We start from the raw sequence: 115343 nt of genomic DNA on the forward strand, positions 1-115343 counted from the left end.
CTGTGTTACCTATTGTTACTTATATTGTAGGTAAGCTCATCGGACTACCAGCTTTAGAATTGCAAGTGGTGGTATTACTCAGTTCGGTTTCAATCGCGATAAATTGTTATATGATGGCAAGGCAGTTTGAAGTGTTGCAAGGCCCTATTGCTTCTAGTTTGCTAATATCAACGACGCTGTCTTCTATCACAACGCCATTGATTTTATCTATTATGTTGCAGTTACCTTTTGCTTAATCTTGATTGAGTATCATTTAATACGTTTAAATTTATTATGTAAAATTAAGGCAAAAATAATAACAGTACTACCAATTAAAAATCGCCCCCAATCAATGGATTGATGCCAAATCACTACATTCACTAAAATTCCTGTTGGGATAACTACATTATTCATAATAGCCAAAGTGCCCGAATCCACTTTGGTTGCACCATAATTCCATAAAAAGTAACACACACCAGAAGCAACTATTCCAAGCCAAATAATAATTCCCCATTGCAAATTAGTTGTTGGTAATTTTGATGCATCACCAAACAGCAGCCAGCCAAAGCTGGCAACAATCACTGCTCCAAAATAAACCCAAGCAAAAGCTTGATGTTGGGGCATTGGATAAATCTCCATAATCCTTTTATACCCTACTTGACCTAATGCAAAAACAATATTGGCGCCCTGAATTAATAAAAAACCGATAATAAAATTGGCACTAATATGATCATAACGAATAATGGCTGCACCAACTACTGCAATAATTGCCATTAAAAGATAGCTAAGCCTTAAAGGATGTTGTTGCAATAGATCATAAATAACCGTGACATAGATTGGTGTAAAAATAGTGAATAATAAAACTTCAGGCACCAAAATATATTGAAAAGAATTATAATAAAAAAAGTACATAATCCCTAATTGACATGCTCCTACTCCCATTAAAAGCAACATCTGCTTAAAACGAATATTTTTAAAACGTAAAAATGGAATAAAAGTTATAAAGGCAAATAGCACTCGCATTACAACAGCAAACCAAGAATCGACTTGTCCACTTAAATAAACCGCAATAAAACTAAATGAGAATGACCAAATAATTGTCACAAAAATAAGATAAAGCATAATTGATGAATATAAAAAATAACTAGATACAGATCGTATCAATTGGCTTAACACTTGTAAACTTTATATCATAAAAATTGATTACTATGAGAAAATAATTGACAACCTGTAAGAACAATTGTCGCTATATACAGTAATTTGAGAAACCACGGTAATGAACACACATAAAAAAATTTAATAAATAAAATTAAATGTTAGTGATAAAAAATTGACTAACGTAGCCTCTTTGGTGAAAAACCAAAACGTTGTTTAAAGTAAAAAGCAAAACGAGAGCCTGATTCATATCCCACTTCTTGGGCAATTTGTAGGATCGTTTTTTGGGTAGTTTGTAACAGCATTAAACCAAAATTCATTCTTATATCTAAGATAATTTTGGATAAATTATATCCTTCTAAAGCAAGATGTCGTCGTAAAGTTGATTCGCTCATAGCAAATTGTTTAGCAATTTCTGCTGCCTGCCACTTTTTGTCTGGCTGCTGGTTAATAATTTCGCGAATTTTTTGGCTAATTTTTGGGTTATTATTCAGGGGAAAATACACACCAAATGCAGATAATCTAATTAATAATTCAATAAATAAATGTTTAACAAGATTAGAATTGCATTGGTTATGGGTCAATAATTCTGTTTTAATCTGTACCAATCGAGTAATAAAAGTTTCAGGTAATATTGTTTCAACTTTAATTTTTTTAAGAATTTGACTATTCTGATAAAGATGAGATAAAGCAAATTGGTCTATTAACTGTGCATGCCAAGAATAACAGATGGCTTGATAATCCTTATCATCAATATAAAAATTATTTATATTCATTAAATTACCTGCTGGAATCAGGACTAATTGACCTGTTTTTACCTTAAAATATTCGCCCTCACATTCAATCTGTTTTTCGCCATTTATGACATAGACAATCATTGGATCATTGCTTTGAATCTGCTTTAGGGTTTGATTACAACGTTGTGTTATATAAGTCACTCGACCAATTGAAGCAAAATCCATAATCCTAATAGCCTATTAACCAATATCAACGTGAGTAGGAGTAAATCATATCTGCCTTCGCTATTTGATGCGAATTAGCAATAAAACCAATTAGAGCTGGTGTGGTTTGTTCATCAACCTCAATGTGATCAATGTCTAGTGCATAAAGTGTAAATTGATATCGATGAGTCGAATTTAGCGGAGGACATGGACCACCGTAATTTATCACGCCAAAATCATTACGTACTAACCTACTTCCTTTAGGTAATAAATTGGGATTATTTCCTGCTGATTGTTTAATAAACGGCGTTTGTACAGGAATATTAACAATCACCCAATGCCACCAACCAGAACCCGTTGGTGCATCAGGATCATACATAGTTAATACTAAACTTTTTGTCGCTTTGGGTAGATTTTGCCATGAAATTTGCGGAGATATATTTTCGCCTTGGCAACCAAATTGATTGGATATAAACCGAGCAGTAAACCCGCTATCGACAAGATCAGTGCTAGTTAATTGTAATTGCGCCGCATAACTGCAACTTGTACTCAATAATAATGTACTATAAATAATGGCTTTCGCTTTGTACAAAATACGCATGTTAGCCTCTTTTAACTATTAAATAAAAGCCATCATAAGGAATTTTCAATCTATAATCAGCACAAATTAGCTTAAATATGACACAAATTCGATTAATATTATCATTCTCTTGCGGCTAATACTCGTTCAACCATATCAACAATGGCTTGAGTTTGTGAGTCAATTTCAATTTTGACTTTGTCCCCTACTTTTTTCATCTAAAGTTGATACCAAACGTTTACCTTTACTTAAGAATGAAACGAAACAGCAAACTAGAGACTATTTATTCGTTGGTATCGATGATTTTTCACGTAAGCTCTATGCGATCATTTACCCCGATAAATCCCAATTTAGCTCAGCACTATTTTTTACAAAATGATGTGTTAGCCCAATGTCCTTATACCATTGAATGTATTTATTCCGATAATGGGCGTGAATATCAAGACACATGTGAACACCTATTTGTTAAAACATGTAATAATCATCCTATCAATCAAAAATTTACAAAACCTGCCTGCCCGCAAACGAATAGAAAAGCAGAAAGAGTCATACGAACTTTAATGGCGATGTGGCATAATCAGCAAATATTCGAAGATTCAAAAGATAGACGACAAAAACTTAAGCGATTTATTAACTATTATAATATGGTTAAACCGCATAAAGCGATTTCGGGGAAAACGTCTTATGAGCTTTAGAGGATTATTTTAATTATGAAGTGTAAACATCACGGAATTTTCCTATACTTTACAATATATTAATAATTAAATTAAATATACCCTTCCTAAATGCCATTATCTAAAACAAAGATCCTCAAAAATGATTAATTATGGCATAATGTGCGCCAATTTATATTTTCGCGACGTCATGCAAAGGCTAATTATTGCTTTTGAGCAAAACGCATTTTAAAGAGAGTCAATTTTCGTGTTAAGTACAAATAACATCACAATGCAATTTGGCAGTAAGCCATTATTTGAAAACATCTCGGTTAAATTTGGCAACGGTAATCGTTATGGTCTAATCGGCGCTAATGGCAGTGGTAAATCCACCTTTATGAAAATTATTGGTGGCGATCTCGTGCCTACATCAGGTAATGTGGCTTTAGATCCACATGAAAGACTCGGTAAATTACGCCAAGATCAGTTTGCTTTTGAAGAATTTACCGTCCTTGATACCGTAATTATGGGACATACAGAATTATGGGAGATCAAGCAAGAACGGGATCGCATCTATTCACTCCCTGAAATGAGTGAAGAAGATGGCTTTAAAGTTGCTGATTTAGAAAGCCAATATGCTGAAATGGATGGTTACAGTGCCGAATCTCGGGCTGGCGAATTATTATTAGGTGTTGGTATTCCAATTGAGCAACATTACGGATTAATGAGCGAAATCGCACCAGGTTGGAAGTTGCGGGTATTATTAGCCCAAGCCCTATTTTCAAATCCAGATATCTTATTACTCGATGAACCAACCAATAACTTAGATATTGATACAATCCGCTGGCTTGAAGATACTTTAAATCAACGCGAAAGTACTATGATCATTATTTCGCATGACCGCCATTTTTTAAATATGGTCTGTACCCATATGGCAGATTTAGATTATGGTGAATTGCGCATCTATCCGGGTAACTACGACGATTACATGACCGCATCAACGCAAGCGAGAGAGCGTTTGTTAGCCGACAATGCCAAAAAGAAAGCACAAATTAGTGAACTGCAATCCTTTGTTAGTCGCTTTAGTGCCAATGCATCAAAATCAAAACAAGCAACATCACGCGCAAGGCAAATTGAAAAAATCAAACTTGAAGAAGTCAAAGCTTCTAGTCGACAAAATCCATTTATTCGTTTTGAGCAAGATAAAAAGCTATTTCGTAATGCGCTTGTTGTTGAAGACCTTACCAAAGGATTTGACAATGGCCCTCTTTTTAAAAATCTTAAGCTCATGGTTGAAGTGGGCGAAAAAGTTGCTATTTTAGGGACTAATGGTATTGGTAAAACCACATTATTAAAAACGCTAATGGGCGAACTGACTCCTGAGCAAGGCGATATAAAATGGTCTGAAAACGCAAATATTGGTTATTATGCGCAGGATCATGAATACGAATTTGAAGGCGATTTAACGGTATTTGACTGGATGAGCCAATGGAAACAACCAAACGACGATGAACAAGCCGTGCGTAGTATTCTAGGTCGATTATTATTTTCACAAGACGATATTAAAAAACAAGTTAAGGTCTTATCTGGTGGTGAAAAAGGACGTATGTTATTTGGTAAATTGATGATGCAACGTCCTAATATTATTGTTATGGACGAACCAACTAACCATTTAGATATGGAATCTATCGAATCACTCAATATGGCATTAGAGCTTTATCAGGGCACACTATTTTTTGTTTCGCACGACCGTGAATTTGTTAGCTCACTGGCAACACGCATTGTTGAAATCACCCCAGAAAAAGTAATTGATTATACGGGTAATTATGAAGATTACTTACGTAGTCAAGGAATTGAATAATCATTCATTAATAAAAATGGCCACAAATACCAATGTGGCTATTATTCTGGTTGCCAATAAATTTTACAACGTCTTAATTTTTGTTAACGACTTGTATAAATGGAAATAACTTCGCCAGAATCAATGTCTATATCAACATTTATATCATCTATAACTATTCCACCAGCTCCAATGTTCATCCAATTATCTTGCGTTATCTCTTTCGAATAAAAGCTTATTGTATAACAGCTAAATCCATTATTTATGCTTATATAATTATTAAAAGATATATAAAAATGATCGATATCGTATTTATATTTGGTCACAAATTCGCTTTTCTTTGCTGCTTCTATCGCTTTGAATAAAAAAGGCGTATATTTTTTATCAAGTTTAAAAATAGTGTCTTCGCCCATTATGCAAGCCTCCTTACCGAAATAGTAGACAGTCATTGTTTAGATAATAGAATTAGGCTAACTGATTTATACCAACTTATATTAGCGTTGTTTGATCATTTTAAGAAAACATAAGTACAATGGGTTATAAATAATAAAAAGCAAATTACCCATTATTACAATAGTAATTTAGTCATAAAAATAGTCACACCTGTGACTATTTTCTATTTAAAGATGACCAATGAATTAGAACTCTAATTCATCCCACCAAATATCAATAAGTTGGCTGGTTTTTACATTTTTCAAACCGTGAGTTTCCAGCCATTTTGTGACAATGTCACGATGTTCTTCAGTACAATTCCCTAATTTTTGGGTGCAAATAATCCCTTTCCAATTTAAATAACCGCTTCCCTCATAAGCTAAACCATTGGGTTGAATAGCTTCAAGAATAAACTGATCAACGATATTATCTAAAGTCTCTTCGCTTGTACCTTCGTCAAAAGACCAACTAACCGTAAAGCCTAACTCTTTAAACTCTTCAATGTGTAATTTTTTTCGTAAACGTCTGCTGCGATTTACCATAATAGTTTCCTTCTACATTATTAAATATTAATTAATTTGTTTATTTTTAGTGTGATTATGTCGGCTTGATGATTTCACACCATTTTGATTGAACTGCGACGATCGGTTTGCGCTTGCACTTCCTCTTTTTGGTGGTGCTCGCCTTTGTGATGATTTTTTTATCGGTTCAGCTTTAATCTTAGGATCAACTTCAAAACCTTGAGTTGTTAATTCTGGAATCGTTTTTTTAATTAACTTTTCAATCGCTTTTAATTGAGGAAGTTCATCAATGCATACCAGCGAAATAGCCTGTCCTTCATTTTGAGCACGTCCTGTTCGTCCAATGCGATGCACATAATCTTCTGCCACTTGTGGAAGTTCATAATTAACCACATAAGGCAGTAACTCAATATCAAGACCGCGAGCGGCAATATCGGTTGCGACTAATGCTCTAATTTGTCCACTTTTAAAATCTGCCAAAGCTTTAGTGCGTGCGCCTTGGCTCTTATTGCCATGAATGGCAGACGCTTTTATACCATCTTTAGTCAACTGTTCAGCTAAGTGATTAGCGCCATATTTCGTGCGAGTAAAAACCAACACCTGTTGCCATTGATTTTTACCAATTAAATAAGACAACAATTCACGTTTACGACGTTTATCAACTCGATGCACATATTGGGTGATCTGCTCTGAAGCGCTATTTGTTTTCGCAACAGCAACCAATTCTGGGGCATGCAAAATCGATTGCGCTAATACTTTTATTTCATCAGAAAAAGTTGCCGAAAACATCAAATTTTGGCGTTTTTTAGGTAATTTAGCAATCACACGGCGAATATCATGAATAAAGCCCATATCTAACATGCGATCAGCTTCATCCAACACTAGTATTTTAATCGTTGAAAGATCCACGGCATTTTGTTGCACTAAATCCAATAATCGCCCTGGTGTTGCAATTAAGACATCCACACCGCCACGTAGTTTCATCATTTGCGGATTAATACTTACTCCGCCAAATACCACCAATGACCGAATGGGTAAATAACGGCTATACTCACGAATATTTTCGCCAATTTGTGCAGCAAGCTCACGAGTCGGCGCTAAAATCAATGCATATAAAGGACGTTTGCCTTTTTTCGCCTCAGGTTTATTGATTGCTTGCGCTTGCTGTTCAACCCATTTTTGCAAAATGGGTAAACCAAAACCTGCGGTTTTACCTGTACCGGTTTGCGCACTTGCCATAAGATCTTTACCGGATAAAATGACTGGAATAGCTTGCTGTTGGATGGGAGTTGGGTCTGTGTAGTTTTGTTCTTGAATTGCTTTTAAAATCTTAGCATCTAAGCCAAGAGAGTCAAATGACATGAAATGATTCCTAAATAAATGAAAAGTGGATTGTCCGCTTATATTATAAAGCAATTCCATAATATTTTCTGTTTATTTTGTTATTGTCTATCTTCAATAATAAAATTTACTGTTTATTTTACAACCAGAAACTAAAGTTAGAGTCATATTAGTAAATATAATTTCACAATAGACTGCTTCATTTTATCCAACATTTTTAGCACCTTATAACAGCCTTATTATTGGATTATATATGCATTTAAAATCTAACCGAATTAAAAATGTATTAATAGCCTAACTTTTATCACTTTTAGCCTTAACAGTTTTGCCAAAGATGATATCACCTTTGCAAACTTTCGTGATATTCGTGATTTGCCTCTTCATCTTTATAGTAGCAAAGTGTGGGCTCAAAATATGATTTTTGAGTCACTTCAACTAAACTATCTGCTCAATATCTGGGCTTTATGCTACCTAAAACATTGATCAGATAGTTTATATAAAAAATACTCAAGAAGTCATCCATAACACGTTTGTTATTGGATAAACCAACTGCTTAATTATATATTGCCTAAAAACTATATCCATACAGTTTAGATCGTTAAATTATAACTATGGTTTAATAAATTTATGATTTGTTCAAATGATATCGAACCGTCGAGCATTATTGTGATCCAATGATTTTTATTCATATGGTAAGCCGGTAATAAACCTGAACTATTTTTTATTATAGAAATCAATTCTGGATCGGATTTCACATCAATTATCTCTACCATATCGTTAGATCGAAAACCTAATTTATTTTTCTCAACTGACATAATTAAACCAAACCATTTACCATTACATTTATGTCGAAGTACTTTATAATCAGGAAATTTTTTAAAAGGATGATCAACTTGAACTTCATTCAAAGTCTGTGCGTATTCTATTAATCTATTTTTCAGGCTCATAGTTATTTCCTTTTTCGATTCACTAAATCTAAAGTTATAAACAGCTTGTTTAATCCTACAAACTAGTCAATTTTTAAGTTTTTCGATAGGATAAAATCTTTCTTAAAAATTATAAATATAATTACGCTAACTATTTCAATTTTTTAAAGTAAAGAGAAATAAAGAAAAAGATAAATTTGACATTAAAAAACAAAACTTAACCATGAAGAACAAATAAAAATGCTAACTTAAAACTTCTTATTACACTCAGGTTGCAAAATTACTAGTAATTTTACAACCTACTTTAAGAGTAGCAAGCACAGCATTGATACGGCTACAATCAATAATCTGCTTATTGTTTTTGACAAATTTCATCAATTGATAATGTTGCGGGCACATTACGATTATCGGTGAATTGAAAGCGGAACAAGAAGCGAATATCATAAGCACGTAACACATCAATCACGTCTTGCTTGTCACAAAATTGAGCATTTAAACCAAGCCTAATGCCTTCGGTGATATCTACCATTGATGCACTTTGGCTATCGATTGGCATATTGTATTCAAAAACAACGCTATTGAGGTTATAAAAAATGTTAGTGACTTCGTAACCCGCTTCGATTTTAACCGGAAATGTTCCACCTTCGCCTAATATCGATCTTTTAGCACTATCCGCAAAGGCTTTAGTTATATTTGCTGACGGAGGCAATTCGGTACTATACGCGCTCGAAATCATAAAAAAAGCAGAAACTAGCGCAGCCAATTTTATTCGTTTTTTCACTTCAGTATTCCTTACATTGAATCTTAATCCAGTTATATTATTTTAACGGCATTATTGGTTTCAATAAGCCTAATTAGATTGTTATTTTACACAAAAAATAAGAATAAAAATAATAAATCAGAATAAAATATTCATCAAAACGGCAATTATCTAAAATCGACACAATCAAAAAAGGCAACCCAATGGCTGCCTTTAATCGTCTTAAGTGACTAAAATCACTTTTTATTTGGATGAGGATCTTTAACTGAATCACCCTGCCCAGACATAATATACCAACCATTTTTGCTATGCGGCTTTTTATTATGATCAGGGCAAGGAGGTAACGATTTTTTGCTTTGATTTGAATATATATAGCCGCAATCGGCACACTTATAAGTACCAGCCGAAACATCACTACCATATGGAGCAAATTTTTGTACCATGATAAGTTTCCTCCTGATAAAATTGGCGATAAGCCCAATTGCTTATCAATGTATATATAAGCGCTGATTTAAGAAAAAAGCAAGTATAATTTTTCAACAAAAAATCAATGAAATTGTTATTTTTATCACACAAAAAACCGTCAGGAAAGATATTGATTTTATTTAAGTTTTTGTATTGTTTTTTTAAATAAAATCAATCCTTTTGATATTGCTATTGTTTTGAAAAATTGGGCTCTTGGGGGGGGTAAAATAGCGTTACTTTTGTTTTAACACAAAGCAAACCAACCATCTTAATACCTTAATAATAAACAGTATGCCATATGCCAAGCCACTTATAACAGGAAATAAAAATGCACATAAAAAGACAAAAAGTTCATTTAAACCAAAACTGTAAGCCACAGCACTAAAGTAAACAGCTCCCCCCCAAAAAATACAAAAAAGTTCGCCGAAAAACAGCCCTAAAAACGAGGTAAATTGACAGTTATTTGGTTCAGTAAACAGTTTTATCAACATCAAAACAAATAAAACAACTTCGATCAATAGGGTTAAACCTAAAAACAAATAAATAATAGGAAAGTAAATATTTGGATAAGAATCAAACTTAATAGTCGCCAATATAGGAATAATCATAAACAAATAACAAATAGCAAAGGCTATAAGCAAGGGACGAATGTTTAGCACTTTTTGGAACATATATTTTGTTACTAATTTCAATTAGCACTCCTTTTTCATATTAACATAGTGTACTTATCTAAATAATAATGTAACACAATGACTACAAATTCAACAATTAATTAATAGGTTATGCAAAAATCACTTAAATTTGAGACATTGATGGGATCTACATTAGATAATCCCTTGATTTTACTAAAAATAACAAAACAAAAAAATTCAATAAAATCAATACCTTTCCTGACTGATTTTTTATCACTATTGTGTTAAAAAACGATCCACTTATAAATTTACCATAAAATACCCAATACTTTTAAAAACCTTAATAAAATCTTATTTTTATACTTGACGTTATTGATGACATTGGCATAATTACACGTTCAATGTTTTATCAGGATCTATCCATGAAATATAAAATAATCAGCCTTAGTATTGTCATTTTAGCTTGGATGAGTGCTTTACCCACAGCTCAAGCCGACGAAATAACTTGTCCAAGCTCAGTAACAATTAAATCCGCTCATTTAGATATTAATAACCTGCCTAACGATTGGGCGGTTTCTGAAAAGAAAGATGCATTATTATTGCTTGATGGCGTTGGCGTCTATTCCGATAATCCCGCTAAAAAAATCCAGCAAAAACCAGAAACCGGTATCATTGATGGTAAACAACATCAAGCAACTTGGAGCGTAAACACCATTTACGACGAAGGAGGTAGTTGGGTTAGCTGCAGCTACAACTATGAAGAAGTAGAATTAGTCAAAAAAATCAACCCAATCATGAAAAGCTGCTGGGAAATCGATTCTAAAGATCAATTTGATCGATTACAAGTCACGATTAAGTGTAGTGCTAGTGAATTGCAAGAGATTAAGTAGGTTTTGTATCTTATAAAAATGGTGGTTTTACAAAATAACGTTCAATCTTTAATAACTTTAAATCAGCCTAAAAAGGTAAGAATAAAAAGACTGAAAAAATTATTAAAATTTTAATCTTAAAAAATTAACTAATTTAATTATTTAATAAATAAAACAACATCATTTTTGCATGTTTGTGGTTAAAAAAGTGATGCTGAGTTTAAATAAAATTAATTTTTTAATGCAATTAGAATTATAATCATCAATGACATTAGTTGCTATTTTTTGTGTCAAATATACAATCCCACCATTTAGGTGAAAAATGGCATTTTCTAATTTTTTTTGATTTTTGTAATATAAAATGAGTTCACATAAATTGAATTGAGAATAATCAATGGTTAAATTAAAAGTAATGCTTTTTGTTGTCCCTATTATTGCTATTGTTGCTATTATTGTTGTTATTGTTCCGTCTTGTTCGAGTCGTGGAGAGCTTTGCCTTTTTGGTACAGTTAAATCGACATTCAATGATTATAAAAATGCATATTGGCAATCAGTTGATAATAAAAAATCTAAAGCTTCAAAGCTCGATATTAAAAAATGTAGCCAAGAAGCAGAGAATGCAAGAATTATTCTTATTAATATTTTTACCCAGTTATGTACTGATGGGCATATATCCCAAGAATATTTACCTGATGCTGTTTGGATTCAACACAATTATATTGAGAACTATTATTTTGGTAAAAGCACTGAAAAATTGACAGGTACAACAGAACAAATCCTCACCAAATTTTTAGCTTATGACGACAATGACAACTTTCCTAGTGTTGATAGATTAAATAAGGCGTGCGCTCGTTATATTCCAAAAGATGGCATATTATATCATTATCTGGAAATAGGTCCTGATATTCCATTTTATACAAATTATTATTTTGAACAATGTATGATTAAAAATAACTTTGAAAGCATCGCTCCTGTAACCACAAAGACATACTGCAAGGGAATTGGCTGGTAACTAGATAATATATAACTATAAGCTTTTCGCAGAAAATTAAACTTTTTATGCTCAAAAATTTTGGCGGATGGGAGACGTTAAAGATAGCGAATAAATACGCCCATTCAAACGCAGATCACATGCTTGAATTCGCAAATAACGTCACATTTACGGCACAAGGCTCATTCAATGGCACAATGGAAAATCTAAGAAATGCTTAAAAATTATATAAATCATGATTTTTAATGGTGGCCCCTACTGGACTTGAACCAGTGACCAATCGATTATGAGTCGACTGCTCTGACCAACTGAGCTAAGGGGCCATTTGGGTGTGCTACTGAGTTAGTAGGGTTATGATTATAATAGAGTTGAATCAAATTTGCTATAGTTAATTAATAAAATAGGTCGGTTTGATTATTTATTAAACTGTAATTTATTGGATTTTATGCAAGTTTAATTACTGATATTTTTTGTTTAATTAAACTGATACAATAATTTGGTTTATTACTGTTAGTTATTTTATTGGTTGAGGAAATGTTATGTCTATCAAGAAATTATTATTTATTAGTGTTGCGATGTTTGCAACCTTGCTTTTAGGTGCATGTAGTAGTTCTAAATATCAACCTACTTCTGCTGGTAGTCAAGTTCAGTTTATTGATACTAAACCTGCGGCTTCTTGTCAGTTATTGGGTAAAGCGGAAGGACGTCGTAGTAGTTTCTTTTCTGGCCTTAAAACGCATAGCGAGCTAATTCGCGATGCGGCTTCTGAGCTGATGAATAAGGCTGCTGCAATGGGGGGGAATGTGATTTATAACGCACAAGATACTTCTATGCAATATATTTCGGATATTGCGCCAACAGATGCGGTTATGGTTGGTGATGTTTATAGTTGTAAATAAGGCTAGTTAAATAAGAAAGGGAGCTTTGCCTCCCTTTTTTTATTGGTATTAATCAATTGTAATATCTTGAGTTAATTTAACCATTTTGTTTTTCAAATTGTTGCATAAAGTCAATTAAATAATTCACGCCTTCTTGATCCATCGCGTTATAAATGGATGCACGCATTCCACCTGCAATACGGTGACCTTTGATGCCAATAATGTTAGCTTGAGTTGCTTCGCTTACAAATTTTTTATCTAGTTCTTCATTTGGCGATAAAAAAGTGACATTCATAATTGATCGATTCGCTGTTGCGACAGTATTTCGATAAAAATCGGATTGATCGATAAATTGGTATAGTAATTGTGCTTTGGCTTGGTTTCGTTGCTGCATTGCTTTTAGTCCACCAAGGCTTTTTATCCATTTAAACACTAAGCCCGACATATACCATGCAAATGTAGGCGGCGTGTTAAACATGGAATCGTTGTCTAATAAGATTTTGTAATCTAATACTGATGGTAGGATTTTTTGTGCATAACCAATAAGATCTTCACGCACAATCACAATGGTAATGCCTGATGGACCAATATTTTTTTGTGCACCAGCATAAATAATGCCATATCGGCTTACATCAATAGGTTGCGATAATATACATGATGATAAGTCTGCAACCACGGTTTTATTGCCAAAGTTGGGTTCTTCAAAGATTTGAACTCCATCGATTGTTTCGTTTGGGCAATAGTGTACATAAGCGGCATTATCATTTAATTGCCATTCTGACATAGGTTTGATAGCTGTTAGTCCATTTTGTTTGATAACAACATTTTGTTCATTAATTTGGCAATATTTGCTGGCTTCTTTGGCTGCACATTGGCTCCAATAACCGCTGTTAATATAGTCTGCACTGGTTTTGTTACCTAAGATATTTAATGGAACTGCAGCAAATTGTGCTCTGGCACCACCTTGGCAATAGAGGATTTTGTAATTATTAGGGATGTTTAAAATTTCACGCAGGTCATTAGAGGCTTCAATAGCACATGCATCAAAATCTTTGCCTCTATGGCTTAATTCCATGACCGATGCGCCTGTATTACGCCAATTTAATAATTCAGTTTGAACTTGCTTTAATACATCAGCAGGCAATTTTGCAGGGCCTGCACTAAAGTTATAACTTTTATTCATTGCGATTCACTTTAATCCATTCAAAGAAGGATTCTATTTTTACACTGTATGGACAGATATACAATCAGATTTTTTGTAAAAAATTTTCAGGAAACCATGTGTTTTAGCATAAAAATACCGGCGAATGCCGGCATGGTTGTAATTAGATTGATGTAGGTAATTATAAAAGTTGTTGCTTGGCAACTTCAATCGCTGATTTTACCTGCTGTGGTGCAACGCCGCCTTTAGCACAGCGTTTAGCTAAGCATGATTCTAACGATAATATTGGATAGACATCACTATCGATAACGGAGCTGAACTTTTGTAGTTCGGCAAGCGAGAGTTCTTCGAGTGCTTTTTGCTTTGCTATCGCATCAACAACAGCTTCGCCAACAATGTGATGAGCTTCGCGGAATGGTATTCCTTTGGTAACTAAATAATCAGCAAGTTCGGTTGCATTTGAATAACCTTGTTTAGCGGCTTCTTGGCAGTTTGTATAGTTGATTTTGATATCTTCTAACACTAGTGTGGCCATATCTAAGCATTCTTGCCAAGTGTCGAGCGCATCAAATAGGTGTTCTTTGTCTTCTTGTAGATCTTTATTATAAGCAAGAGGTAAACCTTTGATAGTCATGAGTGTTCCCATTAGAGCACCAGTAACCCGCCCTACTTTGCCGCGAATTAGTTCTAATGCATCGGGGTTCTTTTTTTGTGGCATGAGTGAAGAACCTGACGTAACACGATCTGATAACTCAACAAAGTTGGCTTCGCCACTGTTGAAAATAATAAGATCTTCAGCAAAACGCGATAAATGTACCATGCCTATTGAGGCGTTATTTAATAATTCAACAATATGATCACGATCAGATACCGAATCTAAACTGTTATTAGTTGCTTGAGCAAACCCTAACCAATGCGCCAATTGCTCACGATCCATTGGATAGGCGGTTCCGGCTAATGCACCTGAGCCTAATGGACTAACGTTTAAGCGTTTTAGTGTATCTTGTAAGCGGCTAACATCACGGCTAAGCATTTCAAAATAGGCTAAGCACCAATGTGAAAAAGTAATTGGTTGTGCTCGTTGCAAGTGGGTATAACCTGGCATAATGGCATTTTGATGCTGTTCTGCAGTTATAACCAGAGATTGTCGCAAGTGATTAATCGCATTAATTAAGTAAGGGATTTGATCTTTACACCATAGTTTTAAATCGGTCGTTGATTGGTCGTTACGGCTTCGCCCTGTATGTAATTTTTTACCTAAGTCGCCAATTTTTTCGATCAGTTTTTGTTCAACCCAACTATGTATATCTTCGGCATCACTTTGTAAAATCTGTTTGGGATCTTGTTGAACCGAAATTAGTAATTCATTTAAGACTTTTTCTAATTTTTTTTGTTCATCATAAGATATTACGTTGACCGTCACCAATGCTTTTGACCAAGCAATTGAACCCATGATATCTTGCTCTGCAAGACGATAGTCAAAGCGCAATGAATCATTAAAATGCTTAAATCGTTGATCTGCCGCTTGACTAAAACGTCCTCCCCATAATGCCATAATTACCTCAATATTATCTTTAATAATTGCTTAAATAATTTAAATTTTATCAAAAATAAAAATAATATATACAGGATTTAACCTGTATATATTTATTATTATCATTTTTTTATTTACGCATTAGCGTTTACTTTTTCGCTTTTGTTGCTGATTTTTTAACTGCAGTTTTTGTGTTATTAGCGGATTTAGCTGGTTTAGTTTTTTTTGCAGGTTGTTTTTGCTTTTCTTCATTTAATGCACGTATACGTGATGATAACGAGAATAGACGAATAAACCCACCAGCATGGCTATGATCATAAACTTCATCTTCACCAAATGTGGCAAACTCTTCGCTGTATAAGCTATTTGGTGATTTCTTTTGTACCGCAGTCGCATTACCTTTATAAAGTTTAACCACTACTTCGCCTGTCATATCTTGCGCTAAAACTTCGGCTGCGGCTTGAATTGATCGACGATATGGAGCAAACCAGCGTCCATCGTAAACAACATAAGCCATTTCTAAACCAAGTTGTTCACGCCATTTAAAGCTGTCACGATCTAAGATTAATTGTTCTAAACCGCGTAATGCTGTCATCATGATTGTTCCACCAGGTGTTTCATAACAACCACGTGATTTAATGCCAACTAGGCGGTTTTCAATAATATCAACTCGTCCAACACCATGTTTTGCACCAATTTTATTCAATGTTGCAACACAGTTGTAAGGCGATAATTTTTTACCATTGACTGAAACCACTTCACCTTTTTCAATGCCAATGGTTACCAATTCTGGTTTGTCTGGCGCTTCTTCTGGCGAAACAGTCCAAGCCCAGCAATCAGCGTTAGCTTGGTTCCATGTGCTTTCTAACACACCGCCTTCGGTTGAGATATGCCATGCGTTTTCGTCACGGCTATAAATTTTTTCAACAGTTGCGGTAGTTGGAATTTTACGGACTTTTAAATAATCAATTAGTGCTTCACGTGAACGTAGATCCCATTCACGCCAAGGTGCAATCACTTTAAGTTGTGGTGCGAGTGCGGTATAAGTGGTTTCAAAACGTACTTGGTCATTACCTTTACCCGTCGCGCCATGGCATAATGTATCAGCTCCAACCTCTAGCGCATACTCAACTTGTGCTTTAGCAATAATTGGACGAGCCATCGAGGTACCAAGATAATAGGTACCTTCGTATAAAGCCCCTGTTTTTAAGACAGGGTACACATAGTCTTTAACAAATTCTTCTCGTAAATCAACAACCTTACAAGCAACTGCACCCGATGCTTTGGCTTTTTTTTCTACATCTTTTAATTCTTTTGGATCTTGACCTACATTAGCAACGAATGCATAAACTTCACACCCGCCATAATTTTCTTTTAACCAAGGAATAATCGCCGATGTATCCAAACCACCTGAATAAGCCAATACAACTTTTTTTGTTCCACTTTTTTTCATGCTACACCCTTTCTAAATTAACTTACGGTAAAAAATGAGTTAGAGACCTTTACTTTAAATTGTTAAATATAGCTAACCAGCTTAATATAATATCAGCTTAATATTTAAGCAATAATTCTTGTGCCTGTTGTACCTGATTGTTCGTTAAATAATTTAATCAGTTGGTCAGACTCTTTCCAACTAGCAATTGCAATCGGTCGTCCTAAGGCTTTGGCTGCTTCAAAAGCGGAATTAACTTTTACGACCATGCCCTCTGTAATAATACCTTTGGCAATCAGTTGATCAGCTTGCGATTGCGTTAGTGATGCAATGCGTTGTTTGTTTTCATCAAGTACGCCGACCACATCGGATAGCAATATCAAGTCAGCATTTAAGGTTTTAGCTAGCGCAACCGCAGCGTGATCAGCATTGACATTCATCATTTGCCCTTCTTCAGTGATACCAATCGAGCTGATAATGGGTAAATAACCGGCATTAATAAGTAGGTTTATTAATGTAGGATCGCCGGTTTTGGCTTCGCCAACATAACCAAGATCTTCCGAAATTTGTTTGACTTCTACACTATTACCATCAGCTAAGCAGAGTCCCACACTGGCTATTTGCTGTTTTTTAGCTTCTGACAATAAAGTGGTATTGGCACTGCCAGCAAGGCTACCGACAATAACGTCAATTTGGTCAGCAGGGGTGACTCGTAGCCCGTTTCGACGTACCACGGGTAAAGAGAGTCTATCCATTAGTGAATCGACCACTGTACCACCACCATGCACAATAATTAATGGCCGTTGAAAATTCTTTTTATATTCACTAATAACAACAAATAATTTATTTAAGGCATCTTTGTTATCAAGTAATACACCACCAAGCTTTATAATTAATGGTTTCATTTTAGTTTCCTATTAATTTAACTTACTGCTAATTTATTCAATAATTTTTTACAGAATTTAAATATAATTTCATCCATTTTTATAATAATGATGTGGTTTCATCAAAACCATATCGAATATTCATACACTGCACTGCTTGTGCTGCTGCACCTTTTAATAAGTTGTCTTCAACAGAAATTAATATTAAATGGCGATCTTTTAATACAAAACCAATATCACAATAAGGCAAACCAATGACAGATTTTAATGCCGGCCAATCTTTTTGATAAACTCTGATTAAGGGTTTATTTTGGTAATATTTATTCAAAGCCGTAAGAATATCTTGTGATGTTACGCCTTCTTTTACTCGGCAAGTTATAGTGGCATGAATACCTTGTTTAAAACTACCTAAATGAGGTATAAAGATCACTTCTTGACCTAAATGTGTCGTAATTTCGGGTTGATGGCGATGAGTAAATAACCCATAAGCATGTAAGCTCACTTCGCAAAATATATTATTATGCGAAGGTTTTCGCCCTGCTCCACTTACACCACTGACGGCATTAATAACAGGCCATTGTGAACTGTCTAGTAGTTCTTCTTTAATTAATGGTTTGAGTGGTAATTGCGAAGCAGTAGGATAACACCCTGGTACCGCAATAAGTTGAGCTCTTTTGATCTGTTCACTATTCCATTCAGCTAAGCCATAAACGGCTTTGTCTAACCATTTTGGATGTTGATGGGTGAAGCCATAATAATCAGTATAAAAAGTGGCGGAATTGACTCTAAACGCACCAGATAAATCAAAAACGGTACAGCCATGTTCTAAGAAATAAGGGGCAATAGTGTGACTAACGGCATGTTCAGTAGCTAAAAAAACGATATCGACATCATTAATATAAGCGGAATAATCCGCAGTGGCTATAAGAGGTAAATCAACAACACCTTTTAACTGGGGATGTAAATCGTAATCAGAAATGAGCTTGCCACCATCCTGGCTGTTTTCTGATACAATTAAAGCAATAAGTTCTATATGCGGATGCTTATGTAAATAATAAGCTAACTTTGCACCAGCATAACCACTCGCTCCTACAATAATGGCCTTTAACATACCTATCCTTATCTATTTTTTATACAATAATTTGTATATAGTAGGTTATTTATAAGGCTATTACAAGTGTTAAAATGAATTTTTATTCACTTTTTATGAATTTAATTTCATTTTTATTTTTTTTTTTTGGGTTGTCCTAATATTTTAAATGAATCTAATTTATGATTTTATTTTCTTAAGTAAATACAAGCAAACAACTTTAAATACCTACCGATAAAGATCGGCAGGCACGCTTTAGATTATTTTAAAAAACTTGCCGACTTTAATATCGCTATCAATAATTCCCAATAGCGGTAAACACTTTGTATGTTTACTTTTTCGTCTGGTGAATGTGGCGAAACAATCGTTGGCCCAATTGAAATCATGTCCATATTTGGATAACTTTGTTTAAATAAACCACATTCAAGCCCTGCATGAATCACCATTATTTTTGCTTGCTGAGAAAAAATTTCGAGATATTTATCTTTAGCTAGTTTAAGTAATTGTGAATCTAAATTAGGTTCCCATCCTGAATAACCACCACTTATTTCATAATTGGCATTCATAAGTTGACTAAGAGATATCAATGTCGATACAACGGCATCTTTAGCACTATCAACTTGAGAGCGAATTAAAAAATGGGCATTAAGTTGGTTATCTTCAATATTAACAATACCGAAATTGAGTGATGTTTCAACCACACCATGAAGTTGATCACTCATTCTAACCACACCATTAGGTGCTGTATTTAACCAATTAATGATCTTATTTTGATGTTCAGTGGTTAATACACGTTTTACTTTATTGGATTCAACCTCTGATAAAATTATTTCAACAGCAGACTCTGCATGACCTAATTCACTGCGTAAAATAGTTTGATATTGTTTAACAATAGCTTCTAATTTAGGTAAATCTTGTTTATTTAGTGTGATTTCAGCAAAGGCTTCTCTTGGAATAGCATTGCGCAATGTTCCGCCTTTTATATCGGCTAATCTAAACGAGATATCTTGTGCATATTGCGCTAAAAAACGAGCCATTAATTTAATTGCGTTACCACGACCAAGGTGAATATCACAACCTGAATGCCCACCTTTTAACCCTTTAAGCGAAATGTTCATATAACAATCATGTTTTTCAGGTATTACTGCATAAGTAATGGCAAAAGTCGTGGTAAAGTCAACACCGCCAGCGCAACCAGTAAATATTTCGCCTTCGTCTTCAGAATCAGTATTAATTAAATAGTGGCTTTTTAACCAATTTGGTTGTAAACCAAAGGCACCATGCATGCCGGTTTCTTCTGATACTGTTATTAACACTTCAATCGGCCCATGTTCAACAGCAGGATCAATTAACACAGCTAACGCAGATGCAAGTCCAACGCCGTTATCTGCACCTAATGTTGTACCTTTGGCTTTTACCCATTCACCATCAACATAAGCTTGAATTGGGTCGGTTAAAAAATCGTGACTAGTGCCTTCATTTTTTTGAGGCACCATATCCATATGGGCTTGCAAAGCAATCGACGGGCACGCCTCCATCCCTTTAGTAGCAGGTTTAGTTAATAAAATATTACCTACTTTATCAAGCTTGCAATCAATGTGATTCCTATTGGCAAAATCAACAATATATTTGGTTATCATTTGCTCATGATGAGATGGGTGGGGAATTTTACAAATATCACTAAAAATCTGCCAAACAAATTTAGGTGTTAAGGTAGAAAGCATAATATAACCTCAATTATTAAGTAAGTAATAAATTAATGAGTGGTTTTTTTTAACTAATCACTCTATAATAAGGTGCAATTTTACAACTATTTTTAGTCCATTAATATTTATTTATTCGTACATTCGATTAAAATTGCAGGTTACACATGTCAACAGAACAAACTTTATTAACAGAAGAAGAAATCCAAGCAAAAAAACAACACAAAGCAGAACTTATTGCTGAAAAGAAAAAATTCAATGTCACTTGGGAAATGTTACAATCCTACGGGCGTCAACTCTCAGAACGTTTATTACCTGCTAACCAATGGAAAGGTATTATTGCCGTTAGTCGTGGTGGATTAGTTCCAGCAGCTATCTTAGCGCGTGAATTAAGTATTCGTTATGTCGATACGGTTTGTATTTCAAGTTACGATCATGATCATCAACGCGAAAAACTAATATTAAAACAGGCAAATGGCGATGGTGAAGGCTTTATTGTCGTTGACGATTTAGTCGATACAGGTAACACCGCTCATACTATCCGCGAAATGTATCCAAAAGCACACTTTGTTACTATTTTTGCAAAACCAGCAGGTAAACCACTTGTTGATGATTATGTTGTTGATATCGAGCAAGATACTTGGATCGAACAACCTTGGGATACTGGCGTCATGTTCGTTAAACCAATTTGTGATCATAAATAATCAATAAGGAAATTAAGGTTGTTATGACAACTACCGAAAATCTAACGGCACAGATATTTAAACCACAATTTGATTATCCTGAAACATCAACACTCATAAATCGTATCGATAGTAGTGATGGTAGTAGTATTAGCGCGTTAGATGGGGAAATTGATTCGAGGTGGTATCGCATTATTAATCCCATTTTATGGCATTGGCGTGGATTACCTAAATTAGAAGCTGAAGCGGTTTTATCCAAAATTGCCGCTTCAACTAGACATCATACAAATGATAACTGGCTAGATACGGTTATTGGTTATCAATCTGGTAACTGGGTTTATGAATTTTTAAACCAAGCAGCAATCTGGCAAGCGAAAGCAGAGTCGATAGATAGAACGAATCTGACCAACGAAGATAAAAATAATTTACTCAATTATTACCTTATTGCCAGTGAATTTTCAAGTATCGCCAGTTATCCTCATTTTAAAAATGATGAACTGGCAATGTATGCCCAAACTTGTGCTTATCAAGCTTATACAAAAGCACTTAGTTTTTCACCGTTTTTGATTAAAGAGCTTGAAATTAAGGTTGATAATCGTAGCGCCAAAGCAATTTTACATCTACCAAAAACTGAAAAAGCTTGCCCTGTTGTGCTAATCTGTAATGCATTAGGTAATTTGCAAATCGATTACTATCGTTATTTTAGTGAGTTTTTAGCCCCACATGGATTTGCTATGTTAACCGTTGACTTACCGACGGTTGGATATAGCCGTAACTTTGCTTTAACACAAAATAGTAGCCTAATTCATCAAGCTATATTAGAGCAATTGTCCTCAGTGCCATGGGTTGATGATCATCGTGTTTTTGTTGCAGGCTTTCGTTTTGGTTCGCATATTGCTACACGTTTGGCCTATTTAATGCCAAATAAAATAAAAGGATTGTTTAACTTCACTCCATTTGTTCACCAAATTTTTGTTGATAATGAGCTGCAAAAAAATCTACCTAATAGCTACAAAGATATGCTCGCAAGTCGCTTGGCATTACCTTCGATATCCAATCAGCAATTAGCGGCAGAATTGAAATACTTTTCACTAAAAAATCAAGGGCTTTTAACTCATGCTTGCCATGTACCGGTGATGAATATCATCTTTGAGGATGATAAGCTAAGCAATCTTTGTGAAGCAAAATTGATTCATTCAATTAAGCAAAATAAAGTAGTAACAGTGTCTAAAAAACAGTTACAAAAAAGTTTGCATCAAGCGTTAACTCAATCAGTACAATGGATGGAGTCTATTTTATAATTCACGATTTAAAATAAGAGCAATGTTATGATCAATAAAAAACAGCAAATTGTTGTTGTTAAATTAGGTACCAGTGTGTTAACTGATGGCACAAAACAACTCGATCGGGCACGCATAGTTGAGCTAATAAGACAATGTGCATGTTTACATAAAGATGGACATAAAGTTATTATTGTTACTTCTGGCGCAATTGCAGCAGGTCGAGAATACTTAAACTTCCCTACTCTACCTAATACTGTTGCATCAAAACAATTGCTCGCATCGGTTGGCCAAAGTAAATTAATACAGCTTTGGGAACAACTGTTTTCTATCTATAAAATCTATATTGGCCAAATGTTACTTACCCGTGCCGACCTCGAAGATCGTGAACGATTTTTAAATGCCCAAGATGTGTTAAAAGCCATGTTGGATAATCATATCATTCCAGTTATTAACGAAAATGACGCTGTTGCAACTGCCGAAATAAAAGTTGGAGACAATGATAATTTATCAGCGCTAGCCGCAATTTTAGCCGAAGCTGATAAGCTGATTTTATTAACCGACATTGAAGGCCTCTATACAGCCGATCCAAGATCAGATAAAAGTGCCAAGTTAATTCATGAAGTCGATCATATTGATGATAAATTACTAAGCATTGCTGGTGATAGTGTTTCGGGGCTTGGTACTGGTGGTATGACAACAAAACTACAAGCAGCAAAAGTTGCTGGCAGTGCGGGTATTGAAGTTGTGATTGCGGCAGGAAACAGAGCCAATGTCATTATTGATATTATCAATAATCACCCTGTCGGTACACGATTTCTTCCTCAAAAAACGCCACTAGAACATCGAAAACACTGGTTATTTGGCGCACCCAAAGCAGGCAAAGTGTTATTAGATGATGGTGCTGTTAATGCGATTTTAAATAATGGCAGTTCGCTATTACCTAAAGGTATTCTAAAAGTTGAAAAGGACTTTTCGCGCGGTGAAGTTATTGATATATGTGATAGCTTAGGCAAACATATTGCTCGAGGTGTTAGTCGTTATAACAGTGATGCTTTAAGGCAAATTGCTGGGCACCATTCGCAAGAAATTTCCAAAATTATTGGTTATGAACATGGATCTGTTGCTGTTCATCGAGATGATATGATAATTAAACAATAAGGCAGTATTTTTTCTCATAACTTTATAGTTAATTTGGGCTTTCCCCGTAGAAAAAAATTAATCGGTCAAATATGGAATAAAAAGAATTTATTCATATTGCAATAAAATCACTCGTAAAAAATTCACTTTAAAAAACCATTTAAATTTTAAAAAAAATGACGTAAAAAAGAAATTATTAAATAAATTACGTATGTGTTTTAAAGTATAAATAAAAGCAAGACAATAAAAAAACTAATATTTTCCAATTCTCAAAAAATAAATCAACCTGATTATTTTATGATTTATAAATATACAAATTAACGTTAAAAATATTACAATTACGTTTAATAAAAAATACTATTATCAAAAAAAAGTGGGAAGAAAGAAAATTGAGTATTGAAGTTAATAGTTATTCAAATAACTGGAAAAAAGAAAATCAAGACTTAGTATTTTATCAACGAAAATATATAAAAAATGGCATTATTCTATTATCTATAGTTTTCGTTATTTTTTTATGCCTTGCTTTAACCTTAAAACTGCCATTACAATTAGGTATAGCAATAATATTTATGATTATTTATTTATTGCTGCGCGGTTCGGAAAAATACATTATTTTGGGTCAAACCTATATAACAGTAGGAAAAAACAGTAAGTTAAGAATAATTGATTTATTATTTTTTGCGTTGTTTTTTATTGTCTATGCTTTGATGCGAAGCAATGAAAGTAATAAAATGAATTGTATCCTATTAAAAAATATTGAGTCTATTATTGAAGAAAATAATTTTTTAAGAATAGACTACAAACAAAATACTTCTCATAAGCAAATTTTGATAGATTTAAATTATATGACTGATGATGATAAACAATCATTACTAAAAGAAATAAATAATATAAAACAATCAAATAGCAATATAAAATAGTGGTGATAAAAATGTTACAGCAAATGGGTAAAACAGCTAGACTTGCTTCATATCAACTAGCACAATGTCCTACCTCAATAAAAAATAACAGTTTGATGGTTATTGCTGATTTATTAGAACAGCATAGCGCAAGTATACTCATTGCAAATGAAAAGGACATCCAAGCGGCGAAAGAACAAGGTTTAAACGAAGCCATTTTAGATCGTCTACTTTTAACACCTGAGCGACTATCATCTATTGCCAATGATGTTCGAAAAGTAGTTTCATTAACTGATCCTATTGGTCAAATCATTGATGGTTCTACTTTAGAAAACGGCTTAAAGTTACACCGTCACAGAGTGCCACTTGGCGTTATTGGTGTGATTTACGAAGCCCGACCAAATGTTACAATTGATATTGCAGCTCTTTGTTTAAAAACAGGTAATGCCGCAATACTTCGTGGGGGTAAAGAAACAATCAATACTAATACGGCCATAATTTCTGTCATCCAAAAAGCGTTAAAACAAGTTGGTTTACCTCAAACAGCTGTTCAATGTATTAATAATCCTGATCGTAAATATATTCATGAGTTACTTAAACTCGATAAGTATATTGATATGATTATCCCTCGAGGTGGTGCATCTTTACATAAATTATGCCGTGAACATTCAACAATACCCGTCATTACAGGTGGTATTGGAGTCTGTCATATTTTTGTTGATGAAACTGCTGATTTTGATAATGCTCTACCAATTATTGTCAATGCCAAAATTCAGCGCCCAAGCACTTGTAATACGCTTGAAACGTTACTAGTTCATCGAAATATTGCGGAGCAGTTTTTACCAAAACTTTGCCAGGTCATGGTAGATAATAACGTCGTATTACATACCGACCAAAACTGTTATGACATATTAAAAACGAGTAATGCAACTATCCTACCAGTAAAAAATGAAGAATTACGGCAAGAATGGTTATCAAAAGATTTAAACGTAATCATTGTTGATTCACTTGAACTGGCTGTAGAGCATATCCGCGAATATGGTACGGGTCATTCTGAATCAATTCTCACACGTAACTTACTTAATGCAGAACAATTCGTAAATCAAGTTGATGCAGCTGCAGTTTATGTCAATGCATCAACACGCTTTACTGATGGCGGGCAATTTGGTCTAGGTGCAGAAGTAGCTGTTAGCACTCAAAAATTACATGCCCGAGGCCCAATGGGTCTTGAAGCTTTAACCACATATAAGTGGATTGGTTATGGCGATGATTTAATTCGCCAATAACAAAATAAGATTTAAAATAACTGTTCGGTTATCCCGAACAGTTATTATTGTCCAATTTACTAATCAAAATTACGCATTAATAATGCATAATTAAGATCTATATCTTCAGGTATTGGAATATAAACAATATGACCATCCCCCAGTCCTGCTGGAACGGGTTGTCCTTTTTTGTTTTCCATACGTTCGATAATGAAGTTTTGATTACCTTTGGGAGTCATCATTTCGACACTATCCCCAACAGAAAATTTATTCTTTACGATAACTTCAGCTAAGCCATTGAGCCTCTCACCGCTAAACTCGCCAACAAATTGTTGCCTTTCTGAAACCGAATGGCTATGTTCGTAATTTTGCATTTCTTCATGCTTATGGCGACGTAAAAATCCTTCGGTATAGCCTCGATGAGCAAGTGCATTAAGTTCTTGTAATAAACGAGGATCAAAAGGTTTACCTTCACTTGCCGCATCAATTGCTTGGCGATACACTTGCGCCGTTCTTGCACAATAATAAAAAGATTTAGTTCTTCCTTCAATTTTGAGCGAATGTACGCCAATTTTAGTTAAATCGTCGACTAACTCCACAGCTCTTAAATCTTTTGAGTTCATAATATATGTGCCATGTTCATCTTCAAAAGCTTGCATATATTCGCCTGGACGCCCTGACTCTTCAAGCATGAATACTTTATTGGTTGTTTGACCAATACCTAATGTTGGCTCAACTTGTTGTACTGGTATCGGTTCACATTTATGAACAATTTGCCCTACTTCGTCTTCTTTACCTTCAGCAACTTTATATTCCCAACGGCATGCGTTAGTGCATGTACCTTGATTTGAATCACGCTTATTGATATAACCAGAAAGCAAACAGCGCCCAGAATATGCCATACATAGCGCACCGTGAATAAACACTTCTAATTCCATTTCGGGCACTTTTTCACGGATTTCAGCAATTTCATCCAGTGATAATTCACGCGATAATACCACTCGAGTTAATCCCATTTGATGCCAAAATTTTACCGTTGCCCAGTTAACTGCGTTAGATTGTACCGATAAATGAATTTCCATATCAGGAAAGTGTTCGCGTACTAACATAATTAAACCTGGATCTGACATGATAAAGGCATCGGGTTTCATGTTTACAATGGGCTCTAAATCGCGAATAAAAGTTTTTAACTTAGAGTTATGCGGTGCTATATTAACCACTACATAAAACTTTTTGCCTTGGGCATGAGCTTCGTTAATGCCGATCGCTAAATTTTCATGATTAAATTCATTATTACGAACCCGCAAACTATATCGGGGTTGCCCTGCATAAACTGCATCTGCACCATATGCAAATGCATAACGCATATTTTTTAAAGAACCAGCAGGAGAAAGTAATTCTGGTTTTGCATATAAATTTGTCATTAAAAATGCCTCTGATTTCAGGTCAGTATTACTAATTAGTAATAGGTTAAGCAAAATAGGATGGGCATTTTACGCTTTAGCCTATCAGTTGGCAAATTTATTATATAGTCAAGCTATATAACGCAAAAACTACACTCATTAAAAAGTGTTTTATTAATCAATATGATTAGATTAGATTCGAACAAATTTACGAATGTTTTTCACTCTTTTAATTTTCAATCATTCTTTTTAGGCAAAGCCGCATGGAGCGATACCTATTACAATACTAAAATAAATTTGGATATAACTTAGCAAAATGGAAATAAATTAAGGGAAAAATTCAAAGATTAAACTCATTACTTGGCACGGTTAGTTAATAGGATTATTTTTTTGCAATAATTGAGAGTGTTTACTAGTGGTGACAATTTAATTCGAACAATATCTATTTCAACTAATGCTACACAAAGTATTATGGAGACAGTAATTTGAGCATTAGCACTTACATATCAGCCTAATGCTTTATTAAGCAAAGCTACTTATTTTAATAAACTCTCCCCATTACTCAACAATGGTAAATACTCATTCCATCGATATTCTCTAATTGGCATGGGATTAGCCTCTCTAAAATATAAAACTAACGCAGGCTTGATACCATTCCAATTATTTACAAACTCATACCTGATAAGGTAACCATCCTTGATTAACTTCTTCGCTTTTGCATGATAATTAAAGTAGCTCATAGTTAATATTGAAAAGTTAGATTACAAAATTGAAAAAATGTGATGACAAAAGACTGATTAATTTAAATGGAGGCGCGTCCCGGAGTCGAACCGAGGTAGACGGATTTGCAATCCGCAGCATGGCCACTCTGCCAACGCGCCTTAGTGGTCTATCTGAATAGGTTGCAAATAGTAGCACTGGCTCGGCTAATCGTCAAGATTAAATAGATTATAAATACAGCAATCATTTCATTTTTAACTGTATTGCAAATAATCGGCTTTTTAACAAAAAATTTTAGCAACCCAATACATATCAAATAATGATTAGTTTGAAAGTTAATTCAAAAAAATAATAACAACTTATTGAAATTATATAAATAACATGCATTATAAAAATATTTTCTATTTTTACGCTAATTTTATATACTTAGCTAACTATATTCCAATTATAGGCCAAATTATGATTAATTTAAAATTCAGAGAAGTAAAAAAAGACTTATCTTCAAAAGAGTTAAGGGTTGCTCAGTACATTATGGACCACTCACAAACACTAAAAAATATGAGTATTCAAACCTTAGCTAAACTTAACCATGTTAGTACAAGCACTATTTTGCGTTTGTGTAAGAAATTAGGTTATAACGGTTTTAGTGATTTTAAAGTTGACTTGATTTCATCCTCTCCACAAAAACTAAGTACTGATGTTTTGCAAGATGATATAAATCTTAATGATACTTTGATCGATGTGAATAGAAAGGTACAAGCAATAGAAAAATCATCTATAGATGAAACACATTCAATGGTCAAACCTGAAGAGCTAGATAGAGCCATAGATCTAATTATTTCTAGTAATAAAATTATTATTTTTGGTAGCAGTAGCAGTGGTTTAGTCGGTAAAGAGCTTGAATACCAGCTTATTAAAATAAAAAAAGATGTTAATTGTCATTTTGATGCACATATTCAAAAAAGTATTGTCAGCACTCTCGATAAAAATGATTTAATTATAATTATCTCACACTCGGGAGAAACACCAGAATGTATTGAGCTATTAAAATTAGGACAACAAAATAAAGTACCATCAATTGCTATAACTAAAATGGGGCAAAGCCAAGTTTCTATGCTAGCCGATATTATATTACATACTACATCTACAGAGCATGTTTCACGTTTAATTCCGATTCGTTCTAAAATGTCGCAAATTTCAGTTATCAATATTCTTGTGACTAATTTATTTATACGCAAATATGACGAACGTTTGTTATTACAAACTCAAAATAGAGAAGAACGAAAGTATCCTCATCGGTAATATATTCACTGCCAATTAATAACATTTTAACTATCTTTACAACGATATAGTATTCAAGTTTATTACACAATAGCTACGCTTTCCCTCTTTTTATCTATCAACTTAATAACTCTATAGAAATCTAATAAACTTCGTAAAACATTTTTATTTGATAAATAGTTACAATCAAACATGATCTAGCTCACATTTTTTTTAAAATTTTAAAAAAATTGATGACTAAAATTAAGTATAGGTGTAACTTTATTACCAAATAAACACAAATTTAAAGTAATAATATTACAAAAAATTAATCAAAAAAGGAAATTGATTATGCATAACCAATTGCCAGTTATTTTAGCTAGCCATGGTTCATTTGCACAGGGTGCACTTGATTGTGCTCAAATGCTAATGGGTAAACAACAAAATATTCGTGCAATATCCGTTCAAATAGATAGCAATGTCGAAGAATTACGCCAACAAATGGAGGAGAATTATCAAGCACTCAACCAAGGTAATGGTGTAATTATCCTTGTTGATATTATAGGTGGCACACCATGTAATTTGGCGGGGGAATTACTCTTTAAACATGAAGATGTTTTACTTTTTTGTGGATTCAATATTCCAATATTACTTGAAGTTTTAAATAATCGAGAAGGTACACTTAATGACGTTAAAATTGCTATTGAAGAAGTATTTCCACAAAGCTGTATTGATGTTGGACAAGTGTTAAATACCAAACGTGAACAGTCTACTCTATTATAAGGAGATAATGATGCCAATAAATTTAACAAGAATAGATGACCGCCTAATCCACGGTCAAGTGATCACTACCTGGGTAAAAAATTATGATATTGAACAAGTCTTAATTATTAATGACAAAGTTGCAATGGACAAAGTTCAACAATCAGTCTTAACCATGTCAGCCCCTCCAGAATTAAAAGTATTGGTTTTTGGAGTACAACAGTTTATCGACATTATAAAAAAAACACCTATAAAAAAACGCACAATGCTACTTTTTACAAATAGTATTGATGTAAATAAATTAATTGATGGTGGTCTAGAAATTGAAAAACTTAATGTAGGGGGAATGCGTATGCAAGAAGGACGACATCAACTATCACGAGCGGTCTCGGCAACTCCTGAAGAGAAACAAGCATTTAAAAACATTATTGAGAAAAATGTGAAAGTAGAAATTCAAATGGTACCCAAAGATCCAATTATCGAGCTAGAAACATTGCTTGATTAAACTTTAACTATTTATTTTTCATATAATTTGGAGATTAACTTATGTTAACACAGGCTATTCTTGTCGCCATTTGGGCGGGAATTTGTTCTATGGATGATGTCGGACCACAAATGTTACGTCGACCATTATTGACCGGCACAATTGCAGGTATCATCATGGGTGACATGGTTCAAGGGCTCATAATCAGTGCAACACTAGAGTTAATGTGGATGGGTATTGGCAATGTTGGAGCTTATTCTGCGCCAGATATTGTAGCGGGTGCAATTATTGGTGTTTCACTTGGAATTACTACCGGAGGAGGAATTGCAACAGGTATCGCTTTAGGAGTACCTGTATCACTTCTGTGTCAACAATTACTTATTATATGGCGTTCATTTGCCTGCTTCCTTAATCCTTGGGCAACACGAGCTGTTGAAAATGGTAATTATAAAGCACTAAGTAAGGTTCATTATTTCTCAACTCCTGTATGGTTTTTGATTCGTGCTGTACCTTGCTTTATAGCCATTTATTTTGGTAGTGATCTTATTAAAACAATTTTAGATGCTATCCCGCAAAGTATTATCACAGGTATGGGGGTTGCTTCTAAACTAATTCCTGCTGTAGGTATTTGTATTTTACTATTGATGCTATTAAAAGGCAGAATGTGGTTTTTTTTCCTCCTTGGTTTTATGTTAACTACTTATTTAAAATTACCAATTATCCCAATCACTTTTATCGCCTTAGCATTTGCCGTACTGTACGATATGGCATCAATGAGCAGCAAAAATAATGATTATAAACAAGATGATAAATCAGTATTGAATAATAACATTGAAGAGGATTTTGACCTATGATAAATGAAAGAAAAATAACAAAAAAAGATCTTAATCATATTTTTTGGAATTTACAAACGATGTCTTTTTCTTATAACTATGAAAAAATGCAAATGATCGGCTTTGCACACTGTATGACACCAGTATTAGATAGGCTTTATCATGATGCTGATAAAGAAACTCGTGTTCGAGCAATGAATCGTCATCTAGAATTTTTTAATTGTCAAATCAATGCCAATGCACTAATTTTAGGTATAACTGCTGCAATGGAAGAAAAAACAAAAGAAGATGAAAAAGAAGCAGTTGTTTCTGTGAAAGCGGGGTTAATGGGGCCATTTGCAGGATTAGGAGATAGTCTTTTAAAATTCACTTGGATGCCTATCTGCGGCAGTATTGGAGCTGCTTTTGCTCTACAAGGTAATATTATTGGCCCTATTTTGATGTTCCTAATCTACAATATAGTCAATATATTAACCAAATATTTTTTTATTCATTATGGATATAATAAAGGAGTTGATCTAATTGAACAATCCAAAAATTCAAACATTATTCAAAGAATAAGTAATCTAGCTAATGTAGTCGGAGTTATGGTTCTTGGCTCTTTAATTGCAACAACGGTTAAAGTATCTACACCAATGGCGATTAATGTCGGTGAGCAATCAGTAAAAATTCAGGAAATGTTTGATAAAGTAATGCCTAACTTTTTAACCTTAATGTTTGCTTTAGGTACATTCTTTTTAGTGAAAAAATTTCAAGGTAAATATACAGTTACATTAATTTTAAGTGTAATGGTAATAGGTGTAATTTTGTCGGTATTTGGAGTTTTAAAATAAGGATGTAACATGAAAAAACAAATTGAAACAGCATCGGTTATCCGTAATAAACAAAATAAATTAAAAATCTCATTTAAAATTAGCAACAATATGCCCGTAGATTTATATTGGACAGATGAAGCCAATATCAATACATCTAATAAAACATTAATAAGTAAAAATATACAAAATGATTTCACTATTGATGATCCTTTACAAACAAAGCGACGAATTTATTTGATATTACAAACTCAAGAACATGATTCACTTTTATTTGGAGAACGTACTTTACCTATTGCAGGCTTAAATAACTTTCGTGACTTTGGCGGTTACTTAGGCAGTAATGGTAAACGAGTAAAATGGGGAAAACTTTATCGTTCTAATCACTTGTATGGATTGAAACCTAATGCTGAAAGTTATATTCGATCACTAGGTATCAAGACTATTATAGATTATCGTTGTGCTAACGAAATCAAAACTAGTCCAAATACTTTCATAGGTGAGCAAAATACTTTTAATTTAGATGCTTCAGCTCAAACAGCTGAACTTGCTGCTCAATTTGCTGCCGACCCTAGTGATGAAGATCGTGCACTAATTGAAAGTGTGCTACACGATATTCCTAAAGAATTGGTTAATGGTAAAGGCATACAAGTTCTTGAACAATATCGTAATTTCGTATTAAGTGACAAATCGAAAAATGCTTATAAACAGATGCTTCGCGTAATGTTAAAACCTAACAACAGCCCGAGTATACAACATTGTCGAGGAGGTAAAGATCGCACAGGTTATGGCGTATTATTACTACAAACAATGTTAGGAGTATCAGAAGAAGACATTATTTATGATTATATGTTAACCCATCAAAATCGCTTAGAACGAAACAAAATAAAAATGGCAGCATATCGAAAAATTACGGATAATGAAGATGTGTTAGGTTATTTGTTAAGTTTAATTGATACACGTGAAAGTTTTGTTATTGAAATTCTCAATACTATGAAAGAAGTTGCCGGCACTCCAGCTAATTACATCAAACAAGAATTGGGGTTCACAGAGCAAGATTTCATAGCTATGCAAAAAAACTACCTCGAAGATTAATTTAACTTTTATTAATAACAAAGCGCAATATGTATTGCGCTTTTATTTTTTGATTACAATAGTATAACAAATTATTCTGATGTTTCGGGATACTTATAAATCCAAGTAATATCAGAATAATTTGCAAATGCACTTGGAAATAAATAAGTACCGCTTAATGATGGAAAATAGGTATATTTCCATTCAACATTAAAATCGGATTGAAACTTAGTTATCGAATCAAAAAGTAACGTTGTACAATAAAGATGTGGCTGTTCGCGAGGAGCTAAGACAAAGGCTTTACCTTGCTTGGTTAGAAGATCATCGACAATTTGCTGTTGTTGTACATCAGATAAAAAATTAGGTCTTGCTATAGCATATTTTTCGGCTAATTCAGGAGCTATGAACTCGGGTAAGGTCGATACAATCACTTGATTAGGAAATTTGTCATCATCACTCGTGGTCGCATGAATAATTTTAATTTCGGGATTAGTCGATATAATCATGCCAATATGTGAAAAATCACCACCACCTAATTGTTTAACAATAAGGCTATCGGTTTGTATACCTTTTCTAAAAATCCAATCTCCTACTTTTACTGAATAAGGCAATTTAGAGGTTGGATTTGAAGAATAAACAGACTCATTAGCAAAAACAACCGTTGCCAGCATAATAAAAATAATCGAGAAAAAACGACAGTAGTTCATCAAAATTCTTTCTTAACTAGAAAGGGTAAATAGTATCTACCCTTTCTAATATAACATTGCTATATTACCTTTTATTTAAGATTAATCATCCATTTGTTATCAGTTTTGATTACTGATAGGCTACTTTCATCTTTTTTAGTATTATCTTTGAAAAAAACAGTCGTTTTTACTTTAGCCATGGTTTTTTCATCATTAGTATATTCTGCAGGAGCAGACTCAACTTTATCAAGGCCGCCATGTTGATCAGCAAATTTTTTCCCTTGTTGAAGCGCTTCTTGCATTTTGCTTTTCACTAACATTGTCATATCCATACCTTTGTTATTATCATCTTTAGGGAAATTGATCAGATTCATAACGGTATCTGTATCACCTTTATAAATTGCTGTGATAAATTTTTCTGATACTTTTTCTGGAGTATCTTCAGTCGAACACGCTGTAACGATCAATGCCAATAAAAAAACGCTTAAAAATTTCATTAGTAATTTCATTTTTATTTCCATTATCAAATTTAATTTATAAAATATTTTACATTCTTTCTTTTTGATTAAACTATACAGATAGCATCAAAGGAAAGAGGTAAAATAATACTATGTAATAAGATAATCGCAAAGCAACTTTATTTTGAAACATTACTTTTTAAAATTTACAAGAATATCTTGCCAATCTTGATCTAATTTAGCTTCAATAGTTATTGGTTTATGGTTAAGAGGATGGGAAATCTCTAACTTACTCGCATGTAACATCAAGCGTTTAACGCCAAAATAATTGGCAAAAGCACGGTTTTGATGAAGATCGCCATGTTTACTGTCTCCCAAAATAGGATGAAAGATATGTTTCATATGACGACGTAATTGGTGCTTACGCCCTGTTTGTGGTTTTAATTCAACAAAACTATATCTTGCTGTTTCAAATTTACCAACCTTAACCGGCACTTCAATTTTGCTAATAGATTTATAAAAAGTGACTGCATCTTGTGCTGGTTTATTTTTATCAGAAAATTTGTCAGCGATTTTATCTAGTTCTTCAACTAAAGGGTAATCGATCACAGATTCACCCTCAAGATAACCACGCACAATAGCATGATACGTTTTCTCAATTTGTTTTGTGGCAAATTGTTCTGACATGAGCCTTGCTACATCACTAGAAAGGGCAAACAGCAACACACCAGATGTTGGCCTATCTAGTCTATGCACAGGAAAAACATGTTGGCCAATCTGATCTCGTAACGTTTGCATAACAACAACTGTTTCTTTTTTATCTAACCAACTGCGATGCACAAGCCAACCCGATGGTTTGTTAATCGCAATTAAAGCATTATCATGATAAAGAATTTCAAACATAGTCTATTTTATTGAAAACCAATTAGAAAAATAGCCTTTCAAGTTCAGCAGCTATACTTGGGCTATTATTATCGCCAATAGCATAACTAGCTTTTGCTTTCACTTCATTATCAGCATTCCCCATAGCAATCCCTAATCCAGCAATAGATAACATACTTATGTCATTATAACTATCACCAAAAGCGACTATTTCGCTTAAATCAATATTTTCATGCTCAGCCCAATGCGTTAAACCATTTCCTTTAGTATTACCTTTAACCGCAACATCTGCTCGATTTGACCAAGACCATTCACACGAGAACACATCTAATGCATCTACCGCATTTGAGAATTGTCGTAGAGCAGGAAGGTTATGACTGCTGGTTGCAAATTTAAAAATAGCGCCAGATTGATCAATCACGTTTTCAAAACTCGCTACTTTTTTGATTTCTGGCTGTAAAAAAGGGGGCAATGTTTTGACCCATTTAAAAAAGCCTTCTAGATGATCATCTAACACTTCATAAGTCATCATTTGATCAGTATAAACTAAAGTATGGATACCATATTGGTTAACTAGTTTTAATAGCATTCTTGCTTGATCTTTAGTCATTGGTTTAGCAGCAAAAGCGTTTTGCTTTTCAAAATCATAAAGATAAGATCCATTACAACAAATTGCGGGGGTTGATAATTTGAGTTGATAATAATAAGGATAAATTACAGAATGGTGACGCCCAGATACTAAAATGACTTTCACGCCTTTAGCACTGATTTTTTTTATCATCTCAATAGTTTCTGGTAAAACTAAACGATTACTGGCTAGTAACGTGCCATCCATATCAAAAGCAACCGCTTTATACTTCATATAATCCCCTCTTTTTTATTTCTAATCTTTGTTATAAAGATTAGCTGAGTATTAGAACTTCAATAAATTTAAAATTCAATTTTTTGACGCCCAACAAATGAATGCGATAAGGTAGTGCCATCCACCATTTCAAGTTCACCACCAACTGGAACACCATGAGCGATTCTTGTTGCTGTCACATTGAACTGTGCACACATTTGCGCAATATAATTGGCGGTTGCATCACCTTCAACGGTGGGATTAGTGGCTAAAATAACTTCGTTGATTGATTCTGACGCTAACTTGTTTTTCAATAAATCAAGGCCAATATCGCTAGGACCGATACCGTCTAATGGCGATAAATGGCCTAACAATACAAAATAACGACCACTATATTGTCCGGTTTGTTCTATGGCAACTATATCTGCGGGAGTTTCGACAACGCAAAGCTGCCCACTATTTTGACGACGAACATTTGCACAAATAGCACAGATTTCTTGTTCGGTAAAAGTTCGACACTCTTTGCAATGACCTATATTTATCATCGCTTCATGTAGCTCATGAGCTAATTTTATGCCACCTTGTCGATTGCGTTGCAATAAATGAAAGGCCATTCGTTGTGCCGATTTGGGACCAACGCCCGGTAAACAACGCAGTGCTTCTATAAGCGATTCTAATAATGGGCTTATTTGCATGTATTATTTGATTCTCATATATTTAAATTTTAAGTTAATAATACCTTTTTTCAATAATCTATCAAACAAGAATTATTTTATTTGTTTAATTTAATAATAATGAAAGTTGAAAAAAACTTACAGAAAATTAATAGTTAAAATAATGCATAGCGACAACTGTTTTCAGAAACAATCGTTAAATTAATACTTATTGCATATAAATTTTAGACTATTGTTTACTCTTGCTATGATAGTAACTTTTCGGTTCTTCACCCTTTAAAAGGCGCATAATATTACTATTATGACGAATGATAATCAAACAAGAAAGCATAGCAACAGGTAAAGTAAGCTCAGGTTTGAATAACCAAACATAAAATGGCGCCATAAGAAACCCGACTATCGCAGCTACCGAAGAGTACCCAGTTATGAATAACGTAACTAACCAAGTTAAAATAAAGCAGCCTGTAAAATCAAATCCTATGGGGACCATCATACCTAACGCAGTGGCAACACCTTTACCACCACGAAAATGAAAAAAACAGGGAAACATATGCCCTAAACAAGCAAAAATACCAATAATACCTAAAAAGAAAGGAGGAATATCAAGTCGATAAGAAATATAAACCGGAATCGTACCTTTTAGCATATCAAAAATTAAAACAAAAATGGCGGGTAATTTACCATTAAGCCGTAAAATATTGGTTGCCCCTGGATTATGCGAACCATGTTCTGAAGGATTAGGCAAATGCATGATATGGCTAATAATCATTGCACCAGAAAGCGACCCCAAAAAATAGGCCATTATGATCATTAATATCATTTGAAATGCCACAATATCACTCCTTTCATTTGCCGCCTTTAATAATCGAACGCTAAATGCTAATCAGCACCTTAAAACCTGTATCTAACCCTACTTGCTGGTAAAGTATAATAGAACAGGCGTCATACCTTGCCTGTTCTATCTAAGCTAAGCAGTAATAATACAATCCTACTTAGTTTATTATTTTTCCAACAACGGTTTTAAATATTTTCCAGTGTAGGAATGTTTAGATTTAGCAACCTCTTCAGGTGTCCCTTCGGCAATAATCTCTCCCCCACCATTACCCCCTTCTGGACCTAAATCAACTATCCAATCAGCTGTTTTAACCACATCCAAATTATGCTCAATCACAACAATTGTATTGCCTTTATCTCGCAATGAATGCAATTGCGCTAGTAATTGTTTAACATCAGCAAAATGTAGACCTGTTGTTGGTTCATCTAATATATATAAAGTGCGTCCAGTATCTCGCTTCGATAATTCTTTTGCAAGTTTTACACGTTGTGCCTCACCACCTGATAATGTTGTTGCTGATTGCCCAATGGTAATATAAGAAAGACCTACATCAATTAAGGTTTGTAATTTACGAGCAATCATCGGTACTGCATCAAAAAATTCACGCCCTTCTTCAACTGTCATATTCAAAATCTCGTTAATAGACTTACCTTTATATTTGATCTCTAAGGTTTCACGATTATAACGAGCGCCATGACACTGATCACAAGGAACATAAATATCCGGCAAAAAGTGCATTTCCACTTTAATTAAACCATCACCTTGGCAAGCTTCACATCGTCCGCCCTTAACATTAAAACTAAATCGCCCCGGATTATAGCCTCGTGCGCGGGATTCTGGTACACCAGCATAAAGTTCACGGATAGAAGTAAAAAATCCAGTATAAGTTGCAGGATTAGAACGTGGTGTACGCCCGATTGGACTTTGGTCGATCGCAATGACCTTATCAAAATGGTTAAGCCCTTTAATGGCTTGATATGGCGCTATTTCTGTTTTTTCGGCACCATTGAGTTCATTTTGTGCAAGAGGATATAACGTATCATTAATTAGTGTTGATTTACCTGAACCTGATACACCAGTAATACAAGTAAATAATCCAACCGGAATATTTAATGTTACATCTTTAAGGTTATTTCCGGTAGCGCCAATAAGTGATAACATTTTTTTCTTATCAACTTTGGTGCGCGTAGTTGGAATTTCAATCTTTTCTTTACCAGATAAGTATTGGCCTGTTAAAGATTTTTTACATGCCATAATCTGCTTAGGCGTACCTTGCGCAACAACTTCACCACCATGAACCCCTGCTCCAGGTCCAATATCAATCACATAATCAGCAGCCATAATTGCTTCTTCATCATGTTCAACCACAATGACAGTATTACCTAAATCACGTAAATGCGTTAAAGTGTCAATTAGACGAGTGTTATCACGCTGATGCAATCCGATAGAAGGCTCATCTAATACATACATCACGCCAACCAGCCCCGCACCAATTTGGCTAGCTAATCGAATACGTTGCGCTTCTCCTCCTGATAAGGTGTCAGCAGAGCGTGAAAGTGTTAAATAGTTAAGCCCAACATTAATCAAAAATTGTAAACGGTCGTTGATCTCTTTTAAGATTTTTTCGGCAATTTGAGCTCGTTGCCCTGTTAATGACAACTGATCGAAAAAATCTTTCGCTTTTTGAGTGCTTAAATCACTAATGGCTGGTAGATTAGTATCATTAATAAATACATTTCTTGCTGCTGTACATAACCTTGATCCGCCACAACAAGGGCAAGGTCGATGGCTAATATATTTGGCTAACTCTTCACGGATAGTTTGTGATTCAGTTTCTTTATACCGACGAGCTAAATTATTAATAATGCCTTCAAATGGATGTTTACGCTTAACTACATCACCGCGATCATTTGAATAAATAAATTGGATTTCGGTATCACCTGAACCATTTAATAAAATATCTTTTACCTTTTCAGGTAATTTTTCATAGGGTTTATCAATATCGAATTTATAGTGATCCGCTAATGATTTTAACATCTGAAAATAGTAAAAGTTGCGACGATCCCAACCTTTAATCGCACCTGCAGCTAACGAAACTTCTGGCATTTGCACAATACGTTTTTGATCAAAATATTGTTGCACCCCCAAACCATCACATTCGGGACATGCGCCGGCTGGATTATTGAACGAGAATAATCGAGGCTCTAACTCTGAAATACTATAACCACAAATTGGGCAGGCAAAATTAGCCGAAAACAGATATTCTTCAGCTTGAGGATCATCCAAATTTGCCACTTTAACAATGCCATTAGTGATCGAAAGCACGGTTTCAATCGACTCGGCCAAACGAAGCTTTAAATCATCACGAATACGGAAACGGTCAACAACAACCTCAATGGTATGCTTTTTTTGTAGTTCAAGAATGGGGGGATCAGAAAGATCATAGACATCACTATCAACTCTTACTCGAATATAACCGCTAGCGGCTAATTGCTCAAACAACTTAACAAATTCACCTTTACGCTCGGTGACCACTGGGGCTAGCAGCATATATCGATTTTCAGTTGGCAATGCCATAATACTATCGACCATTTGTGATACCGTTTGTGCTGCTAATGGTAAATGATGATTTGGACAGCGAGGCTCACCAATTCGGGCAAAAAGTAAACGTAAGTAATCATAAATTTCAGTGATGGTTCCAACTGTTGAGCGCGGATTATGCGAAGTCGATTTTTGCTCAATCGAAATAGCTGGCGATAAACCTTCAATATGATCGACATCAGGTTTTTCCATCAATGATAAAAACTGACGAGCATATGCTGACAACGACTCAACATAACGTCGCTGCCCTTCCGCATAAAGAGTATCAAATGCTAACGAAGATTTACCCGACCCCGAAAGACCGGTGATAACAACTAACTTATCTCTTGGAATGGTTACATTAATGTTTTTTAGATTGTGCGTGCGAGCGCCACGAATATCGATATCTTTGATTGACATAGATCTCTTCTTATGTATGTTTTTCAAACAAAATGAATGGAAATTTAACTGTATATTATAACAGTAATAATCGATTAAATATACTACTATATAGGCAAATACATTATTTGATAATTTTTACACCAAAATATAAACTTTCATAAGTTTTTTTGACAAAAATATCAACTGAAACACTTATTTCTAAATTAAAATAAAAAACGGTCATAAATGACCGTTTTTTACAGATATAAATTAATCGATTAATGTAGGAGTAGCATCAACAGGGATAATTGCACCACGATATTGTATAACCGTACCTGCAACTAAATGGCCTTGTGACGCTGACTGCGAAGGATTTCTTCCACTTAAACGCGCACCAAGGTAGCCTGCACTAAACGAATCTCCCGCAGCGGTAGTATCAATCACTTTATCTTTTGGGATCTTATTCGCTGGAACGTCAAAACGACCTTCAGCAGAATCAATGATGCAACTATCACTACCACGTTTAATAACAATTTCAGTCACACCAAACTTCCTTGTACGTTCAATTACTTGCTCATAAGGCAATTTGCCCCATAATAAATCTTCATCATCTAGCGTCAAAAATGCAATATCGGTAACGCTAAGAATATCGGCATAAACACTACGAGCCAAATCAAGGCTACGCCATAAACGTGGACGGAAGTTATTATCAAAAATAACTTTACCACCATTGGCCTTAACACGTTTTAAAAGATCTAATAATTTAAGAATACTTTCAGCATCCAAAATAGCAATACTAATACCACTTAAATACACATAATCACACTGTGCAATTTGCTGCGTTATTTTATCTGTTTCGGCTGTTTGCAACCAAAATTTAGCTGCAGCGTCATTACGCCAATAATAAAAAGAGCGCTCGCCCTGCTCGTCGGTCACAATAGAATAAAGACCAGGCATCTTATCTGACATTCTTTGCACTAAATCAGTTTGAATATTTTCTTTTTGCCAATTATCTAACATCTCTTGACTAAAAGGATCAGTGCCAAGCCCTGTCACATAGTGAATCGAAAAATTATTGCCTTTTAATAAACGAGATAAATAAACAGATGTATTGAGCGTATCACCGCCAAAGCTACGCGTAGTCGAATCTTGTTTCATCGACAATTCAATCATACATTCGCCGATCACAGCGATATTTGTCGTCATATTATACCTATATCCTTAATCTAATTATAAATAATCCAGTGCTATTTTCACCACAACTTTGCGAACTGTTTCAATTTTATTACCAACAGCACAAAGCGGTTTATGTACCTCATTGGGTAAAAATACAATAAAATCATTTTTTTGTAATATTAACATGGTTTCTTCTTTTGGTGTTTCGACAAAAGCAATATCGTTTTCTGCCAATTTATTGTCTAACATTTTGGTATAGGGCGGTAACATGCTCACAGCCATTCCCTCTTGCCCTTCCAGAACAATCTGAACATCGATATATTTTTCATGATATTCCGGCTTAGCATCATAAATATGACGCGTTTGACTCTCAGACACCATAAAGAACATCTTATCGCCATCAATATCATAGCGCCCTATAGGTGTATTAATATTGACGTTGTCTTTAATATATTCAATAGATTGTTTTATTCTGGAAGGTAAATAAGGAACTAACCTTAAATGATTAATATTACCTAAAATCATACTAAAAGATCCTTAAAATATTGATGAAAATAAATACCGACAATTAAATTACTCACAACTAACATACCCCATGATAATCTAATTTAGTTGATAAAGAGTATATACTTAAGTCATCTGTTTTTGTAGATCATTTGTTAATAAGTTTTTATTGGTATGTTACAATTTGGAAATCATTATAAAAAAGGTAAACAAATGAAGATTTTTATAATAAATTTAGAAAAAGAATCAAAAAAAAGAGAACACATCAAAAAAGAATGCGAGAAATTAAAACTAGATTTTGAAATTTACAATGCCATTGATGGCAATACTTTATCTGATTCATTTATTCAAAATACGGTCTACGATTATCCAAATAACCTTTTAACAAAGGGTGAAATAGGCTGTGCACTCAGTCACTTAAATATATATAAAAAAATTATTCAAAACAATTTACCTTATGCCTTAATTCTCGAAGATGATGCCGTATTAGATAAAAAATTACCTGATTTCTTAAATAGCTTTAAAGCTAAAAATACTAAAAAAGGTATTTTTTTATTAACTGCCGATTTTCACTATCTTGTTAACAAAAAATTTAACTTAGATAGTTTTGAGGTTTTTGAAGTAACAAGAGCAGTTAGAGCCAATGGATATATCATCACTCATGATACCGCAAAAAAGTTAATTAAATTTTTATTTCCTATTCGCTATGAAGCTGATATGTTTAGAATAATGAAGTTATGTACCGGTATCAAAATATATGCAACATTACCCAGTCTGATAACAACTAATGATAAGAATTTATTAAATTCATCAATACATACTGATAGAGCACCACTCATCGAGCAACGTTCTGAGTATAGAAAAAAGCTATTTAAAAAAGATAAGAAAAAAAGAATGATAGCATTATGGCTTAGAAAACAATTCATTAGTAGGTTTGAAAAAACAAAATACTATATAGATTAGACACTCGATCAATAAATCTATTTTAAAGAGCCTTGGCATAATTAAAAAACAATATTTTCCCAAACTATTTTGGGGGTGAATATTAAATTTGGGAGAAAACCTAATTACTTAATAAATTATTCTCAACTGAATTTTTATCTGCAGCCCCCTATATTCACACCTTAGATATCACCACCCTCGACAGCTATCACTGTACCTAAGCCACTCCTGACTGGGGTTCTGTTCACAGTTCAAGCCATCTTTGCTAACAAAGAAAAGACACAAAAACACCACAAAAAAAACTTAAATAAAATCAATACCTTTCCTGACCAATTTTTTGTGAGTAAAAATAGTAACTTAATGTGTTTTTTGAATATAGGGAGATATGACATAATGCGCAATGCAACAAGTAGGCTTTATTTACTACAATGGTGCATAAAAATAATAATGGCTAAAGTGCATACTAAGCAAAAATTAACAATTAAAAAATTAATTATAGAATTTAATGACAGAGTTAACTGTCAACTTTAATTGATAAATACACAAAATTTAAATATCATCCGTAGAGATGACATCAATTGCACCACAAGCTTTAAATAACCATTTTAAAGATCCCCACAAAAATGGCATATGATAAAAAGTAACTTCAATCAAAAAATGCGTATCTCTAATTTCCAAATCATCAAACAGATAAGCTTTCCACCAAAACCATTGCCTATTATTGGGCTCTAGCCAATAAAGCCAAGCATCCAAAGACCATTTTTCATCTTCCTTTAACAATATAACCTGTTCTTCCCATGACAGGGTAGATCTATACGCTATTTTTTGTTTAGTTTCTTCTTTTGTTATTCCAGGAATGCAATTTTGAACAAAAGTATAAGGCAATATTTTTCCCCATTGTTCAAGGGATGGCCATTTGAGTTCATAGTAACTAGTAACAATTTCTAATGTTTTTTTTGCTAAATTAAGTACATCAACAGCATTAGACTCACAAGATATAATAAATCTAGCTATACCTATTCCAGTTGCTCTAATATTTGAATCAGGTGGTCGACTTAGCCTATCTCTTTCTAATAAAATTTTTAACCAATTTTCATCACTTATATGCATTCAGTCCTGAACCTTGTTTAATTTGCTCTTGTAGCTCTTTCAATTTTTCTTTTCTAATACCAAATTGATCGAATCCTTTTGTTCTATCAACAACTATAGGTTTATTAGGATAATTCTTTACTTCTGTTTCTTTAACAGCGTTTTTTCTTAAATCATCTAAAACTGATTTCGGAACCTCAAATTGTTTAATTGTTGCACCTTTCATTCCTTGGCTAAAACGTTTAGACAAAAAACTCTAGCGCTCTAGTTCTATCACCAAAATTTAAGAATAACATTTTATCACCAGTGACAGCAACATTACCGAAATCATCTATTAAAATTCTTGTATTAGCATTACCTTCTACTCTATAAACCGTTATCGTATCTTTATCTAGTTTAATTGTTTAGGTGTTGCTCAGTTTTGACCTCGGTTACAATTAGATTCTGCGTTGTTACCTACTTTAATTTTATAATATCTTTGCTGTTGCAAAAAACTCAAATAAAATCAATATCTTTCCTGACCAATTTTTTGTAAGTAAAAATAGTGAGTTAATGTATTTTTTATATTTTGAATAGAGGGATATATGCCACAGTAAGAAATGCAACAAGTAGGATTTATTTACTACAATGGCGCATACAAATAATAATGGCTAAAGCACATGCTAAGCAAAAATTGGCAATTAAAAAAATTAATTATAAAATTTAGTGACAGTATTAACTATCACTTTTTAATAACTAATACTCTAATATAGGCTAGGATTGTCAGATTAAGTTTGAGCTACTACACATTAATAATAAACCTTTGCCAATAAAATATCAGTTTACTCATCATTGACAAAATATATGTCAAAACTACATTCCAAATTAAGTCTACTCATTATTTTCATTTGTTCTGGCCATAATACAGGTCCACCATGACCAGCCAATGAACGCCATACACAATCAACACCCATAGTCACATTTTCATTTGTCTGTAATTTTTCTAACGCATCTTTACATGGTGATATTGTATTTAATAACCAATCTAAATGTTCTCTTAAGTCTTTAGATGTAATATAACCTTTTGATGATAAAAACCATCCAGAAGTTTTAATCTCTCTAATTCTTCCGATACGATTAATACTCTTCGTTCCAATAATATTTTTTTGCGTTGGTTCAATTTTCAAAAGTTCAGTTATCTTATCAGGATGAATATCATTCGGGTATATTAACAATGTCACATAACATTCATCACAACTTGGGTATTCTGGAGATACTGGGGTTCTCCTAGAATTTATTGAAATCATTTTATATAGTCTCCAATATTACCTATAACTTTTCCATTCTAATTAATATAATCACCATTATCTAAAATTCTCCCATGATGATCATTGCGTATATTATTATCTTTTTTGAGCGATTCAAGGGCTCTGCCCCATTCGCGTTTATTAATATTTTCACCAAAATATTTATTCAGAGCATTTGCTGTACTTTGATTTAATGTATTACCCCCACTTTGTAAAACTTTAGGAACTCTACTACTTGCACCAACACTAGGAGGAACTGGTAATGGTAATTCTTCTACATCCTATTGCTTTCGCCACTTCATACATATCTGCTGCTCTGCCCATTAAAGCTAACATTAAACCTGACTTTTCGTAACTGTACTTTTCTTGGTATGTCGTTTTCGCATCTAACGCGTCGATATTGACGTTTTCGCCTTGTTGCAAGGAACGCTAAAAAATATTTTTAAAAATCAAATAAAATCAATGCCTTTTCTGAACAATTTTTTGTAAGTAAAAATAGTGGATTAGTGTGTTTTTTTATGTTTTGAATAGAGGGATATATGACACCATGAACAATGCAACAAGTAAGATTTATTTACTACAATGGTGCATAAAAATAATAATGGCTAAAGTGCATACTAAGCAAAAATTACCAATTAAAAAATTAATTATAAAATTTAGTGACAGTATTAACTGCCACTTTTAATAACGAATACATTAATATAGGCTAGGATTGTCGGGTTATGTTTGAGCTACTACAATTTATGCAGTAACAAGATCGCGTTTTGCTTCATTTAAAATATTAACAAATTCATCAAGTGGGAATTTTGGTTTTACCTGCTCTGCTAGTATTCTGGAATCAAAGAAAAACTCTATTTCTATATTAGAAATGCCTTTGTCTTTATTTAATTGGCAAAGCATTTGTCCTTTGTAAGATATTTCAATAGTTATTTCTTCATACTTATTATCACTAAAAAAATCAATTTCAAAATCAGTATTCATAATTAGTCATTCCCTTATTAGTTATTTCTTTTTTGGATCTAAAAAACCAGAAAAATAACCATCAGCATTATAGCGGATTCCTTGCCCGTTAGGTAACCTATATTCAACACCACCACGAGATAATTCTGTTCTAATCGTATTAGGATTCTCTAATACCTCCTTAACAAATTTACTAGCTGCCGCATTCTTTTGAGTGACATTACCTTTCAATGGTTCAAATGTTCCGCCTTGTCTACCCGCATGTTTCTCCCAAGCTCTAGCCGCCTCAGATAATCCTTGAGCATTTACTGGCTTATTGGCAGAGTTAACTAATTTATTGATATTTAAATTATTACCAACTTGTCCTGTCGCACTCGCCCCCCTTCCAGCTTTAGCAATACCTTCAACTTTAACCCATTTACCACCAATCCATTGTATCGTTTTGCCACCTAATGATGCAGTAGCAACTCCTGCCACATTATAGAAGGTCGCCTCTCCAACATCATGGCCTGTCATGCTACTTAATTCGGTTAATGCTGTTTCAAATGAATTCGCTGGTATTTTCTTATTAAACCATTCACTTGGAATTTGAGCAATTTTTTTACCAAATTCCCAAGCATCACTTTTTCACGATAATAATGCCCCGTCCGACGTTAATTGTGGGCGATTATTTTGTAAAAATAATTCAGGATTCTATACCGTTTCATTTCATTAGAATTCAATAACGCTTATCACTTGACGAGTTGCATTAAGCGGGATAGGGTAAATAAAGTACAGTATAGCCTTATAGTCTTGTGAGATCCTAAATTGAATGGCTCAGTTTTATATACAGGTCATCCTATTGCAATTAAAACCGAGCAAATCAAATTGGTATTAGAGTTCATATCTTAGTTATAAATTGAATCATATATTCCAATTCTGCGAGCTTTATCACAGAATTGGAAAAAGCAAAACAAGGTTATTTAGGAATTTTTCCTGTCCACCAAATCGGCTTTTCATCCGCGCCTAAGTTATCAAAAACAGATAGAGGTATTTGTTTATAACTTATTGAGTATGGTAATGTAGTTATAGCCACCATTACTGGCTCATATTCATAATCAGGATCTGATTTAAAGCCCTCATAACTTATCTTGGCAGATTCAACACAATAATGAAATGCATAAAAGTAACCATCAAAAATATCATATAAAGTTGATTTTGTTCTGTCTAAATCACTTTTGGCTTTACCTGATAAAATAGGCCCCCAATCAATGGCTTCTCTATCTAACTGTTTAAATTCTTCCTCGACCAATTTCATTAAAGATTCAGCCGTATCTAGCTCTTCTAACTTCAAATATCGACGATATAAACGGTCTGTTAAAATAGACCAATCTTCTTTGAGATATTTAGGCAAAAGATAATATGAAATACAATCAAAAAATAATTTCATATCACTGTCTGTTCCTAGAATAAATACAGAGCCCCCACCTCTAATACCAATAGTTAATAACATTATTTAATTACCTTTTATCTTTCAAAAATTCAATTTGTTTTGAGCTAATTATTCCGTTAGATTTCCGAACAATTCCACGTCTAATTTTGAATTCTAACGCAGGTGTTAAATGCTGCCCTCTAACATCTATCCGAACTTGTTGCTGCATACCATTTGGTAAATGTTTTTGTCGTTCAAGTGCTTGTTTAGAAATATTATTAATCAGATTATCAGCGTATTTGACTATATTATAATTTTTCACTTCTATTGAACAAGTTGTGCCATTACAAAAATCAGGTCTTACACTCCCTTTTGTACCATGAGGGACTTCTACACCATCTTTATAACTTACTTGACCTCTATAATCAGAAGGTAGGCTGGCGGTAGAGCCTGCGATGCAGGCTTAAACTATAAGAAAAGAACGTATTAATTAACAGTAAAATTTAGTGACAGAATCAACCTATTTCATATTCTATTGATGTATTAATTGATTGTATAACTTCATTAACTTTTCCCAAAAAACATATACATTGATCTGGTATTTGGTACTTAAAATATATTTTTATCAAAAAATTATCTCTTCCTTTAGCATCTGGAAAATACTTATATATATTTTTACTTTCAATTACATTAATATAACTATTTAATTTTTCTTGCAATTTAAATAAATGAGGTTCGTAAGGGAAATCCCATGTTAAATGATCAGTTAATCCTAATTCAACTAAATTTTTATTATTTTTAGGAATTCCAATCATATCTAATTTATTTATTTCTTCTATAGACATACTATTAATTACCTTTTAGTTATCAGGTCTAACTACTTCTACTTTTGTTGGCGGTATTTTAGTTCCCCCCCTACGGTTTTAATTATAACTTCTCTAGCTAATTCTACTTTGAAATACCGGTCGATAAATAAAGAAGATCCCTGTTGAAGGCAGAGATCTTTAGATAATTAATTATTCAGTTTCTTTTATATAAAAACTAAAATGATTAGAACTTGGTGATTCCTCCACTAATAACCTTTTACAGTGTGGGCATTCGTATACCTCAACACTTTTATTATCAAAAGAATCCATAAATTCTTCTGACATAAATTCTTTTTTTTCAGACCATATGTCGATTATGTCCCATAAAGCATTTTGTGAAATAAGATCATATGCAAAGTCTTCATCAAGCGAACCAATATTCATTACGTATCCACACTTACATGCAATTTTTGGCATAAATTAACCCCCAATTATTTTCTATCAAAGCGATGTATTGTACCTTTCGAATCTTGGAAAAATATGGTTTTAATGTTTTGAGCATTTGGTTTGCCCCATAATCTAGAGACCATACTCTGCATTTCTTTTCCTGATAGATCCATTTGTACAACAACACCATTAGCTTGATCACTTTTCTTTTCGATTGAACTCAATACTCGATCAATTTTAGTTGTTGATTTAGGTGTATAAACATCAACTTGACCAATCCCATCAATATATAGATCAGACGTTCTTACACCAGAAATACCTTTATCAGATGCAGTTGCTCTATAAGTTACATCATAGCCCTGATCAGCAAATTTCTGTCCTGCTCTGATTTCATTGGCATTAGGTTTAGCTAACGGTTCATAAGTAATTTTACCCTCACGAACAACTGGCAAGTTACCGTTTCCATTTGGTATCGCTTTGTCAGCCTGAGCACTCGCCCCCTTTCCAGCTAACAAATCCTCAGCCTTAGCTATATTATTTACGGTGTTACCTTTACCGCCTGTAACAGGTTTATAACCCGTTTTAATCGCAGTTTTTGTTATTATTAAGTGAGAAGCTATATTAGCAAATGCCTCAACTTTCATTAAAGGTCTTATTTTATCATATGCTTCTTCAAATGAGACATTCTGCTCTTTCATATAAGCTTCGATTGAATATAGCCAAGCACTAGCTTCACTATTTACAAAAGCTGCATCAACCTTCTCGGCAGCTTCTCTATTATAAAATAACTCCCTGACTAATACTGGATTACCGTAAGGGTACCCTGAGTATGGTGCATCATATTGCGCTTTTATTTCACCAACTATTTTATGCGCAGACTGACATTCCTCTGAAGTTACCGATTTGCAAACTTCTTCTATATATTTATCAGCGGATTTATCTACTTCGTTAATATAATCAATTTGAGATTGAATATTTATTCTTTCTTCTTCATTTTTTGCATTTGCTAATTGCGACTTTAAAAATTGCAATCGTGATGTTTCTGTTGGGCTTAACAAGTTATTCTCAACCGCATTTTTCCCCGCAGCTACCCCAGTATTCACATCTTGAATATCACCACCTGCCGCCGCAATGGCAAGGCCGGTCGCTAGTTGTGATAGGGCGCTGACTTTTTGTCTTTCTTCTTGGTTTAGGTTTTTGATGTCTTTATCGGGGTAAAGGATCCCCGCAATAACTTCAGCACCACGTTCACTTGCAGCAGCGCCTAAGCCACCCACAAGCGCGGAATTGCCTTGCAGTTCGGCTACCACCGCACCGAGTATGGCATGGCTGACGGTGTTGGCGAGGGTGTTTCCTTCGGTCTGTTGTTTGATAATAGTCGCAATTTTGGGTGCGAGTGCCCCTGCGGCTGCCCCTGTCATATCACCACTGATTAAGCCGTTGATAAGGCTAACGGCCATATCGATACCTTGACGGGTTTCACTGCCCATCGCCGACATCCCTTGGTTCATGGCTTTTTCGTAGGCTTTTTCGTAGATTTTTTGTTGTTCTTCTTCTGTTAGTCCCTTGTTTTTATTTTTTTCTTTTTCCTTTTCAACCGCTTTTTTCGCTTCTGATTCTGCTCGCATACGGTCTATATGGTTTAGCATCGTTAACGTTTCACCACCTATCTCACTCACTAACTGCGTTTGCTCGATGATGTCTTGCTCTTTTTCTTTGTTAAAGATATGGTTGAGCTCGTTATTGGCATGCTCCGTATCCCGACTTAACTCGTTGATATCTTGTTTTTGTTCATCCTTATTGCGGATAATTATCGTCCCTTCCGATACCGCTGAATGCGTGGTCGAACGTTCACTTTCGCTTTTGTTGCGACTGGTTGGCATCGATGGCATGCCATTGGTGTTGATGCTCACACTGCTGCTACTGACTTTGTAGTCCGCTTTGTTTTCTATATCACTAAAGCTTATCGTGCCCGTGTCTATACGGTTTTGGCTCTCGTCTTCCGCTTCTGAGGCTATCACGGCACAGCTAGCACAAAAAAACACCAAGAAAAATTTAAATAAATCAATACATTTTCTGACTAATTTTTTGTAAGTAAAGTAGTGGGTTAGTGCTTTTTTTTGTTTTGAATAGAGGGATGACACCATGAACAATACAGCAAGTAGGTTTTATTTATTACAAAAGCACATAAAAATAATAATGCTTAAAAAGTGGTACTAAGCCAAAATTAGTAATTAAAAAATTAATTATAAAATTTAGTGACAGTATCAACTGTCACCTTTAACTGAAAATACACAAAATTTAAGATGGTTATAAATCTGTAACATAAGTGTAACATGATTAATTATATGATCACTAATTATCATTTTTAAAATTATTACATCAAATTAATGAGGAATAAATTTTATAGTTATCAAGTTCATAGCATACAATATTTATTTTTTTTAAATTATGATATTTAAATAAACTAAATTTAATTAGTTGTAATGCTATTTCAGCAGCTTTATCTTTTGGAAATTTGTAAATACCTGTACTTATATTAGGGAATGAAATAGTGGTTATATTATTTTCATAAGCAAGTTTAAAGCAATTCAAATAACAGTTTTTTAATAATTGAACCTCATTATTATCTCCACCATTCCAACGAGGTCCTACCGTATGAATCACAAATTGTGCCGGTAAATTTCCAGCAGTCGTAATAACAGCATTGCCAACTTTACAACCACCTTGTTTAGAGCGTATCTTTTGACATCCTTCTAAAATTTGTTTACCACCTATACGATGGATAGCTCCATCAACACCACTTCCACCTAGTAGAGAACTATTTGCTGCGTTTACAATAGCGTCAACAGTGATTTTAGTAATATCACCATGTATAATTTCAATTTTATTTTTCATTTTAAAAGTGTTTCTATAAATTTTAGAATAGCATTATTTTGTTCTATTATTTCAGAAGGATCCAACAAGATATTCATTATTTGATCATCTAAAACTAAATCATAAATATCAATATCTAGCCAACCTTTAGACCAAAAATCAATACCAGCAATTTTATTATTTCCTTCTATGACAACTCGTTCCAGAGAACCAAAATCCCCATTGGGATATGAACTATAAGTTAATTTATAATTTTTTAATCTAGGCGCCAATTCTTTTTTAAAATAATTTATATTCATATTTTATATCTTCTATTTTTTGTCAACTACTTTAATATTACTTACATTTGGTGTCAAAGTTCCACCTTGTTTATTTAAAAGGTGTTTTTGTGAAGGTTTTGCATCAGGACCTAACATTTTATACCATCCTTCTTTACCTCCTTTAATTAAGCTTCTAGTTGGGACATCGAATTCTACATAAACTGAACCTTTTGCAGCTGCACCTTTAAAATCATTAACTCCATTAATAGAGATAAATGTTTGTCCCCCTCCACCTTGAACAATTTTTCCTGTACTTTGCATTTGTGCGAGCTCTTGAGGGGACATCCATCGTCCAACCCTTGTAAAACTTATTTCATTAATTATTTGTGTTTCACCTAGTTTTAGTGAAGAACCAATATTATTGACACTATTCACCCCCTTTCCAGCTTTAGGTGGAACAATATCATCAATCTTATTAACAACCTTTCCGGCGTTTCCTGCTAATTTCGATGGCATTAATATACTGGTTAAAATTGAAGCCATTTCTTCTAGTGAACGTTGATCTCCTTTTTGTGCTTTAGCAAAAACATCACGAACATGATCCCACGCATCACCATTGATTAATGAAATCATTGCATCTGATGCTGTTTTATTAGCTTTCTTTAAATCATCTAATGCCGTATCGCAATAAGATACCCCAACTGTACAACTTCCTAATGCAAGTATAGCATCTAATGCTGAATCTGCAGCGCCAGCACCAAAATCAACCGTATCACCATATGACATCATTATCCCATTAAGAATTTGAGATGCTGTATTTTCACCAATTTTTTCTCTAATTTCTGTTTTCCAGTATTCAACACTGTTTTTATGTTTTTCACGAAACCTATCACCAAGCAATGAATTATTCTCAACCGCATTCTTCCCCGCCACAACCCCAGTATTGATATCTTGGATATCACCACCCGCCTCCGCAGTAGCCAGGCCTGTCGCGAGTTGGGTTAGGGCGCTGATTTGTTGTCTTTCTTCTTGGTTTAGGTCTTTGATGTCTTTATCGGGGTAAAGAATACCTGCAATAACTTCTGCACTGCGTTCACTTGCAGCTGCGCAACCACCCCGCCCAAGATGGCATGGCTGACGGTGTTAGCAATGTTGCTCGTCAGTTAAGACGATACCTTTGTCTGTTGCTTTTAAGTTGGTATTGTTTTCGAGCTTTATGTCAAAGCCATCTTTGCTGACACAGAAAAATGCAAAAAAACACCAAGAAAAAAATTAAATAAAATAAACGCCTTACCTGACCTATTTTCTGTAAATAAATAGTGTGTTTTTATGTTTTAAATAGAAGGAGATATGACACAATGAGCAATATGGTTAAGTAGGCTTTATTTACTACAATGGTGCATAAATATAATAATGGCTAAAGTGCATACTAAGCCAAAATTACCATTTAAAAAAGGATTTAATGACAGAAGTAACTGTCACTTTTTAATAATGAATATACTAATATAGGATAGGATTGTCGGGTTAAGATACATTCTAAGCTAAAATCAACCACAGGCAAAAACCTGCACCACACCCCACTGACTGGTTTTATACCATCGGTTATACCCCCACAAACAAAACCTCAGACCTCAGCTCACCATTAAAGGACGCTAGCTTGAACCGATAGACTTTTACATCGGCCACTTGGTCATCATTAAAATTGAGCAGAACAATCTGGTTTTAGAGTTTCCCCTGCTGATTATGAAGAAGACCTCTCAGCTATTTGTTGACTATAAGGTTTATATGTTTCTTCATAATCATAATGCGCTGGCACTTTATAACCTTCTGGAATGTCAGGCCATTTGTCTTTTAGTTCATCTCCCCAACCTAACTGAACAATATCATCATTAATATTTTCAAAAAAATTCATAAGGATATGTGAATATATTTTTGCCCTAACAATGGTTCTTATAGATGTTAATAAATCATTCGCTACTATAGCTTGATTTAATAATTTGATCTCTTCTTGAAGCTTGCTTAATGTATCGATAAAATCTTCATTTTGATCAACTTTATAATTAACATGCCAATTTTTAATAACATACTCTTCTGAAAGCCCTTGTTTTTTGGCTGCTAATAAAATTGTCTGTTTTAATTCTTCAAAATCTATTTCTACATTCATTTTGTCTCATCTCTTACCATGTACTTGTTTAGTTTTTGTATCATTAAAAATATCAAAATCATCATCAGCCCTATGTGATATTAGGGCAGAGCAAGACTAGTTGATTTTAGTGTTTGCCTTGCTGATTATGAAGAAGACTTATCAGCTATTTGTTGACTATAAGGTTTATATGTTTCTTCATAATCATAATGCGCTGGCACTTTATAGTCCTCAGGAATCTTAGGCCATTTGTCTTTTAGTTCATCACGCCAACCTAGCTGAAAAAAATCATCATCAATTTTGTCAAAGAAATCAAGCATAAGTTGTGAATACACTTTTGCTCTAACAATTGCTCTTCTAGAAGTTAAAAAATCATTCTTTGTTATAGATTGATTTAATAATTTAATCTCTTTTTGAAAATTACTTAATATATCGATAAACTCTTCATTTTGGTTAATTTTATAATTAATATGCCAATTTTTAATAACATACTCTTCCGAAAGTCCTTGATTTTGGGCTGCTAATAAAATTGTCTGTTTCAATTTTTCAAAATCTATTTCTACATTCATTTTGTGTCATCTCTTACCATGTACTTGTTTAGTTTTTGTATCATTAAAAATATCAAAATCATCTAAACTATCATCAGCCCTATGTGATATTAGGGCAGAGCAAGACTAGTTGATTTTAGAGTTCGCCTTGCTGCTTATGAAGAAGACCTCTCAGCTATTTGTTGACTATAAGGTTTATATGTTTCTTCATAATCATAATGCGCTGGCACTTGATAACTTTCTGGGATATCAGGCCATTTGTCTTTTAGTTCATCACCCCAGCCTAGTTGAAAAATATCATCGTTAATTTTGTCAAAAAAGTCCGCCAAAAGTTGTGAATAGATTTTTGCCATAAGAATTGCATTCATAGATGTTAATAAATCATTCGCTTCTATAGTTTGACTTAATAATTTGATCTCTTCTTGAAGCTTGCTTAATGTATCGATAAAATCTTCATTTTGATCAACTTTATAATTAACATGCCAATTTTTAATAACATACTCTTCTGAAAGCCCTTGTTTTTTGGCGGCTAATAAAATTGTCTGTTTTAATTCTTCAAAATCTATTTCTACATTCATTTTGGTAATCTCCTGCCTTCTGCTTGAATTGTTTTATTTTTATTAAGTGAGCCATCTAAATTTAATACAAATTTAAATTTTCCTCTACTATCAAAAACTTCAATATGATCTTTATGTAATCCATCTAAATAAAATTGATCTCCTCGCTTAATCCCTGTCCCTTTTATATCATCATTCGCAGTATAAATACTTTGTCCATCATATTGTCGATTGGTTTTAGTGGAATTATTTTTTACATCTGTGCCAAAACCAGCTTGTCCTAAAAATTCTTCCATATTTCCCACCGCTCCCTTATTTGGCTCATACGGTTGTTGCGATGTAAGAATGTTATCCCGCCAATCTTTATCCGGGATCTGATTACCACCAGTATCATGACGAATATCAAAATCATCTAAACCTCCATCATGTCCCGTATGATTTGGCCCTAATTCATCTGGTTCTAGTGGTTTGTAACCCGGTAAAGGATCTCGTGGTTCTTCTGGTATTGGGTAACCTTCTAATTTTGGGAGATCATTAGGATCTAATATATTTGACGGATAACTATTCTGCTTAGATTCTTCAAGTAACTCATAACCAAGGGCTGTCACAACTCCTGCTGTGATTGCAACACAAGGTCCCGTTGCATAACAAGCAATAACAGCTTCTGTAACTGTAGCAGCTGCTGCCACTGCGGCAAGAATAGCTAGTGCTAAAAACACAAAATTATTCTCAACCGCATTCTTACTCTCAGCTATCGAGGTGCTGATGTCTCCCGCATCTCCGCCACTTACTGCAGTTGATAGTCCCATCACTAATTGGGTTAAGGCGCTGATGTTTTGTTTTTCAGCTTCAGTGAGGTCTTTGATGTCTTTTCCACCATAGAGGTTATCTAAGATGACTTTTGACGCTAGCTCGCCGCCTACGGCACCGGCTCCCCCTGCTAACCCTGAATTGCCTTGCAGCTCGGCAACGGCGGCACCCAGTATGGCGTGGGCAATTAAGCGGGCGGCTTCATTATCGCCCGCCTGTATTTTGTTGTGATGTTAACATATTTTTATTTTACCTAAATTTTAATTCTATATTCCTAAGACCATTTGCAAGCCTCATCATTTGAGGGTTTTCCTTCGTCCATTTCCTTAATGTATTTAGCTAATTTGAATTGTTAATAACAAAAAATATAAGCTGAAAAACTTAGTTTGATCTACTTAATTATCTGATAAGAGTATTCCACTTTACTGATATATCTGGCTTAATCCTTATCTGTATACTTGTAATAGTTTCGTTATTTATTATTTTTGCGGACAAATACTCCCCTTCTTTATCATTATCTAGATAAAAGCTATTCACATTTTCAATCAAATACTGAGATATTTCTTTTCCGTTATATTCAATAATTGATTGAATCCAACCACTAGTAATACTAAAAGAAAAAATTAAAGATAATCCATTATGTTGACTGAATTTATATGCGAAATCCATATCATCATTATTTTTATAAAAAGGTTTACTTTCAAAAAAAACGAATAAATCTATTTCATTTGGATATTGTTCTATAAACATTATTTTATTGCTCCACTTTTTGGAATAGTTGTTACAAATCGCCTAGAACCATCAGGCATAACTTGGAATGTAGTTTCTAGCATTGTTGCTTTTCCTGACGGCCCTATAAGTAATGATTGCCTTACTTCAAAAGTACCATGTGAGTTTGAAAAACTATTTACTATATTTTTGTTCCTTGAGTAGTTAATTGGAAGTGATTTTCTAATAGTTGTTGTCCTTGTACATCATTAAAAATTCCAAGTCTTTTCATTTCTAAAGCAAGCTGATTTGATCTAGCTGCATTATGTGCATTACTGGTTGAGTTGCCAAAAAGATAATTAAATTTATTACTATCAATTATATTCGTCCCCTTTCCAGCATCAATAGTAACACTATCACCATAAAGCTCACTGCCTTTTTGGGTGGTGTTGTCTATCTGAGTACGCGTTGTTGTAGTACTCTTATTTAAAAAGCCTTTCTTTTTTCTCTTGTGAAACTCATCTAACTCAAATCGTTCTTCCGATGCTCCGATGGATATGTCGTTATCAGCGTGAAATCCTAAATGATTGCCTGCAACAATATCAACTGTTTTGGCGTTTATATCGTTACCCGCAATAAGCATCACATTATTAATGGCACTTATCTCTGTACCTACAACGCTTTTTTCATCGGTTTTGCGGTAGTCCTTTTTGACCCTAAAATCTAATTTTTCTTCAATATCAGCCGTGTTGAACTTGATATCGTGACCGGCTTGTAACCAGGCATTACCCGTCTCGCCATTATTTATTATCCATCCCGCTTTTGTATTAATATCACGACCGGCATCTATCACAATATTGCCATTATTCACTTGGATAATACTACTTTGGTCAATATTGGTGGTTAAGTTGCGACCGCGAGTTTGCGTGCGCGTGCTTGATAATAGGTTGATGTCATTATCTGCCGATAAATAAACCAACTTATCGCCCACCAATTTGCCATAATTGGTAATGTCGTTTTTTGCATTAATAGCAACTCTATCCCCATAAATCGTCCCTTTATTAGTGACGTTATGCCCTTCTAATAAAATATCGTTCTTGGCGTTTATTAAACCATTGCTGTTAAGCTCATCACCTTTAATAAATACATTTTCGCCTGCAATTAATGCCCCATCGCTACCCAGCTGTGGCCGATTAACCACATAAACTTGTGGCACTAACACATCCATGGATTGACCATCAACATTGATAGTTTTTTTCACTAATAACACGATGTCAGTCGTTAAGGCTTTCATCTGCTCAGCCGATAATTCAACGCCGGGAACAATTCCATAATCATTGGCAAAACGAATTCCGGCATCCATCAATGCTTGATATTGTTCTAAATCTGAATGGTAACCGTGTAAATAACTCGTTGTTTTCCTAAAATTTATTTATACCATTTAAATTAGTATTACGGTAATGTATATCCATAAAAAACAAAATTAACACCCTATTACAAACAAGCGATAGGGTGCTGATATCATCAAGAAAAATCACCGTTACTAATTTGGCTAAAGGCGATAACAAAACCTACCTATGTGAAATGCGACAGGTTGATACCAAAGATTTTCCTTTACTTAAAAAGCAAACCAAACAGCAAACGAGAGAATATTTATTTGTCGGTATTAAACATGATTTTTTTAGGTTTTTTTACATAAATACAGCACACTCATGAAAGTTTTGACAAAATAACACTGTTTTATTTTTTAAATAAAATTTTTGTTTAGATAAACTGAGTAATAACTAGCATATCAAGCAAAATTTGACAAAATAAGTTTATATGTTTTTAGTGAATGAGTTTAATCATGAAGTGTAAACAGCTCAGTGTTTTTCTACAGTCCATTTGTATTTACCTCTTTTTTACTCAATAGCGTAGTTTAAAAATCAGCAAATACACAAATTTATTTATAGGGTCTATTTCAATAGTTCTCGACTAACATCACCATGAATAAAAAACTCACTAAAAACTCTTTTAACCAAAAAAAAGTCTTGGATTACTAATGAACTATTATATGGTTCGTTTAATATGAGCATAATCTTAGAAGATTCACATTGATTAAAGAATGTTCTAACCTCTAGATTACCATTCTGTAATATTGTCTCCAACATTACTAAATAATGTTGGTTATCTGAATAAAGAATCATTTTATAAGGAGTATTATTATCTTCTTGATCATTATCTAAAATGGATACACCAGAATTATATTTAAAAATATTCAAATAATTATCTAACTCATCAATTGATGGTTTTTTGACTATCGGTAATTGAATACGTCTATTTCTCTCAAAGAAATATCCACCTAACTCAAATTTAATCATTATTTTTCACCTCTCTTATGGATTTCATTCCTGACTTCCATATATATGTCTTAGGTAATCCTGTTTTGTCATCTATAGCTTTAATTGTTACTGATTTAGCTGCTGCAGCTATATCACCTTTGCAATAACTACAAACATCTTTCCCACTTACATTGATATTCAAATCAGCGCCCTTGGCCAAACCTGCATCGTGAGCTTGTTGAATCGCTCCTATTTCGGCATAGGCTGTAGCCATATTTCCATTAGGATAAGGCTTACCTGAACTTATCTCTTTATTAGTTACTCTATCATTTATCAATGTAAGTTGATCTACATTTGCTTTATCTGCTGCCCGTGCTGTTTGATTTGTTTATAACCATCATAGTACTTAGTATAGTTAGAATAAGCATCATTATAGGCTATATAATCTTCTGGTTTGATCGTTTTAAAATAACTATCGTATGCTGCTTGTAGATCTGCTCTGGCTGCACTGCATTCTGATGAACTTAAATTCTGGCAAACCGTATTTAAAATTTCATTTCGTTGTTCATCCAAAGCACTTAATATAGCGACTTGACCTTGTAGTTCTTGTTTTCGGTCATCCGAAACAATCATTATTCCTTTTTCAATTAGGTCTAATTGGGCCTGTGCATCTTTTCTCTTTTTATCTTCTGATACATTTAAATAATTATTCTCAACCGCATTCTTACTCGCAGCTATCGAGGTGCTGATGTCTCCTGCATCTCCGCCACTTACTGCGGTTGATAGTCCCATCACTAATTGAGTTAACGCACTGATGTTTTGTTTTTCAGCTTCAGTGAGGTCTTTGATGTCTTTTCCACCATAGAGGTTATCTAAGATGACTTTTGCCGCCAGCTCACCTCCTACGGCACTTGCTCCACCGACTATCCCTGAGTTACCTTGTAATTCAGCTACCACCGCACCCAGTATAGCATGAGATACTAATCTTGCCGTTTCATTATCACTCACCCAAGTGCCGTCTTTATCCATATACCCTGTGTGCAGTTTTATCTGCTCGGCTATCCACGGAGCACTTGCACCGCCAGTGCCACCACGGACCGATACGTGGCTAACATCAAAACTCGCTTTGTTTTCGATATCACTAAAGCTGATTGTGCCCGTGTCAAGTTTGTTTTTGCTGGTATCTTTCGCTTCTGACGATATCACCGTTACGGCCAGCACAAAAACTTAAATAAAATCAATATCTTTTTTTGAGCGATTTTTTGTAGGTAAATAGTATGTTTTTATGTTTTAAATAGAAAGAAATATGGCTCAATGGGCAATACAACAGGTGTCCATTATTTACTACAATGACGCATGAAAACAATAATGGCTAAAAATTGATGCTAAGCCAAAATTAACAATTAAAAAATTAATTATAGAATTTAGTGACAGTATTAAATGTCACTTTTAATAACGAATAAACTGATATAGTGTCAGGATTGTCAGATTAAGTTTGAGCTAATACTCTTTATTTAACATTGATATCTTTATCGATCATTCGACCAAATTTAGGCTAATTTTTTATCATATTAACTAAACTAATAATTAATTCATCAATTCTGCTTTCTAGCTGTTCAGGTAATAGGCTTTCATAATCTTCAAGCTCACAACCATCCATAATCAGTAAATAATTAGTTTAGTTCTGCGATAAAGATCGCAGAACTGAATCAAAACAATCAAACTGATAACACAGCTATTGTAGCTAAACTAAGAACTTCATTTTTTGTAAATTCAAAATGTATAGTATAAGACCCCATATCATATAATACCCAAGAATTTATATAACCCAAAAAAGGACTTTGCTCATTTCCTCCTTTTTTTGATGGATTTCCTAATAATTCAATAATCATTTTTTCAGTATAATTGCCATCTATTTCTCTAAATAATTTTCCTTTATATATCGAATAATTATTTTCTGCCTTAAAAAAAAATTGAATATGATTTAAGTGTTGTTTTCTAAAACCAATAAGAATACCTGTACGAAAAAATTCATAATATTTAGTTTGATCTGGATCATTGTATTCAATAGGATCCTCAGAAATTTCAGGTTTTTCACCAATAGAGTTTTCTAACTTCAAAAACTCTTCTGATATTTCAGCATATCCTAATGCATTAACAAACTTTTGCCATTCTATCATTATCAATAAATCCCCATTTTTTTATTACGAGCTATTATCTTATTTATCGCATCTTCAACTTGCTTTGGATCATAACCCTTTTCAATCATATTTTTACGTAATGCATCAGTATCTCGACAAACAGCACCACAAAGATCTGTCGCATCTTTTTGAATTTGTTCCGGTGTATTTTTACTACTATAAATAGGCCTTTTTTGATGAACATCTCTAGGAACTTCTACTGTTGTAGCCTCATTATAAAGTTTCTTTGACTCTGTAGGAGTTAAAGGACGTCCGAGTCGAGCTTCCTATACTTTCTTCAATGCCGCAAAAGATGGAATATGGTCATGCTCCAACATATCACCAACTACCTCATTAGCTTTTAGTTCTCTATAAGAACCAACATCAAGAGCTTTTACTTTATTCTGAGCCTCTTGAACCAACTCACTTGCTTTTTTTTATCACCTAATTTTAATGCCACTTTAGCTTCTTTTAGGATCTTACCAACAACATCACCTAAACCAGGTATTAATCCAACAGTTGCAATGACATAATCGATACTATCCTCAGCTTCAGCAAATCCTTTTATATCACCAACCACTGGCGTAAAATCTAACAATTAGACCACCTATTGTTTTTAAATTATTAATAACTCGTTCTTGCCTTTTCTGAGTACAAGCTGCATCATCAACTCCACCACAATAATTATTAATAAATACTTGTTCTAATCTTTCTGAAAGTTGTTGGAGTAAAAGATTTAGTAATTACATCATAACACTGTCCAATTATTTTATTAGTTGATATCACTTCTTTTGAACTTGGTGTTCCTAGAGTTTTTTTAGTCGGAATTTCTCTTTCTGTTCCTGCATAATCATTAACCAGTTTTTGAACATCAATATTAGGATCAATAGTACTTCTAGGGGTAGAAGAACTAGCGTTTGCAGTTTTATGTTCATTCGTTCCAACAATATGTTTATTTTGTTGATTCATATTAACAGTTAAATTCGGATTTGCATCTGGTGCAAAATTAGTACCTGGTTTTATGGACGAATTACTACTTTTCGCTCCCTTTTCAGCAATTGAGCAAAACAAGTTAATTATTGAACTTGCATACCGGTTCTAAAAACAACAAGAAAGATCCCTGCTTGTTATCTAGGTATTATTACCACTATGATATTTTTGTTATTATATTCTTAATGATGGGTTCGACAGATAGCTCTAAATTATCGCTATCTATCGTATAACGATTTAATTCAATTTGATTTTCTGCATCAAAAAGTAATTCCCTTAACCATTTCTCTTCTAATGCTAGAATTTGGTGTTCAGCCTCATAAATGCTAGATTGTATTTCTTCCACCCCAATTTTTTTGTTTAAAAAAGAATCACATTTTTTTTTCAATTTATCAACAACATCAGGATATATCCACTTCATCACTTTTCACTCCGTCTTAAAATGGTCGCAATAACTTTACCGTCATTTTAGTGACAACACCTACATCACAACTCCAATGTACAGTCCTCTCCCTTCACCTTGAACATATGCAATGACTTTTTTACCATCTCCATCACATAATTCCGCAAGCTTTGACTGTTCATTGAGTATTGTTGCATTCTCCCATACTAGCATTCCTGCAGAATTATTCCCAACCGCATTTTTACTCGCAGCAATTGAGGTGCTTATGTCACCCACATCTCCAACCACCCACTGAGGTTGATAGAGCCCCATCGCTAATTGAGTTAACGCACTGAAGTTTTGTTTATCAGCTTCAGTGAAGCTTTGATTAGCTCTACCAATTCTAATTTGTCTAGCTTTTTTTGTTTGTTAAATATCGGTTTGAGTGAGTTATTCGCATGCTCGGTATCTCGACTTAATTCGTTAATATCCTGTTTTTGGTCGTCTTTGTTGCGGATAATTATCGTCCCTTCCGATACCGTTGAATGCGTCGTCGAACCGTTCACTTTTGCTCTTGTCCTCGGCTTCTGATGCTATCACAGCCCCTTTCAAGTCATTGTACCGACCTTGATATCAAAACCACGTTTGCTAGCATAAAAAAATTCAAAAAAAGCAGCAAAAAACTTCAATAAAATCAATACCTTTCCTGACTGATTTTTTGTGGGTAAATAGTGTGTTTTTTATGTTTTAAATAGAAGAAGATATTGCACAATAAGCAATACAGCAAGTAGACTTTATTTGCTACCATGGTGCATAAAAATAATAATCACTAAAGTGTATACTAAGCAAAAATTGGCAATTAAAAAAATTAATAATAGAATTCAGTGACAGAATTAACTGTCACTTTCACTGGCAAATACATAAAGTCTAGAGTGAGTCCTAAATTTTATGATTTAGTTAAAAAATATTTAGCAGTTATGATGGTATAGCTAATTTAAAGCTTTTTCAAGTTCGGTAATATTTTTATGCAGTTTTAATCGATCCATACAAGTATTTATTGCTTTTAATGTTACATCTTGTACTAACTGATAATTGTTCATTTCCCAATCACCAAAAGGTTTAACTCTGTCATCTAAAGCTAAATCTTTATCTGAACAAACAAACTCAAAATTGTTAGAACGAATATATGTTGTATAAATAAAATTATACTTATTATCAGTTAACCCATCATAAATTAGTTTAAATTTGTAAGGTTGAACTGTGACTGTATTATTTTTGTCTTTATTTGCATTTATCTTTTTTAATATTGCATACAATTCAGGCGTTAAAATGTCCATCGTTTTATTAGGAACTGACTCGATATATTTGCCTTTTAACTCTTCTTTTGTAAAACTGCTAATTGAACCTGAATTTAAGGTAAATAAAGAAGTTGCAAATTGAACAACTTTTACACCTACTACTTGAGCGGTATCACCTCGTGTCACTATATTTAGATAGTTATTAGTATCTTCTACTACTTGCCCATTAATAGCATTTTCAGTTATAAAATTGATTGTTGAACCATTATTTAAAACTATAGTATCTGTACTAACCGTTTTTGTTTTAGGTAATGGTTCCCTTTTGCTAGAACAAGCAATTAAAATAAAACAACTAACACTTAAAATAAATAATTTTAAAAATTTCATCATTATTCCTTATATAAGCAACTAACAACAGTGTAAATAGATTTCGCTGTTTTTATCATCGACTATTTGATTACAATTAGTTAAGAATTTTTTTGTTCTCTTTTCATTAAGTAATATCTTCATTGACATTTAACAACAATATATATTTATAACATACTGTTTTATTGAAATAAACAAAAAAACATCCAATGACAAACAATACCACTAGGCTGTTAATCGTATTACAGCAATGAAAAGGTTACCTTATAATATCAATTAGGGTAGATACCCCAAAGACAATAAAAAGGAAACAGCTCAGATCAACTAAGATTTACTGCGATAGAAGCGATTTTAATAAATGATGAATCAGTGTGCCACTTTCGAAAATAAATTAATAATCACAACACCAAACATGATAAACCCCATGCCAATTAACGCAGCTAGATCCAACGTTTGTTTTAAAAAGATCCATGCAATTAAGCTTATTAACACAATTCCGATTCCAGACCAGATAGCATATGCAATACCAACAGGAATGGTTTTTAATGCTAACGAAAGTAGATAAAACGAAGCACTATAGCCCAAAATAGTAATAATGGAATAGGTGATATTGGTAAAACCATCGGATAATTTCAATGAAGAAGTTGCAATAACTTCACAAATAATTGCAAAAAAAAGTAATAAATATGAGTTCATATTAATACCTATAATCGTCAAATAAAAAGCTGACTATCTAAAATTAAAATTTTAGAGAAATCAATATCTAATTAACAGTTGAACGTTAATAGATAAAAACAATATTTTGTTGCCTTATTTTGATATCATTAATTATGATAGAAAGGTAAAGATAGATAGCTATTAACGCTTGAAAAGAAAGATCTTTATGATAGCTTAGGCTTCTATTTTAAAAATAACTTATTAATTATCAAAAAAATATAAATAACACTATATACCAAAATAGATCCGCTATTTCTATATAATAACCATTATTATACCTAAAAATAAGGCACTTTGTAGTGCCTTTTTATTTTTAAAATGCGAGCCTGCACTTTTACTTCTAAAAACAAGATTAAATGACTTTTACGTGCTGTTTTTTTTATTTTATATGATTCCTTACATATTGATGTACCTATCCTTCTAGCTATAAAAAATATCTGTTAGCTCTGTTGTTCTGATTAAATTATAGGTAATACTAAAAGCAGTTTGATAGAAGAATTAAAACAAACATGTAAAATTTCTGATGATAAACAAGTATATGATGATTGCCTTTCCCCACATTCAAGATTAAAAATAATAGGTTTATAAGTCTTTTATACTGAATTAGAGGGTTAGCCCTCTTTTTTTATAAGTTTTTTAATCGATATTTTGTGATGTTTTTATTTTGATTAGCGATTAGATAAACGTTAAAATTAAGGAATGGTGGGTTGTGAGGGGATCGAACCCGCGACCAATTGATTAAGAGTTCCTTGCATACACCTTTAAAATCAATAACTTACAAATAAATCAATATTTTATAATGTCGATAAAGGTCGTTAAAGGTTAATAAGGGGCAACTCAACCGCCATTTAACCGCCATTTAAATGTTATTGAAAGGGTTTAATTTTATAGCGTCTTCAAAATGGTCAGGGGCAAAATGTGCATAGCGCATCGTCATTTTGATATCTGTGTGCCCTAGTATTTTTTGTAATACTAAAATATTACCACCATTCATCATAAAGTAACTGGCAAAAGTGTGGCGTAAGACATGGGACAGTTGACGATCGGGTAATTCTATTTGTGCGCGTTTAATTGCAGAACGGAAAGCTGAGTAACACGGAGTAAATAACGTCCCTTTCTTTTTGTTGATTTCGTCAAACAATGGTTTGTCAATCGGTATTGTCCGGTTTTTCTTGCCTTTTGTTTTTAAATATGTAATTGACTGATTTCTTACTTGCTTATCTTGCAACGATTCGGCTTCGCTCCACCTTGCTCCTGTTGCTAAGCATATTTTAATAATCGTTAACAAATCTTTGGCTTTGCTTTCTTTTGCTGACGCTAACAATTTTTTTATTTGCTCCGTCGTTAGATATGCCATTTCTTGCTCGTCAATTCTAAATTGTCGAATGCGATCAACTGGGTTTTTTAATGTCCATTCGCCCAACCGGATCAGTTCGTTAAACATTGCTTTAACATAAGTTAGCTCTAAGTTTAACGTTCTTTGTGAAACCGTCTTAACTCGCTCAGTTCGATAAATTTCACCGCTGAGCCGTTTAGATCTGTATTCTGTAAAATCTTTGGCGGTAAAGTTTGTAGCAATTGGGTTATTTATACTATCTGCAATAAATAACAACGTAGTATAAACATTTTCGCCGTCACTCAGTGTTTTACCGTGTGCGTTGTGCCACAGCTCGATCAGATCTGACAACCGCCGCCGATCTTGCTTTTCAGCAATCCAAGGTTTTGTTGCTGCTTGTTCTTCGATATAGCTTTCATAAGCTAACGCTTCGCCTTTTGTTGCAAATGTTTTGCGAATGCGTCTGCCTCCATCTAAATATTTTTCAAACAGCCACTTGCCGTCATTTTTTTTTCTTACTGTCATTATTAATCACTAATTAGATTCTTTGGCCTTACAAATATTTTTTAACCATTCATCAAGCTTAATTTTTTTACCGTCTTCTAATTGAATCATTGTTGTTATTTTGTTAACTGGTACCATTAACTCTTTATTAGTAGATGTTACATTTACTTTTAAATATTCTTCGTTACTATTGCTTTTGTAATATTCTCTAACCGTGAACAAATCCCTTATCGTTTCACCCGATATACGGTGCGAAAAAGTTACTTGTTGCGGTGGTTCAAATACCAACATAAGGCGAGGTTTATATAATTCGTCTCTTACAAAGTTTGCAAACCCAAACATTTCACTAAGATCTATTTTTAACACTTTTCTACATAAATCTGTAAATTCGTATCGTGTTGATCCTATAAGTATCATTGTTTCTAACTCTCTTTCGTCTGTAACGATTTTGGTGCCTTTTTCTGGATCCGTTAATGTTATATAAAATCGCCCATCCTTATTTAAGGTTAGTTTTGTAATGACACCCTCTAACCTTTGTTTATTATCATAAATTCTAAATGATGCGGGCTTAGTTTCTCCCTCCCAGATAACCGCCACGCCATCTATCATTTTATAATTCATGCTTTCAAAATTTTGCTCTTTGTATTTTTCTTCCTCTATAATTCTAAGACGCTCTGCTCTCTCTAATGCTTTTTGCTGTCTATGCTCTTCTAATTTTTGGTTGATTTTCGCAAAAAAGGAGGTTTTCTCTGCTGGGTTTGTTTCAATGGGTTGGGTGTTTTGTTGTTGTGGATTATTTCTTGTTTTCACTGTTTTTATAACCCACAAAATAAAAGATACAGGTATGGCAAGAATGGAGAAAAGACCTAAAAAAGCAACCAATACATAAGGTTCATTGCCATTTTTGTTTGGCATTAGTATGCAAAAAATAAGAATTAAAAAACTGGCGATAAGCACACGCCCAGAAGTAAATTTTTTTTTCATGCTTTCCATTCCTTTTTAGTTCTTAAAAATACTACTCTTCAATAATTGATACTCATCATCAGTAATAGCACCACTGTTTTTTAGTGCGGCAATTCGTTCTAGTTTTTCTAACGCTTCGCTTGATAGTTCAATTGATTTTTTTTCTGTTTTGATACCGTCGATGTTTGGCTCACCCTCGCCCGTGCAAAGCCAGTTAAGATCTGCACCGGTATCTAATATGCATTTAATTACAAAATCAGAGGGAAACGTATTTCTTTGAACCCTACTACCTATAACGCTGGCCGTAATATCCCATCTATCTGCTAGTGATTTAACAGTTTTTAATTTATATGCAGAAAGAATTCTGTTTATTACGTTTCTACTATTATCAAACTTAATCATTTTTTTTCCATAAACAAAAAACGCATTTCGATGCTTTTTATATTGACAACGCAATACGATGTGAATTACTATTAAAAAACGCAAAACGACATCAAAAAGGTGTCAATAAGAGTTAATAAAGGTCAATAATTCCAAAAAGGACATAATGCACTATGAGCGAGCCAATTTCAATAACTTTAAAATTTGGACCTTGGGTAACTGTCGAACGCTATGCTGAGCTTTCCGGTTTACCTCTTGAAACAGTTAAAAAATATGTCAAAAAAGGGGAGCTTCCGGTCAAGAAGAAACCTGTTTCAGAAAAATCAAGCCGTACCCGTACGCTGATTAATATGTTCGACATTTCGGCGGGTGCAGCATTGGAAAGTAAAAGACGAATCAATTTAATTTTTGAGGTTTAAGCCATGGCTCACTCATTCTATTTAAAAAAGACCACACAGCAACCAACCCCGATCGATATTCAAATCAACATGCACAACCCGAAAGGTTGGATTGAAAAATCAAACGGGCAGGTAATTAAGTTACATAAAAAGCTAATTGCGGATTAACCAAATCAATAAATAAAAGGGGGTAATTATGTTTGAACATGAATCGATTGCTGATTGGGAATGCAGAATGATAAAGCAAGCAATATTAAAAAGTGCAGAAAATCTGCACTTCGATCCTATTTCACTTGCTGATGAGTTGATGACGGCTTTTGAAAAAGTGAATAAACATTACAAGCCCAACTTTAAAAAAGTTGAATCAGTTGAAATCAACACTTGTCAGAACATTTAAATTGTTCGATTTCATCGGCTAACAAAATGCATTGTTGAATCTGCGTGTTTCTCAATTGACTAGCAAGATCTTCAACATCCTTTTTTGACAATAATTTATTAGCAAGCACAGACAAAGCTAATTTTAAGGCAATAACTTCATCTGAGCCGCTAAGAACAGCATTTTTAACTTCGTACGGCATTTTATTTCCTCTTTTTGTTGGGGAATTTGATTATAACAGGTTCTTTTTTTGTTGGGGAACAAAAAAGAAGTGCGAGGCTAGGCGCACTCAATCCTAGCCATTGCAGGGGGTTACATGAACACAATGCAAAATAATCAAACTATTGAGCCACGCAGTTTTTTGCGTGAGTTTTATCAGATATTAAGCGGTAAGCGCAGTTTGGCCAGATCGGCTTTTAACAATTTAAAGCCCGGGCAAAAACGTTTATTGCTGAGTGCGTCTGGCATCGAATTGCGCACAACTGAAATTTATAACTCAGACAGTCAATTTACTCATGCTTGGCAAATGCAATATGACAATCTGACAGATAAAGAGGTCGACGATCTAAAGAAAGGTTTACGTCGGTTGCAAGCAATTATTGATGCATTCGCATTATGTGAAGAAGAAGATTTTAAAAAAGAAACTAAAAAGGTGGCATAAATGAACATGACAGCATTATCGGGCGATGCATTATTGCAAGCCCTAAATAAAGCTAAAGACGAAACTAAAAGCGGGTTATGTGATGTATTCACTGCAAAACTGGAACGACTAGCTACACATATCCGCACTAACTACTTAACACCGACCGAATCTGCCGAGCTACTAGAACAAGAAGCCGAAGCCATTCGATCACAACAACGGGAAAATATTTAATGGCAGATTTAGCAGATATCGCACAAGCACACATTGAAACAGTTGCTGCCGCGGCTGTGAAAAATGCAAGTGCAAAGGTTTACACCGGCAAATCATCACTTTATTGCTGTGAATGTGGCGAGCCGATACCGGAGGCAAGACGTGACGCCGTGCCGGGTTGTAGTTTGTGTGTTTATTGTCAGCAAAAAGAAGAGCACGAGGTAAAGCATGGGGTTAGTAAATAAATTGCGATCCGCCATGGGTTATACCCCACAGCACGTCCGCATACTTGCGGAACTGCAAGAACTGGCGGATCACTTTGAAAAATCTTGGTGTTTTCAGCGTGAAACACCGCTACTTAAAACAAAAAATAAAGGAGAAAAGCAGATGCTTTGTGAATTTGAAAATAAATCTTGCAAAACAATTAAAGTTATAAATATAGATGATCATCAGTTTGAGTTAATTGCGGGGTATGGCGTGCGAGTAATGAGCATCTCTAAAGAGCGAGCAAAAGAATTAAAGTGTGCAACAATCTTTGCTATTGCGAGCGGTAGCGATGCGATTGTTTGTGAAGCAATCGGTTTATATGATTCCGCGGTTAATAACTACACAGATATTCTTGAGTTTGAAATCAAAGAAGTCGAAGCAGAATAAATCAATAATCAATCGGGGCGATTAGCCCCAAATCTTTAAGGTTCAAAAAAATGTGTGTAGAAAAGTCCTTTTTAAAATGGCCGGGAGGTAAAGGCCGAATTATAGATAAGTTATTGCCTCACTTCCCAAAAGATTGTCAATTCATTGAACCTTTTGTCGGCGCAGGCAATGTTTTTATTAATGTATCAGCTAAAAGCTATATTTTGGCTGATAGTAGTCACGATTTAATCAATATATATTCGTGGCTAAAATATGATTTAGCAAAGCTATATAACACGACTAAAGAGTTATTTGATACAGAAAATGATTTTTACGATATTCGAAATCAATTTAATCACCCAAAATTTAGGGGGACGGTAAAGTTAGCGGCTCAGTTTATCTATTTAAATCGACATGGATTTAACGGGATGTGCCGTTATAACAAAAAAGGGGAATTTAATGTCCCGAAAGGAAAACATAAAAATATTTATTTTCCGGGTGCGGAAATGATTAATTTTAGTAATAAATTACTTTATTCCGATGTCTCTTTACTCTGCTGTGATTTCACGCAAACGATTGGGCTGGCGGGTGCCGGATCGGTTATCTATTGCGATCCGCCATATCTAACTAAACATAAAGATAGCTTTGTTGGTTATACGCCGTCAGGTTTTTGTTACTCAGACACCGAGCTATTGGCTAACTGTTTGTATGATGCCGTTTCACGAGGCGCAACCGCAATTATTTCAAACTGCGACAATAGTGCCACGCGTGACATATTCCACCGTTTTAAACTTCACTCAATAGACGCACCGCGGTCAGTGGCAGCAAACGGTAATCGTCAGCCCGCAAAAGAAATTATTGGCGTGTTATCGCCCGGAATGATTTAACGCCACAAAAGGAACTAACAAAATGATGAGAGAAGCATTTAGACAGGTGTTTAAGACATTTTCACGTTTAATTAGTGCTATACGTGCTAAGCCAATGTATCAGGCAATAAAGCAAGGTAAAGGGAAAGGCAAATCTGCCCACACGCCCACGGGTATAGCAAAAGCTCGCCGAGCGGCTAAAAAGATGCGTAATAAAAAACGTAGCAGGTATTTAGAGGCTAGATAATGAAATTACATAACTTAAAAATTCAAACAGAACATTTTGAAGCGATTTTAGCGGGAAGAAAAACAGCAGAATTACGTATCAACGATCGTAATTATAACGTAGGTGATGTGCTGTGTTTACACGAGTTTGCCAGTGGCAATTATACGTGCCGCAAAATTCGTCGATACATTTCTCACATATTAGAAGATGAAAAATATCTACAGAAAGGCTATGTAATGCTTAGTTTTGTCAAAGATAGTCAGTTAACATCAGCACAAGAATAACATGACCACGATCACGCAAAACCTACCACCAATCAGCAACAGGGCTAAATCTGCCCTGCTTTTAGCTATGCGTGATTTTTACGACACGATCGGCAAGTTTTTACCAACAAAGCACATTCAGCCAAAATCGCAATACGCAACCAGTCGCAGACCACCCAAAGAATTGACTATTATTGAGCGCCCGTTATGGGAGCACATACCGCATGAGTATGATTATTTTCACCCGTATTTTAGTGATTCCCCTTTGTTTATTGGCAGGTACTTCGCTAGAAAATACTTAACAATATATCAAGAAAAAGGCTCAAAAGTTGCTAATACCTATTTACGCACCTGCGGGCTAATTCGTTGCACCGAAGTGCAGCAGCAATACGCAATCGAAAATGCAGGAAAAAGCCTGATTGTACAGGAATTCTATAAACAGCTATCGATATTACCAACTTTAGACAAAATCGACGTTGAAGAGCTTGCCGGAAAGATTGCCGGCTATATGCACAATCTAATTATCAAGTTTTTAGAAACCGACGAATTTAAGTTAAGTTGTGCGGGTGAAAATAGCCACGAATTAGCTATCTATAAATTTGCATTAGAGCAACTCAAACCGTTAAAAATTACAGCACCTTACTACGCCGATTATAAGAAAGGTGAAATCAACGAACAGCAAATTGTTATCGCTTTGGCAAAATTATCAGATAACAAATGGTGGCAAAGCAGATTAAAGCGGAAATGGGGTTTTCAACGTGAGCATTTAGCCATTGCTGCTGGGCAAGTGCAAAAGCACGCTAGTCCATACGCAAGCCGTACTTGCGTGGGTGAATGGAAAGAGCAAAAAAGGAAAAATCGGGAATGGCTCAAAAATCAATGTATAGAAAATACTGAAACAGGCGAGCAATTTGAACTTGTTTTACAGGTCGATAAATCCAATGCCAACCCTGCTATTCGCCGTTGCGAATTAATGGTCCGTATGCGTGGGTTTGAAGATATTGCGGATGAATTCGGCTATGAAGGAGCATTTATAACATTGACTGCGCCGTCAAAATATCACTCCGTACATGCCAAAGGTGGGTTTGTCAAAAACTGGAACGGCTGCACACCACGGGACACGCAGCGTTATTTATGCGGCGTATGGGCAAAAATTCGAGCAAAGCTAAACAGAGAGCGTATAAAAATTTTTGGGTTTAGAGTTGCTGAGCCACATCACGACGGTACGCCGCATTGGCATATTTTAGTTTTTATGCTACCAGAACACAAACAGCAAGTTTATGAAATTATGCAAACCTATGCACTAGAAGAAGACGGCGGCGAACAAGGTGCGCAGTACGCCCGCTTTAAGTTTGAAAATATCGAAAAAGAGAAAGGTTCGGCAACGGGTTACATTGCTAAATATATCTCTAAAAATATTGATGGTTATCAGCTTGACAGCGAGGTCGATGACGAAACCGGGCAAAATCTAAAAGAAATGGCGAAGAACGTAACGGCTTGGGCTAGCCGTTGGGGTATTCGTCAATTCCAACAAATTGGCGGCGCACCCGTAACGGTTTGGCGTGAACTTCGTAGACTTGGCAGTCAAAAGGTCGAAAGCCCAGCAATCGACCCTGTGCTTGCCGCGGCAGATGCTGGCGACTGGGCTGCTTACACTCAGTTACAAGGCGGTGCTATGGTTAAACGTAAAGAGCTGAGGGTAAGGATTTCGTACGAAGAAGCTCAAAACCAATTTGAAGAAGACATCAAAAAGATTAAGGGGGTATTTTCCCCTATCATCGGCATGGCTTCTTTTATATGCACTCGTTTAATAAAGTGGGCTATTGTTTCTAAAAATAGGAGCGATAGCGACGCTCGGAGTTCTGTCAATAACTGTACGGAGGTTAAAAAATCACCTCTAGACGATCAGCGTGAAGAAATTAGAAAACAATTAAAAACAATCGGTCTTCCTGATGATAATTTCACCATAAACAAGCTTTATTTACGTGAAAGTATAAAAATTAGCCACAACCAATATTTAAAATTAGATAACACTTTGGACGGTGTGCATCTCATCGTTAGCAATTCGCCAAGCCGGCCTAAAAAGCCCGTTAAAAATGATTTTGTTGAGTTTGATTTTTGATAATTTGGGATAAATACACATGTTGACAATAAAAGTAAAACCGATATATAGTAAAAATACGTTAGCAAAATCTAACGTCAAGATTGACCTCTTGAAACTTACAAAGAGCATAACCGCTCAAAGCGGTATTTTTATGCGCGCTTAGTCATACCTATTCTATGGTGGGCTGGGCAAGGGCTTCGAAAGAAGCGCCGTTTTCTTTGTAGGCGGTAAGGTCAACCTTGTTCAGTTCACCACCAATAATTGACCTTGTTGGCGGTGTTTACTTAATTTATTATACAAAGGTAAATACTATGAAAAACTTTAACCAACTTACAACAGTTGACACATCAGAAAACGTTATCATCCATCTAAATAATTTTGCAAAAATCGAACAAGCCGAAACAATCGCCCGTAATTGCATCAATGCACATTCAACCCCTGCCGATTTTATGGTTATAATTTGCTGTATTGCGGATTTATTGCATTCAGTAATAGAACAATATGAATAAAACTGAGTGAATTTTTTGGGCGGTAAATTCAACCTTGTTCAGTTTACCGCCAAATGCTTTATATGGTTTTATGTAATAAAAATCAGATAGTTAGACATTGATCACATTTTTTTAATTTTTTCTTGCCAAGTGATGGCCGTATAAATATACTGTATTTATGTACAGTTATTAAAGGATGAAAAAAATGGATCAAATAACAATAAATAGCATTAAGTTAGAGCAAGCCGAATTTTTAAACAAATTAATGATTGATGCTGAGTTATCAAAAAATGATATAAAAATTGGCTTATGTTTGTTGCATGAAATATTATTAAAAATGAAAGATATTGACAAAACCAAAACTAAGCAGGATTAATCACATCAAAAGCCAGTTGATTACCTCGGCTGGCTAAATACGCATTTAACCTATCCAAGCCCTTAGCGCTTGGGCTTAACACTCTGTCAAATTCTGATTTAATTCTAAACGTTAAACCGCACTCTGGATCTGAGCATGAACAATATTGATAATTTAGCAGCTTGTGAGTGCGGGCGGTTTTTGTGATTACGGCTTTTTGGCCACATTCGGGGCAAAGTAATAAAGGGGTTCGGCTCATGTTATTACCTCATATCTACACACAAGCCTATTATATCATAATTTTCTATTTACTCACTTGTTAATGGTGCTATTTTTTCGAATTTTAACAACAATTTATCTTTAAATGGTGAACGTTGGATATCGTCATCATGGTTTATAGTTTCAGTAATTAGATCTTGCAGTACTTTCGTCTCTGTCGCCATGTAATTTTTACGTAATTTATCAATATCACCATTATTACTGCCATTCTGCGCAACAACACCCGCCAGCCCCGCCGGATATCTGTGCGCATTTAATAAATCTTGTGACGAAATCGTCTTAATGTTAGCAAATTCATCTTTTGCGCTCATGTCGCCGACCGGGATCAGTTTTACGCCATCCGGGCTGCCATTTGGTATATTGATAAACATACTGCGGAAGTTACCAACGCCTTTACTTTTTGCAATTTTTTCTTTTATTTCTTCTTCCAGTTCGTCGCTTAAATTTGGATCAGTTGCGTAAAAAATGTAACCCATGTGCGCGCCGTTATTATAATATCTTCGTCTGAACATTGTAGATTCACTATTGAGCATTGCACTATTTACGCCACCCATATAATCCGGTAGTCCATAAATGCGCTGGGTAGTGTCTGGTTGACGAATATAAATTACATCACCTGGATCATATGTAATTGAGCCGTTTTTTTGTGGTAATACATATCCGCCGATTTGTGTTTCAGTAGCATCTTTTTTTACTCTAAAGTAAAGCGACATGAGCGGGTATAATTCGGTAACTTGGCCAAAAATATTACGGCGTTTTAATAATGGTAAATCACCAAAAACAATCAGATTTAAAAAGCACTCTAACGCATGTTGATAGCTGAGTCCGCCGCCAATAAAAGTGCTTAATAACATATTTCGGCGAGCATAAACAATACCGCCATGTTGTGAGTTGATACTGGGTAATTGTGATAATGCTAATCTATCTACGGGTGTGGTGTAGCATTCGCTTTCGTATTCATTGCGCACACTTTGATAATAAGTTAAGTCGGTAAGTACCGTCTCGGGTTGCTCAAATGTGATCACACTCATTTTTTTTGTATTAGTTTGGCTCGGTGTTCGTTTGAATTTTTGTAAAGAATTTTTCATTTTATATTATCCATTTTGATTGCTTTTTATTTGTGTTGAGCGGTTCGCGATAAACGGCGTGGGCAATTGCAAAAAAATCGTCGGCGTGGCCTGTTGATTCTGATCGGCTGGCGGCGTAGGTGATCATGTTTGACTTTGGTGTTGCAACTTGCTCAATAGATAAAAAGGACGCATTTAATGCGTTTAGTTCCTCGCCCCACTCTATGCGCCCACTTTCAACAACATCAATCATTTTTAAAACCAATTGATTTTTTGTTCTCACATCGTAATGAATGGGTACTGTTTCACGCAGTGCAAACGTTTGTAAATGCTCATAAACACCGTACCCGATCCCTGTAATATCTACCCCGATGTAGGTCATTCTGTACTTAGCTTTAATTTCTTTTATTTTGTTGGCCATATGTTTAAAATTAAGACCTTTCCACTGATAAATTTCTAATACTCTGAATTTTTCCAGTTCATGCAATGGCGGGGCAACAACGGCAAATGTCGCATTATCCCTCGTGCGGCTTGGGTCAAAACCTGCCCAAACCTCCCTATTTCCGAATGGTCGATCGGCATTAGCATCGAAATCTTGCCACAATGCCGAATCAGTAACACATTTTTGTAATTTATCAAAATTAAATACGCTTCTGCCGCCATCAGCAAATTTACAGCAATATAGAATATTAAACGCTTCTGCGCTTTTAGATTCACGTATATCATCAATATCAGCCAAATCAAAGCCTTGCGCTATTGCGTCTTCTAATGTAATCAGTAACCGCCAAAATTTATCAGGGCAAACCGTGCCATTCATGCGTAACGATTCATCACTTGGAAATTCAATATCTTTACGCTTTTGATCTCCCTCTTTCCATTCTTCCCCTACCCATTTTTTATATGCCGGATGTGTTTTTGTGCTCGGTGTTGAAAATAGCGTTTCCCGGTATTGTTTTTGTGTCGCCATTCCTGATGCTGCAGTATACAGATCGGAAAATTTAGACATCCAAAAAACTTCGTCAAAATAAACATTACCGGCATAGCTTTGTGCTGTTGATACATTGTTAGCGCATAAAATTAAGTTTGCATGATTGCTTAATGTAATTAAATCCCCACCTTTTAGCTGCACATCAAAAAACTGCTCCGCTATTTTTTTAATATACATAGCAAAAACACGGGCTTGCGGTTTTGATGATGATACAAATATTTGGTTATTACCCGTTAACACTGCGTCTTCAAATGCTTCAAATGCAAAATAAAAGGTAAAACCTATCTGCCGGCTTTTTAGAATAAATCGCCGTCTATGCTCGCCAAGGTTATCCCTAACGTATAGCTGATGTTTATATAAAATTTCACTAGCTACCCTATCAAAATCATCTTTTGTTAGATGTGAAATATCATTCTTTTTAGGCTTCTTGCGCTTTTTAGTTTGCTTGTCCGCTCCATTATTTTGCTGTTCGTTGTTGTTTGTTTCATCAACATTAAAAACCGGTGCGTTTTTTTGTTTTGCTCGAACTAATTTACATTGCTGTTCAATTAATCGCTCAATTTCATCTAATTCTAATTGATTTTTATTGTCTCGTTCTATTAACAAAGTAAGTCGTCGATCTATTGCATCTTCGACCGCCTCCTCTTTTAACATTGATGCCCAGCAGTGCTTTTCAGCCCAGTAGTATACGATCCGCGCATTCGGCAGATTTAACGCTTTGGCGATTTCTTTAGGTGTATAACGTTTTAAATATAACGTATACGCCGCTCGTTTAATTTCGGGGTTATATCGTTTCATGCGGTTATTGTCGTTGTTATCCGCTAAACTCGCATCAAACCCTTTTCGGTTATAGGGTTATATCCGAAATAGTCAGCGTGCAAACACACTAAAATCATTTTAATCTAACCACAAGATTAATTAATGTTATCTAACAATGGCAAAAGAATTAAAAGAAAGTGATTGGTTATGTATCGCAACAGAGGGGCGCTCAGTAGATGGGCGGGAAATGATGCGGGAATGGTTGGCCAGCGCCGCACAAAATTACAATTCAGATTTTTATAGTGCTGTAATTTGGAATGAGCACAACCACCCCTTAGATCGTGTGTACCAGTCAAATCTAGGTTTAGTGCTAGAACTGAAAACCGAAGAAGAAGACGGTAAGCTAAAACTGTATGCAAAATTAGCGGCAAATAAATTTTTATTAGCATTAAACGACGACAATCAAAAGCTATTTTGCTCCGTTGAGATTACCTCCGACTTTCCCGATGTTGGTCAGTTTTATTTAACTGGGTTGGCTGTTACTGATCAGCCCGCATTACCGGGAATATCACAACTGAAATTTAGTAAGGAACGTGGGAACACCTACACAGGACTACACGAATTTAGTTTATCTACTGAACAACAAAACACAGGATCCAACACAATGACAGAAGAAGAAATTCAAGAGCTAAAAGAACAGTTAGCGGCTCAAGCCCAAAAAATTGAAGAGCTAGAAGCCGCATTAGCTGAAAAAGACGCGGAAAAAGCCGAAAAAATTGCGGAAGAATTAACAGAGCTTGCAAGTGAAACATCAGAACAAGCCGAAACCGTCGCAGAAGAAGTAACCGGCGAAGTATCTAAAGAGGAATTTACTGCTTTAAAAAAAGCAAATGTTGAGTTAACAAAAAAATTCGATGCTTTAGAAAAAAAATTCAGTCGAGCAATGACATTTAGCTCAACACCAACCCCGGACTTAAAACCAACCGTTGGTGCTGATTTAAAAATGTTTGTTTAAATGCCGGTTTTAACAGGTTTATCCAATAAAGTATCACAATCACAGGTAAAACAGGATTATATATGCTAAATCAAAATGCCGAGCAAATGCTGGCAAAATATATACATAATTTTTCATTAGCTAGTAAACGTGCTGATGTTAAGAAGTTGTTTTCATTAACTCCGCCCCAAGAAACACGACTACGACAAGCGATCATGCATCAGGTTGAATTTTTATCAAAAATCTACTGCGCAGATGTCGATCAAATTGTAGGGCAAGTTGTTCGAACAGGTGTATCACAATTATATACTGGTCGCAAAAAAGATGCTCGCTTTAGCCGTAAGGTTGGCATTGAGGGTAATGAATATAAATTATCAAAAACGGATTCTTGCGCAGTACTGACGTGGGAGCTACTTAGCCAGTGGGGGAACTCGGGGGCTGAAAATGAATTCTTTAGTTTGGTACAAACATTTATAGAGCAGTCTTTTGGGTTAGATATGCTGCGGATCGGCTTTAACGGTACACACATTGCCGATGAAACAGATCCAGATACATATCCTAACGGGGAGGATGTTAATAAAGGCTGGCATCAAATTGCGAAAGAGTGGCAAGGCGGCAAGCAAGTTCTGACAGATCCGGTTACTTTAGGTAAAAATGGTGATTATAAATCATTAGATGCAATGGCGTCAGATCTAAAAAACAGCATTCGCCCAGAGTTTCGTTTTGATCCTCGCTTAGTTGTGTTAGTTGGTACGGATCTGGTTGCCGCTGAATCATTCCGACTATATCAGCAAGCTGATAAGCCGACTGAAAAAATCGCCGCTCAGTTACTATCTGATTCTGTAGCGGGTATGCCGGCATATATCCCGCCATTCATGCCGGGCAAGCGTATGGTTGTCACTACATTACAAAATTTACACATTTATACGCAGCGTAATACTCGCCGACGTGCAGCCGAAGACGTTCAAGATCGCGAAGCGTTCGAAAGTAAATACTGGCGAATGGAAGGCTATGCGCTAGAAATACCTGAACTGTATGCCGCAATTGATGAAAACGCTGTCACAATCGAGGGCGAGCAATCGGCGGAAGTTAATCAGCTGTAAAAAAGAGGGTTGGCATGTTATCACCAATGCAAAGGCATCGAACCAAAGTACAAACACTAAACGAAATGCAACCACAAGCTGCGGTTTGTTCGTCATCACTTAGTTTGCATGTTTTAAATGAAGCACTAAAAAAAGATGCCCAGTATTTGCGGTCGCTGCCAACCATCAAAGAACGGATTGAAGAAAAACGCAACGTACTATTACCGCGCTGGCAACCTTATGCTCAAAGCTACATTGAGCAGGGGGAAGCTTATCGAAATCCAATTTTAAGTTATTGCATTGTGTGGTTATTTGATGTTGGTGAGTTTGATTTGGCAATCAAATGGGCGTTTATTGCTATAAAACAAAATCAACCAACCCCTGACAATATAAAAAGCCATTTCCCCGCATTTGTTGCCGATCAGATTTATTCTTGGGCGGAACAGCAAGCGGAGCAAGGGAATGCAATTGAGCCGTATTTTTCAATGATTTTTAACAAAGTAGCTTATGAATGGCGCATACATGAAAAAATAAAAAGTAAGTGGTTTAAATTTGCTGGGCTGTTTGTTTTACGTGACGAAAAAGGACAACCCCGCGCTACTGCGGTTGATGATATAGAAGTATTGGAAAAAGCGGATCAATTATTGGCACAAGCTGAAGCTATGCATGTGCATGCACAAGTTAAAACTATGCGAGCTGGCATTGCTAGCCGAATTCGGGCGTTATCCGATCCAGACTACACAGCGAGCCAGCGCCCACAGGATGAAAAAAGAGATTTTCTAAATCATCTTTTCAAATCCTGAACGGGCGCTTTTTTAAGGATAGTCATGTTTAACGGTTTAGAAATCGATTACCAAGAAATCATTATCCAGAATGATGGTTTTTGGCCAGATATCAATATTGCCGACTTTCAAAAGTCGCGCAGCATTACAGCAGCAGTTAGCGCGGATTTAATCAGAGATGCGTTATTAACGGCAATTAGCGAGGTCAATATCTCATTAGAGCGATTTAAAACCAAACACGTTGCCGGCGGCGTGGGCGCAATAAATGACATTAAGGGAATTAATTCAGATGGTATAAATAGCGTTACTGCGCTGTATAAAAAGGCAGTTTATTCACGTGCAAAAGCTGATTTAATCGGTGAGTTTGTGGCGATTTCAAATGTTAAACAACAAATTGACGCAAATCAAAACGAAATGGAAAGCAAATTGTTAGCAGAGGGTACAAGAGCAATTAGAGCCATTTTGGGCTATCGTCGTAGTTCGGTGGAATTAATATGAGTTTATTAACGGAATTAACCAAACACTTAGTCGATAACCTGAAACCACGCAGTCATAGCGGTTTGACGTTCAGCTCATTTATGGACAATTTGGAAATTGATCGCGTATTTAAGCTTGTAACAAAACAGCCGACGGAGCAACTTTTATGCGCAAAACTGAAATACGATGCGGTAATAACATTTGACGAATTCCCGTACCGAATTTATGACCCGTGCCTTGTCTTCGCGTTGGTTATGTGTTGGCTTGAAAGCAAAAACCGGGACGATGCGCAATTTGATAATGTTAATCCTGATATTGACGTTTCAGAAAACGACGAACAAACCGCTTACTTAATGATTGCTGTACCGTTGTCAGAAGATATCACTTTAATCGAGGATGAGAACGGATCAATACCGTATAAAGGCAAGCGTTACAAGCTCGGACTTACAAGCGTTTGGGCACATCCGGATCAGGTGAATGTTAATGCAAATTAGTGGCGAATTAAACAAAGCTCAACTAAAAGAGTTACAAGAAGCTATTAAAAAGCTTGAGATGCCACCAAAGAAAAAACAACGTCTTTTGTGGCGTATAGCAAAGCTGGGCATGATTCCGGCAATAAAAAGGAATATTAAAGAACAGAAAGACTTTAATGGTTCTGATTTTAAAGAAAGGAAAGGCAAGCGTAAAAGCCCGCTTTTGAAAAAAATAGCTAAACATATAGCGGTTAGAGAAATGCCGGCGATTGAAGCTGTAAAACTCTATTTTAAAGGACATTATAAAAGCACGTCGGATAAAAATATCCCAATCGGTGTAGTTGCTGATGTGCAACAAAATGGGCGGACAATTCGACAAAATGCTAAGCAATTTAAAAAGCAATCTAATAGCAAAAAAAAGGGTTCGATTACAAAACAACAAATTAAAAAATTAAGAGAGCTGGGACATACGCACTCAAGAAAAGGAAAAGAAGTTAAATCATCGGTTAAGTGGCTTCGTGAAAATTATTCAAAGGCACAGGCGGGCGTAGTGATAAAAAGAATGGTCGATGAGCTAGTTAAGCAGTTTTGGTCAGTAAAAATTCCTAGCCGTGCATTTATGGGTATGACTGATAATGAATTTTCCAAAATATTAGAACGACAGCTTAAAAATATTAGCTTTGGCTGGGATGTAAAAGCCCAAAACATAAAACGAGGTAAAAATTAAATGACTTGGCCAACAATTACAATTAATCAATTAAATCTACTGCAGGGCGAAACCGACGAAGTAGAACGCCGATTTTTGTTTATCGGCAATGCGGGCAAAAATAAAGGGCAAATTATTTCAGTCAATGCCCAAACTGATTTTAATGGCGTGTTGGGTAATGATGACAGTGCGCTAAAAAAAGGCGTGTTGGCTGCATTAGAAAACGCAGGGCAAAACTGGTTTGCCAGTATTGCTATTTTAAACGACGGGCAAGATTGGACTGATGCTGTAATGCAAGCCCAAAAAATCGGATCGTTTGAAGCGGTTGTTTATGCTGAAAATATCAACACGAAAGCCGAAATCAACAAAGCGATCAGTTTGCGCAAGAATTTAATTGCTAAGTATGGCCGTTGGGTTCGGTTTATTTTGGGTATTGAGGGACTGCAACCAAACGAAACGTGGGCACGATATGAATCACGATTGGCTACATTGCAAAACGGTATTGCTGAATATGCAATTACACTTATACCCATGATTTGGGGCAATGAACCGTTTGTCAACGCCGGGCGTTCATGTAACCGCTCGGTAACTATCGCCGATGCACTGGCACGCGTTAAAACTGGCGCAGTCAGCAATTTAGGTAGTGACACTTTGCCGGTCGATTCCGCGGGGGTTGAATTACCGCTAGCTACATTGCAAACACTAAACGCAAATCGTTACAGTGTGCCAATGTGGTATCCAGATTACGACGGCATTTATTGGGCAGACGATCGCACATTAGACGTTGAGGGTGGTGATTATCAATCAGCCGAGACAGTACGCGTTATCGATAAAGTCGCACGTAAAATTCGATTATTAGCGATCGCCAAAATTGCCGATGCCTCATTCAATAGCTCAGCTAATTCGATAGCTGTACATCAGCAATACTTTGCTAAGCCGATGCGTGAGATGTCAATAACATCACAGATTAACGGCATTGAATTTCCGGGTGAAGTTAAAAAGCCAAAAGATGGCGACATTGTTATCACGTGGAAAACACCCAAAACCGTTGATATTTATGCAGTTGTGCGCACGCGTGATATTCCAATGCAAATCACTATCAGTCTGATGCTTGATGCATCCTTAGATCAGTAATCAGGAGTATAAAATGGGTTCAAGAATTACAGGGAAATCGTTTGACGTCAATTTTGGCGGTGAATTAATACAAGTTAAAAGTGTGACATTAACTATCACTGATAATAGTGCCGTTGCATCAACTAACGGCGTGCCAGATGGGCATATAGCTGGATCGGTAACAGCGGAAGGCTCTATCACGTTGACTAGTAAGTATTTTAATAAGCTGGTAGCGATAGCTAGAAGTTTTGGGTCGTTTCGTGCTATGCCCGCATCTGATTTTATGTTTTATGCAGATACTGGGGACGAATCACAAAAAATAGAGGCATTCGGCTGCAAGCTAAAAATTTCGGATTTGTTAAATGCGGATAAAAGCGGTGATGATGAAACTACGCATACTATTGATTATATAGTGACATCGCCAGATTTTGTTAGCATTAACGGCGTGCCGTATTTGTCAGCGACCGATACACGCAATTTATTAAATAACTAGGCGGATTCCGACAATGACTGATGAAGATTCACTATTGGTAAAAATCGGACTAGTGGGCTTTATGCTTGGTATAGCTAAGTTGCTGGCCGGTGATGAAGCGATTACATGGCGCAAAGTGATTGGCCGGTCGTTGCTGGGAACGGGGTCATCACTGATAGCCGGGTTAATCATGATTCCCCACCCTGCCGCGTCTCAACTTGTTATTGTTGGTGCTGCGGCGCTGCTCGGCATTTTAGGGCATTCGCTCATCGAATGGGTGGTTATTACTTATATTGATAAGAAAACAAAAGGATAAAAATTGATGAAATTGATGAATTTGTCAGAACACTTTAAACGCTCAGAATTTGCATGTAAGTGTGGTTGCTGTTTTGATGATGTCAATCCGTCCCTTGTTGAAGTTTTGGAGGATGTCAGAAATCATTTTAATGCCCCAACAATAATTACTAGCGGTTGCCGTTGCAGGCAGCACAATCACACAGTAGGCGGAAAACAGCACAGCCAACACGTTTTGGGTAATGCTGCTGATATCAAAGTAAAAGGCATTAAACCGAAAACCGTGGCCGATTATTTAGAATCAAAATACCCGGATAAGTTCGGCATTGGTCGATATATTACATTTACCCATATTGATGTTCGGGTAGTTAAAGCTCGCTGGGGTTCAAATGAATAAATACAATCTGGCGATTATTGTGTTGCTTGTATTATTGATTTTTTGTTTTGGTATTTATTTTTCATCATTACAACACGATAGCAAATCACTAAAACAAATAAACAAGCTGAATTTTGAAGCAAAGCAACAACAATCAGTTATTAACAATAAATCGCAAGAGCTAGAAACTAAATTACAACAGGTAAAAACGTATGAACGACAAAATAACAAGAAAGCGCAGACCTTTGGCAATGCTGTTAATAGCAATTGCATTAGTCGTGATTTTGTCGAGCTGTTCAACAAACAAACAGCAGATTACGAGCAAATTTTATCAACAAAACACATTAACAAGGTGCGTTGAAATATTGCCGAAAATTGAGAACAACACAACAACGGCAATACAAAATGCACTAATTGAATGGCGCAGTATTTATATCGACTGCGCACTTAGGCATAACACTTTAGTAGAAACAATAAACGAGGTACAACATGGAAATCACATTAACAATTAGCGGCAAAGATATTACTTTTAAACCAACAAAGTTAGCTTATAACACGTATATCAACGATGTCACGATGAACGACAAAATTGCACCGGCAACAAACTTTTTACGTCGTACTGTTGTGCCAGAGTGTAAAGAGGTTTTAAACGAAATTTTAGAAAATCATATTGGCGCAGCATTACAGATTAATGAAAAACTTATCAAACAATATGCGCCCGACTTAGAGATCGAAGTAAAAAACTAAATCGGCGAGTAAGTAGAATTGAGAAGAATTCGTTAGAACAATTATTGATTTTACGACGCTACTATCTGCCGGCTGAGGATGATAGTAGCGAAAATCTCGCCCGTGCGGCGTGGCTAGATAATCATTTAGCAGAGGTACAAGCGGCAGCAGTAGCAAACGGTATCGGCAAAGCTTTTAAAGGTGTTAAATAATGTCATCATCATTAGATTTTACAATTAGATTAACTGATCGCGTAACTGCGCCGCTTAAACGCGTACAATCGCAATTTAAGTCATTTAACGCAACTGCTGCCAGCTCATTTAAAAAAATTGGCGGCGGCAGTATTGCCCTTTTCGCTGTTGCTAAAAGCATTACTGGTTTACTCTCACCCGCCGAAGAAATGGATCGGGCATTAAAAAACGCAAGCTTGGGCGGTGTTTCGTCAATTAATGAATTGCGAACAGCGGCAAAAAAATTCAGCTCAGAATATGGCACAAGTGCGCTTGATTTTGTTAACTCAGCATCATCAATCAAGGGTGCGTTATCGGGCATTAGTGATGCAGACGTACCGCACGCTGTAGCTGCGATGAATATGCTGTCAAAAGCAACCGGCGAAAGCGTGGACACATCAACCGCGTACATTGAGCAAATGGCAGCGAGCTACAAAGGCACAGTTAATAAAATCGGCCAGTTAAATTTTGCACGTCATGCGGCGGGTATTGCTGCATACGCTAAAAATAATTTTAACGTGTCAACCCAGCAACTGCAAAGCATGATGCAAAAAACCAAAGGCACGGCGGCGAATAACGGCGTAAGCATGGGAGAGCAAGCTGTTGTTCTGAGTATGGCAAGTAAAAGCCTTGGTGCAGGTGCTGCGGGGTCATATGCCGCGCTGTACAAAAATTTAGGCAAAGCGGGGAAAGAACTCGGACTATCGTTTGCTGATGCTAACGGCAAAATGCTGTCAATGCCTGAAATTATTGACAAAATCCAAGGTAAATTTGGCAAGGATTTATCAAAAAACATTAAAGCACAGGAGTTATTAGATAAAGCCCTTGGTGCGGGTGCTGATATTGTAAAAACCTTGGCGAATAACTCAGATGAATTAAATCAACACGTCAAAGAAATTGGTAAGGGGCGGAATTTTAAATTAATGCAAAAGATGGCTCAAGGTAATGTTAAACCGTTGGAGCGCATTAATGCTCAATTTATGAATATTAAAGAGTCTATTGGGCGTGCAGTATTACCGATTTTAATGCCGGTTATGAATGCTATTGGTGGCATTATCGGCAAATTTGCTAAGTGGCTGGAAATGTTTCCAAATATTGCTAAATGGATCGGCATAGTCACCGTCGCGCTTATAAGTTTGGCGGGTGTTGCTGCTGTGTTTGCAATTATTTCGGGTGTTATATCGTTACTACTTTCCCCGATAACACTAATTATTATCGGGATTGCTGCCGTGATTGCTATTTGTTGGGTTTTTCGTAAACAGATCGGTAACGCAATTAATTGGGTGATTGAAAAAGTAAAAGTGCTATGGGCTGCGTTTAGTGAAACGTGGGCGTTTAAGATGATATCCGGTTATTTAAAATTCACCGCAAAAATGTTTTTCTTTCTTTTTAAAATTGTCAAAGGTGGGATCATTATCTGGTTTTCTCTACTTTCTAATGCGATCGCTATGGTGTGTAAATTTTGGGACAGTATAAAAGACTCTATATATATTCAAGTGCTTATTGCTGCATTCAACGTGTTATCGGACGCTGTTTGCTGTGTTTTTGAGTTTATCGGCGATACATTTTTATCAACAATAGATGATTTAACAGCCGGTTGGGATAGTTTTGTTGAGTTTTTTACTAATGCTGACGCATTTTCAAAAGTCGGCGATGCATTGAAAGAAGCATTTTGGGATGCTTTTAAAATAATTAAAAACAAGGGAATAGATGTAATTAACGATATTATTAAAGGCTTAAATTATGTCCCGGGCGTTAACATTGAGCTGCTTGAATACGAAAAAATCGACGCGCCCGAAGAATCGCCGATCGGCACTGCAAAATCACCGATTACTAGTACGATCGTGCGTGACATCGATCATGGTGGATTGTCAAAAGAGATTCAAAACAGTAAATCGCAAAATATCGATAATAGTAAGAATATTCAGTCAGTCACGATCAATAATTCGCAGCCGATGACGCCGGCCCAACTGCAAGAATGGGAGCAGCTTTATGCCGGATAAGTATTTTGATTTACTCATTGCCGATCGTGATTTTTCGTTAAATAGCGGTTATGAGCCGAACTTAGCAAAAAATCAGCAAAGCATCGGGCAAGATATTAAACATGCAATTATTGAAAGCGGTTTAGCTACTGAATTGGTTGCAGAGCGATCCCCTACTATGCGTTACGACGTTTTCACTAAAATTATTTTATTAGTCGAAAGCGATCGCCGCATAGTACCAGGCACTGCGCACATCAAAGAAGAAACCGCAGAACGGCTTTATCTGACTGCTGACACGTACGACTTTGGAAAAATTGGAGTAACGATCAATGGCTGATTATCAAAAAATGTTTGAAAAAATACTGCACGATCATGGTATGCCAGTTGACGAAAACGCCGCTCGTAAAGAGTTCGAAGAATTGACAAAAGCAGAGGGGTTAATCACAAACACATCGAAATACTCCCCATTTTGGCGTTTGATGTCTGCGATTGTGATACGGCCATATATTTGGCTAAAAGATGCATTTATCAAAAATGTATTAATGAATATGTTTTTAATGACGGCCAGCGGTCAGTTTTTAGATTTGTTTGCTAATGCCGTTAATTTAGAGCGTAAGCCGGCAACATTGGCAACGGGTGAAATTTTGTTCACTAAAGCAAATAAAAATCAGGCGGTTGTTATACCTGTAGGCACTGTGATTAGCTCGCCCGAAATTAACGGCGTTACATATCAATTACAAACTACTCAAGAGTATAGCATACCGGCAGGTGTTGAAGTCGCACGCATTCCAGTAGTGGCCGTCGGCAGCGGTGAAAACTATAACTTAGCTGCTGGTTATTATCGTTTTTTAGTTGAACAGATAGACGGTGTAACTGTTACTAATGACGATAATTGGTTGATCTTACCGGGTGCTAACATTGAATCAGATGATGATTTAAGAGATAGAACTAAAAACCAGTATAACTTTGTTGGTCACTATCATACTGATGCCGTATATCGTGGCATTGTGACAACAATTACGGGGATTTCAACAAAACAAGTTTATTTTGTGCATGATGCTCCACGAGGTCCGGGTACAGCAAATTTATATCTATTGCTAAATGACGGCGTAGATTCAAAATATTTTATCGATAAAGTTAACGATTACATCATGGGGCAAGGCTACCGTGGCCATGGTGATGATTTAAAGTGCTTTGCCGTGCCTGAAAAGAAAATTGATATTGCTGTTACATTATATTTTGAACGTGAACAACAACCGATCGACATTAATCAATATCTATTAAACGTTGAGCATTTTATACGTTGCGCATTTCGTCAGAATAACGACTATAACGTAACGCAAGTAAATGCGTATTCACGGTTTAGTATCTCAAAATTAAACGAAGAACTGCATGAGCAATTTAACGAGTTACATTCGATTGTATTTAACATCGGCGACATTGTCAGCGAGCTAGAAGTACCAAGACTTCGAACTCTAACAATAAATACCGAGGTCGCAGAATGAAATTAAAAATCAAGCTGCCGGTTTGGATGAACAAAGGCGAGCCGCTAAAGCTTGCTAATGCATCACTTAAATACTGGGATCGTATGTATCAATGGTTAAAATTCCCAGTTATGCAGTTCGACCCGTTAACATGTGACGAGCGATTATTATTTTTGTATGCCTATCAACGCGATGTTAAACGACTAAATAACGAGCCATTAACGTTATACAGAAAACGCATTAAATACGCATACGCCAATGCTGCAGATTCTGGATCGGTTATTGGGTTTAAAAATATATTTGAGCGGCTAGAAATCGGCACGGTTCAAATACTAGAACGCCAGTACGGCTATGATTGGGACGTTATCATCTTGCGATTATCTGATAATCAGTTAACAAATAATCGTGAATTATTAACGGAAATTATCAGGCAATACGGCCGAACCTGTCGGCGTTATTTTTTTGAAATTGTTCACGTGCAGCCGATGAAATTTAGATGCGGCGAGTTTAATAACAATCAACATTACAACGGTTCTAAATTTAATTTTAAACGAATACACCAAGCAACAGTAATTTTAAAAGTTGGCGGATTTGGTGAAGTAAAAGAATTTAATGGAGTACAGCAATGAGTAAAACGGCAATAGTAAAAACGGGCGAACAGTTTTTTATAAAACAGTTGAGCAAGTCGCAAGCGATAAAACTAGATAAAGTTATATTTGCTAACGTTTCAGGCATTAACGGCGACACTGAAATCAATGTTAACGGTTCAATGCCCGCCGCAAGTCAAATAGTACATACAGCACCAGTTACGCAATCGGGGTTATTGAATGATAAGACTGTGGTTTATTCTGTTATTCTTGACACTAGCATCGGTGATTTTTCATTTAACTATATCGGGCTTGTCAACGCAGAAACTAACACGCTATGCATGGTGATGCATACTGATTTAACACGAAAAATAAAAACTGCCGGACAACGTCAGGGTAATACGATAACAGAATCAATTTGGTTAGAAATTGATAATGCATCTGAATCTACGGGTATTACTGTCAATGCCCAAACTTGGCAGATCGATTATTCAAAACGATTGGCTGGCGAAGATGAACGTATTCGATTAACTAATTATGATTTATATAATCGATTAGCAATTCATGACGGTTTTGCAATAACAAAAAATGGCAATCAATTAACAGTGTCATCAGGTTTGGCATATGTTGCCGGTTTGCGAGTTGAGCACGCCACTCAAACATCGATAGAAATTGAAAACAATCAATCGTTATATATTGATGCGTGGTTAACTGGCGCTGTAACTGGTGAATGGTCTGTAAACTATAATTTAATTGCGGGCACTAATTTACGTGATTACGAACAAGATGGATTTAAGCACTATGTTGAGCGTGTAGCTTCAGTTGACGCAAACGGCAAGCTAGTTGTTGTTAAACCGAAATCATTTATCACAACGTACGATCATGCGACAACTGAAAAAGTGGGAATAGTTAAACTCAGTTCAGAAATTAACAGCACATCAGAAACCGAGGCGGCTACGGTGTGGGCTGTAAAAAAAGTGAATGATAATGCTGTTGCAGCAAATAATAACGCACTATTAGCGGATAACAACGCGAACAACGCACACAATAGAATCAATGCGATAACAGATAAATTCACATCTGGAGGCGTTGAGTCACGAGTGTACTCTAACGATAAACGTTTTTACTTGCTTGTTCGAGATGATGGCGTTGTGGGAATGTATAACTCTGTAAGAAAAAATTTGCCTTGGGGTTTTGCTGAAGATGGTGTCCTTGGTGAAGGTTATGTCCCAGCGCATCGGGTGTTAAATTTAGAGCAATATATTAGAAATTTTACACTGCCATCTGGGATTCCACTTCCGTGGCCGCACGATCGGCCGCCAGCGGGGTGGTTTGAATGCAACGGCGCTCAATTCAATGTAAATCAATTCCCAAGGTTGGGCGGTGTTTATCCTTGGGGGCTGTTGCCAGACCTTCGCGGTGAATTTATTCGGGGCTGGGATAATGGTAAAGGAGCAGATCCGTACCGGGTTATATTGAGTTGGCAAAATTTTGCAATTCAGCGTCATAATCACGCGATTAATGCCAGAACATCATTTAACTCGGCGGGAAATATTACGGCGTCAGTAACGCACGGAACGCCGCAAACTGGCTGGACGGAACTAACGGGCGATAACGAGACTAGACCGCGCAACGTCGCATTTATGTACATAGTTAAAGCAGAATAAGATCAGGAGATTTATATAATGAAATATCAATTACAACCAGAAACAGCTATTTTGGACGAGAACGGACTAACAACAAAAGCGGGTTGGGCTGTGATTTATAATGTTGATTCCAAGGGGGAGTATTCGGGTGCTACATATCAGTATTTACCCGTTGGTGTTGGCGTGCCTGCTAATTCATATTTAGACGCACCAAAGCCGGTTAAAGATGGTAAAGCGATCATCAGGGATGGCGATAAGTGGGTATACCCCGCCGACCACCGGGGTAAAAAAATCTACTCAATAGAAAATGGTGCAGAATCAACAGTAACAGAAATCGGCGATATTCCCGCAGATTACACGCTATTAAAACCGTCTAGCGAATTTGATAGCTGGGACGGTGAAAAATGGGTGTTAGATGAAAATAAACAGCATCAACACTATGTAGCTGTAGCAACAGCACAGAAAAAACAGCTATTAAGCGAAGCTAGCTCACAAATTGATTATCTACAAGATGCGATTGACACAGAAATAGCTACAGACGAAGAAAAAACGTTATACGCAGCATGGAAAAAATATCGTGCTTTACTAAATCGTATTGATGTTGATACTGCACCAGCAATTGATTGGCCAGAAAAGCCGGAGTAATCGATCGTGTGGTGTGATAAAACGTTTTCATTAGCAAAATATAAGTCAATGAGCTTTGAAGCTGTAGCAATTGAGCCGTACAAGATTACTAACAGCAAATTTTTATCACCCGAGGAAGCAATCAAGGCGTTATTAGCAAAAATCGACAGCATAACGCCAGTTGCTGTTATATTGATATCATCTGTAACAGAAGCCGGTTTTATTAATAAGCTAACAGCATTAAGCCAGTGCTGGGATTTGCCGGAAATCAATCGAGCACTGAGAACGGCTAAAACAGTGCAAGATTTAGATGTAACAAAAATGGTTATACCGAATCCGGCTGATCGAAAAGTTGTAAAACAGTTATCATCAAGTAACACGCGTGCAATTGTTAACAGTCAAACGTTAAAAGAGGCACAAAAAGACGCTAAAGCATCAATAAATAGCGTAATGAGTGAATTACAGCGGTTTGCACAGCAAAAAGAAGCCGTTTTAAACAAAGTTGCCAGTAAAACAGCTTCATTAACTGGCGGTAGTATTGATATAACATTTTTTCATGGTTTGCCGTGTGATCTCCATAAAGAGTTACCCAACAAAGAGCATATTTTTACTTTTTTACTGGCATTTTCAGATAACAACTTAAAACCGATATTGGATTTAGTACATGATAGAAAACTCATCGATTAACAATAACGGATCTGCGGGAAGCGTTGATAATATTGTATTAGCGCTTGACGGTGAATCTATTATATTAAAAAACCCGTCAATTTCTGCCGAGTATGATTTGCCGGAAGAAGACCAGTCAGGGCAATCATCATCAACAAATAGCAGTGAAAAAGGTATCAAACCAAAGAAATTAAATATTAATGGGTTAATTGAATATTCAACACCGGATCGCTTAAGCCGATTGATTGAATTGTCATATCAAACCGAAAAAGGCGGAGCTAAAAAGCTGTATCGTGTTGCTAATGCCACGGCTAACGTTATAAATTTACGTGAAGCTGTTTTCAGTGGCAAAGTTTCGGTTTCTCCTCATTCTACACTGCTTGCGTGGCAAATTAGTTTTACGCTATCAGAACGTAAATCAGTGCCCGAGAAGCGAGAGGCAAGAGCACAACAGCGAGCAGTTGAAAATGGTGACGAGAGCGTCGGCGCAATAATTGAAGAAGTGCCTGCCGAGCAGGACGAAAACGCCCAAACTGGCAAAGTTGAACAAATTCTTGGGGTGTTTAATGATGCATTACCGTAGGAATAAATATGAAGATTAATAAATATGCAATGATCAATAACGAACGTATTCAGATTATTGATTGTAACATCGTGTTAGAGTTAAACGCTTGCGGACGCGGTTTTATTACTATTCCCGAAAAAGATAAAACATCACTTAAGAACAAAGTAATAAAAATTAATCTTGGGTACGGTAACGACTTACAAAGATTTTTCACCGGGTTTATTGAAAGCGAACAAACAGCAGCAAACAACGTCAAAAAGCTTTTTGTTCGTGAGTTGATCGGTTGTTATAAGCAAACAATTGATTGTTCGTTTCAACATCCGACGTTAAAAGCTGTTACTGAGTATTTAACATCAAAAAACGGGTTACAGTTTAATTTGCCGGACGCTGATTATGTTAATACAAAAATTCCACACTTTAAGCATGCGGGAACTGGCTATCACTTATTGCAAGAAATCGGTAGAGCTTTCAACATTCCCGAATATACTTTTTTTCAAACACCGACAGGCAAAATCTATTGCGGTAGCTATAACGATAGCTATTTTAATGATAAAGATATCAATTTGGGTGATAATTTAAATAAAATCGCATCATCAACCGCCGGATCTAACATTGTTGAAATTCCGTTAGTGCCAAAACTTCGCCCGGGCGTTAAAATCAACGGTAAAAAGGTCTCTATTGTCAATTTGATTAACGATAACATGACAATAACTTTTGAAGACAAAGCCGGGAAAAAATCAGCAACACGGCGACAAATTGAAAAAGAATTCCCAGAGCTAGCAGACGGCTATCATCTGTCAAAAATGGCCAAGGTTGTAGCAATTTCGGACGAAACCAATCTAGGTGATATATCTACACCATTCCGCCCAAAGTACGCCGTTAATGTGCAGTTATTAGATGAAAACGGCAAAGAATCGACGACACCGGTTTATAAAGCGGTACCTTTACCAGTAACCAACATCGGATCCGAGGGTGGATCGTACCACTACCCTGAGGAGGGCACGGAAGTGGAAATCGGTTTCATCAATGGTAAGCCTGATCAGCCGGTTATACGCAATATCTACCCAAACAATAAAACAATGCCGAATATCAAAAAAGACGAGCATTTATTGCAACAGCGTGCTGAGGTTTTTACAAAGATTGATAACGTCGGCAATATGATACGTGAAAGCGATCAGACTGTGACAGATAACGCCCGTGATTATTGTTTAAATAGCGATTCATCAACTGAACAAACAACAACGAAAATAACAACAGTTAACGCTAATTATACTATCAACACGTACAGTAATTATAAGTTATCTGCGAACACTATAACGCAACTGGCGCTAAAAGATTACACGGTTGGGACTAATTCGAATTTTGTGCAGTTTGTCGGTATTGATTACTCATTAACAATAAATGGCAATCAAACGATATCAGTAAAAAATAAAATTGATATCACAGCAAACGAAATCAAAGAACAGATTAAAACAATTCGCCAAAGCATCGCCGGCGCAAAACAAGAAATCGTAGCCCCGCAGGTTTGGATCGGTAGCGGCGAGATAAATGTATCTCAATTGATGTTAGACACGTTAGAGCTTATTGAGCGGCTAGCTGATTTGACAGCGCAACATACACACCCAAACACAACCACACCAACCAACGCGGGCGCAATTGTTGGCGTTAAAACGGACGCAATAAATCTAGATAAAAAATACTCGCCAGTAATTGCAAAATAATACGTTGTGCCCTCACCTCGCCCACGCTTGTGGGCTTTTTTTATAGTGAACATTTATATAACTTTATCGCTTCTTCGATAATCATGCCTTGCGATTTGCCTGTACTTTTGCTTAACTCTGTAATCATTTCTATTGTATTAATTGACAATTTATACCCTTTTGGTTTTACTCCTCTTTTTTCATCACTTCTTTTTTGAATTTCAGCTCTTGATAACGCCATGTGTTCCACCTTGATTTTTTGTCAATCAGTTGTTATATTAAGGTCGCCGGCGAGGGTGCGACCTCGCCTTTGATTGGAACTAGTAAACTGGTAATGATACCGTTAATAGAACCAAGAGAATTAAGATCCTAACCATCTTTTTTCTCCCTTAAGCCCCCATCGAAAGCTGGGGGTTTGCTTTATCAGCACCCTGCTGATGTTTATAATTATAGATGCACCTACCAATAAAGTCAACACTTTTCTAGATATTTTTTTAAACAAAATCAAAATAAATCAATAATCCACCTGAGCTATTGGCTATTTTTTTATACCTGAATTATTAAAAATAAATAATCGGGGGACAAAATCGATCGGGTGACCCAAAGCGTGCTACACCGCACCCGCCTACAGGGTTTTTGCATGAAATTTTTTTCAGTTGGATTTTATTACAAAACAAAGCTCAAAGGCTTATTGAAAAAAGGATCTTAAAGGATCGTATAAAACTGAAATAAATGAAATACTTTTCAATATTTTTCAGTTTTAATTTATAAAAAAGATCGTATTAAATAATTAATATAATGATAAATAATAATATTTTTATTTTAGGTGATGTTTGGAACCTAGATCCCAAAATTAATAAAATATAATATTCATTTAATATCAATTTGTTATAAATTATTATAACTGAAATTTTATTACATTGGATAATATGAAAATATCAATATTAATAGATGAATCGTTTGATATAGGAAATTGTGAATCGGGTTATATCGTGGCACTTATGGTAAATGAGTGGTGGGTCTTTTTGAAAAAAGATTCTCTTGATCTAATCGGTGTATTTGAAACAATCGAGGAAGTCAGGGACTTTATATATTTATTAACAATATAAAACGGATCATACACGATTATAAAAACGCACCGCCATTTTACCGCCACTTACTATTTTTACAGAATTTTTTAAGGTAAGGTATTTTATATAATATATTGATTTTAAATAAAATAAATGGTGGGTTGTGAGGGGATCGAACCCGCGACCAATTGATTAAGAGTCAACTGCTCTACCGACTGAGCTAACAACCCACTGAGATATTTGAATACATTGTATATAGGTTTAAGCAATAATGCAAATCACCAATCTCATTTTATTTACTAAAATTTTGAGATAAATTTCAATATTGCTAGATTATTAAATAAGTCTATGTTTTACTGTAGTGCGTTTTTTCAACATGTTTAAATATTATATAATGAATTACAAATAAATTGGGAGAAAAGAAATGAAAATTTCGTCAGTTGCTATGGTTATCACAATGGGATTATCCAGCGCAGTAGCTTATGCGCATACTGCAAATGAAATTATCGTCCGTGGTGGACCTGTTTATGTTCACCCTAAAGATAAAAGTGATCACGTTAAAGTAGGCGGAGCCAAAAGCGATCTAAAAGCAAAAGCCGATAACGATACACAACTTGGATTAAATTTCCAATATATGGTGACCGATAATATTGGTGTCGAACTGTTAGCTGCAACACCTTTTAGCCATCAAGTTAAGCTAGGCGGGGGCAATTCAACGGGGCTTTCTGGTGCTCATTTAGGGAAAATTAAACATCTACCACCTACATTAAGTGCCGTTTGGTATCCACTTGATTCACAATATGAGTTACAACCTTATGTTGGAATGGGTATTAACTATACCTTCTTTTTTGATGAAAAACTTAGTGGTGAAGCCAAAAAAGCGGGATTTCATGGTTTAGATCTTGACAGTTCTTGGGGCTGGGCAGCTCAAGTCGGTGCTGATTATTCTTTAAATGACAATTGGCTTTTGAATGCTCAAATCCGTTATATTGATATTGAAACTAAAGCAACAACCCATTTAGGTAATACTAAAGTTACCGCTAATTATAAGCTTGATCCATGGGTTGCAATGATTGGTGTAGGTTATAAATTTTAAAGGAAACAAACATAAAAAAACCTCTCAAACGAGAGGTTTTTTATTACAAAGATTAAAGATTTTTTATGGCAACATACTGCTCTTGCAGTTTGGCTTTATCATCAATATAACCTTGTTGTTTTTCTTTTTCTTTAGCAACTACTGCCGCAGGGGCTTTATCGACAAAGCTGGCATTAGACAGTTTATTTTCAATACGAGAAATTTCGCCATTGATGCGTTCAATTTCTTTTTCTAAACGCGCAAGTTCGTTTTCTTTATTGATTAATCCTGCCATTGGGATTAATAACTCGGCGCCATCAACCAGTTTTGTGACCGATAATGGTCCAGTTTCACCATCATCAAGTAAAACAATTTCAGACAATCTTGCTAATGATTCAATAAAATTGATGTTATCAGCGATGATTCGATGTACCGTTGGAGAGCCTTTTCGAATCAATAATTGTAGTGGTTTACTTGGCGCAATATTCATTTCGGCACGTATGTTTCGTACGGCAATCACGACATCTTTTATCCAATTAATATCAGCTACTGCTTGATCATTTGAATGCTGTTCATCAAAAGCAGGCATTGGCTGTAACATGATAGTATCAGCGGTTATATTCATTAAGCCTTTTACATTTTGCCAAATTGCTTCGGTAATAAATGGAATAATCGGGTGCGCAAGACGTAATAGAGCTTCTAATACCATAATTAACGTATGGCGAGCTGCGCGTTGCTGTGACGGTTCGCCATTGGCTAAAATGGATTTGGTTAGTTCTAAATACCAATCACAGAATTGATTCCATGTGAACTCATATAAAATATTAGCTGCTAAATCAAAACGATAAGTATCAAATGCGTCTCGATAAGCTTTAATGGTTTGATTAAATTCGGCTAAAATCCATTTATCTGCTAAAGAATAATCTAAATCCCCGCCTTTAAAGCCACAATCATGCCCTTCTGTATTCATCAGCACATAGCGGCTAGCGTTCCAAAGTTTATTACAGAAATTACGATAACCTTCTAAGCGTTTTAAATCCCAATTAATATCACGCCCAGTTGAGGCTAACGCAGCTAAAGTAAATCGTAGCGCATCAGTACCGTGCGCCTCAATGCCATTAGGGAACTGTTTTTGGGTGCGTTTAGCAATTTTTTCAGCTAATTGAGGCTGCATCATATTGCCTGTCCGTTTTTCTAATAAAGCTGGCAGTGAGATACCGTCAATCATATCTAAAGGATCGATAACGTTTCCTTTAGATTTAGACATTTTCTGCCCTTCTTCATCACGAATTAAACCTGTAACATACACTGTTTTAAAAGGAACTTGTGGTTTACCATGTTCATCTTTAATAAAGTGCATGGTCATCATGATCATTCTAGCTACCCAGAAGAAAATAATATCAAAACCAGTTACCAGCACATTAGTTGGATGGAATGTGGCTAAATCATCAGTATTATTCGGCCAACCTAACGTTGAAAATGTCCAAAGTGCAGATGAGAACCAAGTATCAAGCACATCGTCATCTTGTTTCAGTTCAATATCATTGGCAAGGTTATTTTCGCGTCGCACTTCAGCTTCATCACGACCAACATAAACATTACCTTGTTTATCGTACCAAGCTGGAATACGATGTCCCCACCATAATTGACGTGAAATACACCAATCTTGAATATCATTCATCCAAGAAAAATACATATTTTCATACTGTTTTGGTACAAATTGGATATCACCATTTTTTACTGCATCAATAGCAGGCTTTGCAAGCACTTTTGCTCGCACATACCATTGATCGGTTAGCATAGGTTCGATCACAACGCCACCACGATCACCATATGGAACGGTCAAATCATGCGGTTCGATTTTTTCTAAAATACCCAATGACTCACATTCTGCAACGACTGCTTTACGAGCAGCAAAGCGTTCCAATGTTTGGAACTGAGCAGGAATAACTGGATCATAAGCATCGCTTGGTTCACCATTAGTATCAAATACTTCAGCTTGCTGACGAATATCACCATCAAACGTTAAAATGTTGATCATCGGTAATTGATGACGTCGCCCAACTTCATAGTCATTAAAATCATGCGCAGGGGTAATTTTTACGCACCCTGTACCTTTGGTCATATCGGCATGTTCATCACCCACAATTGGAATACGGCGGTTAACAAATGGTAATATGACAAATTGTCCAATCAGATCTTTATAGCGAGGATCTTCAGGATTCACCGCAACCCCTGTATCCCCAAATAAGGTTTCAGGACGAGTAGTTGCCACCACTAAATAATCTTTTCCGTCGGCTGTTTTGGCACCATCAGCTAACGGATAACGTAAATGCCACATTGAACCTTTAACTTCGCGGTTTTCAACTTCAAGATCGGAAATAGCTGTACGTAATTTTGGATCCCAATTGACTAAGCGTTTACCACGATAGATGAGATTTTCTTGATATAATCTCACGAAGACTTCTTTCACTGCATTTGATAGACCTTCGTCCATGGTGAAACGTTCACGATCCCAATCAACTGAATCCCCTAAGCGACGCATTTGCTTAGTAATGCTACCGCCAGATTCGGCTTTCCATTGCCAAATCTTGTCAATAAAAGCATCACGCCCGTAATCATGGCGTGTTTTATTTTCTTCAGCCGCAATTTTGCGCTCTACCACCATTTGCGTTGCAATACCTGCGTGATCAGTTCCTGATTGCCAAAGGGTATTATGACCTTGCATACGATGATAACGAATCAAGGCATCCATAATGGTTTGCTGAAAAGCATGCCCCATATGTAAACTACCTGTCACATTCGGCGGTGGAATGGCAATACAATAACTTGGTTGCGATTTATCACCATTGGGTTTGAAATAACCACTTTGTTCCCAATGCTTATAAAGAGGTTGTTCAATTTCTTGTGGATTATAAGTCGTGTTTTTCATAATTAATGCATCAATCCTGATTTAAGGCATAAAATGGTTGCTATTCTACAGTAAAATAGCCAAACAATAAATTAGCAGAACAATAAACTCATCGATTTAATCGAATTGTAAAAATTTTTATAATACGATAAATAGCATAAAAAAACCGCCTTGTATTAAGCGGTTTTTTTATATCTATCATTGTAAATATAATTGGTAATTAGTGATGTTGATAAATAAAATTATCAATTAATCGTGTTTTACCAATATAAACCGCTAGCGCACATAAACTATCTTGTTCAAGCCTATCAACCGATGTTAATGATGCTAGATCGACAAATTCAATATAGTCAATCTTGGCTAAAGGTTGGTGGACAATAAGATCATACATAGCTTTTGTTATAACTGTTACCGACGTTTCCCCTTGCTTTATCATTGCATTGGCACATTCAATTGCTTGATAAAGGCACACGGCTGCGGATCGTTCACGTTCAGACAAATAGCTATTACGTGAACTTTTAGCTAGTCCATCTGCTTCACGCACAATAGGGCAACCAATAATTTCAATGTCGAAATTCAGATCACTGACCATTCGTTTAATTACCGCTAACTGCTGTGCATCTTTCTGTCCAAAATAAGCACGATCAGGTTGTGTGATATTGAATAATTTTGTGACAACCGTGCAAACACCTTTGAAATGCCCTGGGCGTTTTTTTCCACATAAAGCATCTGTTAAACCATTAACATCAACATAGCTGTTAAAATTAGTATCATACATTTCACTGGCAGTTGGACAAAAAATCAAATCCACCCCCATCTTCTCACAAGCGATTTTATCCCGTTCTAAATCACGTGGATAACTAGCAAGATCTTCTGAAGGTCCAAATTGTATAGGATTAACAAAAATCGTCACAATAACTTTTTGGTTATCCCTTTTAGCCGCTGCCATTAAGCTTTGATGACCTTCATGCAAATAACCCATGGTTGGAACAAGTCCGATACTATAGCCAGCTTGACGCCAAGCTTTAACTTGCTCTCGTACTTGTCCAATTGTCGTTACAACATTCATTTAGTTATCCCTTATAATTGAAACTCAGATTTAAGTTTGCTCATTACCTCACTATCAATCGCAAATTCATGGATCGAAGCAGGAAATTGTTGCTGTTTTACCTGTTGGCAATAATCAGTAAACGCTTGTTTCATATGATGGCCAATTGGGGCAAAAGATTTGACAAATTTTGAAGAAACACCATCATACATAGACAACATATCTTGATAAACTAGCACTTGCCCATCACAATTTACACCTGCGCCAATACCAATAGTTGGAATACTTACTAGTTGTGAGATCAATTTTGCTAAATCAGCAGGTACACATTCAAGTACAATCGCAATCGCGCCAGCTTGTTCAACCGCTAATGCATCAAGAACAACATTTTTAGCATCTTGATAATCTTTACCTTGAACTTTGTATCCCCCTAATGCAAGAACAGATTGGGGCATGAGTCCAATATGCGCAACAACCGGAATAGAAGCTTGCGTAATCATTTTGATATGTTCACAAAATGCTTGCCCGCCTTCAAGTTTAACCGCTTGAGCCTGACCTTCTTTAATTAGGCGACCGGCATTTAAAACTGCATCATACACAGATGTTTGATAAGACATAAAAGGTAAATCAGTGACAACAAATGCGGACTTAGCTGCTCTTGCAACCGCTTTGGAGTGATGGATCATATCTTCCATAGTAACCGATACGGTGCTATCGTAACCCAGCATCACCATACCTAAAGAATCGCCCACTAATAAACAATCTACACCACTTTCATCCATTAATTTAGCTGTAGTGTAATCATAAGCGGTTAGCATAGTAATTTTTTGTCGGTTTTGTTTACGTTCTTTTAAAGTGGCAATCGTGTTTTTCAAGGTAACAACTCCAATTCTAATTGTCGATAGTCCTTGCTTGGATGTTTTGTTCGACTAATATTAAGTAAAATAGCAGATAACTGCTGGTAAATAGGTTTCAATTCGACCGGCATAGCCATTATATGTTGTTTGATGACTTCAATATCACCACGTTCTACAGGTCCAGTTAAAGCATTAATCACCCCAACTTTACATATATTTTTAGCATTTCCTAAAAATAATGGATGCCACGCTTGTTCACTAAACTCAGTATCTAATCCACATTGGTCAAGTAAATCAACACCAATTTGTACCAACGCAATAACTTGATTACTCAACATAACACAAGCCGCATGATAAAGTGGTTTTTTATTCGCAGGTAAAATGGCTAAAGGATTTTTTAGTGAAACAAAAAAGTTTTTTAATTGAGGAATAATGCTTTCATTTGCCTCAAGCGTAAAAGAAACACCTGACATAGCGGTATAGCATTCAAATCTATCATAAATGGCATATAAAGGATGCAATGAAAACGCAAATGGATGAACAATTTTATGTTGGCTAAATATATGTGACGTCAACAGCCCACTGCAATGACCGATCCATTTATTGGCAATAGGTAATTGGCAAAGTTCTTGCCAAACGGTGGCTATTTGGCTATCTGATACAGTAACCAATAAACAATCACAATCATTAACTAAATCAGCTAACGATGCATAAGCTTGACTATGAGTAAAATCACTTGCCTCTTTTGCATGTTCATAAGATCGGCTATAAAACCCAGCAATCCGCATTCCACACAAAGAAAAATACTTAGCTAAAGTGCAACCTACTTTACCCGCACCAATAAAACCGATAATCATTGTAACTGTAAATTATTAAATAATTGTCGCATTATAGCCTAATCGACTTGATATTCAATTATAATTAATAATGGTAACAAATAAAATTATTTGTAGCATATTGCTTATTATTGACATAAAAATCTCTATTTTTATTGGTTAATTATAAATTTCAAAATAATCAAAATTTTCTAGAAATGGTTATCATATGTAATTTGTACAAAATGTTAAAAATTTTTGATCATAAATTCATTTATTGCATCTAAAAACAAACTACCATACTTTTCTAACTTGATTTTACCTACACCAGTAACGTTAATTAACTGCTTTTTACTTTCTGGTTTGGTTTGAACCATTTCAAGTAATGTCGCATCACTAAAAACAATATAAGGTGGAATATCTTCAACATCAGCAATATCTTTACGCAATCGCCTAAGATTGTTAAATAGAATTCGTTCTTCGTACGATAAAATCGCAGTTGAATTAATTGATCTTGCATATCGATTTATGCGGTTCTTTTTCACGATTTCTAAACGCGGTTTAGCTAATGATAAAGGGATTTCGCCCCGAAGAATTGACCGCGCCTTTTCTGTTAATTGAAGAGTGGTATAATTCGATATATCTTGATTTAAATACCCTAAATAAATCAACTGTCTAATAACACTAAGCCAATAGTTCGATGAATTTTGCTTACCGATACCATAAACCGATAATTTGTGATGACCAACTTCTTTAATGTGAGCCCGCGCAGAGCCTCTTAAAATATCAACAATATATTGTGCCCCATAACGCTGTTTAACACGATAAACACAAGATAAAACCTTCTGCGCATCAATTAAACCATCATACATCTCAGGGGGATACAAACAAATATCACAGTTATTGCAAGGTTCAGCTCTCTCTTCGCCAAAATAATTCAGCAACACAATGCGCCGACAAGTCAAACCTTGCGCAAAAGCCTCCATCGCATTGATCTTTTGCAGTTCCACATCTTTATGCTTACCATCTATTTTCTCAACAGTTTTTTGATGATACCACTTCAGATCTTTACTATTAAATAGCAGCATCGCCTCGGCTGGTACGCCATCACGCCCTGCTCGGCCTGTTTCTTGATAATAAGCCTCAATCGTTCGTGGACAATCCGCATGTAAAACAAAACGCACATTGGGTTTATTAATACCCATACCAAACGCAACGGTAGCGACAATAATTTGCACATCATCTTTTAAAAAAGCATCTTGTGCTTGTTGGCGTTCATTGTTAGACAACCCGGCATGATACGCCATAACCGAAAAACCAAGAGCAGCAAGTTTAGTGGTCATATCTTCAACTCTAGAACGGCTTGAGCAATAAATAATACCGGGGTTGCCTTTTTGCGTTTCAACAAACGAAACAACCTGCTCCATCTGATTAAATTTGTCAACGACGGTATAACGAATATTCGGCCGATCAAAACTCCTTACCACAACTAACGGATCAACCAAATTAAGTTGATTTATAATATCAGATTGCGTCATCTTATCGGCAGTGGCGGTCAATGCAACAATCGGCACATCAGGAAAACGAGTAGAAAGTTGACCTAATTGACGATAATCAGGTCTAAAATCATGCCCCCATTGAGAAATACAATGCGCTTCATCAATAGCAATTAATGAAGGTGGATATTCATTAATTAAAGTAGAAAAAGCGTACACGCCCAAACGTTCAGGTGAAACATATAACAACTTTATTGAATGATTTAAATATTTTGCGATAACTTCTTGTTGTTCTATCGCAGATTGAGAAGCATTAAGATAGGCAGCAGGAATACCATTAGCTAATAACTGATCGACCTGATCCTTCATCAAAGAAATTAAAGGCGAAATAACAATAGCAGTCCCTGGCAATAAAACCGCAGGGATTTGGTAACATAAAGATTTACCACCGCCAGTAGGAATAATGGTTAAAGTATCACGTCCATCGATAATAGATTCAATAATTTCTCTTTGTTGATTTCTAAATGACTTGTAACCAAAAACATTTTGCAGAACATCTTCTATCTGATCTTTTATCGACATACAAACCTAAATATGTAGCGCCTAACGAAATGCGCCGAGTATAGCGAAATTAATTTAAACAAACCACCATGAACTTACAGAAACTTACAATTCATCCCAAAAATAAGAAAATTTTTAGAAACAGCTTGCATTGAACCATCATGTTATGACTTTTTTTTAAAACCGAAAAGAAATAACGTTCATTATGCAGCCAATTTTGTTCAACAGACTAAAAAAACAGCTATTTTTCATTTTTTTACTTGATACAAATCGATTTGCCCGTTAATATTTACGTGTTTCAAATATACGCCCGTAGCTCAGTTGGTTAGAGCATCACCTTGACATGGTGGGGGTCAGTGGTTCGAGTCCACCCGGGCGTACCATTCTAAAGCCTTATCTAGCAAGCTTTTAACGTAATTCTTTTAAACTCAGATTTTATCCGTAGGGTAAAACTGGGGTAACACTTCACTAACATAATGATTATACTGAGATTAGCCATAAAAATAATAATGAATAGAACAATCGATATTGAAACAAGTATACCAAACAAAGTTGTTAGTATGGTTTTTGATAATAACTATTCTCCTACACAAGCATGGCGTGAGTATTTAAAATCATTCGAAGTTGAAGTTGTGAATAAAATAGGTATTAGCCAATCAGCTTATTCTCAATATGAAAAGCCAAAAGTTAAGAAAAGCAACACGAATTAAAATTAACAAAGGACTACAAATCAAGCCTGAACTGATAAATTTTTAATAAAAAACCCTCTTAGAGAATTTAATAAAATAGCACTAAATAAAAATAATTTTTTTCCGGTTTTATAGTTATTGTATTCTGGTACAGTGCATTGATATTTTAGTTTTTTCATTGTTTTCTTTCTTATCTTGCATTATTGCTAACTCAGAAATCATCTTAAACTCATTATCTGATATATACTCAAGCCTATTAAAACCAGACAATCTCATACCAGCTAAAGATTTGTTGTAACTTCTATTCAATTTCTTAAAATCTTCCTTTACCATTTCATTACTACCCGGCCATTTTACAAAAAAATCATCGTTTTCTTTTAAATAGGTAACTACTGATTTTCCACGGTCAATTGATGTAGAATAGTCTTGAAACATCCCGTTCTTCCATTTTGCTCTTTGTTCGATTGAGCTACATTCCCAATTCCCGATAAGCATTTCCTCAGTGACTTTCTTTTTACCACAACCTAATAAAGCAAACCCAATTAAACCAACTAGTAAAATTTTTTTCATACTATCGCCTTCCTTTTTGGTAATAGTATGAAATTTATTAACTAATAGCAATAAAAAATCACCTTTCTACTTTCTTCACTCCACCGAGTTTAAAATTGCACTTCAAGTTTTAATTCAGGAACCAAAAAAAAATAAAACTTAAATAAAATCAATACATTTCCTGACTGATTTTTTGCTTAAAATTCGAGTTTTATTTTGGTGGAAGGAATGGGTTTTATCTAAATTTTTTCAGGCAATAAAAATCCAATCTTGGAAAAAACATTCTTCAAGCAAATCTTCTTCACAGTTAGGCATATAATATATCCTATCTGTTTTACCTTTATCACAATAAAAACCGATTAACTCAGCGGTAAAGTGGTTTATTTACATCAGCATTTCTACACCAACTTTTCTAAACCACCTATCCCGAGCAGATAAAATTTAATTTTTTCTTTCGTAGGTAAACATAACATCACGTCCATCATTATTAAATTTGAATTGGACATCTACCCATTGATTGCCCGATGAGCTTTTAACAAATTGTTTAATATTCAAAGAACATCTCGGCGCATTTTTAATATTATCTCTAGTATTATCAATAAAAACTAAATATTCACCCCCCTCTACAGGAGTAAATTCTATATTATTGTAATTACATAAGCTGGCTCTATTTTCCTTTCCTGATGTATTAGAAAGATCTGAATACCAATCATGTGAAATACTTGCATCAAATTTAAAAGTTTTATTTGCTGGAATATAGATATTATATAAAGTTTTGCTGTTGCTTGGCGTTGGTATGCCAAAATTACGATCCCTTGTTTTTCTATCAAAGGTTATTGTAGTTTGTGTATAACGAAGGTAATTACCTTCTGTTTTTCTCATCGAAAAAATATCAGAATAGTCTGTAGTAACAGAATTAAAATTAGTTGAACGAACAAAGGTGACTTTCGCGACTTTATCAGTAGGTTGTGGTTCGGAATAATTCTCATACTTAAAGGTGGCACAGGATGATAGTACAAAAGAAGTAAAAAACAATATTAATGGTAAAAATCTTTTCATCTCTATTCCTCAATAGTTTAGTTTTATATTTGTTTAAATATTGAATCATTTCTAGCTTGTCATAACTATTTTGAGATTCAAACTTCATCAAGCAGTCATATTGTTAACTTTAATTTCAATTTATTCATCAATGAATGTTGCTTATTTTCAATACGTGGCTTAACTCGTTTCTTGTTTGATAACATTCTACTCACTTAACTTTTCCCTTTTTCATTATCAACTTCAAAAAGCAATTTATAGATTTCTTTCATAAATTTGAATCGCTCTTTAGTCCAATACTAGCTATTATGTTATTGCTATCGATTTGATATTGAGTGAATTACTCAAAATTTGAACATAAAAAAACCGACTTTCGTCGGCTTCATTTTTTATTTTCTTCATCTGCGGATTTAGTGTTTTTGTCCAAATTAGTTTTATTTTGACTTAATTTCTTTTTACGTTTTGATTTTTTATTCTCTTTTAATTTATCATTAGCTATGCTTAAAAGGATAAAACTCCCACCCAGAAAATATGTAATATCAATTAACTTAATTATGTAAGGATTTGAACCTCGATACGAATTGTTGTGAGATATCACTACCGCATCTACAATTTGCGACCAAAAAACAATTAAAAATAATAGGATTAACTTTTTCATTGTGTACACCGCCCAGTAACAAACTTATTATCATTACCCTGCACTTTTGCTATATGCGCATTACGCTTGCATTCCCAATTTTCAGGTGCATACATTTTATTCCACGCCATCATCAGCTTCTTTTCTTGATTTGATAAATTGATTTTATATTTATCAGACATGTAAAGATAGGTGCGTGCTATCATTCCGCGGATTTCGTTTCGGGGCTGAAATACACGAGCTTTAAAATCCACAGCACTTTTACACTGCCCATACTGATTAAATTCTTTAGTAAATTGCGAATAACGATAATTAGACCTATCGCCATTCACTTCACCAATAGCCGGTTGTAAGTTATGCATATCCCCTTCTATTTGATTGAAGGTAGCATCTTTTTTGCACGCTTTACGCCCACCTTCTTGCCAGCATGTTAGGTGTCTACCAAAATTCTCGGCAGGCATAACATGTTCCCACTCAATACGTTCAGCTCTAGTCTGATTTTTTCTTGGTTGATACCCACACTTGCTAAAATCAACAACGCTTTTTTTACCTACCCACGAAAATTCGCATCCGCAATAAAATGTCGTTTGATTAGGGTTTAATTTATATAATTTAGTTAAATGTATTTTAGCTGAATTAAAGTTCTGTGCTGAATAAACAAATAACGGAGTAAATAAAAGTAAGATAGCTATTTTTTCCATAAAATCCATTTAAAATAAATCCAAAAACTATAAAAATTTAATATGTTATATAAAACATCAACTTTTATAGTAAAGCATCCTGCAATAACAACTATCAAGTAAGAAACTTAATAAAACAAACCCTCGTTTTTTGGTGAGGGCTTAAAAGAGAAAAAGAACGAACAGACGCTTAATTCTCTTGTTTATAATATTGGTATTGTTTCCAGTCTATTAACCAATCAAAGGTCGGGCTCCCCCGACTGTGGCTTTAAATATATCAACAGATATTAAATAATATCAAGATGATATTATAGCAAAATCAATAAATGAAATTCAAACCAAAAGCGACTAAACGAGAAGCAAAGTAGAAGGTTTAAAGCAACGCGTGGACAATATTGCATTAATTGAACAAGTAAGTAAAAGTTAGGATATACCACAAGTTTAACTCATTGTTGATGTAGAATTATTTTTCATTAAAAACCACAAAAAAACCAAATAAAATCAACAATTTCACTGGCAATTTTTTGCGCAAAAATAGGGTGATTGTTTGGCGGAATAACGCTGTTGTGGAGTTTAACTGCAACAGCACTGTAAACTGCCCCAATCTGACTGACTGGGGCTTAACTGCGTAAGGGCTTCATTCTTTTGCTATATTATCCTTTATTTGCACTATAATCCCTCGTTCCCTAATAATTAAGGACTAAAAAATAAAAGTTAAGGTGAGACGCACGTAACTGGACCAATGGTGTTGGAACTACTACTATATAAGAAGACTTTGCCGTCGTTCAAGACACAGTAACTAGCGCCATCTGCTACATAGGAGCAACTCATGAAAAACACACCGGTGTATTTGTTAAGGTCGCCCCACTCAGTTAAAAATCCAACACCTATGTAACGCTTGTAATGATTACCATTTGACGACGGCGTGGCTCCGACAAAACGAGGACGTCTATTATTAGTACTTTTCGCATTAACTAATTCCCGGATCAATGACATTCGATAACTTAAACGTCCACACCAAGATCTTTGCTCAGAATATCCAGTATGCATAACCCGATGGGCGAACCACTTCCTCAACACAAATCCATACTTGACTACTACATAACCACTACCATCCCTACCCTCTAACTCAAAAGTCTGCGGTAAATTTGGCCTACTAAGTGGATTAGGATTATTTGTGTTATTTTCAGCAGCAGTCACTCTAGGCCCCGTTAACGTGACTCGAGTTACATACTGGGATTTATCACTAATCCATATATCTTCATTTGTACCTCGGTCTGGCAATCTCCAACTCACTGTAGCAGTGATTCCACCACGCGAAACAGAAGACCACGTCAACTGACTTGCATCGACGCCACCTATAAGCAAATCAAAATACAATCCATCTGAACCTGTTGTAGGAAAATTTCGGTCGTAAGATGATGGACTTGTTGACTGAACTAAAAAACCCTTTGTACTAGACCATATGTTAGATGGACCGGCGAACGCCGGAGCGTCGTTAGAATCAATGCCAGTAGTGCCACCATATAGCAAATTCGGCCTTGCGTAACAAACAACAGGACGACTGTCATACGGATTAATATAATAATCCACCGTAGCTCCACTAAAACTGGTCCTATTAGGAACTCCGTACCGTGTTTGTAAATATCCCCCTGTACTACTTAAGGTTACCCTATAAGGAGCCTTACATACATCTAAATCATCACTACGACCAACGGTATTGCCATCCTTATCCCTAAACGATACCGATATATCCCCTGATACGGTAACGCCATTAGTACCCTCACCATCCCCATCATAATCCCGCCAATAATTATACCTAGTGACCAAATCACTTATACTCACTTTATAGGTACCATTGGATTGACTGACTGATGACGGCACAAACATATCTATATCATCCAGAGTATTCCCTGAATAAGGTAATCTTATTGGATTTGATACACTTGATGTATTAGTAGACGGCGTGATAACCCGACCATTGTGCAACCTTATAGACAACAAACTATCTGTTGATATTGCCTTTGTTCGACCACCGTCGAACGTTAAATACGGCGCACTACCCTCGATATACCTTGATGTATATGCCGTTAATGCCACAGAACTCTGTGCATATGACAACAGCACGGAGAAAAACAACAATCTAGGTAAGCTTGAAAATTTAGATAGAAAAGATAAACACCTCGACCTTAGCGATAACTCTGCCGATTTCGCTACGCGAAATGAACTCAATGATGAAAATAAGGACTGTGCCTGATTTCGACTACGGTGAAACTGAAAAAGATTTAGAACATAGGTTTGGCAAGCCAGATGCCAGATGCCAGATGCCGATTATGATAGCGCATTTCGATTATCCTGTCAATTAATTTTTTGTTTTATTTCGATTTTTTATAATTAATTGCTCAATTGATGAGCATTTCTTTGCTTTAAAAGCGCTTAAATTATAGTCGGTTGATTAATAACGCGCTAGTTTTTTTGTTAAAAATTTGTAAAGTTTTGTTAAAAACTGAGTCAACCTACATTGATGTACTGCTGGAAACGGGTTTTGGATGGTGTTTTTTGGCTAAAAACCACAAAATAAAAAACTTTAATAAAATCAATACATTTTCTGACCAATTTTTCGCATAAATTAATGGATTATTTATAAAAAAGGCAGCTATATTAAAGCTGCCTTAGAATAATAAACTAAACCGAAATATTGGTTAATTAGAAGTTAATTTCGGTACCGACAAAATAGCGTCGACCTTCTAAGGTTTTACCAAAATCTTCGTTACTAACATCTTTATCAAATAAGTTATAAACACCAGCATAGATCTTAGCTTGTTTATGTACTTGATAAGACGCGCCTATGTCCCAGAAAGTGTAGCCAGGATATTCAACTTTTGTGCCATTACGGTTGTTTGATGATTCCATGCCATAATAAGCCATTTTAGCCCATAAATCCCATTGCTGGGTAGCATACCAATCAAGTTGGGTATTGAATTTTTGTTTAGGCGTTCGGTTTAAAGCTCGTCCTTTATATTGACCACTTTTTTGTTCTGTTTTTGTCCAAGCATAATTAGAGCTTAATAAGAAATCAGTAAATAAAGGCGTTTTAAATGAAAACTCAAGACCTTTAAGATCAGCTTTACCCACATTTTCACGACCTTGAACAAAATCGAATCTTTCTTGATATCCTGCTATTTGACATAAGCCTCTTCTTGCTGGACCTTGGCATATATAGTAGCTTTGGATTTTGTCTTTATATTTGGTATAAAACGCCGTAGCCGATGCATCAACACCATAGTCATTGGTGTAACCAACGCCAATTTCGAAGTTATTCGATTTTTCAGGTTTTAAATCTGGGTTCCCCATGATCATACCTTTATTACCCGTACCAGCTCCGCCTGTTACTTGTCCCCAATCAGAAACAACTTGACGTAATTGTGGCGTTGCAAAACCTGTTGAATAACCACCTTTTAAGGTAAAATTATCATCAATATTCCAAACGCTGTACACTCTTGGATTCCAGTTACTACCATAATTTTCATCTTTATTGTAGCGTAATCCTAATGTTAAGCTCCAACTTTCTAGCAATCTTAATTCATCTTCAGCAAACAGTGCATAATTCCAACGATCAATTTTAGTGATCGATTTATTTAGCTGATTTCCTTTATCGTGTAGCTCTTGGTAATTATACTTTCCACCAATAGTAAGCATGTTGATGCTAAAAGGAAGAGTTGCACGGGTATCGACATCGGTATTACGAATTTTCATTTTTCTTTCTGGGTTATTGTTACCTTCATAAGCAACAAATGAGGTTGTCGATACATCGCCAAATAAACCGTTATGTGTTACCGCAAACGAATTGCGACGGTTATCACGAAGAAAATCACCTCTAGACAGAGGCCTTGTTTTACCTCCTGTAGATTTACTATTTTGTAATGCACGTCCAAAATCGAGATCAAATTTTTGTGTATCGGTTGCATTTAGCGATACTTTACCATTTATACTGCGTAATTTTTGCTCTGCATGACCATTTAAGAATTTATCTTCATTACGTTTAGAATATTGACCATAAAGTTGGATACCTAAGATATCATCAATCAATGGCCCTAAAGTTGAAAAGCTACCAGTATAGGTATTTTTCTCTGCTGATCGGTATGGAATAACAGATTCTAAACGCACACCACCATGCCATTTGTCAGAGACTTTTTTGGTAATAATATTGATAACACCACCCATTGCATCAGAACCATATAAAGATGACATTGGTCCACGTACAACTTCGATACGTTCAATAGCAGTTAGTGGTGGTAACCATCCTTGTTCAAAACCTGAATTATCGCTATTTGGTCTTGTTTCACGTGTACTTACTTTTTTACCGTCAATGAGAATCATAGTATATTTGGCATCCATACCACGAATACTAATATCTGTTGAGTCCCCACCTCCTGTAACCGTAACGCCAGGAATATCTTTTAGCGCATCAGTAACATCGCGATAAGGTTTATTTTCAATCTCTTTAGGTGTAATAACCGAAATGGTTGCTGGCGCTTCTTTCACTTGCTGAGAAAAACCCGATGCAGTAACAACCATGGTGTCAGTATCTGTATTGCTAGCCGCTATAGCGGCGCTTGATAATGACAACAAAATGCCCGTATTAATGGCATGAGTTGCCAATTTAAACTTCTTTTTTGCTTTCATTCCTTATAACCCCATTATTTATAATGACAATTACCATTTAATTTGCCCTAGGCACACTACACTATATGAGAATGATTATCAATATCTTTATAAAAAATTATTTAGTTCTAGACAATTCACTTTTATTAAATAATAATTATTATCATTTACAATGACGTGAGAAAATTGATATGAACAAGAAAAAAAAGTTACTTTTGAGTAGTATTGCAGTGATGATGTTAAGTTTAACTGGCTGCCAATCATCATCAACAATGAATGTCACTACTGATAATCAAACAGTGGTAGTTCCTAAAGCACCTAAAAAAGTTGTAGTGATGAACTATGGCGCATTAGATACGCTAGATGCATTAGGTAAAGGCTCAATAGTTGCAGCCACCCCACGGTCAGTTATCCCATCTTACTTGCAACAATATAATAACTCCTCGATTACCGATACGGGCAATATGAAAGAACCCAATATTGAAACTATCAAGCAAGTTAAGCCTGATTTGATCGTTATTGATGGTCGTCAAGCAAGTAAGGCCGAAGATTTATCTAAAATTGCCCCAGTTATTAATTTAAGTGTTGATGCTAAAAATTACGTTGAATCAACCAAAAATCATATCCAAGTGCTAGCAAAGATTACGGGAACAGAAAGCAAAGCGGATAGCATCATCCAATCATTAGATAAAAAAATTCAAAGTACACAAGCTTTAGCTCAAGCCAGTGCTAAAAAGGCTATTGTTGCTATCCATAATGATGGAAAAATGATTCTTATCAATTTAAGTTCAAGTGCGGCACTGATTCATGATGTACTAAATGTTAAACGAGCAGTACCACTCACCGTTATGCCTGCGAATAACGCAATAGGCAAGCCAAAACCGATTTTTGTTGATGATAATTACATTAAATCGGTGAAACCTGATATTATCTTTGTTGTTGATCGTAGTAAAGCAATCGGCAACCAAGGTATGGCTGAACACTATTTTTCTCAGCAAGTACTCAACAAAAGTAAAACACATGTGGTTTATTTAACGCCAGATCTATGGTATTTGTCTGGTGGTGGTGCCGAAAGCATAAATCGTCAAATAGACGAAGTCATTAATGCATTAAAATAGTAACAGTTTAATTGGTAAGTTTATCTTCCTATTTTTAAAAGCCTTTATTGCAAATAAAGGCTTTATTTTATATTGTTCGATAGCACTTAACCAATAATCCTTTTATTCAAACAAACTAGTAACTTTCCAAGCCATAACTACTAGTATCTAATGAATAAATCAAAGCGTCGTTAACATAACATTCAAATTAGAAAATCAGTGTATCAACTATGATGAAATATGATAAAATGCCGGCTTCATTTTAATTTGCAAATGATAATTAACAAATATAGTTTATTAATTCTCAAATAATACCTCTTTAAACATAAAACACTATTATTATAAATACTATGAATATGTCACCCCCTACAATTGGATTTGTGAGCCTTGGCTGTCCTAAAAACTTAGTTGACTCTGAGCGAATTTTAACCGAACTACGTACGCAAGGTTATCAAGTGGTACCTAGCTATGATAATGCTGATTTAGTCATTGTTAACACTTGTGGATTTATTGACAGTGCAGTACAAGAATCGCTTGAAGCAATTGGCGAAGCACTAAACGAAAATGGAAAAGTCATTGTAACTGGGTGCCTTGGAGCCAAAGAAGATCAAATTCGAACCGTACATCCAAAAGTTCTTGAAATATCTGGTCCACATAGCTATGAAACGGTTTTAAGTCATGTGAATAAATATGCCCCTAAACCAGAGTACAACCCTTTTACCAGTTTAATCCCGAGTCAGGGCGTTAAATTAACGCCAAAACATTACGCTTATCTTAAAATTTCTGAAGGCTGCAATCACCGCTGCACATTCTGTATTATTCCTTCTTTGCGTGGAGAT

At 35.3% G+C, this 115343-nt stretch carries 130 protein-coding genes, 4 tRNA genes and 4 pseudogenes (2 of these 138 running past the window's edge); 59 read left to right on the forward strand and 79 right to left on the reverse strand.

The window, feature by feature from the left end; all coding sequences use genetic code 11:
* A protein-coding gene (locus tag ACYIAJ_RS00775; protein ID WP_483564164.1) for an AEC family transporter crosses the window boundary here: on the forward strand, positions 1–236 show its 3' portion. It extends 724 nt beyond the left edge of the window; only the last 236 of its 960 coding nucleotides appear in the window; its start codon lies beyond the left edge, outside the window; its stop codon occupies positions 234–236.
* Positions 237–249: 13 nt separating this feature from the next.
* Here the strand turns inward: ACYIAJ_RS00775 and ACYIAJ_RS00780 are convergent, their stop codons facing one another.
* The 4 genes and pseudogenes from ACYIAJ_RS00780 to ACYIAJ_RS00795 all read right to left on the reverse strand — a co-directional run.
* Positions 250–1143: a carboxylate/amino acid/amine transporter gene (locus ACYIAJ_RS00780; RefSeq protein ID WP_483564165.1), complete on the reverse strand. Its 894-nt coding sequence runs from the start codon at positions 1141–1143 to the stop codon at positions 250–252.
* Between the two features lie 170 nt (positions 1144–1313).
* Entirely contained in the window at positions 1314–2096 is a 783-nt protein-coding gene (locus ACYIAJ_RS00785) for an AraC family transcriptional regulator (protein WP_085164084.1), read from the reverse strand.
* Positions 2097–2121: 25 nt separating this feature from the next.
* The gene (locus tag ACYIAJ_RS00790; protein ID WP_483564166.1) at positions 2122–2676 is read right to left on the reverse strand and encodes a YbhB/YbcL family Raf kinase inhibitor-like protein; all 555 of its coding nucleotides are present in this window, start codon (positions 2674–2676) and stop codon (positions 2122–2124) included.
* Between the two features lie 101 nt (positions 2677–2777).
* Positions 2778–2870 (reverse strand): annotated as a pseudogene (locus tag ACYIAJ_RS00795) (riboflavin synthase); the annotation flags it as partial.
* A gap of 105 nt (positions 2871–2975) precedes the next feature.
* On the opposite strand from ACYIAJ_RS00795, the gene ACYIAJ_RS00800 reads away from it, so the two are divergent.
* Both ACYIAJ_RS00800 and ACYIAJ_RS00805 read left to right on the forward strand, forming a co-directional pair.
* Entirely contained in the window at positions 2976–3350 is a 375-nt protein-coding gene (locus ACYIAJ_RS00800; RefSeq protein WP_483558180.1) for an integrase core domain-containing protein, read from the forward strand.
* Between the two features lie 226 nt (positions 3351–3576).
* Positions 3577–5169: an ABC-F family ATPase gene (locus tag ACYIAJ_RS00805; RefSeq protein ID WP_483564167.1), complete on the forward strand. Its 1593-nt coding sequence runs from the start codon at positions 3577–3579 to the stop codon at positions 5167–5169.
* An 83-nt stretch (positions 5170–5252) separates the two neighbouring features.
* Here ACYIAJ_RS00805 and ACYIAJ_RS00810 read toward each other — a convergent pair whose 3' ends face one another.
* From ACYIAJ_RS00810 to ACYIAJ_RS00840, 7 genes are all read right to left on the reverse strand, one after another.
* Positions 5253–5561, reverse strand: a complete 309-nt coding sequence (locus ACYIAJ_RS00810) for a hypothetical protein (RefSeq protein ID WP_174796991.1) — start codon at positions 5559–5561, stop codon at positions 5253–5255.
* A gap of 225 nt (positions 5562–5786) precedes the next feature.
* Positions 5787–6122, reverse strand: coding sequence for a YggL family protein (locus tag ACYIAJ_RS00815; RefSeq protein ID WP_483564168.1), 336 nt, complete (start codon positions 6120–6122; stop codon positions 5787–5789).
* Between the two features lie 27 nt (positions 6123–6149).
* Positions 6150–7463, reverse strand: coding sequence for an ATP-dependent RNA helicase RhlE (gene rhlE / locus ACYIAJ_RS00820; protein WP_483564169.1), 1314 nt, complete (start codon positions 7461–7463; stop codon positions 6150–6152).
* Between the two features lie 569 nt (positions 7464–8032).
* The gene (locus ACYIAJ_RS00825) at positions 8033–8389 is read right to left on the reverse strand and encodes an MmcQ/YjbR family DNA-binding protein (RefSeq protein WP_483564170.1); all 357 of its coding nucleotides are present in this window, start codon (positions 8387–8389) and stop codon (positions 8033–8035) included.
* A 331-nt stretch (positions 8390–8720) separates the two neighbouring features.
* Positions 8721–9149, reverse strand: a complete 429-nt coding sequence (locus ACYIAJ_RS00830; protein ID WP_483558171.1) for a hypothetical protein — start codon at positions 9147–9149, stop codon at positions 8721–8723.
* A gap of 215 nt (positions 9150–9364) precedes the next feature.
* Positions 9365–9571 carry a hypothetical protein gene (locus tag ACYIAJ_RS00835; protein ID WP_091346771.1) on the reverse strand — a complete coding sequence of 69 codons (207 nt, stop codon included), beginning with the start codon at positions 9569–9571 and terminating at the stop codon, positions 9365–9367.
* 255 nt (positions 9572–9826) lie between these two features.
* Positions 9827–10285, reverse strand: coding sequence for a hypothetical protein (locus ACYIAJ_RS00840; RefSeq protein ID WP_483558169.1), 459 nt, complete (start codon positions 10283–10285; stop codon positions 9827–9829).
* A gap of 362 nt (positions 10286–10647) precedes the next feature.
* Here ACYIAJ_RS00840 and ACYIAJ_RS00845 point away from each other — a divergent pair, with 362 nt between their 5' ends.
* From ACYIAJ_RS00845 to ACYIAJ_RS00855, 3 genes and pseudogenes are all read left to right on the forward strand, one after another.
* Positions 10648–11115 carry an STY0301 family protein gene (locus ACYIAJ_RS00845; RefSeq protein ID WP_091346768.1) on the forward strand — a complete coding sequence of 156 codons (468 nt, stop codon included), beginning with the start codon at positions 10648–10650 and terminating at the stop codon, positions 11113–11115.
* Positions 11116–11488: 373 nt separating this feature from the next.
* Positions 11489–12106: a hypothetical protein gene (locus tag ACYIAJ_RS00850; RefSeq protein ID WP_483564171.1), complete on the forward strand. Its 618-nt coding sequence runs from the start codon at positions 11489–11491 to the stop codon at positions 12104–12106.
* A gap of 41 nt (positions 12107–12147) precedes the next feature.
* A pseudogene (locus ACYIAJ_RS00855) lies at positions 12148–12306 on the forward strand (site-specific integrase); the annotation flags it as partial.
* Between the two features lie 25 nt (positions 12307–12331).
* Here the strand turns inward: ACYIAJ_RS00855 and ACYIAJ_RS00860 are convergent.
* A tRNA-Ile gene (locus ACYIAJ_RS00860) sits at positions 12332–12408 on the reverse strand.
* A gap of 216 nt (positions 12409–12624) precedes the next feature.
* On the opposite strand from ACYIAJ_RS00860, the gene ACYIAJ_RS00865 reads away from it, so the two are divergent.
* Positions 12625–12984: a DUF4156 domain-containing protein gene (locus tag ACYIAJ_RS00865; protein WP_483558165.1), complete on the forward strand. Its 360-nt coding sequence runs from the start codon at positions 12625–12627 to the stop codon at positions 12982–12984.
* A gap of 76 nt (positions 12985–13060) precedes the next feature.
* Here the strand turns inward: ACYIAJ_RS00865 and serC are convergent, their stop codons facing one another.
* From serC to ACYIAJ_RS00895, 6 genes and pseudogenes are all read right to left on the reverse strand, one after another.
* Complete coding sequence (gene serC / locus ACYIAJ_RS00870) at positions 13061–14146, reverse strand: 3-phosphoserine/phosphohydroxythreonine transaminase (protein WP_483564172.1); 1086 nt, start codon at positions 14144–14146, stop codon at positions 13061–13063.
* A gap of 160 nt (positions 14147–14306) precedes the next feature.
* On the reverse strand, positions 14307–15680 hold the full coding sequence (gene argH / locus ACYIAJ_RS00875; protein WP_483564173.1) for an argininosuccinate lyase: 1374 nt from the start codon (positions 15678–15680) through the stop codon (positions 14307–14309).
* A 214-nt stretch (positions 15681–15894) separates the two neighbouring features.
* Positions 15895–17112 (reverse strand): annotated as a pseudogene (locus ACYIAJ_RS00880) (argininosuccinate synthase); the annotation flags it as partial.
* A 104-nt stretch (positions 17113–17216) separates the two neighbouring features.
* Complete coding sequence (gene argB, locus ACYIAJ_RS00885) at positions 17217–17996, reverse strand: acetylglutamate kinase (RefSeq protein ID WP_483558159.1); 780 nt, start codon at positions 17994–17996, stop codon at positions 17217–17219.
* A gap of 79 nt (positions 17997–18075) precedes the next feature.
* On the reverse strand, positions 18076–19086 hold the full coding sequence (gene argC / locus ACYIAJ_RS00890) for an N-acetyl-gamma-glutamyl-phosphate reductase (protein ID WP_483558157.1): 1011 nt from the start codon (positions 19084–19086) through the stop codon (positions 18076–18078).
* Between the two features lie 239 nt (positions 19087–19325).
* Positions 19326–20789 carry an aminoacyl-histidine dipeptidase gene (locus ACYIAJ_RS00895; protein ID WP_483558155.1) on the reverse strand — a complete coding sequence of 488 codons (1464 nt, stop codon included), beginning with the start codon at positions 20787–20789 and terminating at the stop codon, positions 19326–19328.
* A 146-nt stretch (positions 20790–20935) separates the two neighbouring features.
* On the opposite strand from ACYIAJ_RS00895, the gene gpt reads away from it, so the two are divergent.
* The 5 genes from gpt to proA all read left to right on the forward strand — a co-directional run bounded on the left by gpt (position 20936) and on the right by proA (position 26056).
* The gene (gene gpt / locus ACYIAJ_RS00900; protein WP_483558153.1) at positions 20936–21472 is read left to right on the forward strand and encodes a xanthine phosphoribosyltransferase; all 537 of its coding nucleotides are present in this window, start codon (positions 20936–20938) and stop codon (positions 21470–21472) included.
* Positions 21473–21495: 23 nt separating this feature from the next.
* Positions 21496–22752, forward strand: coding sequence for an alpha/beta hydrolase (locus ACYIAJ_RS00905; RefSeq protein WP_483558151.1), 1257 nt, complete (start codon positions 21496–21498; stop codon positions 22750–22752).
* 27 nt (positions 22753–22779) lie between these two features.
* A complete protein-coding gene (gene proB / locus ACYIAJ_RS00910; protein ID WP_483558149.1) occupies positions 22780–23892 on the forward strand; it encodes a glutamate 5-kinase in 1113 nt (370 codons plus the stop codon).
* Positions 23893–24260: 368 nt separating this feature from the next.
* Positions 24261–24791 (forward strand): hypothetical protein, encoded by a 531-nt coding sequence (locus tag ACYIAJ_RS00915; RefSeq protein WP_483558147.1) that lies wholly within the window; start codon positions 24261–24263, stop codon positions 24789–24791.
* An 11-nt stretch (positions 24792–24802) separates the two neighbouring features.
* Positions 24803–26056, forward strand: coding sequence for a glutamate-5-semialdehyde dehydrogenase (gene proA / locus ACYIAJ_RS00920; RefSeq protein ID WP_483558145.1), 1254 nt, complete (start codon positions 24803–24805; stop codon positions 26054–26056).
* Between the two features lie 59 nt (positions 26057–26115).
* Here the strand turns inward: proA and trhP are convergent, their stop codons facing one another.
* Together trhP and ACYIAJ_RS00930 are read right to left on the reverse strand one after the other, a co-directional pair.
* Positions 26116–27459 (reverse strand): prephenate-dependent tRNA uridine(34) hydroxylase TrhP, encoded by a 1344-nt coding sequence (gene trhP / locus ACYIAJ_RS00925; protein ID WP_483558143.1) that lies wholly within the window; start codon positions 27457–27459, stop codon positions 26116–26118.
* A 786-nt stretch (positions 27460–28245) separates the two neighbouring features.
* Positions 28246–28319 (reverse strand) — tRNA-Cys (locus ACYIAJ_RS00930).
* Positions 28320–28617: 298 nt separating this feature from the next.
* Between ACYIAJ_RS00930 and ACYIAJ_RS00935 the strand changes: the two genes are divergently transcribed.
* The 6 genes from ACYIAJ_RS00935 (at position 28618) to ACYIAJ_RS00960 (ending at position 33404) form a co-directional block, all read left to right on the forward strand.
* Positions 28618–29460 (forward strand): MurR/RpiR family transcriptional regulator, encoded by an 843-nt coding sequence (locus ACYIAJ_RS00935; protein WP_483558140.1) that lies wholly within the window; start codon positions 28618–28620, stop codon positions 29458–29460.
* A 309-nt stretch (positions 29461–29769) separates the two neighbouring features.
* Positions 29770–30201, forward strand: coding sequence for a PTS sugar transporter subunit IIA (locus ACYIAJ_RS00940; RefSeq protein ID WP_483558138.1), 432 nt, complete (start codon positions 29770–29772; stop codon positions 30199–30201).
* Between the two features lie 10 nt (positions 30202–30211).
* Positions 30212–30685, forward strand: a complete 474-nt coding sequence (locus tag ACYIAJ_RS00945) for a PTS sugar transporter subunit IIB (protein ID WP_483558412.1) — start codon at positions 30212–30214, stop codon at positions 30683–30685.
* Between the two features lie 41 nt (positions 30686–30726).
* Positions 30727–31518, forward strand: coding sequence for a PTS mannose/fructose/sorbose/N-acetylgalactosamine transporter subunit IIC (locus ACYIAJ_RS00950; RefSeq protein WP_483558136.1), 792 nt, complete (start codon positions 30727–30729; stop codon positions 31516–31518).
* Positions 31515–32330, forward strand: a complete 816-nt coding sequence (locus ACYIAJ_RS00955; RefSeq protein ID WP_483558135.1) for a PTS system mannose/fructose/sorbose family transporter subunit IID — start codon at positions 31515–31517, stop codon at positions 32328–32330. Before ACYIAJ_RS00950 ends, ACYIAJ_RS00955 begins: the two co-directional genes overlap by 4 nt.
* Positions 32331–32339: 9 nt before the next feature.
* Entirely contained in the window at positions 32340–33404 is a 1065-nt protein-coding gene (locus ACYIAJ_RS00960) for a tyrosine-protein phosphatase (RefSeq protein ID WP_483558133.1), read from the forward strand.
* Positions 33405–33475: 71 nt separating this feature from the next.
* Here the strand turns inward: ACYIAJ_RS00960 and ACYIAJ_RS00965 are convergent, their stop codons facing one another.
* The 9 genes from ACYIAJ_RS00965 to ACYIAJ_RS01005 all read right to left on the reverse strand — a co-directional run bounded on the left by ACYIAJ_RS00965 (position 33476) and on the right by ACYIAJ_RS01005 (position 42421).
* Positions 33476–34090, reverse strand: a complete 615-nt coding sequence (locus ACYIAJ_RS00965) for a C40 family peptidase (protein WP_483558131.1) — start codon at positions 34088–34090, stop codon at positions 33476–33478.
* A 71-nt stretch (positions 34091–34161) separates the two neighbouring features.
* Complete coding sequence (locus ACYIAJ_RS00970; protein ID WP_483564174.1) at positions 34162–34578, reverse strand: DUF4878 domain-containing protein; 417 nt, start codon at positions 34576–34578, stop codon at positions 34162–34164.
* A 141-nt stretch (positions 34579–34719) separates the two neighbouring features.
* A complete protein-coding gene (gene truC / locus ACYIAJ_RS00975) occupies positions 34720–35430 on the reverse strand; it encodes a tRNA pseudouridine(65) synthase TruC (protein WP_483558059.1) in 711 nt (236 codons plus the stop codon).
* Positions 35431–35452: 22 nt separating this feature from the next.
* Positions 35453–36271, reverse strand: a complete 819-nt coding sequence (locus ACYIAJ_RS00980) for a pyridoxal phosphatase (RefSeq protein WP_483558057.1) — start codon at positions 36269–36271, stop codon at positions 35453–35455.
* Positions 36272–36339: 68 nt separating this feature from the next.
* On the reverse strand, positions 36340–36945 hold the full coding sequence (gene recR / locus ACYIAJ_RS00985) for a recombination mediator RecR (RefSeq protein ID WP_483558055.1): 606 nt from the start codon (positions 36943–36945) through the stop codon (positions 36340–36342).
* A 208-nt stretch (positions 36946–37153) separates the two neighbouring features.
* Positions 37154–37744: a glycerol-3-phosphate 1-O-acyltransferase PlsY gene (gene plsY / locus ACYIAJ_RS00990; RefSeq protein WP_483558410.1), complete on the reverse strand. Its 591-nt coding sequence runs from the start codon at positions 37742–37744 to the stop codon at positions 37154–37156.
* Between the two features lie 180 nt (positions 37745–37924).
* The gene (gene uvrA, locus ACYIAJ_RS00995; RefSeq protein WP_483558408.1) at positions 37925–40753 is read right to left on the reverse strand and encodes an excinuclease ABC subunit UvrA; all 2829 of its coding nucleotides are present in this window, start codon (positions 40751–40753) and stop codon (positions 37925–37927) included.
* A 237-nt stretch (positions 40754–40990) separates the two neighbouring features.
* Positions 40991–41926 (reverse strand): 2-dehydro-3-deoxygluconokinase, encoded by a 936-nt coding sequence (gene kdgK / locus ACYIAJ_RS01000; RefSeq protein WP_174786656.1) that lies wholly within the window; start codon positions 41924–41926, stop codon positions 40991–40993.
* Positions 41927–41950: 24 nt separating this feature from the next.
* Complete coding sequence (locus ACYIAJ_RS01005) at positions 41951–42421, reverse strand: NanQ anomerase/TabA/YiaL family protein (RefSeq protein ID WP_483558053.1); 471 nt, start codon at positions 42419–42421, stop codon at positions 41951–41953.
* Between the two features lie 153 nt (positions 42422–42574).
* Here ACYIAJ_RS01005 and ACYIAJ_RS01010 point away from each other — a divergent pair, with 153 nt between their 5' ends.
* Positions 42575–43363, forward strand: coding sequence for a glycosyltransferase family 25 protein (locus ACYIAJ_RS01010; protein ID WP_483564175.1), 789 nt, complete (start codon positions 42575–42577; stop codon positions 43361–43363).
* Positions 43364–43891: 528 nt separating this feature from the next.
* Here ACYIAJ_RS01010 and ACYIAJ_RS01015 read toward each other — a convergent pair.
* The 33 genes and pseudogenes from ACYIAJ_RS01015 to ACYIAJ_RS01175 all read right to left on the reverse strand — a co-directional run bounded on the left by ACYIAJ_RS01015 (position 43892) and on the right by ACYIAJ_RS01175 (position 68703).
* Entirely contained in the window at positions 43892–44452 is a 561-nt protein-coding gene (locus ACYIAJ_RS01015) for a hypothetical protein (protein ID WP_483558049.1), read from the reverse strand.
* Positions 44439–44681 (reverse strand): hypothetical protein, encoded by a 243-nt coding sequence (locus ACYIAJ_RS01020; RefSeq protein WP_483558048.1) that lies wholly within the window; start codon positions 44679–44681, stop codon positions 44439–44441. The genes ACYIAJ_RS01015 and ACYIAJ_RS01020 overlap by 14 nt, the downstream gene beginning before the upstream one ends.
* A 571-nt stretch (positions 44682–45252) precedes the next feature.
* Complete coding sequence (locus ACYIAJ_RS01025; RefSeq protein ID WP_483564176.1) at positions 45253–45717, reverse strand: DUF4279 domain-containing protein; 465 nt, start codon at positions 45715–45717, stop codon at positions 45253–45255.
* 741 nt (positions 45718–46458) lie between these two features.
* Complete coding sequence (locus tag ACYIAJ_RS01030; protein ID WP_483558044.1) at positions 46459–46698, reverse strand: hypothetical protein; 240 nt, start codon at positions 46696–46698, stop codon at positions 46459–46461.
* A gap of 21 nt (positions 46699–46719) precedes the next feature.
* Positions 46720–47193: a hypothetical protein gene (locus tag ACYIAJ_RS01035; RefSeq protein ID WP_483558426.1), complete on the reverse strand. Its 474-nt coding sequence runs from the start codon at positions 47191–47193 to the stop codon at positions 46720–46722.
* A gap of 442 nt (positions 47194–47635) precedes the next feature.
* Positions 47636–48169: a hypothetical protein gene (locus tag ACYIAJ_RS01040; RefSeq protein ID WP_483558042.1), complete on the reverse strand. Its 534-nt coding sequence runs from the start codon at positions 48167–48169 to the stop codon at positions 47636–47638.
* A 434-nt stretch (positions 48170–48603) separates the two neighbouring features.
* On the reverse strand, positions 48604–48933 hold the full coding sequence (locus tag ACYIAJ_RS01045) for a DUF6572 domain-containing protein (RefSeq protein WP_483564177.1): 330 nt from the start codon (positions 48931–48933) through the stop codon (positions 48604–48606).
* A gap of 171 nt (positions 48934–49104) precedes the next feature.
* Positions 49105–49371 carry a hypothetical protein gene (locus tag ACYIAJ_RS01050; protein ID WP_483564178.1) on the reverse strand — a complete coding sequence of 89 codons (267 nt, stop codon included), beginning with the start codon at positions 49369–49371 and terminating at the stop codon, positions 49105–49107.
* Positions 49372–49385: 14 nt separating this feature from the next.
* Positions 49386–51362 (reverse strand): VENN motif pre-toxin domain-containing protein, encoded by a 1977-nt coding sequence (locus ACYIAJ_RS01055; protein WP_483564179.1) that lies wholly within the window; start codon positions 51360–51362, stop codon positions 49386–49388.
* A 361-nt stretch (positions 51363–51723) separates the two neighbouring features.
* Entirely contained in the window at positions 51724–52239 is a 516-nt protein-coding gene (locus tag ACYIAJ_RS01060) for an O-acetyl-ADP-ribose deacetylase (RefSeq protein WP_174797467.1), read from the reverse strand.
* The gene (locus ACYIAJ_RS01065) at positions 52236–52517 is read right to left on the reverse strand and encodes a hypothetical protein (RefSeq protein WP_174797468.1); all 282 of its coding nucleotides are present in this window, start codon (positions 52515–52517) and stop codon (positions 52236–52238) included. The genes ACYIAJ_RS01060 and ACYIAJ_RS01065 overlap by 4 nt, the downstream gene beginning before the upstream one ends.
* A 12-nt stretch (positions 52518–52529) precedes the next feature.
* Positions 52530–53555 (reverse strand): VENN motif pre-toxin domain-containing protein, encoded by a 1026-nt coding sequence (locus tag ACYIAJ_RS01070; protein ID WP_483564295.1) that lies wholly within the window; start codon positions 53553–53555, stop codon positions 52530–52532.
* Between the two features lie 664 nt (positions 53556–54219).
* Positions 54220–54642: a hypothetical protein gene (locus ACYIAJ_RS01075; protein ID WP_483558030.1), complete on the reverse strand. Its 423-nt coding sequence runs from the start codon at positions 54640–54642 to the stop codon at positions 54220–54222.
* A gap of 125 nt (positions 54643–54767) precedes the next feature.
* A complete protein-coding gene (locus ACYIAJ_RS01080) occupies positions 54768–55190 on the reverse strand; it encodes a hypothetical protein (RefSeq protein WP_483558029.1) in 423 nt (140 codons plus the stop codon).
* Positions 55191–55324: 134 nt separating this feature from the next.
* A complete protein-coding gene (locus tag ACYIAJ_RS01085) occupies positions 55325–55747 on the reverse strand; it encodes a hypothetical protein (protein ID WP_483558027.1) in 423 nt (140 codons plus the stop codon).
* A 710-nt stretch (positions 55748–56457) separates the two neighbouring features.
* Positions 56458–56757: pseudogene (locus ACYIAJ_RS01090) on the reverse strand (VENN motif pre-toxin domain-containing protein); the annotation flags it as partial.
* 178 nt (positions 56758–56935) lie between these two features.
* Complete coding sequence (locus tag ACYIAJ_RS01095; RefSeq protein ID WP_174787276.1) at positions 56936–57286, reverse strand: hypothetical protein; 351 nt, start codon at positions 57284–57286, stop codon at positions 56936–56938.
* 160 nt (positions 57287–57446) lie between these two features.
* A complete protein-coding gene (locus ACYIAJ_RS01100; protein WP_483558024.1) occupies positions 57447–58607 on the reverse strand; it encodes a hemagglutinin repeat-containing protein in 1161 nt (386 codons plus the stop codon).
* 592 nt (positions 58608–59199) lie between these two features.
* Entirely contained in the window at positions 59200–59604 is a 405-nt protein-coding gene (locus ACYIAJ_RS01105; protein WP_483558022.1) for a DUF6911 family protein, read from the reverse strand.
* Positions 59597–59902: a cytidine deaminase-like fold-containing protein gene (locus ACYIAJ_RS01110; RefSeq protein WP_483558020.1), complete on the reverse strand. Its 306-nt coding sequence runs from the start codon at positions 59900–59902 to the stop codon at positions 59597–59599. Before ACYIAJ_RS01110 ends, ACYIAJ_RS01105 begins: the two co-directional genes overlap by 8 nt.
* A gap of 11 nt (positions 59903–59913) precedes the next feature.
* Positions 59914–60786 (reverse strand): VENN motif pre-toxin domain-containing protein, encoded by an 873-nt coding sequence (locus ACYIAJ_RS01115; protein WP_483564180.1) that lies wholly within the window; start codon positions 60784–60786, stop codon positions 59914–59916.
* Positions 60787–61120: 334 nt separating this feature from the next.
* Positions 61121–61225, reverse strand: coding sequence for a hypothetical protein (locus tag ACYIAJ_RS01120; protein WP_483558017.1), 105 nt, complete (start codon positions 61223–61225; stop codon positions 61121–61123).
* Between the two features lie 58 nt (positions 61226–61283).
* Entirely contained in the window at positions 61284–61745 is a 462-nt protein-coding gene (locus tag ACYIAJ_RS01125) for a hypothetical protein (RefSeq protein WP_483558016.1), read from the reverse strand.
* A gap of 394 nt (positions 61746–62139) precedes the next feature.
* Positions 62140–62343 (reverse strand): hypothetical protein, encoded by a 204-nt coding sequence (locus ACYIAJ_RS01130; RefSeq protein ID WP_483558014.1) that lies wholly within the window; start codon positions 62341–62343, stop codon positions 62140–62142.
* An 89-nt stretch (positions 62344–62432) separates the two neighbouring features.
* A complete protein-coding gene (locus tag ACYIAJ_RS01135; protein ID WP_483558012.1) occupies positions 62433–62714 on the reverse strand; it encodes a polymorphic toxin type 50 domain-containing protein in 282 nt (93 codons plus the stop codon).
* 178 nt (positions 62715–62892) lie between these two features.
* On the reverse strand, positions 62893–63156 hold the full coding sequence (locus ACYIAJ_RS01140) for a hypothetical protein (RefSeq protein WP_483558405.1): 264 nt from the start codon (positions 63154–63156) through the stop codon (positions 62893–62895).
* A 60-nt stretch (positions 63157–63216) separates the two neighbouring features.
* Positions 63217–63414: a hypothetical protein gene (locus tag ACYIAJ_RS01145; protein ID WP_483558424.1), complete on the reverse strand. Its 198-nt coding sequence runs from the start codon at positions 63412–63414 to the stop codon at positions 63217–63219.
* Between the two features lie 47 nt (positions 63415–63461).
* Positions 63462–63683 carry a hypothetical protein gene (locus ACYIAJ_RS01150; RefSeq protein WP_483558010.1) on the reverse strand — a complete coding sequence of 74 codons (222 nt, stop codon included), beginning with the start codon at positions 63681–63683 and terminating at the stop codon, positions 63462–63464.
* Positions 63684–64106: 423 nt separating this feature from the next.
* Entirely contained in the window at positions 64107–64802 is a 696-nt protein-coding gene (locus tag ACYIAJ_RS01155) for a hypothetical protein (RefSeq protein WP_483558008.1), read from the reverse strand.
* A gap of 345 nt (positions 64803–65147) precedes the next feature.
* Positions 65148–65477 (reverse strand): DMT family transporter, encoded by a 330-nt coding sequence (locus ACYIAJ_RS01160; RefSeq protein ID WP_483558006.1) that lies wholly within the window; start codon positions 65475–65477, stop codon positions 65148–65150.
* A gap of 880 nt (positions 65478–66357) precedes the next feature.
* The gene (locus tag ACYIAJ_RS01165) at positions 66358–67359 is read right to left on the reverse strand and encodes a phage integrase (protein WP_483558004.1); all 1002 of its coding nucleotides are present in this window, start codon (positions 67357–67359) and stop codon (positions 66358–66360) included.
* 9 nt (positions 67360–67368) lie between these two features.
* Positions 67369–68322 carry a hypothetical protein gene (locus ACYIAJ_RS01170; protein ID WP_483564181.1) on the reverse strand — a complete coding sequence of 318 codons (954 nt, stop codon included), beginning with the start codon at positions 68320–68322 and terminating at the stop codon, positions 67369–67371.
* Positions 68323–68337: 15 nt separating this feature from the next.
* Positions 68338–68703 carry a helix-turn-helix transcriptional regulator gene (locus ACYIAJ_RS01175; RefSeq protein WP_483564182.1) on the reverse strand — a complete coding sequence of 122 codons (366 nt, stop codon included), beginning with the start codon at positions 68701–68703 and terminating at the stop codon, positions 68338–68340.
* A gap of 152 nt (positions 68704–68855) precedes the next feature.
* Between ACYIAJ_RS01175 and ACYIAJ_RS01180 the strand changes: the two genes are divergently transcribed.
* Genes ACYIAJ_RS01180 through ACYIAJ_RS01190 form a run of 3 tightly spaced genes read left to right on the forward strand, consistent with a single transcriptional unit; the run spans position 68856 to position 69477 of the window.
* Entirely contained in the window at positions 68856–69101 is a 246-nt protein-coding gene (locus ACYIAJ_RS01180) for a hypothetical protein (RefSeq protein ID WP_483564183.1), read from the forward strand.
* A gap of 3 nt (positions 69102–69104) precedes the next feature.
* On the forward strand, positions 69105–69248 hold the full coding sequence (locus ACYIAJ_RS01185) for a hypothetical protein (RefSeq protein ID WP_483564184.1): 144 nt from the start codon (positions 69105–69107) through the stop codon (positions 69246–69248).
* A gap of 28 nt (positions 69249–69276) precedes the next feature.
* On the forward strand, positions 69277–69477 hold the full coding sequence (locus tag ACYIAJ_RS01190; protein ID WP_483564185.1) for a hypothetical protein: 201 nt from the start codon (positions 69277–69279) through the stop codon (positions 69475–69477).
* Here ACYIAJ_RS01190 and ACYIAJ_RS01195 read toward each other — a convergent pair.
* The gene (locus ACYIAJ_RS01195) at positions 69455–69658 is read right to left on the reverse strand and encodes a hypothetical protein (protein WP_483564186.1); all 204 of its coding nucleotides are present in this window, start codon (positions 69656–69658) and stop codon (positions 69455–69457) included. The genes ACYIAJ_RS01190 and ACYIAJ_RS01195 overlap by 23 nt on opposite strands.
* A 114-nt stretch (positions 69659–69772) precedes the next feature.
* Here ACYIAJ_RS01195 and ACYIAJ_RS01200 point away from each other — a divergent pair, with 114 nt between their 5' ends.
* The 10 genes from ACYIAJ_RS01200 (at position 69773) to ACYIAJ_RS01245 (ending at position 75265) form a co-directional block, all read left to right on the forward strand.
* Positions 69773–70117 (forward strand): hypothetical protein, encoded by a 345-nt coding sequence (locus ACYIAJ_RS01200; RefSeq protein ID WP_483564187.1) that lies wholly within the window; start codon positions 69773–69775, stop codon positions 70115–70117.
* Positions 70118–70330, forward strand: coding sequence for a DUF2732 family protein (locus ACYIAJ_RS01205; RefSeq protein ID WP_483564188.1), 213 nt, complete (start codon positions 70118–70120; stop codon positions 70328–70330). It begins immediately after the preceding gene.
* Complete coding sequence (locus ACYIAJ_RS01210; RefSeq protein WP_065585295.1) at positions 70330–70554, forward strand: TraR/DksA C4-type zinc finger protein; 225 nt, start codon at positions 70330–70332, stop codon at positions 70552–70554. The genes ACYIAJ_RS01205 and ACYIAJ_RS01210 overlap by 1 nt, the downstream gene beginning before the upstream one ends.
* The gene (locus tag ACYIAJ_RS01215) at positions 70538–70963 is read left to right on the forward strand and encodes a hypothetical protein (protein ID WP_483564189.1); all 426 of its coding nucleotides are present in this window, start codon (positions 70538–70540) and stop codon (positions 70961–70963) included. Before ACYIAJ_RS01210 ends, ACYIAJ_RS01215 begins: the two co-directional genes overlap by 17 nt.
* Before the next feature lie 50 nt (positions 70964–71013).
* Complete coding sequence (locus ACYIAJ_RS01220) at positions 71014–71829, forward strand: DNA adenine methylase (protein WP_483564190.1); 816 nt, start codon at positions 71014–71016, stop codon at positions 71827–71829.
* A gap of 22 nt (positions 71830–71851) precedes the next feature.
* Positions 71852–72055, forward strand: a complete 204-nt coding sequence (locus ACYIAJ_RS01225; protein ID WP_483564191.1) for a hypothetical protein — start codon at positions 71852–71854, stop codon at positions 72053–72055.
* The gene (locus ACYIAJ_RS01230) at positions 72055–72318 is read left to right on the forward strand and encodes a DUF3850 domain-containing protein (protein WP_483564192.1); all 264 of its coding nucleotides are present in this window, start codon (positions 72055–72057) and stop codon (positions 72316–72318) included. Before ACYIAJ_RS01225 ends, ACYIAJ_RS01230 begins: the two co-directional genes overlap by 1 nt.
* Before the next feature lies 1 nt (position 72319).
* Positions 72320–74419, forward strand: a complete 2100-nt coding sequence (locus tag ACYIAJ_RS01235) for a replication endonuclease (protein ID WP_483564193.1) — start codon at positions 72320–72322, stop codon at positions 74417–74419.
* Between the two features lie 293 nt (positions 74420–74712).
* Positions 74713–74910, forward strand: a complete 198-nt coding sequence (locus ACYIAJ_RS01240) for a hypothetical protein (RefSeq protein WP_483557980.1) — start codon at positions 74713–74715, stop codon at positions 74908–74910.
* Positions 74911–75094: 184 nt separating this feature from the next.
* Entirely contained in the window at positions 75095–75265 is a 171-nt protein-coding gene (locus tag ACYIAJ_RS01245; protein ID WP_483557978.1) for a hypothetical protein, read from the forward strand.
* Here the strand turns inward: ACYIAJ_RS01245 and ACYIAJ_RS01250 are convergent.
* From ACYIAJ_RS01250 to ACYIAJ_RS01260, 3 genes are read right to left on the reverse strand one after another with little or no spacing between them, the layout of a single operon-like run.
* Complete coding sequence (locus ACYIAJ_RS01250) at positions 75252–75503, reverse strand: ogr/Delta-like zinc finger family protein (RefSeq protein WP_483557976.1); 252 nt, start codon at positions 75501–75503, stop codon at positions 75252–75254. The genes ACYIAJ_RS01245 and ACYIAJ_RS01250 overlap by 14 nt on opposite strands.
* A 49-nt stretch (positions 75504–75552) precedes the next feature.
* The gene (locus ACYIAJ_RS01255; protein WP_483557974.1) at positions 75553–76611 is read right to left on the reverse strand and encodes a phage portal protein; all 1059 of its coding nucleotides are present in this window, start codon (positions 76609–76611) and stop codon (positions 75553–75555) included.
* 1 nt (position 76612) lies between these two features.
* Positions 76613–78376 (reverse strand): terminase large subunit domain-containing protein, encoded by a 1764-nt coding sequence (locus ACYIAJ_RS01260; protein WP_483557973.1) that lies wholly within the window; start codon positions 78374–78376, stop codon positions 76613–76615.
* Positions 78377–78512: 136 nt separating this feature from the next.
* Here ACYIAJ_RS01260 and ACYIAJ_RS01265 point away from each other — a divergent pair, with 136 nt between their 5' ends.
* The 22 genes from ACYIAJ_RS01265 (at position 78513) to ACYIAJ_RS01370 (ending at position 95337) form a co-directional block, all read left to right on the forward strand.
* Positions 78513–79352, forward strand: coding sequence for a GPO family capsid scaffolding protein (locus ACYIAJ_RS01265; protein ID WP_483557971.1), 840 nt, complete (start codon positions 78513–78515; stop codon positions 79350–79352).
* Between the two features lie 62 nt (positions 79353–79414).
* Positions 79415–80434 carry a phage major capsid protein, P2 family gene (locus ACYIAJ_RS01270; protein ID WP_483557969.1) on the forward strand — a complete coding sequence of 340 codons (1020 nt, stop codon included), beginning with the start codon at positions 79415–79417 and terminating at the stop codon, positions 80432–80434.
* Between the two features lie 14 nt (positions 80435–80448).
* Positions 80449–81216 (forward strand): phage terminase small subunit, encoded by a 768-nt coding sequence (gpM, locus tag ACYIAJ_RS01275; protein ID WP_483557967.1) that lies wholly within the window; start codon positions 80449–80451, stop codon positions 81214–81216.
* Between the two features lie 24 nt (positions 81217–81240).
* The gene (locus tag ACYIAJ_RS01280) at positions 81241–81693 is read left to right on the forward strand and encodes a head completion/stabilization protein (protein WP_483557965.1); all 453 of its coding nucleotides are present in this window, start codon (positions 81241–81243) and stop codon (positions 81691–81693) included.
* Positions 81690–82166, forward strand: coding sequence for a phage tail protein (locus ACYIAJ_RS01285; RefSeq protein WP_483557963.1), 477 nt, complete (start codon positions 81690–81692; stop codon positions 82164–82166). The genes ACYIAJ_RS01280 and ACYIAJ_RS01285 overlap by 4 nt, the downstream gene beginning before the upstream one ends.
* Entirely contained in the window at positions 82156–82872 is a 717-nt protein-coding gene (locus tag ACYIAJ_RS01290; protein WP_483557961.1) for a hypothetical protein, read from the forward strand. The genes ACYIAJ_RS01285 and ACYIAJ_RS01290 overlap by 11 nt, the downstream gene beginning before the upstream one ends.
* Positions 82873–83985 carry a DUF2586 domain-containing protein gene (locus ACYIAJ_RS01295; RefSeq protein ID WP_483557959.1) on the forward strand — a complete coding sequence of 371 codons (1113 nt, stop codon included), beginning with the start codon at positions 82873–82875 and terminating at the stop codon, positions 83983–83985.
* A gap of 13 nt (positions 83986–83998) precedes the next feature.
* Positions 83999–84457 carry a phage protein gene (locus ACYIAJ_RS01300; RefSeq protein WP_483557957.1) on the forward strand — a complete coding sequence of 153 codons (459 nt, stop codon included), beginning with the start codon at positions 83999–84001 and terminating at the stop codon, positions 84455–84457.
* A 13-nt stretch (positions 84458–84470) separates the two neighbouring features.
* Complete coding sequence (locus ACYIAJ_RS01305; protein WP_483557955.1) at positions 84471–84752, forward strand: phage holin family protein; 282 nt, start codon at positions 84471–84473, stop codon at positions 84750–84752.
* 15 nt (positions 84753–84767) lie between these two features.
* The gene (locus ACYIAJ_RS01310) at positions 84768–85127 is read left to right on the forward strand and encodes a D-Ala-D-Ala carboxypeptidase family metallohydrolase (RefSeq protein ID WP_483558403.1); all 360 of its coding nucleotides are present in this window, start codon (positions 84768–84770) and stop codon (positions 85125–85127) included.
* Entirely contained in the window at positions 85120–85467 is a 348-nt protein-coding gene (locus ACYIAJ_RS01315; RefSeq protein ID WP_483557953.1) for a hypothetical protein, read from the forward strand. Before ACYIAJ_RS01310 ends, ACYIAJ_RS01315 begins: the two co-directional genes overlap by 8 nt.
* A 128-nt stretch (positions 85468–85595) precedes the next feature.
* Entirely contained in the window at positions 85596–85853 is a 258-nt protein-coding gene (locus tag ACYIAJ_RS01320; protein WP_483557951.1) for a putative phage tail assembly chaperone, read from the forward strand.
* Between the two features lie 44 nt (positions 85854–85897).
* Positions 85898–86044 (forward strand): DUF6890 family protein, encoded by a 147-nt coding sequence (locus tag ACYIAJ_RS01325; protein ID WP_483557949.1) that lies wholly within the window; start codon positions 85898–85900, stop codon positions 86042–86044.
* A complete protein-coding gene (locus ACYIAJ_RS01330) occupies positions 86044–88065 on the forward strand; it encodes a phage tail tape measure protein (RefSeq protein ID WP_483557947.1) in 2022 nt (673 codons plus the stop codon). The genes ACYIAJ_RS01325 and ACYIAJ_RS01330 overlap by 1 nt, the downstream gene beginning before the upstream one ends.
* The gene (locus ACYIAJ_RS01335; RefSeq protein ID WP_483557946.1) at positions 88055–88381 is read left to right on the forward strand and encodes a DUF2590 family protein; all 327 of its coding nucleotides are present in this window, start codon (positions 88055–88057) and stop codon (positions 88379–88381) included. Before ACYIAJ_RS01330 ends, ACYIAJ_RS01335 begins: the two co-directional genes overlap by 11 nt.
* The gene (locus ACYIAJ_RS01340) at positions 88374–89549 is read left to right on the forward strand and encodes a baseplate J/gp47 family protein (RefSeq protein ID WP_483557944.1); all 1176 of its coding nucleotides are present in this window, start codon (positions 88374–88376) and stop codon (positions 89547–89549) included. The genes ACYIAJ_RS01335 and ACYIAJ_RS01340 overlap by 8 nt, the downstream gene beginning before the upstream one ends.
* On the forward strand, positions 89546–90157 hold the full coding sequence (locus ACYIAJ_RS01345; protein WP_483557942.1) for a phage tail protein: 612 nt from the start codon (positions 89546–89548) through the stop codon (positions 90155–90157). The genes ACYIAJ_RS01340 and ACYIAJ_RS01345 overlap by 4 nt, the downstream gene beginning before the upstream one ends.
* Positions 90154–91782 carry a phage tail-collar fiber domain-containing protein gene (locus tag ACYIAJ_RS01350; protein WP_483557941.1) on the forward strand — a complete coding sequence of 543 codons (1629 nt, stop codon included), beginning with the start codon at positions 90154–90156 and terminating at the stop codon, positions 91780–91782. The genes ACYIAJ_RS01345 and ACYIAJ_RS01350 overlap by 4 nt, the downstream gene beginning before the upstream one ends.
* A gap of 18 nt (positions 91783–91800) precedes the next feature.
* The gene (locus ACYIAJ_RS01355) at positions 91801–92406 is read left to right on the forward strand and encodes a tail fiber assembly protein (RefSeq protein ID WP_483557939.1); all 606 of its coding nucleotides are present in this window, start codon (positions 91801–91803) and stop codon (positions 92404–92406) included.
* 6 nt (positions 92407–92412) lie between these two features.
* Positions 92413–93072: a hypothetical protein gene (locus ACYIAJ_RS01360; RefSeq protein WP_483557937.1), complete on the forward strand. Its 660-nt coding sequence runs from the start codon at positions 92413–92415 to the stop codon at positions 93070–93072.
* Positions 93050–93634: a baseplate complex protein gene (locus ACYIAJ_RS01365; RefSeq protein ID WP_483557936.1), complete on the forward strand. Its 585-nt coding sequence runs from the start codon at positions 93050–93052 to the stop codon at positions 93632–93634. The genes ACYIAJ_RS01360 and ACYIAJ_RS01365 overlap by 23 nt, the downstream gene beginning before the upstream one ends.
* An 8-nt stretch (positions 93635–93642) precedes the next feature.
* A complete protein-coding gene (locus ACYIAJ_RS01370) occupies positions 93643–95337 on the forward strand; it encodes a hypothetical protein (RefSeq protein ID WP_483557935.1) in 1695 nt (564 codons plus the stop codon).
* Positions 95338–95377: 40 nt separating this feature from the next.
* Here the strand turns inward: ACYIAJ_RS01370 and ACYIAJ_RS01375 are convergent, their stop codons facing one another.
* A complete protein-coding gene (locus tag ACYIAJ_RS01375) occupies positions 95378–95557 on the reverse strand; it encodes a ribbon-helix-helix domain-containing protein (protein ID WP_483557933.1) in 180 nt (59 codons plus the stop codon).
* 983 nt (positions 95558–96540) lie between these two features.
* Positions 96541–96616, reverse strand: a tRNA-Lys gene (locus tag ACYIAJ_RS01380).
* A gap of 194 nt (positions 96617–96810) precedes the next feature.
* Here ACYIAJ_RS01380 and ACYIAJ_RS01385 point away from each other — a divergent pair.
* Positions 96811–97482, forward strand: coding sequence for an OmpW family outer membrane protein (locus ACYIAJ_RS01385; RefSeq protein ID WP_483557932.1), 672 nt, complete (start codon positions 96811–96813; stop codon positions 97480–97482).
* A gap of 52 nt (positions 97483–97534) precedes the next feature.
* On the opposite strand, the gene ACYIAJ_RS01390 is transcribed toward ACYIAJ_RS01385, so the two are convergent.
* The 5 genes from ACYIAJ_RS01390 to recQ form a co-directional block, all read right to left on the reverse strand.
* A complete protein-coding gene (locus tag ACYIAJ_RS01390) occupies positions 97535–100393 on the reverse strand; it encodes a valine--tRNA ligase (RefSeq protein ID WP_483564194.1) in 2859 nt (952 codons plus the stop codon).
* A gap of 199 nt (positions 100394–100592) precedes the next feature.
* A complete protein-coding gene (gene panC, locus ACYIAJ_RS01395) occupies positions 100593–101441 on the reverse strand; it encodes a pantoate--beta-alanine ligase (RefSeq protein WP_483557928.1) in 849 nt (282 codons plus the stop codon).
* An 11-nt stretch (positions 101442–101452) separates the two neighbouring features.
* A complete protein-coding gene (gene panB, locus ACYIAJ_RS01400; RefSeq protein ID WP_483564195.1) occupies positions 101453–102295 on the reverse strand; it encodes a 3-methyl-2-oxobutanoate hydroxymethyltransferase in 843 nt (280 codons plus the stop codon).
* Positions 102292–103134, reverse strand: coding sequence for a Rossmann-like and DUF2520 domain-containing protein (locus ACYIAJ_RS01405; protein WP_483557924.1), 843 nt, complete (start codon positions 103132–103134; stop codon positions 102292–102294). The genes panB and ACYIAJ_RS01405 overlap by 4 nt, the downstream gene beginning before the upstream one ends.
* 206 nt (positions 103135–103340) lie before the next feature.
* Complete coding sequence (gene recQ, locus ACYIAJ_RS01410; RefSeq protein ID WP_483557922.1) at positions 103341–105170, reverse strand: DNA helicase RecQ; 1830 nt, start codon at positions 105168–105170, stop codon at positions 103341–103343.
* A 285-nt stretch (positions 105171–105455) separates the two neighbouring features.
* Between recQ and ACYIAJ_RS01415 the strand changes: the two genes are divergently transcribed.
* Both ACYIAJ_RS01415 and ACYIAJ_RS01420 read left to right on the forward strand, forming a co-directional pair.
* Positions 105456–105532 (forward strand) — tRNA-Val (locus ACYIAJ_RS01415).
* A gap of 126 nt (positions 105533–105658) precedes the next feature.
* Complete coding sequence (locus ACYIAJ_RS01420) at positions 105659–105859, forward strand: helix-turn-helix domain-containing protein (protein WP_483564196.1); 201 nt, start codon at positions 105659–105661, stop codon at positions 105857–105859.
* 114 nt (positions 105860–105973) lie between these two features.
* On the opposite strand, the gene ACYIAJ_RS01425 is transcribed toward ACYIAJ_RS01420, so the two are convergent.
* From ACYIAJ_RS01425 to ACYIAJ_RS01450, 6 genes are all read right to left on the reverse strand, one after another.
* A complete protein-coding gene (locus tag ACYIAJ_RS01425) occupies positions 105974–106408 on the reverse strand; it encodes a hypothetical protein (RefSeq protein WP_483564197.1) in 435 nt (144 codons plus the stop codon).
* A gap of 420 nt (positions 106409–106828) precedes the next feature.
* Positions 106829–107446, reverse strand: a complete 618-nt coding sequence (locus tag ACYIAJ_RS01430; RefSeq protein WP_483564198.1) for a hypothetical protein — start codon at positions 107444–107446, stop codon at positions 106829–106831.
* 361 nt (positions 107447–107807) lie between these two features.
* A complete protein-coding gene (locus tag ACYIAJ_RS01435; protein WP_483564199.1) occupies positions 107808–108083 on the reverse strand; it encodes a hypothetical protein in 276 nt (91 codons plus the stop codon).
* Positions 108080–108772: an endonuclease gene (locus tag ACYIAJ_RS01440; protein WP_483564200.1), complete on the reverse strand. Its 693-nt coding sequence runs from the start codon at positions 108770–108772 to the stop codon at positions 108080–108082. Before ACYIAJ_RS01440 ends, ACYIAJ_RS01435 begins: the two co-directional genes overlap by 4 nt.
* 684 nt (positions 108773–109456) lie before the next feature.
* Entirely contained in the window at positions 109457–110842 is a 1386-nt protein-coding gene (locus ACYIAJ_RS01445) for a hypothetical protein (RefSeq protein WP_483564201.1), read from the reverse strand.
* Between the two features lie 606 nt (positions 110843–111448).
* On the reverse strand, positions 111449–113428 hold the full coding sequence (locus tag ACYIAJ_RS01450; RefSeq protein WP_483564202.1) for a TonB-dependent receptor domain-containing protein: 1980 nt from the start codon (positions 113426–113428) through the stop codon (positions 111449–111451).
* Between the two features lie 170 nt (positions 113429–113598).
* Between ACYIAJ_RS01450 and ACYIAJ_RS01455 the strand changes: the two genes are divergently transcribed.
* Together ACYIAJ_RS01455 and rimO are read left to right on the forward strand one after the other, a co-directional pair.
* Positions 113599–114525, forward strand: coding sequence for a siderophore ABC transporter substrate-binding protein (locus ACYIAJ_RS01455; protein ID WP_483559454.1), 927 nt, complete (start codon positions 113599–113601; stop codon positions 114523–114525).
* Between the two features lie 335 nt (positions 114526–114860).
* Positions 114861–115343, forward strand: the 5' portion of a protein-coding gene (gene rimO, locus ACYIAJ_RS01460) for a 30S ribosomal protein S12 methylthiotransferase RimO (protein WP_483564203.1). 834 nt of this gene lie beyond the right edge of the window; only the first 483 of its 1317 coding nucleotides appear in the window; its start codon is at positions 114861–114863; the stop codon falls past the right edge of the window.

The sequence above is a fragment of the Gilliamella sp. X-46 genome (assembly GCF_057063525.1).

What these genes read in the sequence shown, in the direction of transcription:
- ACYIAJ_RS00850 (WP_483564171.1), top strand. Translation starts at nt 11,489, where the DNA reads ATGGTTAAATTAAAAGTAATGCTTTTTGTTGTCCCTATTATTGCTATT.
- argC (WP_483558157.1), bottom strand. Translation starts at nt 19,086, where the DNA reads ATGTTAAAGGCCATTATTGTAGGAGCGAGTGGTTATGCTGGTGCAAAG.
- ACYIAJ_RS01430 (WP_483564198.1), bottom strand. Translation starts at nt 107,446, where the DNA reads ATGAAAAGATTTTTACCATTAATATTGTTTTTTACTTCTTTTGTACTA.
- serC (WP_483564172.1), bottom strand. Translation starts at nt 14,146, where the DNA reads ATGAATAAAAGTTATAACTTTAGTGCAGGCCCTGCAAAATTGCCTGCT.
- ACYIAJ_RS01320 (WP_483557951.1), top strand. Translation starts at nt 85,596, where the DNA reads ATGGAAATCACATTAACAATTAGCGGCAAAGATATTACTTTTAAACCA.
- rhlE (WP_483564169.1), bottom strand. Translation starts at nt 7,463, where the DNA reads ATGTCATTTGACTCTCTTGGCTTAGATGCTAAGATTTTAAAAGCAATT.
- ACYIAJ_RS01390 (WP_483564194.1), bottom strand. Translation starts at nt 100,393, where the DNA reads ATGAAAAACACGACTTATAATCCACAAGAAATTGAACAACCTCTTTAT.
- ACYIAJ_RS00960 (WP_483558133.1), top strand. Translation starts at nt 32,340, where the DNA reads ATGAAAAAACAAATTGAAACAGCATCGGTTATCCGTAATAAACAAAAT.
- ACYIAJ_RS01215 (WP_483564189.1), top strand. Translation starts at nt 70,538, where the DNA reads ATGGGGTTAGTAAATAAATTGCGATCCGCCATGGGTTATACCCCACAG.
- proB (WP_483558149.1), top strand. Translation starts at nt 22,780, where the DNA reads ATGATCAATAAAAAACAGCAAATTGTTGTTGTTAAATTAGGTACCAGT.
- ACYIAJ_RS01085 (WP_483558027.1), bottom strand. Translation starts at nt 55,747, where the DNA reads ATGAATGTAGAAATAGATTTTGAAGAATTAAAACAGACAATTTTATTA.
- ACYIAJ_RS01385 (WP_483557932.1), top strand. Translation starts at nt 96,811, where the DNA reads ATGAAAATTTCGTCAGTTGCTATGGTTATCACAATGGGATTATCCAGC.
- ACYIAJ_RS01340 (WP_483557944.1), top strand. Translation starts at nt 88,374, where the DNA reads ATGGCTGATTATCAAAAAATGTTTGAAAAAATACTGCACGATCATGGT.
- ACYIAJ_RS00905 (WP_483558151.1), top strand. Translation starts at nt 21,496, where the DNA reads ATGACAACTACCGAAAATCTAACGGCACAGATATTTAAACCACAATTT.
- ACYIAJ_RS01455 (WP_483559454.1), top strand. Translation starts at nt 113,599, where the DNA reads ATGAACAAGAAAAAAAAGTTACTTTTGAGTAGTATTGCAGTGATGATG.
- ACYIAJ_RS01210 (WP_065585295.1), top strand. Translation starts at nt 70,330, where the DNA reads ATGGCAGATTTAGCAGATATCGCACAAGCACACATTGAAACAGTTGCT.
- kdgK (WP_174786656.1), bottom strand. Translation starts at nt 41,926, where the DNA reads ATGACGACAAATATCGCTGTGATCGGCGAATGTATGATTGAATTGTCG.
- ACYIAJ_RS01180 (WP_483564183.1), top strand. Translation starts at nt 68,856, where the DNA reads ATGAGCGAGCCAATTTCAATAACTTTAAAATTTGGACCTTGGGTAACT.
- argB (WP_483558159.1), bottom strand. Translation starts at nt 17,996, where the DNA reads ATGAAACCATTAATTATAAAGCTTGGTGGTGTATTACTTGATAACAAA.
- ACYIAJ_RS00825 (WP_483564170.1), bottom strand. Translation starts at nt 8,389, where the DNA reads ATGAGCCTGAAAAATAGATTAATAGAATACGCACAGACTTTGAATGAA.
- ACYIAJ_RS01170 (WP_483564181.1), bottom strand. Translation starts at nt 68,322, where the DNA reads ATGAAAAAAAAATTTACTTCTGGGCGTGTGCTTATCGCCAGTTTTTTA.
- ACYIAJ_RS01355 (WP_483557939.1), top strand. Translation starts at nt 91,801, where the DNA reads ATGAAATATCAATTACAACCAGAAACAGCTATTTTGGACGAGAACGGA.
- ACYIAJ_RS01290 (WP_483557961.1), top strand. Translation starts at nt 82,156, where the DNA reads ATGCAAATTAGTGGCGAATTAAACAAAGCTCAACTAAAAGAGTTACAA.
- ACYIAJ_RS01065 (WP_174797468.1), bottom strand. Translation starts at nt 52,517, where the DNA reads ATGAATATAAATTATTTTAAAAAAGAATTGGCGCCTAGATTAAAAAAT.
- ACYIAJ_RS01350 (WP_483557941.1), top strand. Translation starts at nt 90,154, where the DNA reads ATGAGTAAAACGGCAATAGTAAAAACGGGCGAACAGTTTTTTATAAAA.
- gpt (WP_483558153.1), top strand. Translation starts at nt 20,936, where the DNA reads ATGTCAACAGAACAAACTTTATTAACAGAAGAAGAAATCCAAGCAAAA.
- ACYIAJ_RS00865 (WP_483558165.1), top strand. Translation starts at nt 12,625, where the DNA reads ATGTCTATCAAGAAATTATTATTTATTAGTGTTGCGATGTTTGCAACC.
- panC (WP_483557928.1), bottom strand. Translation starts at nt 101,441, where the DNA reads ATGAATGTTGTAACGACAATTGGACAAGTACGAGAGCAAGTTAAAGCT.
- ACYIAJ_RS01255 (WP_483557974.1), bottom strand. Translation starts at nt 76,611, where the DNA reads ATGAAAAATTCTTTACAAAAATTCAAACGAACACCGAGCCAAACTAAT.
- ACYIAJ_RS01420 (WP_483564196.1), top strand. Translation starts at nt 105,659, where the DNA reads ATGAATAGAACAATCGATATTGAAACAAGTATACCAAACAAAGTTGTT.
- ACYIAJ_RS01135 (WP_483558012.1), bottom strand. Translation starts at nt 62,714, where the DNA reads ATGAATCAACAAAATAAACATATTGTTGGAACGAATGAACATAAAACT.
- recR (WP_483558055.1), bottom strand. Translation starts at nt 36,945, where the DNA reads ATGCAAATAAGCCCATTATTAGAATCGCTTATAGAAGCACTGCGTTGT.
- ACYIAJ_RS01120 (WP_483558017.1), bottom strand. Translation starts at nt 61,225, where the DNA reads ATGGATGGTTGTGAGCTTGAAGATTATGAAAGCCTATTACCTGAACAG.
- ACYIAJ_RS01280 (WP_483557965.1), top strand. Translation starts at nt 81,241, where the DNA reads ATGTTTAACGGTTTAGAAATCGATTACCAAGAAATCATTATCCAGAAT.
- proA (WP_483558145.1), top strand. Translation starts at nt 24,803, where the DNA reads ATGTTACAGCAAATGGGTAAAACAGCTAGACTTGCTTCATATCAACTA.
- ACYIAJ_RS01015 (WP_483558049.1), bottom strand. Translation starts at nt 44,452, where the DNA reads ATGCATATAAGTGATGAAAATTGGTTAAAAATTTTATTAGAAAGAGAT.
- ACYIAJ_RS00935 (WP_483558140.1), top strand. Translation starts at nt 28,618, where the DNA reads ATGATTAATTTAAAATTCAGAGAAGTAAAAAAAGACTTATCTTCAAAA.
- ACYIAJ_RS01010 (WP_483564175.1), top strand. Translation starts at nt 42,575, where the DNA reads ATGTTACAATTTGGAAATCATTATAAAAAAGGTAAACAAATGAAGATT.
- ACYIAJ_RS01285 (WP_483557963.1), top strand. Translation starts at nt 81,690, where the DNA reads ATGAGTTTATTAACGGAATTAACCAAACACTTAGTCGATAACCTGAAA.
- ACYIAJ_RS01435 (WP_483564199.1), bottom strand. Translation starts at nt 108,083, where the DNA reads ATGAAAAAGTTAATCCTATTATTTTTAATTGTTTTTTGGTCGCAAATT.
- ACYIAJ_RS01160 (WP_483558006.1), bottom strand. Translation starts at nt 65,477, where the DNA reads ATGAACTCATATTTATTACTTTTTTTTGCAATTATTTGTGAAGTTATT.
- ACYIAJ_RS00785 (WP_085164084.1), bottom strand. Translation starts at nt 2,096, where the DNA reads ATGGATTTTGCTTCAATTGGTCGAGTGACTTATATAACACAACGTTGT.
- trhP (WP_483558143.1), bottom strand. Translation starts at nt 27,459, where the DNA reads ATGACAAATTTATATGCAAAACCAGAATTACTTTCTCCTGCTGGTTCT.
- gpM (WP_483557967.1), top strand. Translation starts at nt 80,449, where the DNA reads ATGTTATCACCAATGCAAAGGCATCGAACCAAAGTACAAACACTAAAC.
- ACYIAJ_RS01245 (WP_483557978.1), top strand. Translation starts at nt 75,095, where the DNA reads ATGGATCAAATAACAATAAATAGCATTAAGTTAGAGCAAGCCGAATTT.
- ACYIAJ_RS00835 (WP_091346771.1), bottom strand. Translation starts at nt 9,571, where the DNA reads ATGGTACAAAAATTTGCTCCATATGGTAGTGATGTTTCGGCTGGTACT.
- ACYIAJ_RS01100 (WP_483558024.1), bottom strand. Translation starts at nt 58,607, where the DNA reads ATGGATGCCGGAATTCGTTTTGCCAATGATTATGGAATTGTTCCCGGC.
- ACYIAJ_RS01265 (WP_483557971.1), top strand. Translation starts at nt 78,513, where the DNA reads ATGGCAAAAGAATTAAAAGAAAGTGATTGGTTATGTATCGCAACAGAG.
- ACYIAJ_RS01330 (WP_483557947.1), top strand. Translation starts at nt 86,044, where the DNA reads ATGTCATCATCATTAGATTTTACAATTAGATTAACTGATCGCGTAACT.
- plsY (WP_483558410.1), bottom strand. Translation starts at nt 37,744, where the DNA reads ATGATATTAATGATCATAATGGCCTATTTTTTGGGGTCGCTTTCTGGT.
- ACYIAJ_RS01005 (WP_483558053.1), bottom strand. Translation starts at nt 42,421, where the DNA reads ATGATTTTAGGTAATATTAATCATTTAAGGTTAGTTCCTTATTTACCT.
- ACYIAJ_RS00970 (WP_483564174.1), bottom strand. Translation starts at nt 34,578, where the DNA reads ATGAAATTACTAATGAAATTTTTAAGCGTTTTTTTATTGGCATTGATC.
- ACYIAJ_RS01060 (WP_174797467.1), bottom strand. Translation starts at nt 52,239, where the DNA reads ATGAAAAATAAAATTGAAATTATACATGGTGATATTACTAAAATCACT.
- ACYIAJ_RS01045 (WP_483564177.1), bottom strand. Translation starts at nt 48,933, where the DNA reads ATGTCTATAGAAGAAATAAATAAATTAGATATGATTGGAATTCCTAAA.
- ACYIAJ_RS01270 (WP_483557969.1), top strand. Translation starts at nt 79,415, where the DNA reads ATGCTAAATCAAAATGCCGAGCAAATGCTGGCAAAATATATACATAAT.
- ACYIAJ_RS00790 (WP_483564166.1), bottom strand. Translation starts at nt 2,676, where the DNA reads ATGCGTATTTTGTACAAAGCGAAAGCCATTATTTATAGTACATTATTA.
- ACYIAJ_RS01375 (WP_483557933.1), bottom strand. Translation starts at nt 95,557, where the DNA reads ATGGCGTTATCAAGAGCTGAAATTCAAAAAAGAAGTGATGAAAAAAGA.
- ACYIAJ_RS01175 (WP_483564182.1), bottom strand. Translation starts at nt 68,703, where the DNA reads ATGATTAAGTTTGATAATAGTAGAAACGTAATAAACAGAATTCTTTCT.
- ACYIAJ_RS00965 (WP_483558131.1), bottom strand. Translation starts at nt 34,090, where the DNA reads ATGAACTACTGTCGTTTTTTCTCGATTATTTTTATTATGCTGGCAACG.
- ACYIAJ_RS01200 (WP_483564187.1), top strand. Translation starts at nt 69,773, where the DNA reads ATGAACACAATGCAAAATAATCAAACTATTGAGCCACGCAGTTTTTTG.
- ACYIAJ_RS00810 (WP_174796991.1), bottom strand. Translation starts at nt 5,561, where the DNA reads ATGGGCGAAGACACTATTTTTAAACTTGATAAAAAATATACGCCTTTT.
- ACYIAJ_RS01295 (WP_483557959.1), top strand. Translation starts at nt 82,873, where the DNA reads ATGACTTGGCCAACAATTACAATTAATCAATTAAATCTACTGCAGGGC.
- ACYIAJ_RS01370 (WP_483557935.1), top strand. Translation starts at nt 93,643, where the DNA reads ATGAAGATTAATAAATATGCAATGATCAATAACGAACGTATTCAGATT.
- ACYIAJ_RS01095 (WP_174787276.1), bottom strand. Translation starts at nt 57,286, where the DNA reads ATGTTTATAGAACAATATCCAAATGAAATAGATTTATTCGTTTTTTTT.
- ACYIAJ_RS00955 (WP_483558135.1), top strand. Translation starts at nt 31,515, where the DNA reads ATGATAAATGAAAGAAAAATAACAAAAAAAGATCTTAATCATATTTTT.
- ACYIAJ_RS01315 (WP_483557953.1), top strand. Translation starts at nt 85,120, where the DNA reads ATGAATAAATACAATCTGGCGATTATTGTGTTGCTTGTATTATTGATT.
- ACYIAJ_RS01365 (WP_483557936.1), top strand. Translation starts at nt 93,050, where the DNA reads ATGATAGAAAACTCATCGATTAACAATAACGGATCTGCGGGAAGCGTT.
- ACYIAJ_RS00980 (WP_483558057.1), bottom strand. Translation starts at nt 36,271, where the DNA reads ATGAAGTATAAAGCGGTTGCTTTTGATATGGATGGCACGTTACTAGCC.
- ACYIAJ_RS01075 (WP_483558030.1), bottom strand. Translation starts at nt 54,642, where the DNA reads ATGAATGTAGAAATAGATTTTGAAGAATTAAAACAGACAATTTTATTA.
- ACYIAJ_RS01185 (WP_483564184.1), top strand. Translation starts at nt 69,105, where the DNA reads ATGGCTCACTCATTCTATTTAAAAAAGACCACACAGCAACCAACCCCG.
- ACYIAJ_RS01080 (WP_483558029.1), bottom strand. Translation starts at nt 55,190, where the DNA reads ATGAATGTAGAAATAGATTTTGAAAAATTGAAACAGACAATTTTATTA.
- ACYIAJ_RS01405 (WP_483557924.1), bottom strand. Translation starts at nt 103,134, where the DNA reads ATGATTATCGGTTTTATTGGTGCGGGTAAAGTAGGTTGCACTTTAGCT.
- ACYIAJ_RS01190 (WP_483564185.1), top strand. Translation starts at nt 69,277, where the DNA reads ATGTTTGAACATGAATCGATTGCTGATTGGGAATGCAGAATGATAAAG.
- ACYIAJ_RS01205 (WP_483564188.1), top strand. Translation starts at nt 70,118, where the DNA reads ATGAACATGACAGCATTATCGGGCGATGCATTATTGCAAGCCCTAAAT.
- ACYIAJ_RS01240 (WP_483557980.1), top strand. Translation starts at nt 74,713, where the DNA reads ATGAAAAACTTTAACCAACTTACAACAGTTGACACATCAGAAAACGTT.
- ACYIAJ_RS01105 (WP_483558022.1), bottom strand. Translation starts at nt 59,604, where the DNA reads ATGATTAAATTTGAGTTAGGTGGATATTTCTTTGAGAGAAATAGACGT.
- ACYIAJ_RS01220 (WP_483564190.1), top strand. Translation starts at nt 71,014, where the DNA reads ATGTGTGTAGAAAAGTCCTTTTTAAAATGGCCGGGAGGTAAAGGCCGA.
- ACYIAJ_RS01050 (WP_483564178.1), bottom strand. Translation starts at nt 49,371, where the DNA reads ATGCCAAAAATTGCATGTAAGTGTGGATACGTAATGAATATTGGTTCG.
- ACYIAJ_RS01235 (WP_483564193.1), top strand. Translation starts at nt 72,320, where the DNA reads ATGACCACGATCACGCAAAACCTACCACCAATCAGCAACAGGGCTAAA.
- ACYIAJ_RS00815 (WP_483564168.1), bottom strand. Translation starts at nt 6,122, where the DNA reads ATGGTAAATCGCAGCAGACGTTTACGAAAAAAATTACACATTGAAGAG.
- ACYIAJ_RS01140 (WP_483558405.1), bottom strand. Translation starts at nt 63,156, where the DNA reads ATGAAGTGGATATATCCTGATGTTGTTGATAAATTGAAAAAAAAATGT.
- argH (WP_483564173.1), bottom strand. Translation starts at nt 15,680, where the DNA reads ATGGCATTATGGGGAGGACGTTTTAGTCAAGCGGCAGATCAACGATTT.
- ACYIAJ_RS01305 (WP_483557955.1), top strand. Translation starts at nt 84,471, where the DNA reads ATGACTGATGAAGATTCACTATTGGTAAAAATCGGACTAGTGGGCTTT.
- ACYIAJ_RS01025 (WP_483564176.1), bottom strand. Translation starts at nt 45,717, where the DNA reads ATGATTTCAATAAATTCTAGGAGAACCCCAGTATCTCCAGAATACCCA.
- truC (WP_483558059.1), bottom strand. Translation starts at nt 35,430, where the DNA reads ATGTTTGAAATTCTTTATCATGATAATGCTTTAATTGCGATTAACAAA.
- ACYIAJ_RS01300 (WP_483557957.1), top strand. Translation starts at nt 83,999, where the DNA reads ATGGGTTCAAGAATTACAGGGAAATCGTTTGACGTCAATTTTGGCGGT.
- ACYIAJ_RS01440 (WP_483564200.1), bottom strand. Translation starts at nt 108,772, where the DNA reads ATGGATTTTATGGAAAAAATAGCTATCTTACTTTTATTTACTCCGTTA.
- ACYIAJ_RS01040 (WP_483558042.1), bottom strand. Translation starts at nt 48,169, where the DNA reads ATGTTATTAACTATTGGTATTAGAGGTGGGGGCTCTGTATTTATTCTA.
- ACYIAJ_RS01335 (WP_483557946.1), top strand. Translation starts at nt 88,055, where the DNA reads ATGCCGGATAAGTATTTTGATTTACTCATTGCCGATCGTGATTTTTCG.
- ACYIAJ_RS00940 (WP_483558138.1), top strand. Translation starts at nt 29,770, where the DNA reads ATGCATAACCAATTGCCAGTTATTTTAGCTAGCCATGGTTCATTTGCA.
- ACYIAJ_RS01450 (WP_483564202.1), bottom strand. Translation starts at nt 113,428, where the DNA reads ATGAAAGCAAAAAAGAAGTTTAAATTGGCAACTCATGCCATTAATACG.
- ACYIAJ_RS01125 (WP_483558016.1), bottom strand. Translation starts at nt 61,745, where the DNA reads ATGATAGAATGGCAAAAGTTTGTTAATGCATTAGGATATGCTGAAATA.
- ACYIAJ_RS00800 (WP_483558180.1), top strand. Translation starts at nt 2,976, where the DNA reads ATGCGATCATTTACCCCGATAAATCCCAATTTAGCTCAGCACTATTTT.
- ACYIAJ_RS01425 (WP_483564197.1), bottom strand. Translation starts at nt 106,408, where the DNA reads ATGAAAAAAATTTTACTAGTTGGTTTAATTGGGTTTGCTTTATTAGGT.
- ACYIAJ_RS01165 (WP_483558004.1), bottom strand. Translation starts at nt 67,359, where the DNA reads ATGACAGTAAGAAAAAAAAATGACGGCAAGTGGCTGTTTGAAAAATAT.
- ACYIAJ_RS00945 (WP_483558412.1), top strand. Translation starts at nt 30,212, where the DNA reads ATGCCAATAAATTTAACAAGAATAGATGACCGCCTAATCCACGGTCAA.
- ACYIAJ_RS00950 (WP_483558136.1), top strand. Translation starts at nt 30,727, where the DNA reads ATGTTAACACAGGCTATTCTTGTCGCCATTTGGGCGGGAATTTGTTCT.
- ACYIAJ_RS00845 (WP_091346768.1), top strand. Translation starts at nt 10,648, where the DNA reads ATGAAATATAAAATAATCAGCCTTAGTATTGTCATTTTAGCTTGGATG.
- ACYIAJ_RS01035 (WP_483558426.1), bottom strand. Translation starts at nt 47,193, where the DNA reads ATGACAGGCCATGATGTTGGAGAGGCGACCTTCTATAATGTGGCAGGA.
- ACYIAJ_RS01155 (WP_483558008.1), bottom strand. Translation starts at nt 64,802, where the DNA reads ATGAAATTTTTAAAATTATTTATTTTAAGTGTTAGTTGTTTTATTTTA.
- ACYIAJ_RS01250 (WP_483557976.1), bottom strand. Translation starts at nt 75,503, where the DNA reads ATGAGCCGAACCCCTTTATTACTTTGCCCCGAATGTGGCCAAAAAGCC.
- ACYIAJ_RS01345 (WP_483557942.1), top strand. Translation starts at nt 89,546, where the DNA reads ATGAAATTAAAAATCAAGCTGCCGGTTTGGATGAACAAAGGCGAGCCG.
- ACYIAJ_RS01225 (WP_483564191.1), top strand. Translation starts at nt 71,852, where the DNA reads ATGATGAGAGAAGCATTTAGACAGGTGTTTAAGACATTTTCACGTTTA.
- recQ (WP_483557922.1), bottom strand. Translation starts at nt 105,170, where the DNA reads ATGTCGATAAAAGATCAGATAGAAGATGTTCTGCAAAATGTTTTTGGT.
- ACYIAJ_RS01230 (WP_483564192.1), top strand. Translation starts at nt 72,055, where the DNA reads ATGAAATTACATAACTTAAAAATTCAAACAGAACATTTTGAAGCGATT.
- ACYIAJ_RS01030 (WP_483558044.1), bottom strand. Translation starts at nt 46,698, where the DNA reads ATGAATACTGATTTTGAAATTGATTTTTTTAGTGATAATAAGTATGAA.
- ACYIAJ_RS00895 (WP_483558155.1), bottom strand. Translation starts at nt 20,789, where the DNA reads ATGCTTTCTACCTTAACACCTAAATTTGTTTGGCAGATTTTTAGTGAT.
- ACYIAJ_RS01260 (WP_483557973.1), bottom strand. Translation starts at nt 78,376, where the DNA reads ATGAAACGATATAACCCCGAAATTAAACGAGCGGCGTATACGTTATAT.
- ACYIAJ_RS01195 (WP_483564186.1), bottom strand. Translation starts at nt 69,658, where the DNA reads ATGCCGTACGAAGTTAAAAATGCTGTTCTTAGCGGCTCAGATGAAGTT.
- ACYIAJ_RS01310 (WP_483558403.1), top strand. Translation starts at nt 84,768, where the DNA reads ATGAATTTGTCAGAACACTTTAAACGCTCAGAATTTGCATGTAAGTGT.